This window comes from Pseudomonas sp. KB_12 (assembly GCF_052114545.1).
GTDB classification, from domain to species: domain Bacteria; phylum Pseudomonadota; class Gammaproteobacteria; order Pseudomonadales; family Pseudomonadaceae; genus Aquipseudomonas; species Aquipseudomonas brassicacearum.
The window spans coordinates 1-82,054 of the sequence record NZ_JBFREY010000035.1; the positions used below are offsets into that span (position 1 = coordinate 1).

Below are 82,054 nucleotides of genomic sequence, written 5' to 3' on the forward strand. Positions count from 1 at the left end.
GGGAGCGAGCTTGCTCGCGATGGCGGTCTGATTGAGTACATATCCATTGCTGCGGTAACGGCCACTTAGGGTTCCGCCCTGACGGCGGCTCACTTTTGAAAAGCGCAAAAGTAAGCAAAACGCTTTTGCCCCACCACTCGGTGCCTCGCTAGGGCTCGGCATGCCCTCTCTCCGGCATTGCTCCGTGGGCCGCCGCGAAGGGCCATCCATGGCCCAGCGCGGCTATCCCGGCATCCATGCCGGGATACCCACTGCGCAATACCTGCGTTCGGCCATCGTGGTTAACGGGGCGCCCGAGATCAACGTCCACCGCGAGGCGGCCTAGTAGCCGACCTGGCTCTCACGGTCGTACACCCATCAGACTTGTTTGAGCAGGTCCTGTGGGAGCAAAGCTTGCTCGCGAGGCGGCCTGACAGCCGACCTGGCTCTCATGGTCGTAATATGTATGTGGGAGCAAAGCTTGCTCGCGAGGCGCCCTGATAGCCGACCTGATTCTCCGGTCATGCCCCGATCCAATTGTGGGAGCGGGCCTGCCCGCGAAGGCGGCCTAACAGCCAACCTGGTTCTCCCAGTCGTACACCACATCAGATCTGTGGGAGCAAAGCTTGCTCGCGAGGCTCCCTGATAGCCGACCTGGCTCTCCAGTCATACTCCGATCCAATTGTGGGAGCGGGCCTGCCCGCGAAGGCGGCCTAACAGCCAACCAGTCTCTCCGGCCGTGCCCCGATCCAATTGTGGGGGCGAGCTTGCTCGCGATGGCGGTCTCGGCGGCTCAGGTACATCCGCGTCGTCAGCAAATAAACCGGCAACCCCGATACCAGAATCAACAGCGCCGCATAAGGCGCCGCCGCGAACTCCACATTCGAGGTATGGGCCCAAACAGCGTTGCCAGCGTATTGAGCCCAGTCGGGCTCAGCAGCGGGGTGGTCAGTTCCTCCATTGCATCCAGGAACACCAGCGCATAGGCGGGCGCCACAGCAAGCTCCCTCGCCACAGGGGGGGGCAATTTTAGGTGTGCAGAAACGCAAAAACCCGCTTTCGCGGGTTTCTGTGAGATTCAAGGCCGTAACCTTGAAGCTTGAATTGGTGCCCAGAAGAAGACTCGAACTTCCACGACCTTGCGGTCACCAGCACCTGAAGCTGGCGTGTCTACCAATTTCACCATCTGGGCAGCATCTTCAGCGTTGCCGCTGTTGATGTGGCGCACTATACGGAGCGCATTTTGATCTGTAAACCCCTGTTTTTGTTTTAGTAATTGCCAAACGCAATTGCAGGGGGCAAAAATGCAAAAACCCGCTTTCGCGGGTTTTTGTTGAGCTTGCAGGTCATCGACCTGTTGCTCGAAATTGGTGCCCAGAAGAAGACTCGAACTTCCACGACCTTGCGGTCACCAGCACCTGAAGCTGGCGTGTCTACCAATTTCACCATCTGGGCAATATCGACATCGTGTGTACGTCGTCGATGGCGCGCACTATACGGAGCGTCTTTTTAACTGTAAACCCCTCCTGAGAAAAAAACCGCTAAATTTCACGAGCGGTGCTTTTCCGGGCTTCCAAGGCAGGCCAAATGGCTTTAGAAAAGCGATCGGATGCTTGAAATTTCCCGTTTCATTAAGCCTATGCCAAACTAACCCGCATATAGACAAGGTGAAAACTCTCTAATGGCCGATTGGCAGTCCCTCGATCCCGAGGCCGCTCGTGAAGCGGAAAAATATGAAAACCCTATTCCTAGCCGCGAACTGATCCTGGCGCATCTCGCCGATCGGGGTTCGCCTGCTAGCCGCGAGCAGTTGGTCGAAGAGTTCGGTCTGACCACCGAGGACCAACTCGAAGCCCTGCGCCGCCGTCTGCGCGCCATGGAGCGCGACGCTCAACTGATCTACACCCGGCGTGGCACCTACGCGCCGGTGGACAAACTCGACCTGATCCTGGGCCGCATCGCCGGTCACCGTGACGGCTTCGGTTTCCTGATCCCGGACGACGGCAGCGACGACCTTTTCATGAGCCCGGGGCAAATGCGCCTGGTGTTCGATGGTGACCGGGCCCTGGCCCGCGTGTCTGGCCTGGACCGTCGTGGTCGCCGTGAGGGCGTGATCGTCGAAGTGGTGTCCCGTGCCCACGAGTCCATCGTCGGTCGTTACTTCGAAGAAGGCGGTATCGGTTTTGTTGTGCCGGATAACCCGAAGGTCCAGCAGGAAGTGCTGATTACCCCGGGCCGTAATGGCGCCGCCAAGGTGGGTCAGTTCGTCGAGGTGAAAATCACCCACTGGCCAACTGCGCGCTTCCAGCCACAGGGCGATATCGTTGAAGTGGTCGGCAACTACATGGCGCCGGGCATGGAGATCGACGTCGCGCTGCGTACCTACGACATTCCTCACGTCTGGCCCGAGGCTGTGCTCAAGGAAGCCGCCAAGCTCAAGCCGGAAGTTGAAGAGAAAGATAAAGAAAAACGCATCGACCTGCGCCATCTGCCGTTCGTCACCATCGACGGTGAAGACGCCCGCGACTTCGACGATGCGGTCTACTGCGAAGCCAAGCCTGGCAAGCTGCGCCTGTTCTCCGGCGGCTGGAAGTTGTTCGTCGCGATTGCCGACGTGTCCAGCTACGTGAAGATCGGTTCGGCCCTGGATAACGAAGCCCAGGTGCGCGGCAACTCCGTGTATTTCCCTGAGCGCGTGATCCCGATGCTGCCTGAGCAGCTGTCCAACGGGCTGTGCTCACTGAACCCGAAAGTCGACCGTTTGGCCATGGTGTGCGAGATGACCATCTCCAAAACCGGCGAAATGACCGACTACCAGTTCTACGAAGCGGTGATCCACTCCCAGGCGCGCCTGACCTACAACAAGGTCAGCACCATCCTGGAAACGCCGAAGACCAGTGAAGCCAAGGCCCTGCGTACCGAATACGCTGGCGTGGTGCCGCACCTCAAGCAGCTGTACTCGCTGTACAAGGTGTTGCTGGGTGCCCGTCACGTGCGTGGCGCGATCGATTTCGAGACCCAGGAAACCCGGATTGTCTTCGGTTCCGAGCGCAAGATCGCCGCAATCACCCCGACGACCCGTAACGATGCGCACAAGCTGATCGAAGAGTGCATGCTGGCGGCGAACGTGGCCACCGCGGAATTCCTCAAGAAGCACGAGATTCCTGCGTTGTACCGCGTGCACGACGGCCCGCCGCCGGAGCGTCTGGAAAAACTGCGTGCCTTCCTCGGCGAGCTCGGCCTGTCCCTGCACAAAGGCAAGGACGGCCCGACGCCGAAGGACTACCAAGCACTGCTGGCCAGCATCAAGGACCGTCCGGATTACCATGTGATCCAGACCGTGATGCTGCGCTCCCTGAGCCAGGCGGTGTACAGCGCCGACAACCAGGGCCACTTTGGTCTGAACTACGAGGCGTACACCCACTTCACCTCGCCGATTCGCCGTTACCCGGACCTGCTCACGCACCGCGCGATCCGCAGCGTGATCCATTCCAAGCAGAACACCCCGCACGTCAAGCGCGCCGGTGCCATGACCATTCCGAAGGCACGGATCTATCCGTACGACGAAGCGGCCCTGGAACAGTTGGGCGAGCAGTGCTCCATGAGCGAGCGGCGCGCCGACGAAGCCACCCGCGACGTGGTGAACTGGCTCAAGTGCGAGTTCATGAAAGACCGCGTGGGCGAGTCGTTCCCAGGCGTGATCACTGCAGTGACAGGCTTTGGTTTGTTTGTCGAACTGACCGACATCTACGTCGAGGGCTTGGTGCACGTCACCGCCTTGCCAGGTGATTACTACCACTTCGATCCTGTGCACCACCGCCTGGCGGGCGAGCGCACCGGTCGCAGCTTCCGTCTGGGCGACACCGTGGAAGTGCAGGTCATGCGCGTCGACCTCGATGAGCGCAAGATCGACTTCGGAATGTCTGACAAGCCCGCCGAAGCACCGACTGGCCGCAAAAAGCGTGGCAACGAAACCGCAGCGCCTGCGACCAAAGGCAGAGGTAAAGGTGCTCCTGCCAAAACCGCAGAGCCTGAGCCTGCCAAGGCCGGTCGCCGTTCGTCTGCCAAGGACAAGGCTCCCGAAGCCTACCGTCCCAGCGACGCAGCGGCGAAAAACGCCGAGCTGCGCAAGAGCCGCGAGTTGAAGCAGCAGTTGCTCAACGAAGCCAAGAGCGGTGGTAAAGCGGCGTCTGGGGGAAAGTCCCACGGGGCGGAAAAGCCGTCGAGCAAGCCAAGTAAACACCGTAAAGGCCCGCCAAAAGCGGGTTCGGCCCCCGCGAAAAGCGGTGGGTCGCGCAAACCTAAGGCCAAGTCATGAGTCTGGAAAAAATCTACGGCGTGCATGCCGTAGAAGCACTGCTGCGTCACCACCCTAAGCGTGTCAAGCAAGTGTGGTTGGCAGAAGGTCGCAGCGAGCCGCGTGTGCAGGCGCTGGTCGAACTGGCCACCCAAAACAAGGTTGCCATTGGCCAGGCCGAGCGTCGTGAAATGGACGTGTGGGTCGAAGGCGTTCACCAAGGTGTGGTTGCGGACGTAAGCCCGAGCCAGGTCTGGGGCGAGGCGATGCTCGACGAGCTGCTCGATCGCACCGAAGGCGCGCCCTTGCTGCTGGTACTGGACGGCGTGACCGACCCGCATAACCTCGGCGCTTGCCTGCGTTCGGCGGATGCGGCCGGTGCGTTGGCGGTCATCGTGCCTAAAGACAAGTCGGCAACCTTGACGCCGGCTGTGCGTAAGGTCGCCTGCGGCGCGGCGGAAGTGATTCCGCTGGTGGCGGTGACCAACCTGGCGCGTACCCTGGAAAAACTCCAGCAGCGCGGCTTGTGGGTGGTCGGCACGGCCGGTGAGGCCGAGGTCAGCATTTATGACCAGGACCTGACGGGCCCGACGATCCTGATCATGGGTGCCGAAGGCAAGGGCATGCGCCGCCTGACCCGCGAGCACTGCGATTACCTGGTCAAGCTGCCGATGGCTGGCAGCGTCAGCAGCCTCAACGTTTCGGTCGCGACCGGCGTGTGTCTGTTCGAAGCGCTGCGCCAGCGCAGCGTCAAGCCTTCCGCCAAAAAGTCCTGAGCCATGTGGGAGCGAGCTTGCTCGCGATGACGGTGTATCAGTGCCAGAAATGTCGACTGGCACGCCGCTATCGCGAGCAAGCTCGCTCCCACAGTGTTTTGTGCAGGGCAAGGATCGGTGGTTGTTCAAATAATCGCCAATTGCCTTGCACCTCCCTCGGCCCTTCTCTACAATTGCGCCCCTTGCTGTGATGGCAGGCACTCATGTGTCTAGCGTCCACAAGTCCATAAGTGTCATTCACTCCTTGTCTGACCGTTTTTGAGCGGCAGGCTACAACCCGTAAGGAGCATTCATGCGTCATTACGAAATCATCTTTTTGGTCCACCCGGATCAAAGCGAGCAAGTCGGCGGCATGGTTGAGCGTTACACCAAGCTGATCGAAGAAGACGGCGGCAAAATCCACCGTCTGGAAGATTGGGGCCGTCGTCAACTGGCCTACGCAATCAACAATGTTCACAAGGCTCACTACGTGATGCTGAACGTTGAGTGCACTGGCAAGGCCCTGGCCGAGCTGGAAGACAACTTCCGCTACAACGATGCAGTGATCCGTAACCTGGTCATCCGTCGCGAAGAAGCCGTCACCGGCCAATCCGAGATGCTCAAGGCTGAAGAAAACCGCAGTGAGCGCCGTGAGCGTCGCGACCGTCCTGAGCACTCTGACAGCGCCGATGGCGATGACAGCGATAGCGACAGCGACAACAGCGATAACGCTGACGAGTAATCCACGGACCTTTTAAGGAGCCAATCACATGGCACGTTTCTTCCGTCGTCGTAAATTCTGCCGCTTCACCGCTGAAGACGTGAAAGAGATCGATTACAAAGATCTCAACACTCTGAAAGCCTACGTATCCGAGACCGGCAAAATCGTTCCAAGCCGTATCACCGGTACCAAAGCTCGTTATCAGCGTCAGCTGGCCACCGCTATCAAGCGCGCCCGCTTCCTGGCCCTGCTGGCCTACACCGACAGCCACGGCCGCTGAGACCGGGCAGTCGACGAGTAGTAAGGGATTGAATGCATGCGCGCCTTAGCTGACTTCATCATGCGGGGACGTGTGCAGGCCACGTTGGTTGTGGCCGGATCCGCGGCATTGCCGCTGTTGTTCTGGTTGAGTGCCGCCGCTGGGTGCCTTGTGCTCCTGCGGCGCGGTTCGGACGCCTTGAGCGTCCTGGGTATCGGGTTATTGTCAGCGTTGGTGAGCTGGTATTTCCTGAAGGACCCGACAACACTCCTGGTGTTGCTCGGGGCTGGTGGCCTGGCGTTGGTTCTGCGCGCCGGCCATACCTGGAACCGCGTGCTGCTGTGCAGCGTGGCCGTGGGGTTGTTGTGTGCGGTGAGCCTGGGAACTGTCTTCAGTTCCTTCATCGAGTCACTGGCGCAGACGTTCGAAGACGTCCTGCCGCTGGCGATGGGTGGGGTCTACGAGACATTCTCGGCAGACCAGAAGGCGCTTTTCACCGCTATGAGCGCTCCGCTGCTGATCATTTCGATAGCGTTGTCGTCGCAGATCTTTAGCGTGCTGTGCCTGATTCTTGGGCGCTATTGGCAGGCGTCGTTGTATAACCCCGGTGGTTTCGGTCGCGAATTTCGCGCTATCCGATTCCCCAAAAGCGTGGCGCTGTCACTGCTGGCCGTCATGTGTGTGGCTCCGTTTTTCGGGCTGCATGCACTGATCCTGTCGCCGCTGTGCAGTGTACCGCTGGTCTTCGCCGGCCTGGCCCTGATTCATGGGCTGGTGGCGCAGAAACGACTGGCCACGTTCTGGCTGGTGGGGATGTACGTGACGTTGTTGCCTTTCATGCACTTGCTCGGTCCGTTGCTCGTGGTCATGGCCATCGTCGACAGCCTGATTGATTTTCGCGGTCGTATGGCGCCGAAAGACGCCGACAACGCGAACGGTGAAGGTTAAAAGTTAGAGGATTTTCACATGCAACTGATCCTTCTGGAAAAAGTCACCAACCTGGGCAACCTGGGTGACAAAGTAAACGTTAAGGCCGGTTACGGTCGTAACTACCTGCTGCCTTACGGCAAAGCCACCGCTGCGACCGCTGCCAACCTGGCTGCGTTCGAAGAGCGTCGTGCTGAGCTGGAAAAAGCTGCCGCAGACCGTAAAACCTCGGCTGAAAGCCGTGCTGCCCAACTGGCCGAGCTGGAAGTGACCATCACTGCCACCGCTGGCGACGAAGGCAAGCTGTTCGGTTCGATCGGTACTCACGACATCGCTGACGCACTGACCGCCTCCGGCGTTGAAGTTGCGAAAAGCGAAGTTCGTCTGCCGAACGGCACCATCCGCAACGTAGGCGAATTCGACGTAGCCGTGCACCTGCACGCCGAAGTTGAAGCCACCGTACGCGTTGTCGTGGTAGCAGCTTAAGCAACACCTGTCGGCTGGCACCCTCGGGTGCTTGCCGGTAACATCGGGCACGATCCTGTTTACAGGTCGTGCCCTTTGTCTTTCTGCAATTCCTGATTTTCATAACCAGAAGTGGCCATGAACGAAATCACCGCTCCCGAGCAATACGATCTGCAAACCGCTGCCCTGAAGGTGCCTCCGCATTCCATCGAGGCCGAACAGGCCGTGCTCGGTGGTCTGATGCTGGACAACAACGCCTGGGAACGCGTGCTCGATCAAGTCTCCGATGGCGATTTCTACCGGCATGACCACCGGCTGATTTTCCGTGCGATCGCCAAGTTGGCCGATCAGAACATGCCGATCGACGTCGTGACCCTGGCCGAGCAATTGGACAAGGAAGGGCAGACGTCTCAGGTCGGTGGCCTCGGTTACCTGGGCGAACTGGCGAAAAACACGCCGTCGGTCGCCAACATCAAGGCTTACGCGCAGATCGTGCGCGAGCGGGCGACCTTGCGCCAATTGATCGGCATCAGCACCGAAATTGCCGACAGCGCCTTCAACCCGGAAGGCCGCACCGCCGCCGAGATCCTCGACGAAGCCGAACGGCAGATCTTCCAGATCGCCGAGGCCCGACCGAAAACCGGCGGCCCGGTCAGTGTCAACGACCTGTTGACCAAGGCGATCGACCGTATCGACACCTTGTTCAATACTGACAACGCCATTACCGGCCTGTCCACCGGCTACACCGACCTCGACGAGAAGACCAGCGGCCTGCAGCCGTCCGACCTGATTATCGTCGCCGGCCGTCCGTCCATGGGGAAAACCACCTTTGCGATGAACCTGGTGGAAAACGCCGTGCTGCGCAGCGAAAAGGCGGTCCTGGTGTACTCCCTCGAGATGCCAGGCGAATCGCTGATCATGCGTATGCTCTCGTCCCTGGGGCGTATCGACCAGACCAAGGTTCGTTCCGGCCAACTGGAAGACGACGACTGGCCGCGCCTCACCTCGGCGGTCAACCTGCTCAACGACCGCAAGCTGTTCATCGACGATACGGCTGGTATCAGCCCATCGGAAATGCGCGCCCGGACCCGCCGTCTGGTGCGTGAGCACGGTGAGGTCGGGTTGATCATGATCGACTACCTGCAACTGATGCAGATCCCCGGTTCCAGCGGCGACAACCGGACCAACGAGATTTCCGAAATCTCCCGTTCCCTCAAGGCCCTGGCCAAGGAATTCAACTGCCCGGTGGTGGCTCTTTCCCAGTTGAACCGTTCCCTGGAACAGCGCCCCAACAAGCGTCCGGTGAACTCCGACTTGCGGGAATCCGGAGCGATCGAGCAGGACGCCGACGTCATCATGTTCGTGTACCGCGACGAGGTGTATCACCCCGAGACGGAGCACAAGGGCATCGCCGAAATCATCATCGGCAAGCAGCGGAACGGCCCGATCGGCTTTATCCGCCTGGCGTTCATCGGCAAGTACACCCGGTTCGAGAACCTGGCGCCGGGTAGCTACAATTTTGATGACGACGAGTAAGTTCTTCGTCGTCTGATCCGGCCTCATCGTCGGAACGCCGCCCGGAGCAAGCTCGCTCCCACCTTGGAATGCATTCCTCTGTGGGAGCGAGCTTGCTCGCGAAAGGTGCGCCACCAATTTCCGACCATAGCCGTCGGAATTGGTTATTTTTTGTGCTATATTCCGCGCCCGCGATTTTTCATCTTTTATACCGGTTATCGACATGCAAGCAGCCAAGCCGTTATTTGACTATCCCAAGTACTGGGCCGAATGTTTCGGCCCGGCGCCGTTCCTGCCCATGAGCAGGGAGGAGATGGATCAGCTCGGCTGGGATTCGTGCGACATCATCATCGTGACCGGTGATGCCTACGTCGATCACCCGTCGTTCGGCATGGCGATCATTGGCCGTTTGCTGGAAGCCCAGGGCTTTCGCGTCGGGATCATTGCCCAGCCGAACTGGCAGTCCAAAGACGACTTCATGAAGCTTGGCGAGCCCAACCTGTTTTTCGGTGTCGCGGCCGGTAACATGGACTCGATGATCAACCGCTACACCGCCGACAAGAAAATTCGCTCCGATGACGCCTACACCCCGGGCGGCATGGCGGGCAAACGGCCGGACCGCGCGAGCCTGGTCTACAGCCAGCGCTGCAAGGAAGCCTACAAACATGTGCCGATCGTGCTGGGTGGCATCGAAGCGTCGCTGCGTCGTATCGCTCACTACGATTACTGGCAGGACCGTGTCCGCAACTCGATCCTGATCGACGCCTGCGCCGACATCCTGCTCTACGGCAATGCCGAGCGGGCGATTGTCGAAGTCGCCCAGCGCCTGTCCTACGGCCACAAGATCGAAGACATCACCGACGTGCGCGGCACGGCCTTCATCCGTCGTGATACGCCGAAAGACTGGTACGAAGTCGACTCCACGCGCATCGACCGTCCGGGCAAGATCGACAAGATCATCAACCCGTATGTGAACACCCAGGACACTGCTGCCTGCGCCATCGAGCAGGAAAAAGGGTCGACTTTCTCAAATGCAGAGGACCCGAGCGAAGCCAAGGTCGTGCAGATCCTGGCGAGCCCGAAAATGACCCGCGACAAGACCGTGATTCGCCTGCCGTCGGTGGAAAAGGTTCGTGGCGACGCGGTGCTCTACGCCCACGCCAACCGCGTGCTTCACCTGGAAACCAATCCAGGCAATGCCCGCGCCCTGGTGCAGAAGCACGGCGAAGTCGACGTCTGGTTCAACCCTCCGCCCATTCCGATGACCACCGAAGAAATGGACTACGTGTTTGGCATGCCTTACGCACGCGTCCCCCATCCGGCGTACGGCAAGGAGAAGATCCCGGCCTACGAGATGATCCGTTTCTCGGTGAACATCATGCGTGGCTGCTTTGGCGGCTGCACGTTCTGCTCGATCACCGAGCACGAAGGCCGGATCATCCAGAACCGTTCCGAAGAGTCGATCATTCGCGAGATCGAAGAAATCCGCGACAAGGTCCCGGGTTTCACCGGGGTCATTTCCGACCTCGGCGGCCCGACCGCGAACATGTATCGCATTGCCTGCAAGAGCCCGGAAATCGAATCCGCGTGCCGCAAGCCGTCGTGCGTGTTCCCCGGCATCTGCCCGAACCTGAACACTGACCATTCTTCGCTGATCCAGCTGTACCGCAGCGCCCGGGCCTTGCCTGGGGTGAAGAAGATCCTGATTGCCTCTGGCCTGCGTTACGACCTGGCGGTCGAGTCGCCGGAATACGTCAAGGAGCTGGTGACCCACCACGTCGGCGGTTACCTGAAGATCGCTCCGGAGCATACCGAGGAAGGCCCGCTCAACCAGATGATGAAGCCGGGCATCGGCAGCTATGACAAATTCAAGCGGATGTTCGAGAAGTACACCAAGGAAGCCGGGAAAGAGCAGTACCTGATTCCGTACTTCATCGCCGCCCACCCGGGCACCACCGATGAAGACATGATGAACCTCGCGCTGTGGCTCAAGGGCAACGGCTTTCGCGCCGACCAGGTGCAGGCGTTCTATCCGTCGCCAATGGCTACGGCCACGGCGATGTACCACTCGGGCAAGAACCCGCTGCGCAAGGTCACCTACAAGAGCGACGCGGTGACCATCGTCAAGAGCGAGGAGCAGCGCCGCCTGCACAAGGCCTTCCTGCGTTATCACGACCCCAAGGGCTGGCCGATGCTGCGCGAAGCGCTGACCCGCATGGGCCGCGCCGACCTGATCGGGCCGGGCAAGAACCAATTGATTCCGTTGCACCAGCCGGCCACCGACAGCTACCAGAGCGCCCGTCGCAAGAACTCGACGCCAGCCGGCAGCCACAAGGTGGGCAAGGAAACCACCAAGATCCTGACCCAGCACACCGGCCTGCCGCCGCGTGCCAGCGATGGTGGCAACGCATGGGACAAGCGCGAGCAAGCCAAGGCCGCGGCATTCGCCCGCAACCAGCAGGCCGCCAAGGAGCGCAAGGACGCCGCCAAGGGCAAAGGCCCGAAACCGGCGCGCAAGCCTGTCGTGCCGCGCTGATCGCCTAGCCACCTCGTAAAACGCCAGCCTAAGTGCTGGCGTTTTGCTTTCTAGCGGCGATGCTGGCCGTTTGTTATCGTGGCGCCCGCCAATTCCCGTCAATAGGCACAACAACGCCGGATACATCGCTCTTGTGGCGAGGGAGCTTGCTCCCGCTCGGCGGCGAAGCCGTCGTAAACCGGCTGGCACGGTCTGTCTGGGAAAACTGCATGGGTTTGTTTGGGGCTGCTTCGCAGCCCAGCGGGAGCAAGCTCCCTCGCCACAAGGTTCAGTGTGGATAAAGTCTCACCCTCCGATTCTCAAGGACGATTCATATGAGCACTCCGTTACCCGGCATCGGCATGGACAACAGCATCTCCCAGTTGATGGCCCGTCGCCGTATCGAAAGCCAACTCAACCTGCCACGGCTGTTTGCTGCCATTGACGCCGATCCGGGCATTGTCGGTGCGGGCGTGGTGTACATCGATGCTGAGTTCAACGTAGTGGTCCTGCGCGAATTCAAGCCGATTTGCAGCATCAAGCCCAAGCGAATCATTTTGCACGAGGCGCAGAAGTACATCGCTCCGGCGCAATTTGCCCAACAGGTGCAAGACAATCCTCGGCAATCGCGCCTGGTCGGAGAGGCGATCAATACCACCTTGTCCTGCGCTGGCGCGGTATTGGGTTGGATTGTCGTGCTCAGTGGGTCGGTTGCGGTTCCCTTCAGCGCCGGGGCCAGTACCGTGGTCGTGGCCCTGGGCTATACCGCTGCGGCCGCCAGTACGGTGCAGTGTTTTGCCGGCGGTATCCGTACGGCAGCAGAAGTGGTCAATCCGCAGTTCAACGACAAGCTGGACAGTGAGGAGTGGTACCAATATGCCTCGATCGGTCTGGATGCGGCCTCTCTGTTGGGCGTAGGGGCTTCCACCTTGACCACCATAAAACTGGTGAAGGTGGCCAAGGCCACTACCGGTAAAAGTCTGCGTGAAGTCTTGCGTGGGCTGAATCGCCAGGAACGGTCGAAGTTGACCAAAGAGTTGCTGAGCATCAACGATCCCCGGTTGACGCCGAAGATGCTCAAGCTCAAGCAACTGGCCGGCGAACTGCCCAAGCGCTTCACTCCGACCCAGCTGCAGCACGCTACGGTCACCCAGATCAAGGACTCCCTGGGCGCGGCAATTGGCTTCACCGGCAGCAGCTTGTCGGGCAATGTCAAAACCATCGCCGTTGGCTTGTATGAAGAGCTGGAGGAGTAGATGGACGATCTCAGCCTTCCGCGTTTTCTGGCGCGTTATTTCCCGACATTCATGGGCGGCATTTTCGCGGCGCTATTCTCATTGGCCTGTGCTATTCCCTTGGTCTCGGCGTCCTATTTCGCCGGCGCCTCACTCGACGAGCAAGTCACCTGGTCGATGCTGGGAGGCATGGCGGTCACCATGGTCGTGGTGCACTGCAATTTCATGGTGGTGCGCGGCAGGCCTCAATGGGTATGGGGTTTGGTCGGGGTGCTGGTGTTATGCCTGCTGGCCGTACTACCGACCATCGAGGATCGTCCGCATAAGGTCATCTATGCGTTGGCCTTGCTGTTTCCGCTATTGGGTTTGCTGTTGCTCAACAGCAAGCGCCATCGCGAGATGCGCAGCAAGCTCGTCGAGATTCGTCGGCAGCGCGAATCGCTAAAGACAGCGCTGAAGGAGGTCCCGAAGAAGGCCTCACGCCCGCGTCGCTGATTCGACTCGCGCTGCCGGCGCCGCATTTATGTGCATTGCTTTGCAGATGAATTCGGGCAGCGCGCGTTTTTAGTGCTCTACTGCCTTGAGTAGATAAAGAAAGTGTCCGACCTGCCTGCATGGCATAAGTCTTGCGCCGCTTTCGATAACGCCCAGGCTCGCAGGAGGCACGTCGTGTCGATCCATGTCGCATTGCATCACGTCACGCATTACCGCTACGACCGCGCCGTCGAACTCGGCCCGCAGATCGTTCGCCTGCGCCCGGCGGCCCATAGCCGCACGCGCATTCTTTCCTATGCGCTGAAGGTTTCGCCTGAGCAGCACTTCATCAACTGGCAGCAGGACCCCCAGGGCAACTACCTGGCGCGGCTGGTGTTTCCCGAGAAAACCCGGGAGATGCGGATCGAAGTCGATCTGCTGGCGGAAATGGCAGTGTTCAATCCGTTCGACTTCTTCCTCGAGCCCTACGCCGAAAAGATTCCGTTCGCCTACGCGGCCGACGAGCGCAAGGAGTTGGCGCCTTACCTGGAAACCCTGCCGCTGACGCCGAAATTCCAGGCCTATCTGGACGGCATCGACCGCACGCCGTTGCCAGCGGTGGATTTTCTGGTGGCGCTCAACCAGCGCCTGAGCGAAGACATCAACTACCTGATTCGCATGGAGCCGGGCGTGCAGACCCCGGAGCATACCCTCGAGCATGCGTCCGGCTCTTGCCGCGACTCGGCCTGGTTGTTGGTGCAGCTGTTGCGCAACCTTGGCCTGGCTGCGCGGTTTGTCTCCGGTTACCTGATCCAGTTGACCGCCGATGTGAAAAGTCTCGATGGCCCGTCCGGCACCGACGTGGACTTCACCGACCTGCATGCCTGGTGCGAGGTCTACCTGCCCGGTGCCGGCTGGATCGGCCTGGATGCGACGTCCGGGTTGTTCGCCGGTGAAGGCCACATCCCGTTGGCGTGCAGTCCCGATCCGTCCTCGGCGGCCCCGATCAGTGGTTTGGTGGAGCCTTGCGAGTGTGAGTTCAGCCACGAAATGTCCGTCGAGCGGGTCTGGGAAGCGCCGCGGGTGACCAAGCCTTACACCGACGTACAGTGGCTGGCGATCCAGGCGCTGGGGCGCCAGATCGATGCCGACCTGTTGGAGGGCGACGTGCGCCTGACCATGGGTGGCGAACCGACCTTTGTCTCCATCGATGACCCGGACGGTGCCGAGTGGAACACCGCGGCGCTCGGGCCGGACAAGCGCCGGCTCTCCGCCGAGCTGTTCCAGCGCATGCGCAATCACTATGCGCCCAAGGGGCTGGTGCATTTCGGCCAGGGCAAGTGGTACCCCGGCGAGCAATTGCCGCGCTGGTCGCTCAACTGCTATTGGCGGCGCGACGGGGTGCCGATCTGGCACAACAGCGCGTTGATCGCCGATGAGCAGGAGGACTACGGCTCCGATGGCGAACTGGCCGGGCGTTTCCTGGCGAGCGTTGCCGAGCGTTTGAAAATTCCTGCGCGGTTCGTGTTTCCGGCCTACGAAGACAACTTCTATTACCTCTGGCGCGAAGGTGCATTGCCTTCGAATGTCACGGCCGAGGACCCACGCCTGGAGGACGCCCTGGAGCGTGCACGGTTGCGCAAGGTCTTCAACCAGGGCCTGGACAAGGTCATTGGCCAGGTCCTGCCGCTGGCCCGCACCGCCAAGGGCGATCAATGGCAAAGCGGTCGCTGGTACCTGCGTGACAGTCACTGCCGCCTGGTGCCGGGGGATTCGCCCCTGGGCTATCGCTTGCCACTGGCGTCCCAGCCTTGGGTGACGGCGGCCGAGTACCCGTTCATCCACCCCACCGACCCGAACCAGGACTTGCCCGAGCTGCCCGGCACCGAGCAACTGGCGCGTCACGGCGAGCCGGCGGCCGAGCAGGAGCGTGTCCCGGAGATCGACAAATCCGCCGACTGGCTGACCCGCACCGCCTTCTGTGCCGAGGCTCGCGATGGCCGGCTGTACCTGTTCATGCCGCCACTGGAGCGGGTCGAGGATTACCTGGAACTGGTCAGCGCCATCGAGGCGACGGCTGAGGAGCTGCACTGTCCGGTGCTGTTGGAGGGCTACGAGCCGCCGAGCGACCCGCGCCTGGGCAATTTCCGCATCACTCCCGACCCGGGTGTGATCGAGGTCAACGTGCAACCCTCGGCGACCTGGGATGAGTTGGTCGAGCGCACTGAATTTTTATACGAAGAGGCGCGACAGACCCGACTGACCACCGAGAAATTCATGATCGATGGCCGGCACACGGGCACCGGCGGTGGTAACCATTTCGTACTGGGTGGCGCGACACCGGCTGACTCACCGTTTCTGCGGCGTCCCGACCTGCTGCGCAGCCTGATCAGTTACTGGCATAACCACCCGTCGTTGTCCTACCTGTTTTCCGGATTGTTCATCGGCCCGACCTCCCAGGCGCCTCGCGTGGACGAGGCGCGCAACGACGCGTTGTACGAACTGGAAATCGCTTTCGCGCAAATGCCACAGCCCGGCGAGGAATGCCCTCCGTGGTTGGTCGATCGCCTGTTGCGCAACCTGTTGATCGACGTGACCGGCAATACGCACCGTGCCGAATTCTGCGTCGACAAGCTCTATTCACCGGACGGCGCCACCGGGCGTCTCGGCCTGTTGGAGTTGCGTGCTTTCGAGATGCCACCCCACGCCCGCATGAGCCTGGCCCAGCAATTACTGCTGCGGGCGCTGGTGGCGCGGTTCTGGCGTGAGCCTTATGCGCCGGCGAAACTGGCGCGCTGGGGCACCGAGCTGCATGACCGGTTCCTGTTGCCGCACTTTATCGAGCAGGATTTTGCCGACGTCATCCATGAGCTGAACGCAGCCGGCTACCCGCTGCGGGCCGAGTGGTTCGCCGCGCACCTGGAGTTCCGCTTCCCCAAGGTGGGCGATTACGCGGTCAGCGGTATCGAACTGCAATTGCGCCAAGCCCTCGAGCCTTGGCATGTGCTGGGGGAAGAGGGCGCGGTGGGCGGTACCGTGCGTTATGTGGATTCCTCCCTGGAGCGCTTGCAGGTCAAGCTCAGCGGCCTGGCGCCGCAACGCTACCTGCTGACCTGCAATGGCGTGCCGGTGCCGTTGCAACCCACCGGTCGGGTCGGTGAGTTCGTCGCCGGGGTGCGTTTCCGCGCCTGGCAACCGGCCAACTGCCTGCAACCGACCATTCCGGTGCATGCGCCGCTGGTCTTCGACTTGCTCGACACCTGGATGCAACGTTCCGTGGGCGGCTGCCAGTATCACGTGGCCCATCCGGGCGGGCGCAACTACGACAGCCTGCCGGTGAATGCCAACGAGGCCGAAAGCCGGCGGATGGCGCGTTTCTTCCGTATCGGACACACGCCTGGGAAACTTCCGATACCCAGCCTGGCCATGGATGACGAGTTTCCGCTCACGCTCGATCTGCGACGCTTTCCAGGGGCTTCAATGTAGGGGCTGTGTAGGAGCTGTGTAGGAGCTGTCGAGTGCAACGAGGCTGCGATCTTTCCCCTGCCAATTGAGTCTGGAGTGAAAGATGAAAGATCAAGATCAAGATCAAGATCAAGATCAAAAGATCGCAGCCTCCGGCAGCTCCTACAGGGCACGACCCAGCGTCTGGTCACACTCTTCCACCTATCCGGGCGTCATGCGCTTGCGCTAGTCTCACCTTTTATTGCCGTCTGCCGAGCTTTCCATGCCTGACCTGCTTGACCGTTACCCGCTGACGACGGGCACCTATCACGAACTGTTGGACGACAACGGTGCGGTGCGTCCGCACTGGCGGCGGTTGTTCGATCAGTTGCAGCGCAGCACGCCGGCTCACCTGATCCAGCGTCAGGCGCTGCTGGCTCGGCAGATCCAGGAAAACGGTGTCACCTATAACGTCTACGCCGATCCGAAGGGCGCCGACCGGCCGTGGGAGCTGGACCTGCTGCCCCACGTGATCGACCCGCAGGAATGGAAACATCTGTCGGCCGGGATCGCCCAGCGTGCGCGGCTGCTCAATGCGGTTCTGGCCGACCTGTATGGGCCACAGCGGCTGATCAGCGAAGGGCTGTTGCCGGCAGAGTTGGTGTTCGGGCACAACAATTTCCTTTGGCCCTGCCAGGGCATCGCGCCGCCGGACGGCAGCTTCCTGCACTTGTATGCGGTGGATCTGGCGCGCACCCCCGATGGCCGTTGGTGGGTCACGGCGGATCGGACCCAGGCGCCTTCGGGGGCCGGTTATGCGCTGGAAAATCGCATGATCGTTTCCCGCGCGTTCCCCGAGCTGTATCGCGACTTGAGGGTGCGACACCTGTCCGGGTTCTTCCGCACCTTGCAGGAAACCCTGGCACGCCAGGCACCCAGTGACGGTGAGTCGCCACTGGTGGTGCTGTTGACGCCGGGGCGGTTCAACGAAAGTTATTTCGAGCATCTTTATCTGGCGCGCCAGCTTGGCTATCCGCTGGTGGAGGGGGGCGACCTGACCGTGCGCGACGCCACGGTCTACCTCAAGACCCTCAGCGGCCTGCGCCGGGTCCACGCCATCATGCGCCGGCTCGACGACGATTTCTGCGACCCCCTGGAGCTGCGCACCGATTCAGCCCTCGGCGTGCCGGGACTGCTGGAAGCGGTGCGGCAGGGCCGGGTGCTGGTGGCCAATGCCCTGGGCAGCGGCGTGCTGGAGTCACCGGGCCTGTTGGGGTTCCTGCCGAAGATCAACCAGTATCTGTTCGGCGAGGAATTGATACTGCCGTCCATCGCCACCTGGTGGTGCGGTGAGCCGCCGGTGCTGGCCCAGGCCCTGGAAAAGCTGCCGCAGCTGTTGATCAAGCCGGCGTTTCCTTCCCAAAGCTTCACCCCGGTGTTCGGCCGGGACCTGAACGAGGCGCAGCGCGGCCAACTGGCGGCGCGCATGCAGGCTCGGCCCTATGCCTATGTCGCCCAGGAGTTGGCGCAACTGTCCCAGGCCCCGGTCTGGCAGGCCGAAGGCGGGCACATCCAGCCTCGGGCCATCGGCATGCGTGTGTATGCCGTGTCCGGGAAGGATGATTATCGGGTGCTGTCGGGTGGCCTGACCCGCGTGGCCGCCGAGGCCGACGCCGAGGTGGTGTCGATGCAGCGCGGCGGCGCCAGCAAGGACACTTGGGTGTTGGGCGAGCAGGCGCCCGGTGGAGAACAATGGACGGCCCAGCGAACCGTAGGCGTCCACGACCTGGTTCGACGCGATCCGTACCTGCCTTCGCGGGTGGTGGAAAACCTGTTCTGGTTCGGCCGTTACTGCGAACGCTGCGACGACAGCGCGCGGTTGCTGCGGATCATGCTGGGGCGTTATGTCGATGGCGATGACCCGCAGGCCCTGCAGTCGGCGGTGTCCCTGGGCGAAAGCCTGATGCTGCTGCCTGAGGAGGGCGAGCTGCACGAGCGTTTGCTGGCGGCGCTGTTGGGGGACGACTGGTCGTTCAGCCTGCGCTCCAACCTGCAGCGCTTGCAGTGGGCGGCGTCGCAGGTTCGCGGCAAGCTGTCCCGGGAGAACTGGCAGGCGCTGGTGGAGTTGCAACGCGAAGCGATGGAGCTGGAAACCGAGGAGCCGGATTTCGGTGAGTTGCTGGATTTCCTCAATCGGCTAGTGATGTCCCTGGCGGCGTTGTCCGGATTTGCCTTGGACGACATGACCCGCGACGAGGGCTGGCGCTTCTTGATGATTGGCCGGCGCCTGGAACGCTTGCAGTTCCTCAGCAGCAGCCTGGCGGCGTTTTTGCGTAGCGATGCGGTGTTCGACCAGGCTGGGCTTGAGTGGTTGCTGGAACTGGGCAACAGCAGCATCACCTACCGTTCGCGCTACCTGGCGGTGGCGCAACTGATCCCGGTGCTGGACCTGTTGGTGCTGGACGAACAGAACCCCCACGCGGTGCTTTTCCAGTTAAAGCTGGTGGCCCGCACGCTCAAACGCCTGAACGACGATTTTGGCGCACCGAAGGAAACGGCCTTGCCAGAATTGGTGACGCGTCTTTCTCGCTTTGACTTGCGTTGCCTGGAAAATCCCCTGTTTGGTGAGGCCAGCCTGCGCGCAGCACTTGATGGGCTGGCCGAACTGTTGCAGGAAGTGGCCGATGTCGGTGGCCAGGTGTCCGATCGCCTGGCCTTGCGTCATTTCGCCCACGTCGATGACGTCAGCCAACGCACGGTGTCCGTCTGATGAGCGCTCGTTACCAGATCCTCCACGACACCCATTACCACTACGACAGCCCGGTGTCCCTGGCCCAGCAGCTTGCCCATCTGTGGCCGCGCGCCTGTGACTGGCAGCGTTGCACCGAACAGCAGTTGCTGATCAGCCCGGAGCCGACGACTCGTCGCGATGAGCTGGACGTGTTCGGCAACCCGCTGACCCGCCTGGCCTTCGAACGCCCCCACGACGAGCTGCTGGTCAATGCTCGCCTGAGCGTCGAGGTGCTGTCTCGCCCCGCGCTGGACTTCAACCTGTCCCCGGCCTGGGAGTCGACCCGCAACGCGCTGACCTACAGCGGCCGGCCCCTGGCGGCGCCATTGCTGGAAGCGTGCCGTTTTCGTTTCGAGTCACCGTATGTGCACCTCAAGCGCAGCTTCGTCGAGTTTTCCGAAAGCTGCTTCCCGCCGGGGCGACCCTTGATGGTGGGCGTGCGGGCGCTGATGGAAAAGATTTTCGAGGAGTTCACCTTCGATGCCGAGGCGACCCAGGTGGCCACGCCGCTGGTGGAGGTGCTGGAGCGGCGGCGGGGCGTGTGCCAGGACTTCGCCCACTTGATGCTGGCCTGCGTGCGCTCGCGCGGGCTGGCGGCGCGTTACGTCAGCGGCTACCTGCTGACCCAGCCGCCACCCGGCCAACCCCGGCTGATTGGCGCCGATGCGTCCCATGCCTGGGTCTCGGTGTATTGCCCGGTGGTGGGTTGGGTGGACTTCGACCCGACCAACAACGTCCAGCCGGCCCTGGAACACATCACCCTGGCCTGGGGCCGGGATTTTTCCGATGTGTCGCCGTTGCGGGGGGTGATCCTGGGGGGCGGCAATCATGATCCCGAGGTGCGGGTGACGGTGATGCCGCTGGAGTCATGAGCGCTGTGTGGAAAATGTGGGAGCGAGCCTGTGGGAGCCGAGCTTGCTCGCGATGAACGATGACGCGGTTTTGCAGTTGAACCGCTGGGATTGTGAGGGCCGGCAGCGAGGCTGCCGGCCCTGGACACAGAACCGGGGGGCCGGATCGGATCATCGGGCCCTGGGGGTATCAGGCGTCGGGCGCCTGATCTTTCGGTGCATCAACATCATCTTCTGCCGCCACTTCGCCTTCGGTATCCGGGCTCAGTGCGGTTTCTTCTTCAGCTGTGGCTTTCTTGCGCTGCAGCTTTTCCTCTTTCTTCTGCTCCTTGGCCAAGTCTCTTTGACGTTTGGCGAAGGAATAATTGGGTTTGGCCATGGGCGATCCTCTGGGGTCGAAGGTGAGGTTGAGCGGCGCATATTCTGCCCTGTATCGGGGCCGAGCCGTTAGCTGGGTTTTTGCTCGGCCCACTTTGGCTGCACTGACGGTTGCCATTCGTCCAGCGCATCGAGCAGGTTCTGCGCTGATTCGCTCACTTGCAGCATGTCACGATGGGGCGCGCGGACGAAGCCTTCGCCGACGATATGATCGAGAAAAGCGGTGAGCTTGCTGTAGAAGCCGTTCACTTCCAGCAGCCCCAGCGGTTTGCCGTGGTAGCCGAGCTGGCCCCAGGTCCAGACCTCGAACAACTCTTCCAGCGTGCCGAGGCCGCCGGGCAGGGCGATGAAGGCATCGCTGAGTTCAGCCATGCGCGCCTTGCGGGCGTGCATGCCGTCCACCACTTCCAGGCGGGTCAGGCCGCTGTGGCCGATCTCCTTGTCCTTGAGGCTTTGCGGGATGATGCCGATGACCTCGCCGCCGGCGGCCAGGGCCGCGTCGGCGACGATACCCATCAGGCCGACGGCACCGCCGCCGTAGACCAGGGTCAATTTTCGTTCCGCCAATGCCCGGCCCAGGGCCTGCGCGGCTTCACGATACGCTGGATCGGTGCCGGTGCTGGCGCCGCAAAATACACAAACAGACGCGATGGACATGCTTTACTCCATGATCAGTAACCGACCCAGAGTAAAGCCTGGCCTTGGTGGCGCAAAGCGATTAAACCTCGCGTTGGGGTTTTTCGTAGGTGCCACTGGCGCCGCAGGCGTAGGCGGCGAGCAAGCTGCATAACAGGCTGTTGACGTTCATGATGGGCGTTCCCGAGAGGTGGTGAGGCTGATCATAGAGCTGTGTCCTCCCTCTGGCTGGTTGATTGTGTCCATCAGGCTGATAGCCTTAAGTTGTATACAATCTTTGATTCAGGTCATAGGAACTTGTCTGAAATTCAGGCAGTCTTCCCCTTTGACGGATTTTTGTTAACCATGCCTTGGAGATTCACGATGTTTGCCAAACTTGTTGCAGTATCCCTGTTGACGCTGGCCAGCAGCCAACTGATGGCAGCGGAGTGCAAGACCACCATCGACTCGACCGACCAGATGTCCTTCAACACCAAGGCCATCGAGATCGACAAGAGCTGCAAGACGTTCACCGTTGAGCTGACGCATTCGGGCAGCTTGCCGAAAAACGTCATGGGCCATAACTGGGTGCTGAGCAAAGAGGCTGACATGCAGCCGATCGCCACCGATGGCGTGGGCGCTGGCATCGACAAGAACTACCTGAAAGAAGGTGATACTCGCATCATCGCCCACACCAAGGTCATTGGCGCCGGGGAAAAAGACTCGGTGACCTTCGACGTGTCTAAACTGGCTGCCGGTGAGGCATACGGTTTCTTCTGCTCGTTCCCGGGCCACATCTCGATGATGAAAGGCACCGTTACCCTGAAGTAATCAGCTTCAGGCACAAAAAAGCGGCGCTTCTTTCAGAAATGGGAAGTGCCGTTTTTTTTGGGTTTTTCGGTGTCTGGTTGTTTTGGTGTGTATATCCGTTATTTAGGTAACGGCTACTTATGGTTCCGCTCTTACAGCGGGTCACTTTCGAAAAGCGCGAAAGTAACCAAAGCGCTCCTGCCCCACCACTTGGTGCCTCGCCTAGGCTCGGCATGCCTGAACGAAGGCATTGCTCCGTGGGCCGCCGCGAAGGGCCATCCATGGCCCAGCGCGGCTAACCCGGCATCCATGCCGGGTTGCCCACTGCGCAATACCTTCGTTCAGCCATCGTGGTTAACGGGGCGCCCGAGATCAACGTCCTCCACGAGGCGGCCTAGTAGCCGACCTGGCTCTTGCGGTCGTACACCCATTAGATCTGTGGGAGCAAAGCTTGCTCGCGATGACGGTGTCCCAGTCAATGAAGATGTTGGATGTGCCGGCCTCTTCGCGAGCAGGCTCGCTCCCACAGGGGGCTCTGGATGCACATAAATATTGTGTCTACGGAAGATCCAGTGTGGGAGCGAGCTTGCTCGCGATAGCGGTGGCTCAGCCACACAGATGCCGGCATGAGCCCCGCTCTTGCTCTTGCTCTTGCTCTTGTTTTGGATCTTGATCTGGACGCCCCGTTAAACCACGCTGGCCGAACGCAGGCATTGCGCAGTGGGCATCCCGGCATGGATGCCGGGATAGCCGCGCTGGGCCATGGATGGCCCTTCGCGGCGGGCCCACGGAGCAATGCCTTCGTTCGGGCACACCGAGCCTAGGCGAGGTGCCGAGTGGTGGGGCAAAGCGTTTTTGGTTACTTTTGGCGCTCTTCCAAAAGTGACCCGCTGTAAGAGCGGAACCGCCAGCAGCCGTTACCGCAGCAACGGATATACACACCAAACCACGCCTCTCTACATTCAACATCAATGCAAGCTGACACACCGCTATCGCGAGCAAGCTCGCTCCCACAGTGATTACCCGTTACGGGGCATAAGGCATCACCCGCTTGTGCTCAGTCTTGCGATAGGTCTCGCAAATGATCCTGAACGCCTCGTCCCGCACAGGCTCGCCGTGCAGGAACGCATCGATCTCGGCATAGGTCACACCGTGGGAGGCTTCGTCCGGCTTGCCTGGGGACAGGTCCTCAAGGTCGGCGGTGGGGATTTTTTCCACCAGCGACTCCGGCGCGCCAAAGTCACGGGCGATGGCCCGGACCTGGTTTTTCACCAAGCCACTCAACGGCGCCAGGTCGCAGGCGCCATCACCGAACTTGGTGAAGAAACCCATCACCGCTTCGGCGGCATGGTCGGTGCCGATCACCAGGCCGTGCTCGGTGCCCGCGATGGTGTATTGCGCCACCATGCGCATCCGCGCCTTGGTATTGCCCAGCACGAAATCCCGCGAGACCGCTGCCTTGCCTTCGAATGCCGCGACTTGATCGGCCAAGGCCTTGACCGCCGGGCCGATGTTGACGGTATGGCGCTCGTCCGGGTCGATGAAGTCCACGCAGGCTTGGGCTTCATGTTCGTCGAACTGGGTTTCGTACGGCAGGCGCACGGCGATGAACTTGTAGGCGGCGTTACCGGTTTTCTCCCGCAGTTCGCGCATGGCACGTTGGGCCAGCAGCCCGGCGGTCAACGAATCGACGCCACCGCTGATGCCCAGCACGAGCGACTTGAGGCCGGAGTTGACCAGGCAATCCTGGATAAAGCCCACCCGCCGGGCGATTTCGGCCTTGAGGGCGGCGTCATCGGCGAACGGCGGCTGGACCTTGAGCTGTTCAGCAATCTCACGCTGTACGGCTTGCATGAATTCACTCCTTGCTTGATGTGTCAGAAAGGGCGGCAGGTACTTGGAAAACATGTCGCATGTAGGCGACGAAATTCGGGTCTTTGCAGTGGGTCTTGCCGGGCTCGTCTGAAATCTTGGCCACGGGTTGCCCGTCACAGCTGATCATTTTAAGCACGATGCTCATCGGCTCTACACCTGGAATGTCACACGTCAGGTTGGTGCCAATACCGAAGCTGACATTAATGCGACCACGCAATGCCCGAAAAATCTCCAGGCATTTGGGCAATGTCAGGCTATCGGAGAACACCAGGGTCTTGCTCATCGGGTCGATGCCGAGCTTGTGGTAGTGGGCAATGGCTTTTTCGGCCCAGATCACCGGGTCGCCCGAGTCATGGCGCAAACCGTCGAACAGCTTGGCGAAGAACAGATCGAAATCCTTGAGGAAGGCGTCCATGGTGATGCAATCGGTCAGGGCGATCCCCAGCAGGCCTCGGTACTCGCGCACCCAGCAATCGAGGGCAGCGATCTGGCTGTCGATCAGCCGCGGGCCCAGTTGCTGGTGGGCCATGATCCACTCGTGGGCCATGGTGCCCAGGGGCTTCATGTCCAGTTCCCGGGACAGGTGCACGTTACTGGTGCCGACGAAACGCCCCGGAAAATCGTGCTTGAGCACGTTGACCACTTCTTCCTGGACACGGAAGGAAAACCGACGACGGGTGCCGAAGTCCGCGACTTGCAGTTCGGACAGTTCTTCGGCGCTGGCGTTGGCGCTCAGCCAGTCGAACTTGCGATAAAGCTGTTCCCGCGTCTGTTCCAGCACGATTTCACGATAGCGATAACGATTGCGCACCTCGCTGACGATGGCCAGCAGCGGCACTTCGAACAGAATGACGTGCAGCCACGGCCCGCGCAGGCGGATGAACAGCTCGCCGTTTTCGATACCGGTGTGCACGTAGCGCAGGTTGAAGCGAAACAGGCCCAGGAAGCGCAGGAAGTCCGGCTTCAGAAAGCTGATGCGCTCCAGGAAACCCAACTGGTCGGCGCTCAGGCTCAACTCGGCCAGGCGCTCGATCTGAAAGCGGATCTCCGCCAGGTACGGGCGCAGGTCTTCGCTGTTGCGGCAGCGAAATTCCCATTCGACTTCGACGTTGGGGTAGTTGTGCAACACCGCCTGCATCATCGTCAGTTTGTAGAAGTCGGTGTCGAGCAGGTTCTGCACGATACGATCGGCAAATACGCTCTCGCTCATAGGGTTCTCCAGACAGGCCGCAGCCGTGGGCAGCGAGGTTCGGCGGTTTGTAGTGAAAGGGCTAGTGGCGCATAACCGTGGTGGGTATTGCCAGTGTTTTGTGTTGGCTGCCGCTATTGCGGTGCATCCGGGTTGTCGATCTGCTCCAGCATCCACTCCACGAAAAGCCGCACCTTGGGCACTTCCGCCGAATGTTCCGGATAGGCCAGGTAATAGGCGTTGGTGCTGGGCATCGCGTGTTGCCAGGGGATGACCAGTTTGCCGTCGGCCAGTTCTTCTTCCACCAGAAACCGCGGCAGCAGGGCGACGCCGCAGCCGACCTGGGCTGCGCGGATGCACATGTAGAACGTTTCGAAACGCGGCCCGTGGTAGCTATGTTCGGTGTGGTAGCCCTGGTGGTCGAACCAGTCGTGCCAGGCCTGGGGCCGCGAGGCGTTTTGCAGCAGCACCAGCTCGGCCAGTTGGGTCGGGTCGGTGAAGGGCTGGTCAGGCAGGCTGCCGGGCGCGCAGACCGGTACCAGTTCTTCGCCAAACAGCTTCAGGGATTCGGTGCCAGGTCGCGAGCCTTGGCCGAAATAGAACGCCAGGTCGCTGCGCCCTTGCAGCAAGTCGTCGGCCTCCTGCTCGCTGCACAGGTCCAGGTGAATCTTCGGATGCCGCAATCGCCAACCCTTCAAGCGTGGGACCAACCAGCGAGCGCCGAAGGTCGGAGGCGTGGAAACGCGCAGGACTTCGGTGTCGCCGCCGTAGGAGCGCAGGTAATGGGTAGACATTTCCACCTGCGTGAGGATTTTTCGCACTTCCCCCAGGTACAAATCACCGGCAGGCGTCAGCTGCAAGCGTCGGCGCACGCGCCGGAACAGCAAGTGCTGCAGCAACTCCTCCAGTTGCGCGACTTGTTTGCTGACGGCGCTCTGGGTCAGGTTCAGCTCTTCGGCGGCACGGGTGAAGCTCAGGTGGCGGGTCACCGCTTCGAAGCATTGCAGCGCCGTGATCGACGGCAAATAGCGTTTATTGAGCATATGAGGCCTTATTTCTTGTGGCTCTGCTTATCCGGTCATGGCCAGCATGAATAAACGGAATGATATCTCGCTTAAAGGTCGTTTGTTGGCAAGTCTCGAGCCAGCTACAACTACAGGTCTGATCAGTCGCATTCGTCCGGCTGCCACTCATTTGTCTTTCGTGTGAGGAAATTTCCATGGTTGCTGCATTGCTTGATCGCTTGGGCGTCGACTCGGCCCTGTACCAGAACGGCACACAACCGGTGCATTCGCCCATTGATGGCAGCCGGATCGGCGCTGTGAACTGGGAAGGCGCGGCTGAAGTCGAGCAGCAGGTCAGCCGTGCCGAACACGCCTTCGACCTGTGGCGCCAGGTGCCGGCGCCGCGTCGCGGCGAGCTGGTGCGTCAATTTGGCGACCTGTTGCGTGAATACAAGGCCGACCTTGGCGAACTGGTGTCGTGGGAAGCCGGCAAGATCACCCAGGAAGGCCTGGGTGAAGTGCAAGAGATGATCGACATCTGCGACTTCGCCGTCGGCCTGTCCCGCCAGCTGTACGGCCTGACCATCGCCTCCGAGCGTCCGGGCCACCACATGCGTGAGTCCTGGCATCCGCTGGGCGTGGTCGGGGTGATCAGTGCCTTCAATTTCCCGGTGGCGGTCTGGGCCTGGAACACCACGCTGGCTCTGGTGTGCGGCAACGCGGTGATCTGGAAACCGTCGGAAAAGACCCCGCTCACCGCCCTGGCGTGCCAGGCGCTGTTCGAGCGCGTGCTGAAGAATTTCAGCGACGCCCCCCCATACCTGAGCCAGGTGATCATCGGCGGTCGCGATGCCGGTGAAGCGCTGGTGGATGACCCGCGTGTGGCGTTGATCAGCGCCACTGGCAGCACCCGCATGGGCCGTGAAGTGGCACCGAAAGTCGCCGCGCGTTTCGCCCGCAGCATTCTGGAACTGGGCGGCAACAACGCCATGATCCTGGCACCGAGCGCCGACCTGGACATGGCCGTACGCGCCATCCTGTTCAGCGCCGTCGGCACCGCCGGCCAGCGTTGCACCACCCTGCGCCGGCTGATTGCCCATGAATCGGTGAAGGAAGAAATCGTCACCCGCCTCAAGGCCGCCTATTCGAAAGTGCGGATCGGCCATCCGCTGGAAGGCAACCTGGTCGGGCCGCTGATCGACAAGCACAGCTTCGACAACATGCAGGATGCGCTGGAGCAGGCCTTGAGCGAAGGCGGGCGCGTGTTTGGGGGCAAGCGCCAGCTTGAAGACCAGTTCCCGAATGCCTATTACGTCTCGCCGGCCATCGTCGAGATGCCCGAGCAGAGCGATGTGGTGCGCCACGAAACCTTCGCGCCGATTCTGTACGTGGTCGGCTACAAGGACTTTGCCGAGGCCTTGCAGCTGAACAATTCCGTGCCCCAGGGCCTGTCGTCCTGCATCTTCACCACCGACGTGCGTGAAGCCGAGCAATTCATGTCGGCCGTGGGCAGCGACTGCGGCATCGCCAACGTCAACATTGGCCCGAGCGGTGCCGAGATCGGCGGCGCATTCGGTGGCGAAAAAGAAACCGGCGGCGGTCGCGAATCCGGCTCCGACGCCTGGCGCGGCTACATGCGCCGCCAGACCAACACCGTGAACTACTCGCTGGAGCTGCCGTTGGCGCAGGGGATTACCTTCGACTGAGGTCGAGTCAACGGAAATCCCCTGTGGGAGCGAGCTTGCTCGCGATAGCGTCGAATCAGCCGACATCAATATCGGTAGATAAACCGCCATCGCGAGCAAGCTCGCTCCCACAAATGAAATGGTGTGGTGGTTGGGTTTCTTTTTCGGAGTCTGGCAATGCCGTTACGCGAAGAGTGTCTGTGGGAAAAACTGACGCCGCAAAGGCCTGAAAACAGCGCGCTCACCGGCGAAGTCACGGCCGACGTCTGCGTGATCGGCGCGGGCTTTACCGGGCTGTCGGCGGCGGTGCATTTGCTCGAACAAGGCAAGCGCGTGGTTGTGCTGGAAGCTCATCGGGCCGGGCATGGTGGATCGGGGCGTAACGTCGGGTTGGTCAATGCCGGCCTGTGGATCCCTCCGGATGACATCGAGGCCGGATTCGGCGAGGCGGTGGGCAGCCAGCTCAACCGCATGCTGGGGGCTGCGCCGGCCCTGGTGTTCAGCCTCATCGATAAATACAACATCGATTGCCAACTGCGCCGCGAAGGCACCCTGCACATGGCCCATAACGCCCGGGGCGAGGCCGACCTGCGCAGTCGCGAAGCGCAATGGAAGCGCCGCGGTGCCCCGGTGGAATTACTCACCGGCCAGGCCTGTGTCGATGCCACCGGCACGTCGAAAATCGCCGCGGCGCTGCTCGACCGTCGCGCCGGCACGCTCAATCCGATGGCCTATACCAGCGGGTTGGCCAAGGCGGCCATCGACCTTGGCGGCCAGTTATTCGACCACTCGCCGGTGACGCGCCTGGAACGCCAAGGCCAGCGCTGGTCGGTGCAGACTGCCCAGGGTTCGGTGCTGGCCGAGCAGGTGGTGATCGCCTCCAACGCCTACACCGAGGGCGACTGGACCGAACTGCGGCGCAATTTCTTCCCCGGTTATTACTATCAGGTCGCCTCGGTCCCGCTGACCGACGAGGCCGCCCGACGCATTCTGCCGGGCGGGCAGGGCTCATGGGATACCCGCCAGGTGTTGAGCAGCATCCGCCGGGACAAGGGCGGCCGTTTGCTGCTGGGCAGCCTGGGCAACGGCAACCGCAAGCCGACCTGGTTCCTCAAGGCTTGGGCCGACCGGGTGCAGCAGCACTATTTTCCTTACCTCAAGTCGGTGGAATGGGAGTGCACCTGGACCGGTTGCATTGCCTTTACCCCCGATCACTTGATGCGCCTGTTCGAACCGGCTCCCGGGCTGGTGGCCGTTACCGGCTACAACGGCCGGGGCGTGACCACCGGCACGGTGGTCGGCAAGGCGTTCGCCGATTACCTGTGTCACGGTAATGCCCAGGCCCTGCCGATCCCATTCGCACCCATGCAGCCACTGGCCGGGGTGGGGTTGCGCAGTTGCCTGTATGAGGCGGGTTTTTCGCTGTATCACGCGGGCCAGTGCCTGCGGATCGTCATTTGAGTGTTGAAAATTGTTGCTGGAACCCGCGTTTTCCGGCGTAGCGTCTAGCCTGTTATGGTGCGGGTTGTAGCAATCGCGCACCGACAGTGTGCAGTTCGGTGACGTGGGTTGTTACACAGTGGTTGCACGCCGTTTCGCGCGATGGTTGCAATGATGGCTCATGGAGGGTTTCACCCATTTAAATAAAAGGTTGCACCTTGCGCGGTTTAGACGGTTGCACGCCCCATGAAAAAGGGCCCGAAACAGTCGAAATAACAATAAAACAGCGACTTTTTTCAGAATAAAAAACCGATGGCACGGCACTTGCTCTGAGCTTCTCAGTGAAATGAAGTCGCAGTGCCAACTAAAAAAAACCTTGGAGCACCACCTCATGTCCCAGACGTTTTACAAGAAAGGTTTCCTGGCCCTCGCAGTGGCAACTGCGCTGGGTGTTTCTGCGTTTGCTCAAGCTGATGTGAAATTTGGTGTGGCGGGGCCGATGACCGGCGCCAACGCTGCATTTGGCGAGCAGTACATGAAGGGTGCCCAGGCGGCAGCCGATGCCATCAACAAGGCAGGTGGCGTCAACGGTGAGAAGATCGTACTGGTCGCTGGCGACGACGCCTGCGAACCCAAACAGGCCGTGGCCGTGGCCAACCGCCTTGTTGACCAGGACAAGGTGATCGGCGTGGTCGGGCACTTCTGCTCGTCCAACACCATCCCAGCCTCGGAGGTCTACGACGAAGCCGGCATCATCGCCATTACCCCGGGCTCCACCAACCCGGCAGTCACCGAGCGCGGCTTGGGCGCGATGTTCCGCATGTGCGGTCGTGACGACCAACAAGGCATCGTGGCGGGCGACTACATCGTCGACGTGCTCAAGGGCAAGAAAGTGGCTGTGCTGCACGACAAGGACACCTACGGCCAAGGCCTGGCGGATGCCACCAAGGCACAACTGGCCAAGCGTGGCGTGAACGCGGTGCTGTACGAAGGCCTGACCCGCGGCGAGAAAGACTTCAGTGCCGTGGTGACCAAGATCCGTTCGGCCGGTGCCGACGTGGTTTATTTCGGTGGCCTGCACCCGGAAGCCGGTCCGCTGGTTCGCCAGTTGCGTGAGCAAGGGCTCAAGGACGTGAAGTTCATGTCCGACGATGGCATTGTCACCGACGAACTGGTCACCACCGCTGGCGGCGCGCAATACGTCGATGGTGTGTACATGACCTTCGGCGCCGACCCGCGCCTGCTGCCAGACAGCAAGGCCGTGGTTGAAGAGTTCCGCAAGAACGGCACCGAGCCTGAAGGCTACACCCTGTACGCCTACGCTTCGGTCCAGGCCCTGGCCGCCGGTTTCAATGGTGCCAAGTCCAATAAGGGCGAAGACGCGGCCAAGTGGCTCAAGGCCAACTCGGTCCAGACCGTAATGGGCAAGAAGGAATGGGACACCAAGGGTGACTTGAAAGTCTCCGACTACGTGGTTTACCAGTGGGACAAGGACGGCAAATACCACCAGTTGGAAAAACAGAAGTAAGGGCTGAAGCGACCGTTTACGTCTCCTTGGGAGCCGGGCAAGCCCTGGTTTCCAAGGCCACGTCGACGGTCCTGCCTGACACTGCTCCGACGTAAATCTGTATTTTCCTTAGAAGAACCGCACACCCCTGGGTGTGCAGGTTCTCACTGCGTGAGATTGCGTTATGGATGGTATTTTCCTGCAGCAACTGATCAATGGCCTGACCCTCGGGTCGGTCTATGGTCTGATCGCCATCGGCTACACAATGGTCTATGGCATCATCGGCATGATCAACTTCGCCCACGGCGAGGTTTACATGATTTCCGCTTACCTCGCGGCAATCAGTCTGGCTCTGCTGGCTTACTTCGGTATTGAATCCTTTCCGCTTATGATCCTCGGCACCCTCGTGTTCACGGTCGTGGTCACCGGGGTATATGGCTGGGTCATCGAACGCGTCGCCTACAAACCCCTGCGCAACTCGACCCGCCTGGCACCGCTGATCAGTGCCATCGGCATCTCGCTGATCCTGCAGAACTACGCACAGATCAGCCAGGGCGCCCGCCAACAGGGTGTCCCGACACTGCTCGAAGGCGCCATGCGCGTCGACATCGGCAGCGGTTTCGTCCAGCTCACCTACACCAAGATTTTCATTCTGATTGCCGCGTTCGCCGGGATGGCCTTGCTGACCTACATCATCAAGTACACCAAGCTCGGACGCATGTGCCGCGCCACCCAGCAAGACCGCAAGATGGCGTCGATCCTGGGGATCAACACCGACCGGGTGATTTCCTACGTGTTCATCATCGGTGCGGCCATGGCGGCCCTGGCCGGCGTGCTGATCACCATGAACTACGGCACGTTCGACTTCTATGCCGGCTTCATCATCGGCATCAAGGCGTTCACCGCGGCGGTACTCGGCGGCATTGGCTCCCTGCCTGGGGCGATGCTCGGCGGGATCATCCTCGGCATTTCCGAGTCGCTGTTCTCCGGTCTGATCAACTCTGACTACAAAGACGTGTTCAGTTTCTCGCTGCTGGTGCTGATTCTGATTTTCCGTCCCCAAGGCCTGCTGGGTCGCCCACTCGTGGCGAAGGTATAAGTATGTCTGCTGCCAATAAACCGCTTGATATCAAAAAGAGCGTCATCGACGCGATCCTGGCCGGCCTGATCTCGCTGATCGTGTTCGGGCCGATCGTCGGCGTGGTGCTCGACGGCTACAGCTTCAACCTGCAACCGGCCCGCGTCGGCTGGCTGGTGGCGATCGTGATGATCGGGCGCTTTGCCTTGAGCCTGTTCCTGCAAACCCCCAAGGGGCTGAAGATTCTCCAGGGGTTCGAGAGCACCGGCTCCGGTGTGCATGTGCTGCCGCCCGACTACAAGTCGCGCCTGCGCTGGATCATCCCGGCGTTGATCGTGATTGCCATCGTGTTTCCGTTCTTCGCCAACAAATACGTACTCACGGTGGTCATCCTCGGGCTGATCTATGTGCTGTTGGGCCTGGGCCTGAACATCGTGGTCGGCCTGGCGGGGTTGCTCGACCTGGGTTACGTGGCGTTCTACGCCATCGGTGCCTATGGCCTGGCGCTGGGCTATCAATACCTGGGGCTGGGGTTCTGGACGGTACTGCCACTGGCGGCCATCGCGGCGGCGATGGCGGGGTGCATATTGGGTTTCCCGGTGTTGCGAATGCACGGTGACTACCTGGCCATCGTGACTCTGGGTTTTGGCGAGATCATTCGCTTGATACTCAACAACTGGCTGTCGTTCACCGGCGGGCCGAATGGCATGCCCGTGCCGTCGCCTACCTTTTTCGGCCTGGAGTTTGGTCGAAGAGCGAAAGATGGCGGGGTGCCCTTCCATGAGTTCTTCGGTATCGATTACAACCCGAACCTGAAATTCCTGTTCATCTACATCGTGCTGTTCATCGTTGTACTGCTGGTGCTCTATATCAAGCATCGCCTGACCCGCATGCCAGTCGGGCGTGCCTGGGAAGCCTTGCGCGAGGATGAAATCGCCTGCCGCTCCATGGGCCTGAACCATGTGCTGGTCAAGCTCTCGGCCTTCACCATTGGCGCCTCCACGGCGGGCCTGGCAGGGGTGTTCTTTGCCAGTTACCAGGGCTTCGTCAACCCGTCTTCGTTCACCTTCTTCGAGTCGGCGCTGATCCTGGCCATCGTGGTGCTGGGCGGCATGGGCTCGACGGTCGGCGTGGTGATTGCCGCGTTCGTGCTCACCGTGGCGCCGGAGCTGCTGCGCAGCTTCTCTGAATACCGGGTGTTGCTGTTCGGCGTATTGATGGTGTTGATGATGATCTGGCGTCCACGCGGCCTGATCCGTATCAGCCGTACCGGGGTGACGCCGCGCAAGGGGGTAGCGCCATGAGCGAAGTCGTACTCAAAGTTGAAAACCTGATGATGCAGTTCGGTGGCATCAGGGCCCTCAGCGATGTCAGCCTGCAAGTCAAACGCAACTCGATCTTTGCCCTGATCGGCCCCAATGGTGCGGGCAAGACCACGGTGTTCAACTGCCTGACCGGTTTCTACAAGGCTTCGGGCGGGAAGATCGAGCTCAACGTGCGTGGCGAGCAAACCAACGTCATCAAGCTGTTGGGCGAGGCGTTTCGCCCGACTGATTTCGTGTCGCCGAAAGCCTTCGCCAGCCGGCTGTACTACAAGATGTTCGGCGGCACTCACCTGGTGAACCGCGCCGGTCTGGCGCGCACCTTCCAGAACATTCGCCTGTTCAAGGAAATGTCGGTGCTGGAAAACCTGCTGGTGGCCCAGCACATGTGGGTCAACCGCAGCATGGTGGCGGGGATCCTCAACACCAAGGGCTACCGCAAGGCCGAAAGCGACGCCTTGGACCATGCCTTCTATTGGCTGGAAGTAGTGGACCTGGTGGATTGCGCCAACCGCCTGGCGGGCGAGCTTTCCTATGGTCAGCAACGGCGCCTGGAAATCGCCCGGGCCATGTGCACGCGCCCGCAGATCATCTGCCTCGACGAACCGGCCGCCGGCCTCAACCCTCAGGAAACCGAAGCGCTGAGTGCGATGATCCGGCTGCTGCGCGACGAGCATGATCTGACCGTGGTGCTGATCGAACACGACATGGGCATGGTAATGAGCATTTCCGACCACATCGTGGTGCTGGACCACGGCAACGTGATCGCCGAGGGCGGTCCCGAGGCGATTCGCAACGATCCGAAGGTGATCGCGGCCTACCTGGGTGCCGATGAAGAGGAACTGGTATGAGTGGACCTATCCTCGAGCTCAAGGAGCTGGACGTGTTCTACGGGCCGATCCAGGCCCTGAAAAAAGTCTCGATGCACATTGGCGAAGGTGAAACGGTGAGCCTGATCGGCTCCAACGGTGCCGGCAAGTCCACGTTGCTGATGTCGATCTTCGGCCAGCCGCGTGCAGCAGGCGGGCAGATCATCTATCAGGGTGTGGACATCACCCACAAGTCGTCGCACTACATTGCCTCCAACGGCATCGCGCAGTCGCCGGAAGGGCGGCGGGTATTCCCGGACATGACCGTCGAGGAGAACCTGCTGATGGGCACCATTCCCATCGGTGACAAGTACGCCAGCGAAGACATGCAGCGCATGTTCGAGCTGTTTCCACGGCTCAAGGAGCGCCGCAACCAGCGGGCCATGACCATGTCCGGGGGCGAGCAGCAAATGCTCGCCATCGCCCGGGCATTGATGAGCCGGCCAAAGTTGTTGCTGCTTGATGAGCCGAGCCTGGGGCTGGCGCCAATCGTGGTGAAACAGATCTTCGCCACCTTGCGTGAGCTGGCGTCCACCGGGATGACCATCTTCCTGGTGGAACAGAACGCCAACCACGCCCTCAAGCTCTCGGACCGGGCCTATGTGATGGTCAACGGCGAAATCCGCCTGACCGGCACGGGCAAGGAGCTGCTTGCCAACGAGGAGGTGCGCAACGCGTACCTGGGCGGGCATTGAGGCGGCGGTTGCAATGAAAAAAACCGGCGAGTGATCGCCGGTTTTTTTATCCCTCCAAAACACCACCAACCCCTGTGGGAGCGAGCTTGCTCGCGAAAGCGGTGGGTCAGTCGACACGCCATGTGTCTGATACACCGCCTTCGCGAGCAAGCTCGCTCCCACAGGTTTTTTATGCGTTTTTGCAATTGTGGACAACAATCCTGAGCCCCTGCGAAACCGCGACATAAAGTCGCCGCAAACAGTTGTTTTGTCACGGTTTTGACTTGTCCCCGTTTGCTGTGGAGCTGGCTGTGGGTAACGTGGGAGTAGCTGGCTGCAAGCCTTTGAATACGTGGCTTGCAGGGCTGTGATCGTTTTTTGATCAGGCGTTTTTAGTCAAGCGGGAGTGGCTGTTGTCAACACTTTTATGCACGCTGCAATGGGCTCGAAAGTCGATGGACAAGGCTGTGGATAAGTCTGTGGTTAAACTCTGGAAAGACTGCGCTGAGCACCGTCGTTACTGGCTTGGAGCCATCGCCCATCTCGCATTGGCTTATAGCAGATAACTTGCGCTGCACAACCTCACTTGCAGGGTCAAGCGAAAAAATTTTCCAAATACCCCGCAAAGCCTTATGCACAGCGGCTTGCGGGTTTTGCACTTGCCCCCGATTACTGTGGACGTGCCTGTGGATAAGGTGCGGGCAACCGGCTGCGGCCCTTGTTTGACAAGGCCTGGCGTTGATTGGTTGTTTTATGAGCAGTCGTTGGGCAAAAGCCGTGTGCAAGCCTTGCCCCTACCGTGCCAGGGCGGGCATGCTGTGGGCCGATTTCCATTTAATGGCTGTTGAAGTTCAAACAAGGAGAACACGATGTCTGACACCCTGTTTATTACCGGCGCGACGTCCGGTTTTGGTGAAGCCTGTGCCCGTCGTTTTGCCGAGGCGGGTTGGAAACTGGTGCTGACCGGTCGTCGTGAAGAACGCCTCAATGCCCTCTGTGCCGAGCTGTCGAAGCAGACTGAAGTCCATGGCCTGGTATTGGATGTGCGTGATCGCAAGGCCATGGAAGAGGCCATCGCCAACCTGCCGCCATCCTTCGCCAAGTTGCGCGGGCTGATCAACAACGCCGGCCTGGCCCTGGGCGTCGACCCGGCACCCAAGTGCGACCTCGATGACTGGGACACCATGGTCGACACCAATGTGAAAGGGCTGCTCTACAGCACTCGCCTGCTGTTGCCGCGCCTGATCGCCCACGGCCGTGGGGCCGGGATCGTCAACCTGGGCTCCATCGCCGGCAACTACCCGTACCCGGGCAGCCACGTGTATGGCGCGAGCAAGGCGTTCGTCAAACAGTTCTCCCTGAACCTGCGTTGCGACCTGCAAGGCACGGGCGTGCGGGTGAGCAATATTGAGCCGGGCCTGTGCGAGAGCGAGTTTTCCCTGGTGCGCTTCGGTGGCGACCAGGAGCGCTACAACGCGACCTACGCCGGCGCCGAGCCGATCCAGCCACAGGACATCGCCGATACGATTTTCTGGGTGCTCAATGCGCCAGCGCACATCAACATCAACAGCCTGGAGCTGATGCCGGTGAGCCAGACCTGGGCCGGTTTCGCCATTGAGCGCAACAAGGCGTAACCGATGATTGGGGGCTTCTGTGGCGAGGGAGCTTGCTCCCGCTGGGCCGCGCTGTAGGAGCTGCCGAAGGCTGCGATCTTTTGATCTTGGAAAGATCGCAGCCTCGCTTCGCTCGACAGCTCCTACAGGCCGAGCGGGAGCAAGCTCCCTCGCCACAAAGGTGCGTTACGCCAGATAATCGGCCAGCCCGCGATAGCAGGTCAGCAGGTGATACGGCGTAGTGGACGGCATGTCCCGGCGGCTGACGATGCCGTCGGCGTCCAGGCATTCGTTCCAGCCCTTGGCATGCAGGAAATGCTGCTGCAGCGCCTGCAATTGACGCAGCAGCAGCCCCTGGTTGCCCGGGCGCAAGGTGAGTGCCCGCAAGTATTCCGCCTGGGCCCAGATGCGTTGAGTGGCATCGCGTGGGCCCGCCTGGGATCCCAAGGCCAGCATTGCACACACCGCACCGGAGTCCGGCGCGACGCCGCGTTGTTCGGTATGGCCGAAGCTGTGCGCCAGGGCTGTGTGCAACTTGCCGTTACGCAACAAGGGCGATGAGGCCAGCAAGTAATACCATTCGAACTGGTGCCCCGGTTCGAACCAGTTATCCACAGCCTTGAGCGGCTTCTCCATCATCACGCGTTGCTGCGGCTCGATGAACTGCTTGGACATCCCGTCGCACAGGCTCAGCAGCGCCTGGCGGACGTTGGCGTCTTCGCGGACCGACAGGGTGGCGAGGAACGCTTCGGCCAAGTGCATCAAGGGGTTTTGCAACGGGCCGGATCCGGTCGCTGACCAGTCGCGCTTGAGGCTGGCTTCGTAGAGGCCGTCTGCGCTGGCAAAGCGCCGGGCAATGACCTCCAGGCTCGCGTTGAGCACCGATTCCACCAGCGGTTCGCGGACCTTGCCCCAGTAATGGGCGCAGGCGAACAGGATAAAGGCGTGGGTGTAGAGGTCTTTGCCGGTGTCCAGCGGCGCGCCTTGCGGGTCGATGCTGTAGAACCAGCCGCCGTGTTCGGCATCGTGGAAATGACGCTGCAGCGAGCGAAACAGTGCACTGGCCCGTTCCTCGGCCTGGGGCACTTCGCCGATCAGGCTGGCGAACACATACAACTGCCGCGCACAGGCCATGGCGCGGTAGCGCTGGGGTGGCAGCGGCGCATGTTCGGCATCCAGGGATTCATAGGGCAACGCCAGTTCGGCATTCCAGCCCGGGCCTTGCCACATCGGCACGATCACGTCGTGAAAATGCTGACGCACCGTTGCGAACAGGGCGGTCAATTCAGGCTGGGGAGCGGGGCGGGAAGCATGAGGCATTGGCGGACGTCGTCACGGCTGGGGGCGATTGCGCGACATGGTAGCAGAGTGACCGACTCCAGAGAGATGGCACCTGCAAGTCCGTCATCGCGAGCAAGCTCGCTCCCACAGGGGCCGGTGTACACCGATCAAAGTGTGGATGCAGGCTGGCTCCCACAAGGCCTGGTGTATCCGATCAAACTGTGGGAGCGAGCTTGCTCGCGATAGCGGCCCGGCAGGCGCTAAAAAGTCAACCCGCCAGCAACCAAACCCCAGCCGCCGCCGAAGCCGCCCCGGCCAATCGGACCAACGGCGCCGCCGCTCGCGGCAACACCCGCACCAGGGCAAACCCGGCGCCATGCAACGCCGCCGTCGCTGCGACGAATCCTGCCGCATAGGCCCATGGGCTCGACATGTCCGGCAGTTCCAAGCCATGGGCTACGCCATGGAACAGCGCAAACAGTGCCGTCGCACCGACTGCCAGGCTCAATGGCGGACGCACCGCCAATGCCACCGCCAGGCCGAGGGCGAGCACCGAGGCGGCGATCCCGCTTTCCAGCGCCGGCAGGTCCAGGCCTTCAAAGCCCAGCAGGCCGCCGAGCAGCATCGTACCGACGAAGGTGCAAGGCAGCGCCCAGCGCGCGGCGCCTTGTTGTTGCGCGGCCCACAAGCCGACAGCCAGCATTGCCAGCAAGTGGTCGAGCCCGCCGATGGGGTGGCCGAGGCCGGCGATCAGGCCATTGTCGCCATGGCCTGGGTGGGCGAAGGCCAGGGCCGGGGTCAGCAGCAGGGCGAGGGCGCCGAGGAGGCGTTTGAAGGTCATGGATAAGCTTCCTTGTGGTCAGTCGGAAAGATCAGGCGGCGGTCAGCAGACCCTGGCGCTCGATGAAGGCGATGATGTCGTCCAGGCCCTGGCCGGTCTTCTGGTTGCTGAACACGAAGGGCTTGCCGTTGCGCATCCGCCGGGTGTCGCTGTCCATCATTTCCAGGGACGCACCCACCAGCGGTGCCAGGTCGATTTTATTGATCACCAGCAGGTCGGATTTGCAGATGCCCGGCCCGCCCTTGCGCGGCAGCTTGTCACCGGCCGAGACGTCGATCACATAGATGGTCAGGTCCGACAATTCCGGGCTGAAGGTCGCCGACAGGTTATCGCCGCCCGATTCCACCAGGATCAGGTCCAGGCCCGGGAAGCGCCGGTTCAACTGGTCCACCGCCTCCAGGTTGATCGACGCATCTTCGCGAATCGCCGTGTGCGGGCAGCCGCCGGTTTCCACTCCGATGATCCGCTCCGGCGCCAAGGCCTCGTTGCGCACCAGGAAGTCGGCGTCTTCGCGGGTGTAGATGTCGTTGGTGACCACTGCCAGGTTGTAGCGTTCACGTAGAGCCAGGCACAGGGCCAGGGTCAGGGCGGTCTTGCCGGAACCTACCGGGCCGCCGATACCGACGCGCAGAGGTTGTGTATTCATGAGTGTCTCCTAGGAACGGAACAGACGGCTGTACTGGCGCTCATGGGCCATGCACGCCAGGGACAGGCCAAAGGCGGCGCTGCCGTAATGGTCGGGGTCGATGTTCGAGGTGTCGTGCTGGGCCTGTTGCAGCAGCGGCAGCAGTTCGCTGGTCAGGCGCTGGGCGGCTTGCTGGCCCAGGGGCAGGGTTTTCATCAGCACCGCCAGTTGGTTTTCCAGCCAGCTCCACAGCCAGGCGGCGAGGGCGTCCTGGGGGGCGATATGCCAGGCGCGCGCCGCCAGGGCCCAGCACAAGGCCAGGTGCGGCTCGCTGCGTTGTTGGAGACTGAGCTGTTCAAGAAAGCCGCGCGCGGCACCGTCGAGTTCCGGCAGGCCGGCGAGCAGTTGCTGCAACGAGTAGCCCATCTGCCGGCTTTCCTGATACAGCTCACGGGTTTCCCGGCTGGCGCGGTGTTCTTCGCAATGCAGCAGCAGGGCGTCCCAATCGTCAGCGGCTGCTGCGCTGCAGTGCGCCAGCAGCAAAGGCGCTTCGAAACGCGCCAGGTTCAGCAGCAGTTGATCGCTGATCCAGCGCCGGGCGTCGTCGCAATTCTTGACCAGGCCGTTGTCCACCGCCATCTCCAGCCCCTGGGAATAGCTGTAGCCGCCAATCGGCAACTGCGGGCTGGCCAGACGCAGCAGCGCCCAGGCCGGGTTCATGTGCGTACGCCAAACTGATGCAGGCGCGGCGCGTAGTTGAAATCTTCATCGCCGTGCCGGGAGTGATGGTGACCGCCGCCGTAGGCGCCGTGTTCCGGCTGGAACGGGGCTTCGATGGATTCGGCGCGGGCGCCCAGTTGCTCGAGCATCGCCTTGAGTACGTAGTCGTCCAGCAGGCGCAACCAGCCATCGCCCACTTGCAAGGCGACATGGCGATTGCCCAGGTGGTAGGCGGCGCGGGTCAGTTCGAAGGCGTTGGCGCAGGTGACATGCAGCAGTTGTTCGGCGCGGGCGCAAACGCGCACGATGCGCCCGTCTTCAGCTTGCAGGCATTCGCCGTCGTACAGCGGCGGTTGGCCTCGTTCCAGGAACAACCCCACGTCTTCACCCCCGGCACTGAAACAGCGCAGGCGGCTTTTGCTACGGGCGTCAAAGGTCAGGTGCAGCTCAGCGTCCCAGCGCGGTTGAGTGTCGATTCTGCGGTGAATCACCAGCATCGGAGTGCTTCCAGCAATGAACAGTGCTGTGTTTAGAGCAAGGGGCTTGCCAACCGAAAGAGGTGTAGGAAATAGCTGGGATGGCGTTTCAGGGTGGGGCGGATAGCGTGCCATGTTGGTGCGTATCGAGATGCTGCGCACCATTTTGCGGCTGGCACAAAAAAGAACCTGTGGGAGCGAGCTTGCTCGCGATAGCGGTGGATCAGCCACTATCAATGCCACTGACAGACCGCTATCGCGAGCAAGCTCGCTCCCACAGTGGATTGGTGTTGAACTTGATATTCGGTTCGACACAAAACCCTGTGGGAGCGAGCCTGCTCGCGATGGCGTCGGCTCAGCTTGCATCAAAACAAAGCGCTATCCCTTGGCACCAGGCGCCGCCATCTCTCTGGTTTCCAGATGATCCAACGCCCGCTCAACCAACAATTGCACCCCATCGGCCATCCGGCTGATCGCCAGGGCGACGCAGCGGCGTGAGTCGTCCACGTCGTCAGCCAGGTCGGCGGCGATGGTGCTGATGGAGAGCAGGTCATCGGAGGCGTTGGCGAGCAGGGTTTCGGTGTCGATGTGGGGGGACACGATGAAGAGCTGGTTTTTGTCAGGTTCGGGCGGTGAGGCGGGCTTGGGCTTGAGGTAGTAATCGAGGGCGCGGGTGGCGGCGTCATCGAGCTTCTTTTCTTCCTGCGCTTGGACGCGGGACTTGTGGCTGTTTGGCGGGGGATTCGGAGTTGCTTTGAACATAATGAAAATCCTGGAAGTGGAGCCGGCACCCTCCGATTGCACGTCGAAAAATGGGTGGCAGCTGTACGTAGGTGTGCAAGACCGGTCCAGGAACCCGGCAGACCCGAAGATCTCCCACGCGCAGCCGCCATAATAGTCAGCGAGCATAGAAAAATGCTCGGCGAATAGCCATAACGAATACGCTCCTAGATCGGACTTGCACGTCCGTATCACCGTTTTTTGCGATGACGAACAAAGGTTAGCGGCGCTCGAGAGCGCTGCCTAGTTCATGAACAGCCCGGCGTGTTGAAGGAAATGTCCGAGGGTTTGGCGGGGAAAAGCACCAAAAGATCGCAGCCGTCGGCAGGTCCTACAGAAATTGCCTAGCGGCTGCCGAAAGCTGCGATTTTTTGATTTGAATGTTTGATGGAGAGATGCACCTTTTCTTACATCACAGAGCATCCGTCGCGTGGTTTTTCGGGAGGTGGTGTGTCAGGTGAGCAATCAAGGGGCTCAGACGCCGCCATCGCGAGCAGGCTCGCTCCCACAGAGAGCGCATGCTGACATTTATTCGGTGCTGCCCAGCCCTTGCCAATGCTTGAGGCCAATGAAGATGAACCGCAGTTGCTGGGTAATCTTCGCCTGGGGCGTGAGGTGTTCGGGGAGGGCTTGGGCGGGTGGGTCGATGATGTCCGGCAGGGTGGCGAACACGCTCTTGACGATGAGGTCGGCCATCACGCCCAAGGCGGCCAGGTCCAGGTGCTGCAGCTTGGGCATCAAGGCCAGGTCGGCTGCCAGGTCCGAGCTGATGTCTTCGCGCAGTTGGGCGATGGCCTGGCGCACCGGCAGGGAGCCGCCGTATTGCTCGCGGGCCAGGAACAGGAACTGCGATCGGTTGGCCTGCACCACATCGAGAAAGATCCGCACCGACGCGTCGATAATGCCGCCCATGACGAATTCGTTGTGGCGTACCAGGCGGATGGTTTCGCGAAAGGTCTGGCCGACTTCGCTGACCAGTGCCAGGCCCAGTTGGTCCATGTCGTCGAAGTGCCGGTAGAACCCGGTGGGCACGATGCCGGCTGTCCGGGCGACTTCCCGCAGGCTCAGGCTGCCGAACCCCCGGCCGCACTCCATCAAATGGCGGGCTGCGTCCATCAGGGCAATTCGGGTCTGTTGTTTCTGTTCGGCGCGGGGCAGCATCGCAAGGCTGGCTTCTGATTCACGGGAGCGACGCACTCTAGCAAATCGGCTTTGCCGACGTCGAACGGTAGAGAGGGATCAGGCGGGGAAAACGAAGGGTTTGAAAAGTTAAAAGCCCGATTGGAGGAATCGGGCTTTTTTCTGGGCCACCATGGGCTCAGCTCACTGCACTGTTGCGTTCGATCACACGGTCACCACCGTCAGCTGCCAGGGTCTGGCCTTGTGGAGTGCGCTCGGTGCCGTCAGCTGCCAGGGTCTGGCCTTGTGGAGTGCGCTCGGTGCCGTCGGCTGCCAGGGTCTGGCCTTGTGGAGTGCGCTCGGTACCGTCAGCTGCCAGGGTCTGGCCTTGTGGAGTGCGCTCGGTGCCGTCAGCTGCCAGGGTCTGGCCTTGTGGAGTGCGCTCGGTGCCGTCAGCTGCCAGGGTCTGGCCTTGTGGAGTGCGCTCGGTACCGTCGGCTGCCAGGCTCTGGCCTTGTGGAGTGCGCTCGGAACCACCCTCGACCAAGCCTTTTTCTTCGAGGCGATCACGACCACCTTCAGCAACAGTCTGGCTGTAGACAGAATGGCTGTCCTTGACCTGTGGCGTGGCTTGTTCGGAGGCTGGCAGGGCGAAAGCCGTAGAGGCCAGCAGTGAAAGGGACAGGCTCATCAGTAATTGGCGTTTCATGGTCGTTGCTCCTTGGGAGGGCGATAAAGTGGGTACGAGGGCAATGCTACTCTCGATAAGTCGATATAAAAGTTCATAAAGACAATGGTAATAATCAACGGAATTGATTGTTCTGGGCGAAGGCTCTAGAACGGGCGTTTCCGAGGTGTGGTTTTGCACCGAGGTGGGTATTTTGTACCCGTCGCTGCCTCGCAAATGTGCGGGCGCGGTAACAGTTTGTTGTCTGATCGGTCAGGAATATTGCATTTTTTTGTGCCGTTCATCGGCACCTGTGGGCTGCTTTACCAGTCCAACCCTTCATAACGAACCGACTGCAGGGTCGTGTTCCCAGCGGCGTCGCGGTTGCGAACGCTGACTTGTCATCAGGAGCCTTGTGCATGACGCGCACCTCGAAAATCCTCGCCTGGAGCTTTGCCAGCCTTGTTGTCCTGCTGGCCGTGCTGGTCCTGGTCATCGCCTTCTTCGACTGGAACCGCATCAAGCCCACGCTCAATGCCAAGATTTCCGAGGAGTTGCATCGCCCCTTTGCCATCAACGGCAATTTGGCGGTTGCCTGGCAGCGTGAACCGGAGGAAGGGGGCTGGCGAGCCTGGATGCCGTGGCCCCATGTGGTGGCCGAGGACTTGAGCCTGGGCAACCCGGATTGGTCGAAAAACCCGCAAATGGTCACGCTGAAACGTGTTGAGTTGCGCGTGTCGCCCTTGGCCCTGCTGGCCCGGCGGGTGGCGATTCCGCGCATCGACTTGACGGAGCCCGACGCCAACCTGCAACGCCTGGCTGACGGGCGCGCCAACTGGACCTTCCAATTCGATCCGAAAGAGCCGGACGCCGAGCCGTCCAGCTGGGTGGTGGACATCGGCGCCATCGGCTTCGACAAGGGCCACGTGACCCTCGACGACCAGACGCTCAAGACCCGGCTCGATCTGTTGATCGACCCGTTGGGCAAACCCATCCCGTTCAGCGATATCGTCGGTGACAAAGCTGCCAAAAAGGCCCTGGACCAGGGCGCGACGCCGCAGGACTACGCGTTCGCCTTCAAGGTCAACGGGCAGTATCACGGGCAAAACCTGGCCGGCTCCGGCAAGGTTGGTGGTTTGCTGGCCTTGCAGGATGCGTCACGACCCTTTCCGCTCCAGGCCCAGGCGAAGATCGCCGAGACCCGCGTCGAACTGGCCGGCACCCTCACCGACCCGAGGAATCTCGGGGCCCTGGACTTGCGCCTGAAGCTGGCCGGCAAAAGCCTGGCTCATCTCTACCCGCTGACCGGCGTGACCCTGCCGGATTCGCCGCCTTATGCCACCGATGGCCACTTGATTGCCAAGCTGCATGAGCCGGGTGGGGCGCTGTTTCGCTATGAGGCGTTCAACGGCAAGATCGGCGATAGCGATATCCATGGCGACCTGGCTTATGTCGCCAGTCAGCCCCGGCCGAAACTCAGTGGCGCGCTGGTCTCCAACCAACTGCTGTTCAGCGACCTGGCGCCGCTGATCGGTGCTGACTCCAATACCGAGCAAAAGGCCCGTGGCGGCGCCAGCAAGCAGCCAGCCGACAAGGTCTTGCCCGTGGAAGAGTTTCGCACCGAGCGTTGGAGCATGATGGACGCTGATGTGGAGTTCACCGGCAAGCGCATTGTCCATAGCGAGCAGTTGCCATTCACCGACCTGTATACCCATCTGGTGCTCAGCGATGGGCAGTTGAGCCTCGAGCCCCTGCGCTTTGGCGTGGCCGGTGGGCGCCTCGATGCGCAGATCCGCCTCAACGGCCATGCCCAGCCCCTTGAAGGCCAGGCGAAATTGACGGCGCGTGGCTTCAAGCTCAAGCAGCTGTTCCCGGGTTTTGAGCCGATGAAAACCAGCTTCGGCGAACTGAATGGCGATGCCGACATCACCGGGCGCGGCAATTCGGTGGCGGCGTTGCTGGGCACCTCCAATGGCACGTTGAAGATGCTCATCAACGACGGCGCCATCAGTCGTGAGCTGATGGAGCTGGCGGGGCTGAACGTCGGCAACTACGTGGTGGGGAAAATCTTTGGTGACAAGGAAGTGAAGATCAACTGCGCGGCGGCGGACTTCGACATCAAGACCGGCCTGGCCACCACGCGCCTGTTCGTGTTCGACACCGAGAACGCGATCATCTACATCGACGGCACGGCGAACATGGCGAATGAACAGCTGGACCTGACCGTTACCCCCGAGTCCAAGGGCTGGCGCCTGATTTCCCTGCGCTCGCCGTTGTACGTCCGGGGCCCGTTCGCCAAGCCCGCCGCCGGGGTCAAGGCGGTGCCGCTGATGCTGCGCGGCGCCGGGATGGTGGCGTTGGGTGTGATCGCCGCGCCGGCGGCGGGGTTGCTGGCGCTGGTGGCGCCCAGCGGCGGTGAGCCGAACCAGTGCGCGCCGCTGCTGGAGCAGATGAAGGCGGGCAAGGCGCCGGTGACGGTCAAGCCCACCCGATAAGCCAGGCTTGCGGTGAGGCGACGGGCCTCATCGCGAGCAAGCTCGCTCCCACAGGGGACCGCATTCTTTCTGGAAGAATGCGGTCAAAATGTGGGGGCGAGCTTGCTCGCGATGGCGGTATTAGAGATCGGCCAGAATGTCGGCCATGTCATCGGCATGCTCTTCTTCCTGGGCCAGGATGTCTTCGAAGATGCGCCGGGTGGTCGGGTCTTTTTCGCCGATGTACTGGATGATTTCCCGATAGCTGTCGATGGCGATCCGTTCGGCCACCAGGTCCTCGTACACCATTTCCTTGAGGGTGTTGCCCGCTACGTACTGGGCGTGGGAATTGCGGGTCAACAGGTCGGGGTTGAACTCCGGCTCGCCGCCCAGCTGCACGATGCGCTCGGCGAGTTTGTCGGCGTGTTCGGCTTCCTGGTTCGCGTGCTCGAGGAATTCGCTGGCCGCCACGCTGGCCTTGAGGCCGGTGGCCATGAAGTAGTGGCGCTTGTAGCGCAGCACGCAGACCAGTTCGGTGGCCAGCGATTCGTTGAGCAGGCGGATGACTTCCTGCCGATCGGCACCGTAGCCTTCGGTCACTGCACCGTTCTGCACGTTCTGCCGTGCCCGTTCGCGCAGGGTGGTTACATCGGATAAGTGCATGTCGCTCATCTCGTTCTCCTGGAGGCTGATCCGGTTGAGGCGTCACGCTCTGATGGCGCGATCACTTCTTAAGGTGGGAGTGATGAGCGAGGCAAAAAGTTTTATGAAATGACCCCGTGTAGGAGCTGCCGAGTGCAACGAGGCTGCGATCTTGCCCCAGACCATTGAGTCATGAGCGAACGCCGAAAGAGCAAAATCAAAAGATCGTCCGAACGCGGCCCGAGCCTTCGGCAGCTCCTACGCCTGCGACATAGCAAACACCGGGGGAAACCCCGACAGCCGTGCTTCCTCCCCTAGCCACTGGAAGAACGCCCGCACCGGCGGATGGCGTTCGCGGCCCGGGACGCACAGGGCGCTGTAGCCGGCGCCATTGACCTGGACGTCCGGGCGATAGCCCACCAGCAAGCCGCTGGCGATGCTTTCGGAAGCCAGGATATTGCTCGCCAGTACCAGGCCCTGCCCGGCAATCGCCGCTTGCAAGGCGTAATGCTCCTCGTCGTACTCGCGCATGCACGGCTGCCGGGTGAGCCAGGTTTCCCCGGCCTGGGTGCACCAGGCATCCCAACCGTGGGCGTACAGCTTGGAGTTGTGCCAATGCACGCTGATCAGCGTCGGCACCTGCCGTGTCGCCAGGGCCACCTGTTCAGGCGAGCCATAGACCCCGAAGCTTTCATCGAACAGGCACATGCCGTACAGGTTCGGGTAGGCGTCCAGGCTGTAGCGCACCACCAGGTCGACGCTGGCGTCCTGGTGCAGGTCGATCACCTCGCAGTGGGTGTCCAGGCGCACGTTGATGTTCGGGTGACGTGCATAAAAACGCCCGAGGCGAGGCACCAGCCACAGGGCGGCAAACGCTGCGGTGGTGGACAGTGTCAGGTGGCTGGTGCTGCGTTGCGGGCGCAGGGTGTCGACGCTTTGCGCTACCTCCAGCAACGCCCCGTGCAGGCTGTGGAACAAGCGTTGCCCGCCCTCGGTGAGGCGCACCTGGCGTGGCAGGCGTTCGAACAGCGCCAGCCCCAGCCAGCTCTCCAGGGATCGAATCTGATGGGAGACCGCCGTAGGCGTCACCGACAGCTCCGCCGCGGCCGCCTTGAAACTGAGCAGTCGCGCGGCTGCCTCGAAGGCGCGCAGGGCGTTGAGCGGCAGGTTGGCGAACATCTGAATTCTCCTGAAAGCACGATAGATGAAATTAATTCATCCAGATGAACTTGCGCTCATTTGTCTGGAAGCAACGCCAGACTTCAAGCTGCAAGGCACAAGCAATGTTGATTGTAGCCGCATAAGAGGAGATTCAGATGAGCAAGATTCTTGTGGTGCATGGCAGCCCCCGTGGCGAGCGTTCTCATTCCCGGCGCCTGGCCGAGGCCTTTGTTTCGGCGTGGCAGGTCGCCCATCCACAATCCCAATTGACCCGTCGCGAAGTTGGACGGACGGTGATTGCGCCGGTCAACGAAGCGTTCATCGCCGCGGCGTTCTATCCTGAGCCCCAGGCTCGACCGTTGATCATGCAAGCGGACCTGGCCCTGAGCGATACCTTGGTCGAAGAGTTGCAAGCCCATGACCGACTGGTGATCTCCGCGCCCATGCACAACTTCAGCGTGCCCAGCGGCGTGAAGGCCTGGATCGACCAGATCGTGCGCATCGGGCTGACGTTCAACCACAGCCTGGATAATGGCGTGTCGCACTACGAGCCGCTGTTGCTGGGCAAGAAAGCCCTGATCGTGACCAGTCGCGGCGATTTCGGTTTCGGGCCTGGCGGCCCGTTGGAGAGCATGAACCACGCCGACACGCTGTTGCGCACCGTCCTGGGGTTTATCGGCATCACCGATGTGACGGTGGTGGCGGCGGAAGGCGAAGAATCGGCCGAGCGCAGCTTTGCGTTGTCCTGCGCCGAGGCCGAGGAGCGTTTGCTGGCCCTGGCACGGTCCTTCTGAGAGGGGCTGCTGCGCAGCCCAACGGGAGCAAGCTCTGGCCACGGATTCATCTGGGTGTCATAGACTGGTCATCATCGATACCGATGCTGATCGCTCTTGATCACAAGGACGCCGCCATGTCGCAACGCTGCGCCACTCGTTATCCGCTGGTACTGGTCCCGGGCATGCTCGGGTTCATCCGCCTGGTGTTGTATCCGTACTGGTATGGGATCGTCTCGGCGTTGCGTCGCTGCGGGGCCGTGGTCGTGGCAGTGAAGGTTTCGCCGCTGCATTCTTCCGAGGTGCGCGGCGAGCAATTGCTGGCGCGGATCGAGGAGGTACTGCGGCAAACCGGTGCGCAGAAAGTCAACCTGATCGGCCACAGCCAGGGCAGCCTCACCGCCCGCTATGCGGCCGCCAAACGCCCGGATCTGGTGGCGTCGGTCACGTCGGTGGCCGGCACCAACCACGGCTCCGAACTGGCGGATTACTTGCAAGCCCATTACCCCGCCGACAGTGCCAAGGGGCGCGTGCTCAGTGCCGTGCTGCGCCTGATCAGCGCCCTGATGAGCCTGCTGGACACCGGCTATCGCGGGCCGAAGCTGCCGGTGGATATTCACGCCTCCCATGCCTCCCTGACCACCGCCGGGGTGGCGCTGTTCAATCAACGTTATCCACAGGGCCTGCCGGCAACCTGGGGCGGGAATGGACCGGAAGAGGTCAATGGCGTGCGTTATTACTCGTGGTCCGGCACCTTGCAGCCGGGCAAGACCGACAAAGGGCGCAACCTGTTCGACGGCACTAACCGCAGCTGCCGTTTATTTGCGCGTACGTTTGTGAGGGAAGCGGGGCAATGCGACGGCATGGTCGGACGCTACAGCTCGCACCTGGGCACGGTCATCGGCGATGACTATCCGCTGGACCACTTCGATATCGTCAACCAATCGCTGGGACTGGTGGGCAAGGGGGCCGAGCCGATCCGGTTGTTTGTCGAGCATGCCGAGCGGTTGAAGGCTGCCGGGGTGTAGCCCGTTAGGAGGACCGCATTATCGTTCATCGCGAGCAAGCTCGCTCCCACAGTGGATTGGTGTTGCTAGGTCCATTGTGGGAGCGAGCTTGCTCGCGAAAGCGGTAGATCAGGCCCAGAGAATCTACCTGGTGAAGGTGTAACAGGCTTTGTCTACACTGCACCTCATCGCCACACCCTCGTGTGGCAGCCAGGAGAAACATCATGAAGATGCTGCGTGTCCCTCTGTTGATGATTGGTTTGCTACTGTGTTCCCAGGGCTTCGCCGCGACGGCGCAGCAGACCAAGATGACCACCTGCAACGCCGACGCCACCGCCAAGACGCTCAAGGGCGACGAGCGCAAGGCGTTCATGAGCACCTGTCTCAAGGCTACCGCTGCACCGAGCACCCCGCAGGAACGTATGAAAACCTGCAACGCCACCGCCACCACCCAGGCGTTGAAGGGCGATGCCCGCAAAGCGTTCATGAGTGATTGCCTGAAGAAGAAATAAGCGTTGAACCCATGGGGCCGGCACAGCCACCGCAAAAAAAACCCTGAACTGCGACTAAGGTCGGCCGATACAATCCCTAGTGCTGCCAGTGGAAGGCTGGCAGACTGCCGATCCTTTCACGCCGTTTTGTCCTGAGGCTGTATGCCAACGTTTTCTCAGCGTCATGTGTTGTTGGTGATCAGTTGGGTGATCATTTTTGGTGGGCTGTTGCTGGTGCTGCCGCTGCGCCTGTTGCCGAGCCTGCTGGCCGGGCTGCTGGTGTTCGAACTGGTCAACATGCTCACCCCGCAGTTGCAGCGACTGATCGAAGGCCGCCGTGCCCGTTGGTTGGCGGTGGCGTTGCTGGGCACGCTGGTGGTCAGTGTGCTGACGCTGATCTTCGCCGGCGCCATCAGTTTCCTGTTGCATGAAGCGGAAAATCCAGGCGCGTCCCTGGACAAGTTCATGACCGTGGTCGACCGTGCCCGCGGGCAATTGCCGCCGTTCATCGACGCTTACCTGCCGGCCAGCGCCGCCGAGTTCCGGGTGGCGATCGGTGACTGGGTGAGCAAGCACCTGAGCGACCTGCAACTGGTGGGCAAGGACGCGGCCCACATGTTCGTGACGTTGCTCATCGGCATGGTGCTGGGGGCCATCGTTGCCCTGCAGCGCATCCCCGACCTGACCAAGCGCAAGCCCCTGGCCGCGGCGCTGTTCGATCGCCTGAACCTGCTGGTCAAGGCGTTTCGCAACATCGTCTTCGCCCAGATCAAGATTTCCTTGCTCAACACCTTCTTCACCGGGATTTTCCTGGCGGTGGTGCTGCCGCTGTTCGGCATCAAGCTACCGCTGACCAAGACCCTGATCGTGATGACGTTCCTGTTGGGGCTGCTGCCGGTCATTGGCAACCTGATGTCCAACACGCTGATCACCATTGTCGGCCTGTCGATATCGATCTGGGTGGCGGTGGCGGCGCTGGGCTACCTGATCCTGATTCACAAGCTCGAGTACTTCCTCAATGCCCGCATCGTCGGCGGGCAGATCAGCGCCAAGTCCTGGGAGTTGCTCATGGCGATGCTGGTATTCGAAGCCGCATTCGGCCTGCCGGGGGTGGTGGCGGGGCCGATTTATTATGCGTATCTCAAGAGTGAGTTGAAGCAGGTGGGGATGGTCTGATCGGGCAGTTGTATTGCCTGGTCTACCGCTTTCGCGAGCAAGCTCGCTCCCACAGTTAACCGAGTGAATGCGGTCAACTGTGGGAGCGAGCTTGCTCGCGATTCAGACGCCTCGGTCTGGGATCAGACCTGGCTCCCATACCGCTTCATCGCCTCGATCGCCAACCCGCTGCCGATACTGCCGAAGATATTGCCTTCCACATGTCGCGCCTGGGGCAGCATCGCCGAGACGCTGTTGCGCAGCGCCGGGATGCCGCTGGAACCGCCGGTGAAGAACACCGTGTCGACCTGATCGACCCGCACGTTGGCATCGTTGAGCAACTGCGTGACGCTGCCGCGTACCCGCTCCAGCAAGCCGTCGATGGCCGACTCGAACAAGGCCCGGCTCAGGTCCACGCTCAGGCCCGGCTCGATCCGGTCCAGGAGCAAATGGCGCTGGTCGGCGTGGGTCAGCTCAATCTTGGTTTCTTCCACTTCCATCGCCAGCCAGTGCCCGGCGCGCTGTTCGATCAGCTTGAACAGCCGGTCGATGCCGCCGGTGTCTTCGATGTCGTAGCGCATGCTGCCCAGGGCGAGGGTGGATTTTTGCGAGTACACCGCGTTGATGGTGTGCCAGGTCGCCAGGTTCATGTGGTGACTGGTGGGCATGTAGGCGCCACTCTTCATGCGGCTGCCGTAGCCGAACAGCGGCATCAGGCCGGCCAGCGAGAGTTGCTTGTCGAAATCGGTCCCGCCGATGTGCACACCACCGGTGGCGAGGATGTCGTCGTGGCGGTTGTCGTGGGTGCGGCGCTCGGGGGACAGGCGCACCAGGGAAAAGTCCGAAGTACCGCCGCCGATGTCGACGATCAGCACCAGCTCTTCTTTCTCGATGGTCGATTCATAGTCGAATGCCGCTGCGATAGGCTCGTACTGGAACGAAACCTCCTTGAAACCGATGGCGCGGGCGACGTCCACCAAAGTGTTTTCCGCTTCCTGGTCGGCCATTTCATCGTCGTCGACGAAAAACACCGGGCGACCCAGCACCACTTCTTCGAATTCCCGACCGGCGGTGGCTTCGGCGCGTTTCTTCAACTGGCCGATGAACAGCCCCAGCAGATCCTTGAACGGCATGGCCGTGCCCAACACGCTGGTGTCGTGCTTGATCAGCTTGGAGCCCAGCAGGCTCTTGAGCGAGCGCATCAGCCGGCCTTCGTAGCCTTCCAGGTATTCGTGCAGGGCCAGGCGGCCATACACCGGACGGCGTTCCTCGAGATTGAAAAAGACCACCGAAGGCAGGGTGATCTTGTCGTCCTCCAGCGCGATCAACGTTTCCATGCCGGGGCGCAGCCAGCCGACAGTGGAGTTGGACGTGCCAAAGTCGATGCCGCAGGCACGGGCCGGGGATGCGTTTTTCATGTCTTTCGGGTTCCAGTTGAAAAAACGGCCGCGCAGTGTATGTCAGTGCGGCGCGGATTCGAAGGCCGGTTATCTGCTAATTCGCAAACACCGGCCTTGAAAGACAGGCTTATACCCCCAAACTTGCTGGCATGGGCCTGGTAGCACAGGGCGGGTACAAGAACCGCCACCGGCTGCCGATAAACTTCTGACGCACCGTCCGGTCACAAACCTTGAGATTGGTCAAACTCCGGGGCTTGTACCACGAGCATGCTGTGCATGGCGGTGCTATATCGATAACGGATGGTGATCCTTCAATGGACTTCAAAGATTATTACAAGATCCTGGGTGTCGAGCCGACGGCTGACGACGCCACGATCAAGGCTGCCTATCGCAAACTGGCGCGCAAGTACCACCCGGATGTAAGCAAGGAAAAGGACGCCGAGACCAAGTTCAAGGACGTCTCCGAAGCCTATGAAGCGCTGAAAAGCGCCGACAAGCGCGCCGAATACGACGACCTGCGCCGCTACGGCCAGCACGGCCAGCCGTTCCAGGGCCCGCCGGGTTGGCAGAGCCGTGGTGGTTTTGGCGGCCAGGACACCGGCGACTTCTCGGACTTCTTCAGTTCTATTTTTGGTAATCGCGGGCCGGGTTTCGGTGGCGGACAGTCAGGTCGCAGCGCCGGCCGTCGAGGGCAAGACGTGGAAATGGAATTAGCGATCTTCCTGGAAGAGACCCTGTCGAGCGAGTCGAAAAAGGTCAGCTTCCAGGTGCCGCAGTACAACGCGGCCGGCCAGCATGTGAGCAACACCAGCAAAAGCCTGAACGTGAAGATTCCGCTGGGGGTGACCGACGGCGAACGCATCCGCCTCAAGGGCCAGGGCGCACCGGGTATCGGTGGCGGTGCCAATGGCGACTTGTACCTGACCATTCGTTTCGCCCCGCACCCCAAGTTCGACGTCGAAGGCCAGGACCTGATCATCACCTTGCCCCTGGCACCGTGGGAATTGGCGCTGGGCACCGAAGTGGCGGTGCCGACCCTCACCGGCAAGATCAACCTCAAGGTTCCGGCCGGCAGCCAGAACGGCCAGCGCATGCGCGCCAAGGGCCACGGCCTGCGCAACAAGGCCGGCGAGCGCGGCTACCTGTTCGTGCAGCTCAAGGCCGTGATGCCCAAGGCCAGCGACGAGGCGGTCAAGGCGTTGTGGGCGGAACTGGCGAAGAAAGCCACGTTCGATCCGCGGGAGAACTTCTGAACACGGCCGGTCTTTGAACATCGTCCGTAGGAGCTGACGAGTGGAACGAGGCTGCGATCTTTTGATCTTTCGCTCTAGACTCAATGGGTAGTGGAAAGATCGCAGCCTCGTTCCACTCGTCAGCTCCTACGCTCCTACACAGTTACAGCATTGGGAGAAGCAGACCATGAGCAACCCGATCATTGAACTGAACCTGAGGGAGTTCTGCGAGGCCGCCGCGTTGGCGGATGTCCATGTCATCGAAATCGTCGAACATGGGATCCTCGAGCCCGAAGGCACGGTGCCGACAGACTGGCGCTTCACCGATTACGAACTGCTCCTGGCCAAGCGTGCCGCGAAGCTGCGACACGACCTGGACCTGGAATGGGAAGGCGTCGCCCTGGCGCTGGACCTGCTGGAAGAAGTCCAGCAACTGCGGGCCGAGAACCGTCGGCTGCGTCAGCAACTGGGGCGTTGGGTGGAATGAATGGTGCGGGTCAGGACGACATTCGGATCGAAAGAGCGATAGATAGTTACCGCACTCACCGCTGAAAGGCTGGTTAGGCTCGGGTTTTCCACCATCAAGGATGACCCGATATGCCAGAACCGATTCTTGCCCCCGTGCGCCCCGAAGGCCGCGGCCTGCACTTGGACCTGCTCAAGGCCCGTATTCCCGGCTGGTACAGCGGCGCTATCATGCAGCGTCAGCAGGAGTTGAGCGACCATGAGCTGGAACTTCCAGACTGGTACGTGAAGACTTCCCACGAAACCAGGACCAGCCTCAAGCACAGTCACTCCCGCTACCGCGAAACCCTGAACCAGATCGACAATGTGCTGGGCAACATCCAGGACATCCGCGCCTTTGCCGAGCGGCTGCTTACCCAGGCGATCCAGACTGAATTCAAGCAAACACTGAACGTCAACCAGGTGTATTTCGTCCGCAAGTACGGGCTCAAGATGCGCGATGATTTTTTCGGCGCGCTCGTCCTCGATAACGAGGGCAGTCATTTCGATCGCTACGAATACCGCGGCACTTCGCTGCTGGAGGCCGCGCTGGCCAATTTCGAGCCCGACGAAGAGAACAAACCCGGCTGCACCGACTGCAGCCTCGTTACCACGGTGCGTCCGTTTTATGGTGGCGAGGTTATTCCTTCTATCAACGCCTTTCGCGCCGGGGAGTTGCCGATCGCGCCCGAGGCCTTTGCCAGGCTGTGCCGCAAACTGGACCTGGGACGCCGGTATCAAGAACACATCAACGCCATCGTACGGCCGATCAACCACGAGGTATGCAGCCAGTTGGATCGCCAACTGCGCGACCATCACAAAGAGGGATTGGCGTTGTGTGTCGAGGTGGCCAGGGCCAAGGGCGACATCAGCGTGGCCGTCTACCGAATGTTGCAGCAAGTGGTCAGCGACCAACGTGCGATCTTGCTTGATGGCCGGGCGGTGACGTTCACCTCATTGAGCATTTTCGGTATCGAGCTGGTTGGTCCAGTGCTGATCGGCCCCGACCGTGAAAGCAGTCGCCGGGCGGAGCGGGTCGTGGCCTATATGCCGGGCGATCCCGAACAGCCTCTCAAGGAATATGCTTCCAGCGCTGAATTCATGGTCGATCTTCGGCGGCGCCTGCACGGTATCGCTTACCGGCGATTCTTCAGTCGTTTTGTGCCGTTGCGTCAGCAAGGCGCTTTTTTCGAGCAGTTCAACCACCTCTATCAATCTTCCACAGAGGCAGATGATCAGGTCGATTTCCCTCTCAAATCGTCGTTGCGGAATCTGCCCATGGCAACGGCAGCCTTTCCCGAACCTTTATGGGAGTCGCTGCGTCTCAGGCAGATCCAGAAAATCCAGCTCGATGCACGCGCAGTGGCGGTGCCCACCGGTGACGAAGACAAAAAAGCCCGTCTGGCGCGGCTGGACAGTTACCTGGATGCCGTGATCGATGTCTTCAACCTGGCAGCGTTCGTGGTGCCAGGGCTTGGGCCGCTGATGCTGACGGTAGGCGCCGTGCAGATGTTCAACGAAGCGTTCGAGGGCATCGAAGCGTTCGAGCGCGGGGAGACCAGGGAAATGTGGGCGCACTTCTCAAGCGTGGCCCTCAACACGGCATTCGTCGCCACCGGCGCGGCGGTGTTGCCGCACATTCAATGGTCGAGCACGGTGGATCAGTTGGAGCCGGTCCAACTGGCCAACGGTGAATCACACCTCTGGCGCCCCGACCTGACGCCTTATCAGAGTGTGCGGGAACCACCCGCGACCTCGGTTCCGGATGCTCAAGGGCTGTACCGGGTCGATGGCCGGGACGTTGTGCCGCTGGACGGCCAGCATTACGAGGTGCAACAGGATCCGACGACCCGGCGCTATCGCATTCGTCACCCTTCCCGGGGGCCGGACGCTTATCAGCCCGGGCTGACGGACAACGGCAGCGGTGCCTGGAGCCATGAACTGGAACAGCCGCGAAGCTGGGAGGGGGCGACGTTGATGCGCCGACTCGGCCATTGCGTCAAGGATTTCAGTGACGCTGATCTGGAGCAGATCCGCACGGCCAGTGGTACGAGCGAGGAGGTGCTGCGGCGGCTGCATGTCGAGGGCGAGCCGATGCCTGCTTTGCTGGCCGACACGATCAAGCGCTTCGACCTGTGCCGACAAGTCGACCGTTTCATTGAGCAACTGCAAAGCGAAGACCCGCTGCGGTATGAAGCAGCCGATCCGATGACCCAGCTGCATCTACTCGCTGGCTACGGTCCTTGGCCAAAGGGGCTGAGATTGACGGTGGTCGACGGCTCGGGCAAGACGCTTTGGGAATATGCTCGTCCATCGGAAGGGGGCGCCCCGTTTCGAGATGTCATCATCCCCGAGGGGAAAGTCCGCACGCCTTCGGTGCTGAAGAATCTGATCCAGGCGGTGGATGCTGCGGGGGGCGACCTGTTGGTCGGTACGACCCCGGCGATTGCGAAAACGAATATGGACGCTCGGGTCCGGCAGTTGCGCAAAAAACTCGTCGCCGTGGTGGCGCGCGAAAAGGTGCAACTGTTCAACGATCATTACGCCAAAGGTGACGTGTCGAGCGACCCGCGTGCAACGCTGATCAAATCCCGTTTCCCCTCGGTTCCGGCGGCGGCAATCGACCAGATAGTAGCGTTTGCCAGCCCGACCGAGCATCAGCAGATGGCCGCTTGGGACTTCACGGATGCCACCCAGACCAAACCCATCCCACTGCGCATCGCCGAGGAGCTGCGTGACTACCAGCGAGCGCTGCGTTTGAACCGGGCATACGAAGGTTTACACCGTGAAACGCTGGCCACGGCTGACACGCCTCGGTTGGCGTTGGCGACCTTGAAAACCTTGCCCGGTTGGAGTGATACGGTGCGCATCGAGCTGCGCGAAGATGACGTTTCAGGCGTTGTGATCGAGAGTATCGGGCCACAAGACCCGACGCAGACCAAGATCGTGGTCAAGGACGATGATCGTTACAAGGCCTTTGACGACAAAGGCAATGACCTGAGCCACTGGGGGAGTCTCTACGATGCCTTGCAACATGCCCTCCCGGATGCCGAGCGTCAGGCCATGGGCCGGCCTTCGATGCATCAGGGCAATCTCTTGCAAGCGGCTATTGGTGCAACACCATTAGACCAAGTCGCGCTGGCGCAGCTCTTGAAAATGCCACCGCTCAAACCCTCCTTCAAGTCGCCGATGCGCCTGGCTTCGGGCAAGGTTGGCTATCCCATGAGTGGGGTACGGGACCGGCTGGGCCTGGGCCGGTCGCGGGAACGTCGGGTGCTGGACTTGTACCCGGACTATACGAGCGAGCAAGTCCAGAGCCTGCTGCGGTCCTTGGGTGATGAAGCCGTTCCGGAACTCAAGCGGCGTAAAATCGAGTTGGATACGCTGCGCCGGGAGCTGGATCACTGGGCCAGCCTCCCCCTGATGCTGGATGTGGGTAATGACCGTATCCGGCGGGTGCCGCCAGCGGTCAGGCAAGGGGTGGCTGAGCGCATCAAACGGTGCTGGAGGCGCCAGACGCCGGTCGTTACGGCGGTGGATGGCAGCAGGGTCGGGTATGAGCTTGATTTGAGTGGGCAGGACGTAGGAACGTTGCCGGGCCTGTCGGCCGACTTTAGCCATGTGGCCTCGCTAAAGCTTCGAGACATGAGGTTGTCGGAATCCTCCTGCGACAGATTCCTCACGGGCTTCTCCTCGCTTCGCTGGTTGGACATGTCCAGCAACAGGTTGACCGATATTCCTGCATCGCTGGGGTTGATGAATGGTTTGACCAGGCTGCAGTTGCGGTCGAATCAAATCAGGTTGACACCCCGCGGCATTCAGATCCTGGAGGGGCGTGCCAGTCTGAAAATTCTCAACCTGGATCATAATTCGCTGGGCCGGTTACCGGACTTCAGCCCTCTGACCAACCTGCGCGGATTGAGTCTGAGGGACACTGGAATTGACACCTGGCCTACCGGTTTGCGCGATCAGCCGCTGGAACAGATTGATTTACGCAACAACCAACTGACCGATGTGCCGGCTGATCTGACTTCCCCGCCAGCCGAGCGTGCTCATGCCACGGCACGTGTCAATGGCGTGACCCTGATCCAAGGTAATCCGTTGAGCGAGGCGACCCAGCAGCGCTTGCGTGATTACTGGACGAACCTTTTCCCATTGCATCCCGAATGGGTGGCCTTGCGTTTGCACGGTGCGTTTGAGCCTGCCCCGGCGCAAAGGCTGTCGAATGTGGATCTATGGTTGCGAGACCTGCCCACGGAGCAATTGCAGGACAAAAAGGCGTTGTGGCAAAGCCTGAAGGCTGAAGCCCAATCCAGGGAGTTTTTTCAGCTGTTGAACCGATTGGCCGGCTCCTACCAGGAAGTGGAAAATTATCCGGACCTCCAGGCGCGTGTCTGGCAGATGCTTGAAGCGATCAGGGATTGCACCGAGTTGCGGCGTGAACTGTTCGACCTGGCTGGCGCGCCGGCGTGTGAGGATCGCGCCGCGTTGTCCTTCAGCTACCTGGAAATCAAATTGATGATCCACAACGCCAAGGCCCTGACGGTGGGAGAACAGGAGGCTGTGGCGCTGATCTGGCTGGCCAAGGGGCTGTTTCGCCTCGACGAAGTGGAGCGCATTGCCCTGCAGGATATCCAGCAGCGGCGTGACACGATCAATGCCCGCCGGGATCTCACCACCGCGCAGAAGAACCGGCTCATCAGGCAGATCGAAGAAGTAGAGGTGCGCCTGGCCTACCGGGTCGGTCTCAAGGATCGACTGGAACTGCCCGGACAGCCCAAGGGTGGGCGATTTATCCAGATGGCCGGCGTTACGGCAGAGATGCTCAATGCGGCGGCAGCCGCGATCATCGCGCTGGATGATTCACCGAAGCAATTGCAGTCGCTGGTTGGCCGGGACTTTTGGATCGATTACGTGAAGCAAAACCGCGCGAGCCTTTTCCAGGCGATGAATGATGCCCTCATCGCCGATCAGCTTGAGCTGGATGAGGCGAAAGCGGCCGGAACCCTGGAGGAGCCCGACTATGTCAGCCAATCCGAGGCACTGGGCTTGCAACACAAGGTCAAGGAAGCGGAGCTGATCCAGTTATTGACCGAAGAGGAGCTGGAGGCGCTGGTGGAAAGCACGGACCTATAAGACGACCCCGAAAAAATGTGGGAGCGAGCTTGCTCGCGATGGCGGCGGCACATTCAACACGTATGCAAGCTGAACCATCGCTATCGCGAGCAAGCTCGCTCCCACAGGATCAAAACAGGAAATAGCGCTGCGCCATCGGCAGCACTTCGGCCGGCTCGCACCACAGCAATACGCCGTCGGCCTTGACCTGGTAGGTCTGTGGGTCAACGTCGATGCTCGGCAGGTAATCGTTGTGGATCAGGTCGGTTTTCTGTACATCGCGGCAGCCTTTGACCACGGCGATTTTCTTCTTCAGCCCAAGCTGTTCCGGCAACCCGGCCTCGGCGGCGGCCTGGCTGATGAAGGTCAGGCTGGTGGCATGCCGCGAGCCGCCAAAGCTGGCGAACATCGGTCGGTAGTGCACTGGTTGCGGCGTCGGGATCGAGGCGTTGGCGTCGCCCATCAGGCTGGCGGCAATCGCCCCGCCCTTGAGGATCAACGTCGGCTTGACGCCGAAGAACGCTGGGCGCCACAGCACCAGGTCGGCCCACTTGCCCACTTCGATGGAGCCCACTTCATGGCTGATGCCGTGGGTGATCGCCGGGTTGATGGTGTACTTGGCGATGTAGCGCTTGATGCGGAAGTTGTCGTTGCCTTCGCCGTCGCCGGGCAGGGCGCCGCGTTGTTTCTTCATCTTGTCGGCGGTCTGCCAGGTGCGCGTGATGACTTCGCCGACGCGGCCCATGGCCTGGCTGTCGGAGCTGATCATCGAGAAGGCACCGAGGTCATGGAGAATGTCTTCGGCGGCGATGGTCTCGCGGCGGATGCGGCTTTCGGCGAAGGCCACGTCTTCGGCAATGCTCGGGTCCAGGTGATGGCAGACCATCAGCATGTCCAGGTGTTCGTCGATGGTGTTGCGGGTGAACGGCCGGGTCGGGTTGGTGGAGCTGGGCAGCACGTTGGCGAAGCCGCAGGCCTTGATGATGTCCGGCGCATGACCGCCACCGGCACCTTCGGTGTGGTAGGTGTGGATGGTGCGACCCTTGAAGGCGGCGAGGGTGGTTTCGACGAAGCCCGATTCGTTGAGGGTGTCGGTGTGGATCGCCACCTGCACGTCGTACTGGTCGGCCACGCTCAAGCAGTTGTCGATGGCGGCCGGGGTGGTGCCCCAGTCTTCGTGCAGCTTCAGGCCGATGGCACCGGCCTTGACCTGTTCGATCAACGGCTCCGGCAGGCTGGCGTTGCCCTTGCCGGTGAAACCGATGTTCATCGCGAAGGCATCGGCGGCCTGGAGCATGCGCGCAAGGTGCCATGGGCCGGAGGTACAGGTGGTGGCGTTGGTCCCGGTGGCGGGACCGGTGCCGCCACCGATCATGGTGGTGACGCCGCTCATCAGCGCTTCTTCGATCTGCTGGGGGCAGATGAAATGGATGTGGGTGTCGATGCCGCCGGCGGTGAGGATCATGCCTTCGCCGGCGATCACTTCGGTGCTGGCGCCGATGGCGATGGTCACGTCGGGCTGGATGTCCGGGTTGCCGGCCTTGCCGATGGCCGCGATGCGGCCGTCCTTGAGGCCGACATCGGCCTTGACGATGCCCCAGTGGTCGATGATCAGCGCGTTGGTGATCAAGGTGTCGACGACCTCGGCGGCCAGCAGCTGGCTTTGGCCCATGCCGTCGCGAATCACCTTGCCGCCGCCGAATTTCACTTCTTCGCCGTAGGTGGTGAAGTCCTTTTCCACTTCGATCCACAACTCGGTGTCGGCCAGGCGGACCTTGTCACCGACGGTGGGGCCGAACATGTCGGCGTAGGCTTGTCTCGAAATCTTCATGTGCTTTCCTGATCGTTCCCACGCTCTGCGTGGGAATGCCGCCATGGACGCTCTGCGTCCGCTTGTGTGACGCGGAGCGTCACGGGATGCATTCCCACGCAGAGCGTGGGAACGAGCTGACGCTTAGTCCAATTCGCCCATGACCCGCCCGGCAAACCCGAACACCCGGCGATGCCCGGCCAGGTCCACCAGCTCCACCTCGCGGCTCTGGCCTGGTTCGAAGCGCACTGCGGTGCCGGCCGGGATGTTCAAGCGCATGCCGCGGCTGGCGGCGCGGTCGAAGGTCAGGGCGTCGTTGGTTTCGAAAAAGTGATAGTGCGAACCGACCTGGATCGGCCGGTCGCCGCTGTTGGCGACGTTCAGCGTGAGCGTGCGGCGACCGACGTTGAGTTCGATGTCGCCAGGCTGGACCTGGTATTGCCCTGGAATCATTGCGGTTGCCCCAAAGTCTTGTAGTAAATGGTGGTCGCGGTATACGTCCCGTCCGGGCTCTGGCAGTAGTCGGGCAGCTCGCCGACGCGGGTGTAGCCCATGGCCCGGTAGAACGCCTCGGCCTCGGAGCCGGCCTGGGTGTCGAGGTACAGCAGGCCGCGCTTGTGCTGGCGGGCGCCGAGTTCCAGGGCACTCATCAATTGCTGGCCCAGGCCACGGCGGCGGGCCTCGCCGCGCACCAGCAGCTTCTGCACTTCGGCGCGGTTGAGGCCGTTGGGCTTCTGGCACAGGGCAAGCTGGACGCTGGCCTGCACCTGTTCATCCTTGACCACCACCCACAGCAGCAGGTGGCCCTGGTTGAGGCTGGCCTGGACCTCGTCGAAATAGGCGCGGGCCTGGTCGGCATCGAGATCGGCCAGGAACCCCACGCTGGCGCCGTATCCGACGGCGTCGAGCAACAGATCGATCAGGCCCTGGCGATAATGCGCAAAGCTTTCAGCGTGGACACGACGTAACTGGGCGGGGTTCATAGGCATCACTCCTTGTCGAAGACGGGCGGTTGCGCCCCGGGATTGAGGACCAACTGCATGAAAGTCAGATCCAGCCAGCGGCCGAACTTGGTACCCACCTGGGGCATCTGCCCGGTGGTGACGAAACCTGTGCGCTCGTGCAGGCGAATCGAGGCGGCATTGCCGCTCTCGATGGCGGCGACCATCACGTGTTTGCCGCAGGCCCTGGCGCGCTCGATCAATGCGCTCATCAACAACGGGCCGAGGCCATTGCCGCGCTGGTCGCGGCGGACGTAGACCGAATGCTCCACGGTGTGCCGGAAACCGTCGAAAGGCCGCCAGTCGCCGAATGAAGCGTAGCCGAGCACGTTCTCCTCGGCGTCGACCATCACCAGCACCGGATAGCCTTGGGATTGTCGGGCGCTGAACCACGCCTGGCGATTGCCCAGGTCCACGGCCTGTTCGTTCCAGATCGCGGTGGTGTTCAGTACCGCGTCGTTGTAGATATCGCGGATCGCTGGCAGGTCCGCCAGTTGGGCGTCACGCACGCGGTAAGTCATGGCGTGGCCTCAGGCGATGGGTTGGTGGACGGTGACCAGTTTGGTGCCGTCGGGAAACGTCGCCTCGACCTGGATCTCGGGGATCATTTCCGGAATGCCTTCCATCACCTGCTCGCGGCTCAGCAGCGTGGTGCCGTAGTGCATCAGCTCGGCGACGGTCTGGCCGTCACGGGCGCCTTCGAGCAGGGCCGCGGAAATGTAGGCCATGGCCTCCGGGTAGTTGAGCCTCAGGCCACGGGCCAACCGTCGTTCGGCGACGAGGCCAGCGGTGAAGATCAGCAGCTTGTCTTTTTCGCGTGGGGTCAGGTCCATGTGCAATCCATAAGGGCAGATAAAAAATTTTCGCTGTAAACCCATTCCACTGTGGGAGCGAGCTTGCTCGCGATAGCAATCGAACATTCAACATAGCCATTGGCTGATACACCGCTATCGCGAGCAAGCTCGCTCCCACAGGAAAAGCAGATTCATGTGCTCCAGATTCGGGGTGGCACGGCCTCTCTGCCAAGCAATGCAGGCCTGAGCAAACGCCACAACTCAATCAACCACCCGCGCGCCAGCAACGCCTCGCTCGCCAGGCAGCGGGCCACGACCAGGCCGGGTAATTGGGTCAGGTCGCCGCGCACGGCATGGCCCAGGGATCGGCAGTGTTCCAGCAATTCGCTGTCGATCTCGCCGGTCACCAGCAACGTGGCGAACACCGGATCGCCGCCCAGCCCGATGGGTGAGTCGAGCAACCCATCACCGCCCACAATGCGCTGGCGCTCGTGCCACAGCAACTGGCCGTCGCGGCGAATGTCCAGCCGTGATTGAAAGTGCCCCAGGTCAAACCGCTCGCCGCTGGCCGGTCGGCCGAGGGCAACCATGTCCCAGTAGAACAGGCGCCCGTCGCCCTGCAAGTCGATGCTCGTGCTGAGTTCGGCCTGGGCCGCGCTGAAGACGATGGTTTCCTGGGGCAGCCATTCCAGGGTCGCGCCGGGGGCCACGCTCAGGGTCAACTGCTGGTACGCAGGGCCGGCGGCGCGATACCACTTGGCCGCGCCCGGGCTGGTCAACTGCGCCCAGGCGCCCGGGCCGACGTGGGCCGAGATGTCCAGGCGGTCACCGCCGGCAATCCCTCCGGGCGGGTGGACGATGATGTGCTGGCACACTTCGGGGCCCTCGGCGTACAAGTGCTTCTGCACCCGCAGCGGACCTTTGTGGCGGCGCTGAACCGGACGTGTGCAGTCGCCGAATCGGGCATAACCCAAGTCCAGCTCGGCGTGCCAGCTGGGGGTGAACAGGGCTGATGACGAAACAGGTAGATTCATGATTTTCTAATGATCGTCGGGACGCTAAGGCTAGATCGTAACCAGCCCGCGCACACCCTCGGTTTCCATATTTTCTCCACGGCCCTGCTGCACGATCTCGCCCCGGGACATCACCAGGTACTGATCGGCCAGCTCGGCGGCGAAGTCGTAGAACTGCTCCACCAGCAAAATCGCCATGTCGCCCCGGGCCGCCAATTTCTTGATCACCACGCCGATCTCCTTGATCACCGAGGGCTGGATGCCTTCGGTGGGCTCGTCGAGAATCAGCAGGCGCGGACGGCTGGCCAGGGCCCGGCCAATGGCGAGCTGCTGTTGCTGGCCGCCGGACAGGTCACCGCCACGACGCTGTTTCATTTGCAGCAGCACCGGGAACAATTCGTAGATGAATGCCGGCACTTCCTTGGCTTCGGAGCCGGGAAAGCGCGACAGGCCCATCAGCAGGTTTTCTTCCACCGTCAGCCGCCCGAAAATCTCCCGGCCCTGGGGCACGTAGGCGATACCGGCATGCACCCGTTGGTGGGGCTTGAACGTAGTGATGGCTTTGCCTTCCCAGTTCACCGCGCCTTCCTTGGCCGGCAACAGGCCCATCAGGCATTTGAGCAGGGTGGTCTTGCCTACGCCGTTGCGCCCCAGCAGGCAGGTCACCTCGCCGACCTTGGCGTCGAACGACAGGCCCCGCAGGATGTGGCTACCGCCGTAGTACTGGTGCAGTTTGTCGACTTGCAGCATGTCTTGAATTCCCCTCAAGTCCCCTGTGGGAGCAATAGCTTTCTGTAGAAGCAATACCTTTCTGTGGGAGCAAAGCTTGCTCGCGATGAACGATAACGCGGTCCTTCCGATGGACCGAGGCGCTGCTATCGCGAGCAAGCTTTGCTCCCACAGGCTCGCTCCCACAGGGGAACAGTGTTTGCAGGTCTAGCGACCGAGATACACCTCGATCACCCGCTCATTTTCCTGCACCTGTTCCAGCGACCCTTCGGCCAGCACGCTGCCCTGGTGCAGTACGGTGACGTGGTCGGCGATTGCGCCGACGAAGCCCATGTCGTGCTCCACCACCATCAGCGAATGCTTGCCCGCCAAGGACTTGAACAGCTCGGCGGTGAACTCGGTCTCGGCGTCGGTCATGCCCGCCACCGGTTCGTCGAGCAGCAGCAATTGCGGGTCTTGCACCAGCAGCATGCCAATCTCCAGGAACTGCTTCTGCCCGTGGGACAGCAACCCGGCGGCGCGGTTGACCGAGGTGGTGAGGCGGATGGTCTCGAGCACTTCGCTGATGCGATCGTGCTGCTCGCCAGTGAGTTTCGCCCGCAGGCTGGCCCACACCGATTTGTCGGTCTTGAGCGCCAGCTCCAGGTTTTCGAACACGCTCAACGCTTCGAACACCGTGGGCTTCTGGAACTTGCGACCGATGCCGGCCTGGGCGATCGCCACTTCGCTCATGCTGGTCAGGTCCAGGGTTTCGCCGAACCAGGCCTTGCCATGGCTGGGGCGGGTCTTGCCGGTGATCACGTCCATCAGCGTGGTCTTGCCGGCGCCGTTGGGGCCGATGATGCAGCGCAACTCGCCGACGCCGATGTACAGGTTCAAATCGTTCAAGGCCTTGAAACCGTCGAAACTGACGCTGATGTCTTCCAGGGTCAGGATGGTGCCGTGGCGGGTGTTCAGGCCCACGCCGGCCGCTTGGCCGAGGCCGATGGCGTCGCGGCTGCTGCCAGCGTCCTGGTTGGGTTCCGGCGGGAAGAAGGCGGGTTCGAGCATGAATTCGGCACTCGCTGTGATTCTCATTGTTCACCTCTTTTCTTCAGCAGACCGATCACGCCCTTGGGCAGATACAGGGTCACGACGATGAACAGCGCACCGAGGAAAAATAGCCAGTACTCAGGAAACGCCACGGTGAACCAGCTCTTCATGCCGTTGACTACGCCGGCACCCAGCAGCGGTCCGATCAGCGTGCCGCGCCCGCCAAGGGCGACCCACACGGCGGCCTCGATGGAGTTGGTCGGCGACATTTCGCTGGGGTTGATGATGCCCACCTGCGGCACGTACAACGCCCCGGCCAGGCCGCACAACACCGCGCTCAACACCCAGACGAACAGCTTGAAACCACGGGGATCGTAACCGCAGAACATCAGGCGGTTTTCCGCGTCGCGCAGGGCCGTCAGCACCCGGCCGAACTTGCTGCGGGCCAGGCGCCAGCCGATGAACAGGCTCGCCACCAGCAATAACACCGTGGCGAAAAACAGCACCGCACGGGTGCCCGGCTCGGTGATGCCAAAGCCCAGGATCGAGCGGAAATTGGTGAAGCCGTTGTTGCCGCCAAACCCGGTTTCGTTGCGGAAAAACAACAGCATCCCGGCGAAGGTCAGGGCCTGGGTCATGATCGAGAAATACACGCCCTTGATCCGCGAACGGAAGGCGAAGAAACCGAACACCAACGCCAGCAAACCCGGCGCCAGCACCACCAGGCACATGGCCCAGAGGAAACTGTCGGTGCCGGCCCAGTACCAGGGCAGCTCGGTCCACGACAAGAAGGTCATGAACGCCGGCAAGCCATCGCCAGCGGCCTGGCGCATCAGGTACATACCCATGGCGTAGCCGCCCAGGGCGAAGAACAGGCCGTGGCCCAGGGAGAGCAAGCCGGCGTAGCCCCAGACCAGGTCGAGGGCCAGGGCGACGATGGCGTAGCAGAGAATCTTGCCCACCAGGGTCAGGGTATACGCCGAGACGTGCAGCGGATTGTCCGCCGCCAGCAGCGACAGTAGCGGCAGGCTCAACAGCACGGCCAGGATCAACATGCCGACGACGAGGGTAATTTTGGGACCGGCCTTTTGCGTGGCCGTGAGCATCAGGGGCTGGTTCATCAGTCGATTACCCGTCCTTTGAGCGCGAAGAGGCCTTGCGGACGCTTCTGGATGAACAGAATGATCAGCGCGAGGATCAGGATCTTGCCGAGCACGGCGCCGATCTGCGGTTCGAGGATCTTGTTGGCGATGCCCAGGCCGAACGCGGCGAACACGCTACCGGCCAACTGGCCGACGCCGCCGAGCACCACCACCAGGAACGAGTCGATGATGTAGCTCTGGCCCAGGTCCGGGCCGACGTTGCCGATCTGGCTCAGGGCCACGCCGCCCAACCCGGCGATGCCCGAGCCGAGGCCGAAGGCGAGCATGTCCACCCGCCCGGTGGGCACGCCGCAGCAGGCGGCCATGTTGCGGTTCTGCGTCACCGCGCGGACGTTCAGGCCCAGGCGCGTCTTGTTCAGCAACAGCCAGGTCAGCACCACCACGAACAAGGCAAAGGCGATGATCACGATGCGGTTGTATGGCAGCACCAGATTCGGCAACACCTGAATGCCGCCTGAGAGCCAGGCCGGGTTGGCGACTTCGACGTTCTGCGCGCCGAACACCAGGCGCACCAGTTGGATCAGCATCAGGCTGATGCCCCAGGTGGCGAGCAGGGTTTCCAGCGGCCGCCCGTAGAGGTGGCGAATCACCGTGCGCTCCAGGGCCATGCCGATAGCGGCGGTAATGAAAAATGCCACCGGCAGGGCGATCAGCGGATAGAACTCGATGGCGTTCGGGGCGAAGCGCTGGAACAGCATCTGCACCACATAAGTGGAGTAGGCACCCAGCATCAGCATCTCGCCGTGGGCCATGTTGATCACCCCCAGCAGGCCGAAGGTGATGGCCAGGCCGAGGGCGGCGAGCAGCAGGATCGAACCCAGGGACATGCCGCTGAAGGCTTGGCCCAGCAACTCGCCCACCAGGAGTTTGCGCTTGACCTGGCTGAGGCTGGTTTCGGCAGCGGTGCGCACACTGGCATCGCTTTCGACGCCGGGTTCGAGCAAACCTTCCAGGCGTGTGCGGGCCAATGGATCGCCGGTTTCCCCCAGCAGGCGGACGGCGGCCAGGCGTACGCCCGGGTTGGCGTCTACCAGTTGCAGGTTCGCCAGGGCCAGGCTCAGGGCGGCGTGTACATCTTCGTCCTGCTCGCCGGCCAGTTGCCGGTCGAGAAACGCCAGTTGCGCCGGGCGGGCACTTTTTTGCAGTTGCTGCGCCGCGCCAAGGCGTACGCGGGCATCGACGGCGAGCAATTGATGGCTGGCGAGGGCGGTTTCGATCAGCCCGCGCAAGCGGTTGTTCAGACGCAGGGTCTTGGGTTGGCCGTCGACGGTCAACTGGCCCTGTTGCAGGGCGTTGATCAGTTCGACGCGTTCCGGCTCCGGCTGCGCGGCCCAGGTCTCCAGGAGCTTGGCCTGCTGGGTCGGGTTGGCGGCGACGAAGTCTTCGGCGTCACCGGCGTGGGCCTCCAGTGGCAACAGCAGCACCAGGGCGAGGATGAGGCGGTAAAGGGCGGTGGGCATATGCTAGGCCTTGCGCGGTGCTTTTTTGTGGGAGCGAGCTTGCTCGCGATAGCGGTGTGTCAGTCACATGTCTTCTGGCTGATCCGCCGCTATCGCGAGCAAGCTCGCTCCCACAGGGGTTGTGTGTCGACCCGGGGATTGGGGGCCGACACCCATGGGCTCAGTTGCTCTTCACCGCATAGTCAGGCTTCTTGTCGTTGCCGGCGATGAACGGGCTCCACGGTTGCGCGCGGATCGGGCCTTCGGTCTGCCATACCACGTTGAACTGACCGTCGGCCTGGATCTCGCCGATCATCACTGGCTTGTGCAGGTGATGGTTGGTCTTGTCCATGGTCAGGGTGTAGCCCGATGGTGCGGCGAAGGTCTGGCCGGCCAGGGCTTCGCGGACTTTGTCGACGTCGGTGGACTTGGCTTTTTCCACGGCTTGCGCCCACATGTGGATGCCGACGTAGGTGGCTTCCATCGGGTCGTTGGTCACGGCTTTGTCGGCGCCTGGCAGGTTCTTGGCCTTGGCGTAGGCTTTCCAGGAATCGACGAATTTCTTGTTCGCCGGATTCTCCACGGATTCGAAGTAGTTCCACGCCGCCAGGTTACCCACCAACGGTTTGGTGTCGATGCCGCGCAGTTCCTCTTCGCCCACCGAGAACGCCACGACCGGTACGTCGGTGGCTTTCAGGCCCTGGTTCGCCAGTTCTTTATAGAACGGCACGTTGGAGTCGCCGTTGACCGTGGAGATAACCGCGGTCTTGCCGCCAGCCGAGAACTTCTTGATGTTGGCCACGATGGTCTGGTAGTCGCTGTGGCCGAACGGGGTGTAGACCTCTTCGATGTCCTTGTCCGCCACCCCTTTGGAGTGCAGGAACGAGCGCAGGATCTTGTTGGTGGTGCGCGGGTAGACGTAGTCGGTGCCCAGCAGGAAATAACGCTTGGCACTGCCGCCTTCTTCGCTCATCAGGTATTCCACCGCCGGAATCGCCTGCTGGTTCGGCGCTGCGCCGGTGTAGAACACGTTTGGCGACATCTCTTCACCTTCGTATTGCACCGGGTAGAACAGCAGCCCATTGAGTTCTTCGAACACGGGCAACACGGATTTACGCGACACCGACGTCCAGCAGCCGAACACCACGGCGACCTTGTCCTGGGTCAGCAACTGACGGCCCTTTTCGGCGAACAGCGGCCAGTTCGACGCCGGGTCCACGACCACCGCTTCAAGCTTCTTGCCGTTCACACCACCCTTGGCGTTGATCTCATCAATGGTCATCAACGCCATGTCCTTGAGGGACGTCTCGGAGATCGCCATGGTGCCGGACAGCGAATGCAGGATGCCGACCTTGATGGTTTCGGCGGCCTGGACGGTCCAGGCCATGCCCATCGCGGCAATGCTTGCCGAGAGTGTAAAAGCCTTGATCAAGCTACGACGCTTCATTGTGCGATCTCCGTGGACTTATGAATTTTTTTTGAGGGCAGATGCAAACGCTGAAAGCGCTTTTGCAAGGGGTGTGCCCGGTTGGGGGAAGGCTTTGAAATGCGGGGTTGGCGTGGGACGTGTTCGAGCGGTTGCACCATGAGTGAACGCAATGCGGGGGCTGGTGCGAGGAGGTGCGCCACATTGGGGCGAGGGAATTGCGATGCCCCTGTGGGAGCGAGCTTGCTCGCGATAGCGGTGTGTCAGTCACCTCTAATTTGACTGATCCATCGCCATCGCGAGCAAGCTCGCTCCCACAGGTGATTTTTGTGATTCAGGAAAAGACGCCGCTCAGCGACGTCGCATCAGGCCAATGAAAAACAGCCCGCCGATAGCGGCTGTCGCGACCCCAATCGGCAAGTCTTCCGGCGCGATCAACGTCCGTGCCGCCACGTCCACCCACACCAGGAACAGGCTGCCAAGCAGCACGCAGGCCGGCAGCAACCGACGATGCTCGGCGCCCACCAGGCGCCGGGCGATGTGCGGCACCATCAGCCCGACAAAACCAATCGAGCCGCTGATGGACACCAGCACGCCGGTCATCAGCGAGGCGATCAAGAAGATCCACAACCGCACCTTCGCCGCGTTCAGGCCCAGGGTCACTGCGGTCTGTTCGCCGGCCATCAGCGCGTTCAGCGGGCGGGCCATGCCCAGCAGCAACACCAGTCCCAGCACCACACTGGCCGCCGGCACCGCCAGCAGTTCCCAGCGGGCCAGGCCCAGGCCGCCGAGCATCCAGAACATCACCGCCGAACTGGCGCGATGGTCACCGAGGAACAACAACAGGTTGGCCGCCGCCATCATCACGAAGGACACCGCCACGCCGCACAACAACAGGCGATCACTTTCCAGACGACCCTGACGGGCAGCGATGGTCAGCACCAGCAGCATGCTCAGCAGCGCACCGATGAACGCCGCCAGCGGCAGGGTCAGCAGGCCGACAATCTCGCCGACATGCAGCACCACGATCACCGCTCCCAGGGTCGCGCCAGAAGTGACGCCCAGCAGGTGCGGGTCCGCCAGCGGGTTGCGCGTGACGGCTTGCAGCACCGCACCGATCAACGCCAGCCCGGCGCCGACCAAGGCACCGAGCAGCAGCCGCGGGACGCGGATCAGCCAGACGATATGCTCCTGGCCGGGCGTCCAATGGACGTCACCCACCCCGAAGGCCTTGTTCAGCAGGATGTCCCAGACCACGGCCACTGGCACCCGCGCCGGCCCGAAACCCAAGGACACCACGCACGATACCAGCAGCAGTGCGCCGAGGACCATCAGCAGGGCGCCGTAGCGACGACCGTTCATTGGCCGTGAAAACCCCGCGCCAGGGTTTGCACCGCCAGCACGTTATCGATGCCCGGCGTGGCCTGCACGTAGGGAATCACAATGAAGCGCCGTTGCTGGATCGCCTCCACCGATTGCAGGGCCGGGTTGTTCATCAGGAATTGCTGTTTCTGCTCGGCGCTGACTTCGCCGTAGTCGACGATCACGATGACCTGCGGGTTGCGCTCGACCACGTTCTCCCAGTTCACCCGGGTCCAACTGGTTTCCACGTCATCGAGGATGTTGCGCCCACCGGCCGCGTCGATCAGGGCCTGGGGCATGCCCAGGCGCCCGGAGGTCATGGCGCGGTCTTCGCCGCTGTCGTACAGGAACACACGCGGTTGCTGGGCGGGCAGGTGCTTGCGCACTTCGGCCACCTGGGCCTGCATCGTGGCGATCAACGCGTTGGCGCGATCCTGCACGTCGAAGATCTTGCCGAGGTTGCGCAGGTCGTTGTAGGTGTCCTCCAGGGAGGCCGCCGGACGTTTCATCACGAATGCGCAGGACTCGGTCAACTCGTAGACATTGATGCCCAGCGGTTGCAGGGTCTGTGGGGTCAGGTCGCCGCCCACGCGCATGCCGTAGTCCCAGCCGGCGAAGAAAAAATCGACGTTGGCATTGAGCAAAGTTTCCACCGATGGGTATTTGGCGGCCAGTTCCGGCAGGCCATCAAGGATCCTGGCCATCTCGGGCGTCACCGATTTCCAGCCGCTGATGCCGCTGTAGCCGACCATGCGCGGCTTGAGGCCCAGGGCGAGCATCATCTGGGTCATGTTGATGTCATGGCTGACCGCGTGCCGAGGTGCCTCGTTGAACACCACCTGGCGATTGCAGCTTTGTATCGTCAACGGGTAGTGGGTGGCTTCGGCCAGGGCGTGGGCGCTGCCTAGCAGCAAGGGCAGCAACAGCAGGGAACGCAAAGTCATGGTTGGGTTATCCAGGTGATTCGTGGGTAGCTGGACAGCGGGTGTTCATCCACCAGGGCTTCGATGCCGAACACCTCGCGCAACAGCTCGACGGTGAGGACGTCCTTGGGCGTGCCGCTGGCGACGATGCGCCCGTGTTCGATCACGTACAGGCGGTCGCAGAAGGCGGCGGCCAGGTTCAGGTCGTGGAGGCTGGCGAGGGTGCCGATGCCCAGGCCCTTGATCAGTTGCAGCAATTGCAATTGATAGTGGGGGTCGAGGTGGTTGGTCGGCTCGTCGAGGATCAACAACTGCGGTTGCTGGGCCAGGGCCCGGGCAAGGATCACCCGTTGCTTCTCTCCGCCCGAGAGGGTGGCGAATGCATGATCGCCAAAGCCTGCAAGCCCGGCCGATTCCAGTGCCTGGAGCACTAGCCGACGGTCGTGGTGATTGTCGCCGTCGAACAGACCTTTGTGGGGCGTGCGGCCCATGGCGACCACTTCTTCCACCGTCAGGCCGAAGGCGTCGGGAAACTCTTGCAGCACCACGGCGATGCGTTGGGCGCACCAGCGCGAGGACTGTTTCCAGACGTTGTGATGCTCGAGTTTCACCTCGCCATGTTCCGGCCGGCTGAAGCGATAGGCGCAGCGCAACAGGCTGGTCTTGCCACTGCCGTTGGGCCCGATCAACCCGACAAACTCCCCGGCCGCCACCTGCAACGTCACGTCACGCAGCTGGAACTGGTGATGACAGTGGCCATGGCCCAGGGGCGTCCAGGCGAGGTGGGAGAGGGTTAGGGAGGTCATGCAGCTACTCGGCATTTGGTGTGAAACACAGTCTCATTGTGTGAGCGGGCTGTGTGGGAGCAAGGCTTGCCCGCGATGAAAACGACGCGGTCTCTTGAGGACCGCAGCGCCTGGATCGCGAGCAAGCTTTGCTCCCACAAAGCCCGCTCCCAAAGTTTGAACTGTGTTCGTGGTTTGGAAAGCGGGCGCGATTGTAGAGGTTTCGCGCCGCCTTCCGTTAACGCACTGTCTTCAGTTTGAAGATGAGGCAATCTCAGGCTGGCGATTGAAGCGGGTGACGAGGCGATCCAGCAACCACACCACCACCAGCGACGCCCCCACCAACGGAAACACCACCGCCAGGGCCAGCATGATGAACACCCCGGTCTTCCAGGTCGGCAGGTCGTGGCGCAGCGGCGGTACGCCGAACTTGCCCTCTGGCCGGCGTTTCCACCAGAGCACCACACCACTCACGGCGCTGAGCAGGATCATCAGGCAAATCAGCAGCACGATGATCTGGTTCAGCGGGCCGAACATCTTGCCTTCGTGCAGCATCACCCCGGTTTCGGTGGCGCGGGCCACGACGCCGTAGTGCTCCCAGCGCACATCGGCCAGGACCTTGCCGGTGTATTGGTCCACGTGCAGGGTGGCATCGTTGCGCGGGTCGTCGGCAAACACGGCGACGGTGAACACGCCAGTGGACGTGGTCGGCAGGGTGATGCTGTAGCCGGGCGTGACCTGGCGTTCAGTGGCGATGTCCTGCACCGCTTGCAGGCTGACAGTTGGGGCGGCGGGGCCTTCGTGCATGCCGCCGTGGCCCATGTGCTCGGCATGGTCGCCGGACATCGGCATTGGCGTGTTTTCCACCGCCCACGGCACGGTCTGGCGATGGGCGTTGTTGAGGCTGCCGGCCTCGACGTCGGACTTGGGCACGTCATTCCACATCGCCGCCGGGAAGCGGTTCCAGAGGTTGGCGTATTGCTTGCCCCAGAAGCCGGTCCAGGTCATGCCGCTGAGCAGCATCACCAGCAGCAATGCTGCGCCCCAGAAACCGACGACCACGTGCAGGTCACGCCAGAACAGCCGACCGCGCGCGCTCCAGCGCGGCCACAGCACGCCGGCTGACGATTGCCCGCGCGGCCACCACAGGTACAGTCCGGAGACCACCAGCACCACGCCCCAGCCGGCGGCCATTTCCACCAGCCGGTCACCGACCGTGCCGATCAGCAACTCGCCGTGGATGGCCCGGGCCATGGCTTGCAGGTTGTTCTTCGCATCCTGCTCACCGAGGACATCGCCGTGATACGGGTCGATGAACACATTCAGTTCCCGGCCCTTGTCGATCACCACGAATTGCGCGCTGCGCTCGGCGTTGACCGGTGGCAGGTACTGTTTGACCTGGCCTTGGGGGTAGGCCTGGTGGATCTGCTTGAGCAGGTCGTCCGCCGCCAGGGTGTGATGCCCGGCCGGCACTTTCAACAGGCTGCCGTACATCAGTGGATCGAGTTGCGGCTTGAACAGGTAAATGATCCCGGTCAGGGCCAGCATCACCATGAAGGGCGCCACGAACAGCCCGGCATAAAAATGCCAGCGCCAGGCCAGGTTGTAGAAATTGGGTTTCGGTTGGCTCATCAGAAAGCGCTCCGCAGGGCAAATTGGGTTGTTATGTTTTTGGTGGTTGCAGGGCAACCGCCTGGTGAGCCTTGGATAAACACAGACCTGTGGCGAGGGAGCTTGCTCCCGCTCGGTTGCGTAGCAACCGCAAAAAGCCGGGGACTGCTGCGCAGTCCAGCGGGAGCAAGCTCCCTCGCCACAGGGTCAGGTGTCAGGCCTTGCCCGTGTTGTCAGAAACTCATATCCACCTTGGTCCAGAGCGTGCGCCCCGGTTCGTTGATGGCCTGGGGATCGCTCGCCGGGTAGCCGAACCCGGCGTTGCCGGCCAGGTTCAAGTGCTCGGCGTAGGCTTTGCCGAACAGGTTGTCGACGCCGCTGCTGACCTTCCAGTGCTGGTTGATGCGGTAGGCGCCGTTGAGTGAGAACACGCCGAAGCCCGAACTCTTGCCGTAGTCCTTGCCGACCACATTGCCCTTGTTCTCGTCGACCCGGTGCTGCGCCGCCACCACCCGCCACAGGGCGCCGGCGCTCCAGCGGTCTTCGCTGTAGGTCAGGCCCAGGCGCGCGTCCAGCGGCGGCATTTGCGCCAGGGCGCTGTCGTCGCTGCTGTTCTTGCCCCAGGCATAGGCCAGGGTGGCGTCGGCTTTCCAGCGCTCGGTCAGCTTGTAGGCCGCACCCAATTCAGCGCCCATGATCCGCGCATCGATGTTCTCGGCCCGGGAGGTGGTGCCCATCATCCCGGGGGTGTAGTCGAACAGGATGTAGTCGCGCACCTGGCCGATATAACCCGACGCCCAGGCTTCGAGGGTTTCGGTCTTGTACTGCAGGCCGAAGTCGAGCTGGGTGGTTTTCTCCGGCTTGATCGCGTCGAAGGCATTCAGCGAGCCGCTGGGGCCGACATTCGCCGAGAACAGCTCCCAGTAGTCCGGGAAGCGTTGCGCGTGACCCACACCGGCATAAAGGGTGGTGGGGCTGTCATCCAGGTCGTGTTCGTAGCGGACGAAACCGCTGGGCAGCGTGTCGGCACGGGTGTCATCGGCGGTGGGGTTGGGTCGGGCCGACATGCCGGAGCCGATACTCTGGCGGTAGTCCTTGGCCGAGGCACGGTCGAGCCGGGCGCCGGTGATCACCCTGTCGCGGTCGGCGGCGTACCAGGTCAGCTCGCCGAACACGCCGTAATTGTGGAAGTCGGCGTCCTTGGTGTACGGCAGGTCCTTGTAGGTGTCCACACCCATGCTGCTGCGTTGGCGATGCTCGTTGGTCTGGGCGTCGAGGCCGCTGATCAACTGTACATCGGCCCAGCGCCAGGTGGCCTTGATGCGGGCGCCGAGGGTGCGGCGGTCGACGTTGGAGGCCATGGGCCCAGCCATCATCCCGGTGCCGGACGGCGTGCGCAGCGTGTAGTTGTCCATCACGTGGTCGGCGTAGTTGTAGTAGACCTGGGCCTCGACCTTGTCCAGCACCTCGCCAATGTTCGAGCGCTCGAAACGCAGTCCGAGGCTTTCGCGCTTGAACTGCGAGCCGTCCATGCCACGCCCGGCGTAGCGCGCTTCACCGTCGCCCTTGCCGGCGGTCAATTCCAGCAGGGTATCGGCGTCCGGCGTCCAGCCGAGGGTGACGTCGCCATTCCACTTGTCATAGCGCGACGGCACGCTGTCGTTGTTGCCATCGCGGTAATCGTCCGAATGCGCGGTATTGCCGATCACCCGTACATACCCCAGCGGCCCACCGGCGGCGGCATCCACCACTTTGTCGAAACGGCCGTTGGAGCCTGCCAGAACACTGGCGTTGACCCGAGTGCCCAGCTCGCCGAACTGTTCCGGCTCGCGCTCGAACAGCACGGTCCCGGCCGAGGCACCGGGGCCCCAGAGCACGGTTTGCGGCCCTTTGATAACCGTGAGCTTGTCGTAGGTTTCCGGCGATATGTAGGACGTCGGCGCGTCCATCCGGCCTGGGCAAGCACCCAACAGCATGCTGCCGTTGGTGAGGATGTTCAGCCGTGAGCCGAACATGCCGCGCAACACCGGGTCGCCATTGGTGCCACCGTTGCGTACCAGGGCGAAGCCGGGGATGGTCTTGAGGTAGTCGCCGCCGTCACTGGCCGGCACCGGTTGACGCGGGTCCTTGGGATTGGTGACGACGGTCAGGGGCGAGCTGGGGGCGATGGCGGTGATGACCGTCGGGCTCAGTTCTTCGACCTGCTTGTCGTGATGCTCGTGCTCATCGGCAAGTACGAGTGGGGTGAGCAGCAGGCCGCACAGGGCGGCGATGGTTTGGCGTAAACGAACTCGTGGCTCGTTCAGGGGGCAGCGAACCTGGGCAGAGCCCAACGCGGTGCCAGCAGAAAACCTGGACATGATGATTCCATCGAACAAACGTAGACGACACGGTCGGGCAGCTTGGGACTGTCTTGTACGACCGAGTGAGGTAAGTGTCGGCTTACGCGTCGAGGGGCGGTGCGCGGGTGCGGGCACCCGGGAAGAACGCAGGCCGGGCATGGCCCAGGCGTGGGGAAGGGCTGGTGTGGGGGGTGGTGTGTGGCGTGTCGAAAACGGCGAAGGTGTGACCGCCAGGCAGTGCGGGGCAATTGAACAGCAGGCTGCAATAGCCGCATTTTTCCCAAAGCGCATGATGCTCGCTCTGGGGCGGGCAGTGTTCGGCTGCCGGCGCTTCGTGCGCCGACATGTCCATGCCCATCTCCATGTTCATGTCCATGGACACAGGCATGGACATACGCTGACCCATCGGCATCGACTGGGAAATCAGCGGGCCGATAAAGATCATCAGCATGGCGAACAGGCTGATCCAACTGCCGCGTGTCAGGCTCATGGGCTGACGGCGGGGCATGGACTGCCTGGCGCGAAGAGGTTGCACGGGCGGCTACGACTACTGGGCGTGCATGTGCGTCTTGGTGCCGTCGGGTGCTTTTTTCTGCACCGCGACGTCGACCGTGACATCCCCGGCTTTTTCAAAATGCAGGGTCATGGCAAAGCGTTTGCCATCGCTGAGCAGGCTGCGGTCCTTCAGGTCCAACAGCATCACGTGATACGCCATCGGCGCGAAGGTGACGGTCGCACCGGGGGCGATATCAACGACGGGCACCGGCTGCATTTTCATCAGGTCGTTTTGCATCACATGCTCATGGAGCTCGGCCTTGCCAGCAATCGGCGAGTCGACGCTGAGCAGCTTGTCGGCGGTCGTGCCGCCGTTGTGAATCACGAAATACGCGGCCACGGTCGGCGCATTGGGCGGCAACTCCTGGGACCACGGATGGGCGATCTCAAGTTCGCCCACCTTGTACTGGTGAGCTTGGGCGAAGCCGACGGGAAGCAATAGGGCAGCCAGCAGGATAAGTCTGTTCAACATGGCAATTCTCCGGAACGATTCAGGGGCGCAGTTTGATGCGGGAAGAATCAGGCCAGAGGCGAAGCGCGAGGGTTGAGGCTGGGCCATTGCTGGCGTGGCGTGGGGCTGTCGAGCGTCGAGTGGACGGCACTGCGATGGGCCAGCTGTGCATCCAGGTACAACTGCGGGACATGCCCGGCGAGCGCCACCAACGGCGCTGAGCCTGAGCAGCACCAGCAATGCTGCATCGTCGAGTGATTGTCTTTCTGCGGTGTGTCTTGTTCGAGTTTGCCCAGGGAAATCGCCAGCATCTTTGTGCCGCTGGAGGAACAGAAACTGCCCCACAGCACTTGCTCGGCTGGCGAATTGGCGGTTGCACCGCCACTGTTGGAAAGCGGCATGGCAAGCATGTTGAACAGCACTGCGAAGCAGGCGATCCAGGCAAATGCAAGCCGTTGTCGGGACATGGGGCAATCCGCTCGATGGGCGATCAGGTGGCGGTATTTAGCCTGATCGGGGTTGAGAAGTAAAAAGGCCACGTGCGGTGTAGGGTCGCAGGGTTGGTGTTAACAGTAGCAACAGATCTTCGAGTGAGTGCTTTTGTGGCGAGGGAGCAAGTTCCCTCGTCGTGTGTTTTTGATCAATCGGTATTCAATCACTCCAATACAGGAGGGAAGGGAACCTCTGTCAAATGGCCGTCGCATGTAACCTCAAGCCCAAAGCTTTCATGACTTTCATGATAGTTGTGAACTCCGGATTGCCCGTACTTCCCAGTGCTTTGTAAAGACTCTCTCGCCCCAGGCCTGCATCACGAGCAATCTGCGTCATGCCCTTTGCCCTGGCAATATCGTTAAGAGCTGCTCGAACCAGTACGCCGTCACCCGCATCCTCTTCAAAACAGGCATCCAGATAAGCGGCCATTTCCTCAGGCGTCTTGAGGTAAGTGGCTGCATCGAAACGTGTGAATTCTTCAGTCATGATTCACTCCTCATTACCCATGGTTTGCGCCATTTGAACAGCGCGTGCGATATCCCGTTTCTGAGTCGATTTGTCACCTCCCACAAGCAGCAAATAAAGCACGGAGCCTTGACGGGAGAAGTACACTCTGTAGCCCGGACCCGAGTGAATACGCATCTCATACACTGCGTTACCCACCGGTTCGCAATCACCAAAATTTCCATGCTCTGCCGATCGGAGCCTGGCAATGATGCGAGCTTTCCCAGCAATGTCCTTCAACCCGTTAAGCCAGCTTGAGAATACTCGGGACTGTTCAAATTCGATCATTCGGATCGTATTCCTTGGGATACACATTGGCAAGCAGCACTTTCCTCGGCACGAGACGGGTCGCTCATGCTTAATGACTGCCAGGTGCTGCGATGGGTATTAAGGAGCGGAACTATAGAATTGAACGTCTTGGACGAAACAGCCGGCTTCGTCTTGAAAACTTGTCAGAAATGTCGCGCGAATGTGCTGAATTCAGAACCCGTTTTGTACGGATAAAGCGTCCAGCATTTCATTGATCTCTCCAAACTCCCGATCCACCCCCATCAACGCCGGCCGCTTCAACACCAACACCGGCACCCCTCGCTCCCGCGCCACCTCCAGCTTCGGCTCGGTAGCCGTGCTGCCGCTGTTCTTGCTGACCAGCACATCGATCCGCCGCCGTTCGAACAGCTCACGCTCGTCCTCGATGTGAAACGGCCCACGGGCTCCAATCACTTCGCAGCGCTCATTGCCGGGGTAAACGTCCAGGGCCCGCAGGGTCCAGAATTGCTCTGGCGGAATTTCATGCAGATGTTGCAGCGGCTCACGACCGAGGGTGAACAGGGGGCGGTGGAAGGGTTGCAGGGCTTGGATCAGCTCGGCCCAGTCGGCCACTTCGCGCCAGTCATCGCCGGCTTGGGGTTGCCAGGCCGGGCGGCGCAGGGCCCAGCAGGGGACGGCGCAGGCGCGGGCGGCGTGGGCGGCGTTGTGGCTGATTTGGGCGGCGTAGGGGTGGGTGGCGTCCAGCAGCAGGTCGATGCCCTCGGCGCGGATGAACTGTGCCAACCCTTCGGCGCCGCCGTAGCCGCCGACGCGCACCTGGCAGGTCAAGTCCGTGGGGACGCGACCAATGCCGGCCAGGCTGTAGATGTGTTGTGGGCCGAGGGTGCGGGCGATGGCCAGGGCTTCGGTGACGCCACCGAGCAGCAGGATACGTTTCATAACAAGGCTCCGGCGTGACCGACGATCCCGCCCTGGCGGTCGATGGCGAAGACTTCGACCTGGACCTGGGCCGGCACCACGCTGCGAGCGAAGGCCAGCGCGTGCTCACACACAGCATCGCCAAGGGCGATGCCGGCGGCGCTGGCCATTGCCAGGGCTTGCTGGCTGGTGTTGGCCGCGCGGATGCCTTGCTGCAAAACCTCATCGGCACCGATGGCGGCGGCCCACTCGGCCAGTTGTGGCAGGTCGATGCTCGAGTGACGGCTGTGCAGGTCCATGTGGCCGGCGGCGAGTTTGCTGATTTTGCCAAAGCCGCCGCAGAGGCTGAGCTTATCCACCGGCACCTGGCGCACATGTTTGAGCACGGCGCCGACGAAATCACCCATTTCGATCAGGGCGATTTCCGGCAGGTTGTAGACCCGGCGCATGGTGTCTTCGCTGGCGTTGCCGGTGCAGGCGGCGATGTGCAGATAGCCGTTGGTTTTTGCCACGTCGATACCCTGGTGGATCGAGGCAATGTAGGCCGCGCAGGAGAACGGCCGGACGATGCCGCTGGTGCCGAGGATCGACAGGCCGCCAAGAATCCCCAGGCGCGGATTCATGGTTTTCAGCGCCAGGGCTTCGCCGCCCTCGACATTGACCGTGACTTCGAAGCCGCCGGCGTAACCGCTTTCCTCGGCCAGCCGACCCAGGTGGTCGTTGATCATTTTGCGCGGCACCGGGTTGATCGCCGGTTCACCGACGTTCAGCACCAACCCCGGTCGCGTCACCGTGCCGACGCCGCGACCCGCGACGAAACGCACACCGGGCTCGGCGATCAAGCGCACCTGGGAAAACAACAGGGCGCCGTGGGTCACGTCCGGGTCATCGCCCGCATCCTTGATCGTCCCGGCTTCGGCGCCTTGTTCGGTCAGCCGGCAGAACTCCAGGCGCATCTGCACCTGCTTGCCCTTGGGCAGTACGATTTCCACGGCATCGGCTTCGGTGCCGCGCAGCAGTAATCGAGCGGCCGCCAGGCTGGTGGCCGTGGCGCAACTGCCGGTGGTCAGGCCGCTGCGTAAGGGGGCGGGTTGTTCGGCGGTTTCGTCACGCATCGAGAGGTTTGACCAGGTCGAGCAAGGTGATCGGCAAGGCCTGGCGCCAGGTGTCGAACTCGCCCAAGGGCTGGGCCTGGGCGATGTGGATGCGGGTCAGTTCACCGCCGTGACGTTCGCGCCAGTGCATCAGGGCCGTTTCGCTTTGCAGGGTCACGGCATTGGCGACGAGCCGACCGCCGGGCTTGAGCTGGGCCCAGCAGGCGTCGAGCACGCCTTCGCGGGTGACGCCGCCGCCGATGAACACCGCGTCCGGCCGCTCCAGGTTCTCCAGCGCCTGAGGGGCTTTGCCGCGAATCAGTTGCAGGCCAGGCACGCCGAGGGTGTCGCGGTTGCGTTCGATCAAGCCTTGGCGGCCTTCGTCGGCTTCGATGGCCAGGGCCCGGCAACTGGGGTGGGCGCGCATCCATTCGATGCCGATGGAGCCGCTGCCGGCGCCGACATCCCAGAGCAGCTCGCCGGGTGTGGGGGCGAGGCGGGCGAGGGTGATGGCGCGCACGTCGCGTTTGGTCAACTGGCCGTCATGCTCGAAGGCGGTGTCCGGCAAACCGGCCAGGCGTGACAGGCGTGGTGTCGACGGTTCGGCCCGGCATTCGATGGCGATCAGGTTCAGGTCGGCGACGGTGTCATCGGACCATTGCGCGGCGCAACCGTCGATCCGTCGTTCCGCCGCACCGCCCAAATGCTCCAGCACGGTCATGGTGCTCGGGCCGAAGCCGCGCTCGCGTAGTAGCGTTGCCACGGCGGCGGGGCTGTGGCGGTCGTTGCTCAGCAGCAACAGCCTGACACCTGTGGATAAGTGAACATTGAGCGCCGCCAGGGGCCGCGCCACCAACGACAGCGTGATCACCTCTTGCAACGGCCAGCCCATGCGCGCCGCGGCCAGAGAGCAGGAGGAGGGTGCGGGGATGACCAGCATCTGATCACCCGGCACCTGTTTCGCCAGGCTGGCGCCCACGCCGTAGAACATCGGATCGCCGCTGGCCAGCACGCACACCGGTTCACCCTGCCGAGCGAGCAGCGGTTCCAGGGAAAACGGGCTGGGCCACAGCTCCCGTTGGCCACGGATGCACAGCGGCAGCAGATCCAACTGACGCTGCGCGCCAACGATACGCGAGGCACCGAGCAGCGCGCGGCGAGCAACCTTGCCCAGGCCCTTGAAGCCCTCTTCGCCGATGCCCACTACGGTCAGCCAGGGTGTCATCTCTGTTCCTCGAATAGATCTGTTTGATCGGCGGGTCTGTTTCCCCACGAACCGGGCCGCCATCATACCGTGCCCCGGCGGATCAGGCGCCTGGCGCAACACCATCACCGCCAGACCGCTATCGCGAGCAAGCTCGCTCCCACAATTTTGATTGAGTGTGTTCACAAAACCGGGTCCGCCACCAATCCTCTGTGGGAGCGAGCCTGCTCGCGATGGCGGCGGTCCATTCAACATCATCTTTCCAGACAGACCGCTATCGCGAGCARGCTCGCTCCCACAATTTTGATTGAGTGTGTTCACAAAACCGGGTCCGCCACCAATCCTCTGTGGGAGCGAGCCTGCTCGCGATGGCGGCGGTCCATTCA

At 61.8% G+C, this 82,054-nt stretch carries 72 protein-coding genes, 2 tRNA genes and 1 pseudogene; 31 read left to right on the forward strand and 44 right to left on the reverse strand.

The features are described 5' to 3' along the window. The first annotated feature begins 160 nt into the window (after nt 1-160). A complete protein-coding gene (locus AB4Z20_RS23200) occupies nt 161-325 on the forward strand; it encodes a hypothetical protein (protein WP_442090681.1) in 165 nt (54 codons plus the stop codon). Nucleotides 326-767: 442 nt separating this feature from the next. Here the strand turns inward: AB4Z20_RS23200 and AB4Z20_RS23205 are convergent. From AB4Z20_RS23205 to AB4Z20_RS23215, 3 genes and pseudogenes are all read right to left on the reverse strand, one after another. Then, nucleotides 768-979: pseudogene (locus tag AB4Z20_RS23205) on the reverse strand (iron ABC transporter permease); the annotation flags it as partial. A 105-nt stretch (nt 980-1,084) separates the two neighbouring features. Beyond that, a tRNA-Leu gene (locus tag AB4Z20_RS23210) sits at nt 1,085-1,171 on the reverse strand. A 176-nt stretch (nt 1,172-1,347) separates the two neighbouring features. Next, nucleotides 1,348-1,434 (reverse strand) — tRNA-Leu (locus tag AB4Z20_RS23215). 226 nt (nt 1,435-1,660) lie between these two features. Between AB4Z20_RS23215 and rnr the strand changes: the two genes are divergently transcribed. The 13 genes from rnr (at nt 1,661) to AB4Z20_RS23280 (ending at nt 20,249) form a co-directional block, all read left to right on the forward strand. Further along, entirely contained in the window at nt 1,661-4,297 is a 2,637-nt protein-coding gene (rnr, locus tag AB4Z20_RS23220) for a ribonuclease R (protein ID WP_258690263.1), read from the forward strand. Then, nucleotides 4,294-5,052, forward strand: coding sequence for a 23S rRNA (guanosine(2251)-2'-O)-methyltransferase RlmB (rlmB, locus tag AB4Z20_RS23225; protein ID WP_253471250.1), 759 nt, complete (start codon nt 4,294-4,296; stop codon nt 5,050-5,052). Before rnr ends, rlmB begins: the two co-directional genes overlap by 4 nt. Before the next feature lie 292 nt (nt 5,053-5,344). Then, complete coding sequence (gene rpsF, locus AB4Z20_RS23230) at nt 5,345-5,773, forward strand: 30S ribosomal protein S6 (protein WP_003186395.1); 429 nt, start codon at nt 5,345-5,347, stop codon at nt 5,771-5,773. Between the two features lie 28 nt (nt 5,774-5,801). Further along, nucleotides 5,802-6,032 (forward strand): 30S ribosomal protein S18, encoded by a 231-nt coding sequence (rpsR, locus tag AB4Z20_RS23235; protein ID WP_002551829.1) that lies wholly within the window; start codon nt 5,802-5,804, stop codon nt 6,030-6,032. A 36-nt stretch (nt 6,033-6,068) separates the two neighbouring features. Beyond that, entirely contained in the window at nt 6,069-6,959 is an 891-nt protein-coding gene (locus AB4Z20_RS23240; protein WP_223470947.1) for a hypothetical protein, read from the forward strand. An 18-nt stretch (nt 6,960-6,977) separates the two neighbouring features. Then, nucleotides 6,978-7,424 (forward strand): 50S ribosomal protein L9, encoded by a 447-nt coding sequence (rplI, locus tag AB4Z20_RS23245; RefSeq protein ID WP_003197251.1) that lies wholly within the window; start codon nt 6,978-6,980, stop codon nt 7,422-7,424. Between the two features lie 117 nt (nt 7,425-7,541). Further along, nucleotides 7,542-8,939, forward strand: coding sequence for a replicative DNA helicase (gene dnaB / locus AB4Z20_RS23250; RefSeq protein ID WP_014336312.1), 1,398 nt, complete (start codon nt 7,542-7,544; stop codon nt 8,937-8,939). A 202-nt stretch (nt 8,940-9,141) separates the two neighbouring features. Continuing rightward, entirely contained in the window at nt 9,142-11,454 is a 2,313-nt protein-coding gene (locus AB4Z20_RS23255) for a YgiQ family radical SAM protein (protein WP_253471252.1), read from the forward strand. A 314-nt stretch (nt 11,455-11,768) separates the two neighbouring features. Then, a complete protein-coding gene (locus AB4Z20_RS23260) occupies nt 11,769-12,689 on the forward strand; it encodes an NAD synthetase (protein ID WP_253471254.1) in 921 nt (306 codons plus the stop codon). Continuing rightward, entirely contained in the window at nt 12,690-13,163 is a 474-nt protein-coding gene (locus tag AB4Z20_RS23265; protein ID WP_253471256.1) for a hypothetical protein, read from the forward strand. A 174-nt stretch (nt 13,164-13,337) separates the two neighbouring features. Then, nucleotides 13,338-16,628: a transglutaminase family protein gene (locus AB4Z20_RS23270; protein WP_442090667.1), complete on the forward strand. Its 3,291-nt coding sequence runs from the start codon at nt 13,338-13,340 to the stop codon at nt 16,626-16,628. 241 nt (nt 16,629-16,869) lie between these two features. Beyond that, nucleotides 16,870-19,356, forward strand: coding sequence for a circularly permuted type 2 ATP-grasp protein (locus AB4Z20_RS23275; protein ID WP_320389823.1), 2,487 nt, complete (start codon nt 16,870-16,872; stop codon nt 19,354-19,356). Further along, the gene (locus tag AB4Z20_RS23280) at nt 19,356-20,249 is read left to right on the forward strand and encodes a transglutaminase family protein (protein ID WP_253471262.1); all 894 of its coding nucleotides are present in this window, start codon (nt 19,356-19,358) and stop codon (nt 20,247-20,249) included. The genes AB4Z20_RS23275 and AB4Z20_RS23280 overlap by 1 nt, the downstream gene beginning before the upstream one ends. 169 nt (nt 20,250-20,418) lie before the next feature. Here AB4Z20_RS23280 and AB4Z20_RS23285 read toward each other — a convergent pair whose 3' ends face one another. After that, complete coding sequence (locus tag AB4Z20_RS23285) at nt 20,419-20,607, reverse strand: hypothetical protein (protein ID WP_253471264.1); 189 nt, start codon at nt 20,605-20,607, stop codon at nt 20,419-20,421. Between the two features lie 68 nt (nt 20,608-20,675). After that, nucleotides 20,676-21,263, reverse strand: coding sequence for a TIGR00730 family Rossman fold protein (locus AB4Z20_RS23290; RefSeq protein WP_018604315.1), 588 nt, complete (start codon nt 21,261-21,263; stop codon nt 20,676-20,678). A gap of 342 nt (nt 21,264-21,605) precedes the next feature. Between AB4Z20_RS23290 and azu the strand changes: the two genes are divergently transcribed. Further along, nucleotides 21,606-22,052, forward strand: a complete 447-nt coding sequence (azu, locus tag AB4Z20_RS23295; protein WP_253471265.1) for an azurin — start codon at nt 21,606-21,608, stop codon at nt 22,050-22,052. A 665-nt stretch (nt 22,053-22,717) separates the two neighbouring features. Here azu and AB4Z20_RS23300 read toward each other — a convergent pair. The 4 genes from AB4Z20_RS23300 to AB4Z20_RS23315 form a co-directional block, all read right to left on the reverse strand. Beyond that, entirely contained in the window at nt 22,718-22,846 is a 129-nt protein-coding gene (locus tag AB4Z20_RS23300; RefSeq protein WP_320389825.1) for a hypothetical protein, read from the reverse strand. Nucleotides 22,847-23,057: 211 nt separating this feature from the next. After that, nucleotides 23,058-23,885 (reverse strand): ammonia-dependent NAD(+) synthetase, encoded by an 828-nt coding sequence (gene nadE, locus AB4Z20_RS23305; protein WP_046064346.1) that lies wholly within the window; start codon nt 23,883-23,885, stop codon nt 23,058-23,060. A 4-nt stretch (nt 23,886-23,889) separates the two neighbouring features. Continuing rightward, a complete protein-coding gene (pncB, locus tag AB4Z20_RS23310; RefSeq protein WP_212797752.1) occupies nt 23,890-25,116 on the reverse strand; it encodes a nicotinate phosphoribosyltransferase in 1,227 nt (408 codons plus the stop codon). Nucleotides 25,117-25,229: 113 nt separating this feature from the next. After that, nucleotides 25,230-26,138, reverse strand: coding sequence for a LysR family transcriptional regulator (locus AB4Z20_RS23315; protein ID WP_253471270.1), 909 nt, complete (start codon nt 26,136-26,138; stop codon nt 25,230-25,232). Between the two features lie 176 nt (nt 26,139-26,314). Here AB4Z20_RS23315 and amaB point away from each other — a divergent pair, with 176 nt between their 5' ends. From amaB to AB4Z20_RS23355, 8 genes are all read left to right on the forward strand, one after another. Next, the gene (gene amaB, locus AB4Z20_RS23320; protein WP_253471272.1) at nt 26,315-27,805 is read left to right on the forward strand and encodes an L-piperidine-6-carboxylate dehydrogenase; all 1,491 of its coding nucleotides are present in this window, start codon (nt 26,315-26,317) and stop codon (nt 27,803-27,805) included. 156 nt (nt 27,806-27,961) lie between these two features. Then, nucleotides 27,962-29,245, forward strand: coding sequence for an L-pipecolate oxidase (gene amaA / locus AB4Z20_RS23325; protein ID WP_442090668.1), 1,284 nt, complete (start codon nt 27,962-27,964; stop codon nt 29,243-29,245). Between the two features lie 370 nt (nt 29,246-29,615). Then, complete coding sequence (locus AB4Z20_RS23330; RefSeq protein ID WP_214511434.1) at nt 29,616-30,752, forward strand: ABC transporter substrate-binding protein; 1,137 nt, start codon at nt 29,616-29,618, stop codon at nt 30,750-30,752. A 163-nt stretch (nt 30,753-30,915) separates the two neighbouring features. Further along, entirely contained in the window at nt 30,916-31,830 is a 915-nt protein-coding gene (locus AB4Z20_RS23335) for an ABC transporter permease subunit (RefSeq protein ID WP_053181516.1), read from the forward strand. A 2-nt stretch (nt 31,831-31,832) separates the two neighbouring features. Further along, complete coding sequence (gene livM / locus AB4Z20_RS23340; protein ID WP_253471276.1) at nt 31,833-33,113, forward strand: high-affinity branched-chain amino acid ABC transporter permease LivM; 1,281 nt, start codon at nt 31,833-31,835, stop codon at nt 33,111-33,113. Further along, nucleotides 33,110-33,982: an ABC transporter ATP-binding protein gene (locus AB4Z20_RS23345; RefSeq protein ID WP_214511432.1), complete on the forward strand. Its 873-nt coding sequence runs from the start codon at nt 33,110-33,112 to the stop codon at nt 33,980-33,982. The genes livM and AB4Z20_RS23345 overlap by 4 nt, the downstream gene beginning before the upstream one ends. Next, nucleotides 33,979-34,695 carry an ABC transporter ATP-binding protein gene (locus tag AB4Z20_RS23350; RefSeq protein ID WP_053117959.1) on the forward strand — a complete coding sequence of 239 codons (717 nt, stop codon included), beginning with the start codon at nt 33,979-33,981 and terminating at the stop codon, nt 34,693-34,695. The genes AB4Z20_RS23345 and AB4Z20_RS23350 overlap by 4 nt, the downstream gene beginning before the upstream one ends. 848 nt (nt 34,696-35,543) lie before the next feature. Further along, a complete protein-coding gene (locus AB4Z20_RS23355; RefSeq protein WP_014336332.1) occupies nt 35,544-36,308 on the forward strand; it encodes an SDR family oxidoreductase in 765 nt (254 codons plus the stop codon). 165 nt (nt 36,309-36,473) lie between these two features. On the opposite strand, the gene AB4Z20_RS23360 is transcribed toward AB4Z20_RS23355, so the two are convergent. The 8 genes from AB4Z20_RS23360 to AB4Z20_RS23395 form a co-directional block, all read right to left on the reverse strand. Further along, nucleotides 36,474-37,607, reverse strand: coding sequence for an AGE family epimerase/isomerase (locus AB4Z20_RS23360; RefSeq protein ID WP_442090669.1), 1,134 nt, complete (start codon nt 37,605-37,607; stop codon nt 36,474-36,476). A gap of 229 nt (nt 37,608-37,836) precedes the next feature. After that, nucleotides 37,837-38,409 (reverse strand): HupE/UreJ family protein, encoded by a 573-nt coding sequence (locus AB4Z20_RS23365; RefSeq protein ID WP_253471282.1) that lies wholly within the window; start codon nt 38,407-38,409, stop codon nt 37,837-37,839. A gap of 31 nt (nt 38,410-38,440) precedes the next feature. Then, on the reverse strand, nt 38,441-39,055 hold the full coding sequence (gene ureG, locus AB4Z20_RS23370) for an urease accessory protein UreG (RefSeq protein ID WP_003197309.1): 615 nt from the start codon (nt 39,053-39,055) through the stop codon (nt 38,441-38,443). A gap of 9 nt (nt 39,056-39,064) precedes the next feature. Next, nucleotides 39,065-39,754 carry an urease accessory protein UreF gene (locus AB4Z20_RS23375; protein ID WP_214511428.1) on the reverse strand — a complete coding sequence of 230 codons (690 nt, stop codon included), beginning with the start codon at nt 39,752-39,754 and terminating at the stop codon, nt 39,065-39,067. Then, complete coding sequence (ureE, locus tag AB4Z20_RS23380; RefSeq protein WP_253471291.1) at nt 39,751-40,251, reverse strand: urease accessory protein UreE; 501 nt, start codon at nt 40,249-40,251, stop codon at nt 39,751-39,753. Before ureE ends, AB4Z20_RS23375 begins: the two co-directional genes overlap by 4 nt. Nucleotides 40,252-40,608: 357 nt before the next feature. Further along, nucleotides 40,609-40,992 carry a DUF6124 family protein gene (locus AB4Z20_RS23385; RefSeq protein ID WP_442090670.1) on the reverse strand — a complete coding sequence of 128 codons (384 nt, stop codon included), beginning with the start codon at nt 40,990-40,992 and terminating at the stop codon, nt 40,609-40,611. Between the two features lie 546 nt (nt 40,993-41,538). Then, nucleotides 41,539-42,171, reverse strand: a complete 633-nt coding sequence (locus AB4Z20_RS23390) for a TetR family transcriptional regulator (RefSeq protein ID WP_014336338.1) — start codon at nt 42,169-42,171, stop codon at nt 41,539-41,541. A 157-nt stretch (nt 42,172-42,328) separates the two neighbouring features. Beyond that, on the reverse strand, nt 42,329-42,838 hold the full coding sequence (locus AB4Z20_RS23395; protein WP_442090671.1) for a hypothetical protein: 510 nt from the start codon (nt 42,836-42,838) through the stop codon (nt 42,329-42,331). Between the two features lie 377 nt (nt 42,839-43,215). On the opposite strand from AB4Z20_RS23395, the gene AB4Z20_RS23400 reads away from it, so the two are divergent. Further along, entirely contained in the window at nt 43,216-45,291 is a 2,076-nt protein-coding gene (locus tag AB4Z20_RS23400) for an AsmA family protein (RefSeq protein ID WP_442090672.1), read from the forward strand. A 120-nt stretch (nt 45,292-45,411) separates the two neighbouring features. Here AB4Z20_RS23400 and AB4Z20_RS23405 read toward each other — a convergent pair whose 3' ends face one another. Beyond that, nucleotides 45,412-45,942, reverse strand: a complete 531-nt coding sequence (locus tag AB4Z20_RS23405) for a ferritin-like domain-containing protein (protein ID WP_214511424.1) — start codon at nt 45,940-45,942, stop codon at nt 45,412-45,414. A 228-nt stretch (nt 45,943-46,170) separates the two neighbouring features. After that, nucleotides 46,171-47,091, reverse strand: a complete 921-nt coding sequence (locus tag AB4Z20_RS23410; RefSeq protein ID WP_253471295.1) for a LysR substrate-binding domain-containing protein — start codon at nt 47,089-47,091, stop codon at nt 46,171-46,173. Between the two features lie 137 nt (nt 47,092-47,228). Here AB4Z20_RS23410 and AB4Z20_RS23415 point away from each other — a divergent pair, with 137 nt between their 5' ends. The 4 genes from AB4Z20_RS23415 to AB4Z20_RS23430 all read left to right on the forward strand — a co-directional run bounded on the left by AB4Z20_RS23415 (nt 47,229) and on the right by AB4Z20_RS23430 (nt 50,520). After that, nucleotides 47,229-47,867, forward strand: a complete 639-nt coding sequence (locus AB4Z20_RS23415; protein WP_253471296.1) for an FMN-dependent NADH-azoreductase — start codon at nt 47,229-47,231, stop codon at nt 47,865-47,867. A 116-nt stretch (nt 47,868-47,983) separates the two neighbouring features. After that, complete coding sequence (locus AB4Z20_RS23420; protein WP_442090673.1) at nt 47,984-48,874, forward strand: alpha/beta fold hydrolase; 891 nt, start codon at nt 47,984-47,986, stop codon at nt 48,872-48,874. 203 nt (nt 48,875-49,077) lie between these two features. Further along, nucleotides 49,078-49,365 (forward strand): PsiF family protein, encoded by a 288-nt coding sequence (locus AB4Z20_RS23425; RefSeq protein WP_258690275.1) that lies wholly within the window; start codon nt 49,078-49,080, stop codon nt 49,363-49,365. A gap of 141 nt (nt 49,366-49,506) precedes the next feature. Next, on the forward strand, nt 49,507-50,520 hold the full coding sequence (locus tag AB4Z20_RS23430; protein ID WP_214511419.1) for an AI-2E family transporter: 1,014 nt from the start codon (nt 49,507-49,509) through the stop codon (nt 50,518-50,520). A 122-nt stretch (nt 50,521-50,642) separates the two neighbouring features. On the opposite strand, the gene AB4Z20_RS23435 is transcribed toward AB4Z20_RS23430, so the two are convergent. Then, entirely contained in the window at nt 50,643-51,917 is a 1,275-nt protein-coding gene (locus AB4Z20_RS23435) for an Hsp70 family protein (protein ID WP_253471302.1), read from the reverse strand. A 296-nt stretch (nt 51,918-52,213) separates the two neighbouring features. On the opposite strand from AB4Z20_RS23435, the gene AB4Z20_RS23440 reads away from it, so the two are divergent. The 3 genes from AB4Z20_RS23440 (at nt 52,214) to AB4Z20_RS23450 (ending at nt 58,771) form a co-directional block, all read left to right on the forward strand. Further along, on the forward strand, nt 52,214-53,152 hold the full coding sequence (locus AB4Z20_RS23440; RefSeq protein WP_442090674.1) for a DnaJ C-terminal domain-containing protein: 939 nt from the start codon (nt 52,214-52,216) through the stop codon (nt 53,150-53,152). 166 nt (nt 53,153-53,318) lie between these two features. Further along, on the forward strand, nt 53,319-53,618 hold the full coding sequence (locus AB4Z20_RS23445; RefSeq protein WP_253471306.1) for a chaperone modulator CbpM: 300 nt from the start codon (nt 53,319-53,321) through the stop codon (nt 53,616-53,618). Nucleotides 53,619-53,962: 344 nt separating this feature from the next. Continuing rightward, a complete protein-coding gene (locus AB4Z20_RS23450; protein WP_442090675.1) occupies nt 53,963-58,771 on the forward strand; it encodes an NEL-type E3 ubiquitin ligase domain-containing protein in 4,809 nt (1,602 codons plus the stop codon). Nucleotides 58,772-58,880: 109 nt separating this feature from the next. On the opposite strand, the gene ureC is transcribed toward AB4Z20_RS23450, so the two are convergent. The 24 genes from ureC to cbiE all read right to left on the reverse strand — a co-directional run bounded on the left by ureC (nt 58,881) and on the right by cbiE (nt 81,689). Then, nucleotides 58,881-60,581: an urease subunit alpha gene (gene ureC / locus AB4Z20_RS23455; RefSeq protein ID WP_018611880.1), complete on the reverse strand. Its 1,701-nt coding sequence runs from the start codon at nt 60,579-60,581 to the stop codon at nt 58,881-58,883. 123 nt (nt 60,582-60,704) lie between these two features. Then, nucleotides 60,705-61,013: an urease subunit beta gene (locus AB4Z20_RS23460; RefSeq protein ID WP_046064368.1), complete on the reverse strand. Its 309-nt coding sequence runs from the start codon at nt 61,011-61,013 to the stop codon at nt 60,705-60,707. Next, nucleotides 61,010-61,543 (reverse strand): GNAT family N-acetyltransferase, encoded by a 534-nt coding sequence (locus tag AB4Z20_RS23465; protein ID WP_018611882.1) that lies wholly within the window; start codon nt 61,541-61,543, stop codon nt 61,010-61,012. The genes AB4Z20_RS23460 and AB4Z20_RS23465 overlap by 4 nt, the downstream gene beginning before the upstream one ends. Nucleotides 61,544-61,548: 5 nt before the next feature. Then, nucleotides 61,549-62,082, reverse strand: a complete 534-nt coding sequence (locus AB4Z20_RS23470; RefSeq protein WP_253471310.1) for a GNAT family N-acetyltransferase — start codon at nt 62,080-62,082, stop codon at nt 61,549-61,551. A gap of 9 nt (nt 62,083-62,091) precedes the next feature. Continuing rightward, nucleotides 62,092-62,394: an urease subunit gamma gene (gene ureA, locus AB4Z20_RS23475; protein WP_116834063.1), complete on the reverse strand. Its 303-nt coding sequence runs from the start codon at nt 62,392-62,394 to the stop codon at nt 62,092-62,094. 152 nt (nt 62,395-62,546) lie between these two features. Then, nucleotides 62,547-63,389 carry an urease accessory protein UreD gene (locus AB4Z20_RS23480; RefSeq protein WP_253471312.1) on the reverse strand — a complete coding sequence of 281 codons (843 nt, stop codon included), beginning with the start codon at nt 63,387-63,389 and terminating at the stop codon, nt 62,547-62,549. A gap of 30 nt (nt 63,390-63,419) precedes the next feature. Continuing rightward, entirely contained in the window at nt 63,420-64,118 is a 699-nt protein-coding gene (urtE, locus tag AB4Z20_RS23485; protein WP_253471314.1) for an urea ABC transporter ATP-binding subunit UrtE, read from the reverse strand. Between the two features lie 186 nt (nt 64,119-64,304). Continuing rightward, nucleotides 64,305-65,174, reverse strand: a complete 870-nt coding sequence (urtD, locus tag AB4Z20_RS23490) for an urea ABC transporter ATP-binding protein UrtD (RefSeq protein ID WP_214511413.1) — start codon at nt 65,172-65,174, stop codon at nt 64,305-64,307. Further along, nucleotides 65,171-66,250 carry an urea ABC transporter permease subunit UrtC gene (gene urtC / locus AB4Z20_RS23495; RefSeq protein WP_258690279.1) on the reverse strand — a complete coding sequence of 360 codons (1,080 nt, stop codon included), beginning with the start codon at nt 66,248-66,250 and terminating at the stop codon, nt 65,171-65,173. Before urtC ends, urtD begins: the two co-directional genes overlap by 4 nt. Beyond that, nucleotides 66,250-67,752: an urea ABC transporter permease subunit UrtB gene (urtB, locus tag AB4Z20_RS23500; RefSeq protein ID WP_320389835.1), complete on the reverse strand. Its 1,503-nt coding sequence runs from the start codon at nt 67,750-67,752 to the stop codon at nt 66,250-66,252. The genes urtC and urtB overlap by 1 nt, the downstream gene beginning before the upstream one ends. Nucleotides 67,753-67,912: 160 nt before the next feature. Further along, nucleotides 67,913-69,178, reverse strand: a complete 1,266-nt coding sequence (gene urtA / locus AB4Z20_RS23505; RefSeq protein ID WP_014336360.1) for an urea ABC transporter substrate-binding protein — start codon at nt 69,176-69,178, stop codon at nt 67,913-67,915. A gap of 330 nt (nt 69,179-69,508) precedes the next feature. Further along, a complete protein-coding gene (locus tag AB4Z20_RS23510; protein ID WP_053161797.1) occupies nt 69,509-70,519 on the reverse strand; it encodes a FecCD family ABC transporter permease in 1,011 nt (336 codons plus the stop codon). Continuing rightward, on the reverse strand, nt 70,516-71,463 hold the full coding sequence (locus tag AB4Z20_RS23515) for an ABC transporter substrate-binding protein (RefSeq protein WP_014336362.1): 948 nt from the start codon (nt 71,461-71,463) through the stop codon (nt 70,516-70,518). The genes AB4Z20_RS23510 and AB4Z20_RS23515 overlap by 4 nt, the downstream gene beginning before the upstream one ends. Then, nucleotides 71,460-72,248, reverse strand: a complete 789-nt coding sequence (locus AB4Z20_RS23520; protein ID WP_442090676.1) for an ABC transporter ATP-binding protein — start codon at nt 72,246-72,248, stop codon at nt 71,460-71,462. The genes AB4Z20_RS23515 and AB4Z20_RS23520 overlap by 4 nt, the downstream gene beginning before the upstream one ends. A 231-nt stretch (nt 72,249-72,479) precedes the next feature. Beyond that, nucleotides 72,480-73,859 (reverse strand): PepSY-associated TM helix domain-containing protein, encoded by a 1,380-nt coding sequence (locus AB4Z20_RS23525; RefSeq protein ID WP_442090677.1) that lies wholly within the window; start codon nt 73,857-73,859, stop codon nt 72,480-72,482. A 212-nt stretch (nt 73,860-74,071) separates the two neighbouring features. Then, nucleotides 74,072-76,198 carry a TonB-dependent copper receptor gene (locus AB4Z20_RS23530; RefSeq protein WP_320389837.1) on the reverse strand — a complete coding sequence of 709 codons (2,127 nt, stop codon included), beginning with the start codon at nt 76,196-76,198 and terminating at the stop codon, nt 74,072-74,074. 82 nt (nt 76,199-76,280) lie between these two features. Beyond that, the gene (locus tag AB4Z20_RS23535) at nt 76,281-76,670 is read right to left on the reverse strand and encodes a DUF2946 domain-containing protein (protein ID WP_253478390.1); all 390 of its coding nucleotides are present in this window, start codon (nt 76,668-76,670) and stop codon (nt 76,281-76,283) included. Between the two features lie 57 nt (nt 76,671-76,727). Next, nucleotides 76,728-77,207, reverse strand: a complete 480-nt coding sequence (locus AB4Z20_RS23540) for a copper chaperone PCu(A)C (protein WP_018611909.1) — start codon at nt 77,205-77,207, stop codon at nt 76,728-76,730. A 47-nt stretch (nt 77,208-77,254) separates the two neighbouring features. After that, on the reverse strand, nt 77,255-77,653 hold the full coding sequence (locus AB4Z20_RS23545) for a DUF2946 domain-containing protein (protein WP_253471333.1): 399 nt from the start codon (nt 77,651-77,653) through the stop codon (nt 77,255-77,257). A 220-nt stretch (nt 77,654-77,873) separates the two neighbouring features. Then, a complete protein-coding gene (locus AB4Z20_RS23550) occupies nt 77,874-78,164 on the reverse strand; it encodes an addiction module antidote protein (protein ID WP_024617344.1) in 291 nt (96 codons plus the stop codon). Between the two features lie 3 nt (nt 78,165-78,167). After that, nucleotides 78,168-78,470, reverse strand: coding sequence for a type II toxin-antitoxin system RelE/ParE family toxin (locus AB4Z20_RS23555; RefSeq protein WP_024617343.1), 303 nt, complete (start codon nt 78,468-78,470; stop codon nt 78,168-78,170). Nucleotides 78,471-78,662: 192 nt separating this feature from the next. Further along, nucleotides 78,663-79,391: a cobalt-precorrin-6A reductase gene (locus AB4Z20_RS23560; RefSeq protein WP_442090678.1), complete on the reverse strand. Its 729-nt coding sequence runs from the start codon at nt 79,389-79,391 to the stop codon at nt 78,663-78,665. Continuing rightward, complete coding sequence (locus AB4Z20_RS23565; protein WP_442090679.1) at nt 79,388-80,485, reverse strand: cobalt-precorrin-5B (C(1))-methyltransferase; 1,098 nt, start codon at nt 80,483-80,485, stop codon at nt 79,388-79,390. Before AB4Z20_RS23565 ends, AB4Z20_RS23560 begins: the two co-directional genes overlap by 4 nt. Next, on the reverse strand, nt 80,478-81,689 hold the full coding sequence (gene cbiE / locus AB4Z20_RS23570; RefSeq protein WP_442090680.1) for a precorrin-6y C5,15-methyltransferase (decarboxylating) subunit CbiE: 1,212 nt from the start codon (nt 81,687-81,689) through the stop codon (nt 80,478-80,480). The genes AB4Z20_RS23565 and cbiE overlap by 8 nt, the downstream gene beginning before the upstream one ends. Nucleotides 81,690-82,054: the final 365 nt, after the last annotated feature.

Bases quoted from the DNA above. Each gene is read 5' to 3' on its own strand.
- AB4Z20_RS23200 (WP_442090681.1), top strand. From the start codon at position 161: ATGCCCTCTCTCCGGCATTGCTCCGTGGGCCGCCGCGAAGGGCCATCC.
- rnr (WP_258690263.1), top strand. From the start codon at position 1,661: ATGGCCGATTGGCAGTCCCTCGATCCCGAGGCCGCTCGTGAAGCGGAA.
- rlmB (WP_253471250.1), top strand. From the start codon at position 4,294: ATGAGTCTGGAAAAAATCTACGGCGTGCATGCCGTAGAAGCACTGCTG.
- rpsF (WP_003186395.1), top strand. From the start codon at position 5,345: ATGCGTCATTACGAAATCATCTTTTTGGTCCACCCGGATCAAAGCGAG.
- rpsR (WP_002551829.1), top strand. From the start codon at position 5,802: ATGGCACGTTTCTTCCGTCGTCGTAAATTCTGCCGCTTCACCGCTGAA.
- AB4Z20_RS23240 (WP_223470947.1), top strand. From the start codon at position 6,069: ATGCGCGCCTTAGCTGACTTCATCATGCGGGGACGTGTGCAGGCCACG.
- rplI (WP_003197251.1), top strand. From the start codon at position 6,978: ATGCAACTGATCCTTCTGGAAAAAGTCACCAACCTGGGCAACCTGGGT.
- dnaB (WP_014336312.1), top strand. From the start codon at position 7,542: ATGAACGAAATCACCGCTCCCGAGCAATACGATCTGCAAACCGCTGCC.
- AB4Z20_RS23255 (WP_253471252.1), top strand. From the start codon at position 9,142: ATGCAAGCAGCCAAGCCGTTATTTGACTATCCCAAGTACTGGGCCGAA.
- AB4Z20_RS23260 (WP_253471254.1), top strand. From the start codon at position 11,769: ATGAGCACTCCGTTACCCGGCATCGGCATGGACAACAGCATCTCCCAG.
- AB4Z20_RS23265 (WP_253471256.1), top strand. From the start codon at position 12,690: ATGGACGATCTCAGCCTTCCGCGTTTTCTGGCGCGTTATTTCCCGACA.
- AB4Z20_RS23275 (WP_320389823.1), top strand. From the start codon at position 16,870: ATGCCTGACCTGCTTGACCGTTACCCGCTGACGACGGGCACCTATCAC.
- AB4Z20_RS23280 (WP_253471262.1), top strand. From the start codon at position 19,356: ATGAGCGCTCGTTACCAGATCCTCCACGACACCCATTACCACTACGAC.
- AB4Z20_RS23285 (WP_253471264.1), bottom strand. From the start codon at position 20,607: ATGGCCAAACCCAATTATTCCTTCGCCAAACGTCAAAGAGACTTGGCC.
- AB4Z20_RS23290 (WP_018604315.1), bottom strand. From the start codon at position 21,263: ATGTCCATCGCGTCTGTTTGTGTATTTTGCGGCGCCAGCACCGGCACC.
- azu (WP_253471265.1), top strand. From the start codon at position 21,606: ATGTTTGCCAAACTTGTTGCAGTATCCCTGTTGACGCTGGCCAGCAGC.
- nadE (WP_046064346.1), bottom strand. From the start codon at position 23,885: ATGCAAGCCGTACAGCGTGAGATTGCTGAACAGCTCAAGGTCCAGCCG.
- pncB (WP_212797752.1), bottom strand. From the start codon at position 25,116: ATGAGCGAGAGCGTATTTGCCGATCGTATCGTGCAGAACCTGCTCGAC.
- AB4Z20_RS23315 (WP_253471270.1), bottom strand. From the start codon at position 26,138: ATGCTCAATAAACGCTATTTGCCGTCGATCACGGCGCTGCAATGCTTC.
- amaB (WP_253471272.1), top strand. From the start codon at position 26,315: ATGGTTGCTGCATTGCTTGATCGCTTGGGCGTCGACTCGGCCCTGTAC.
- amaA (WP_442090668.1), top strand. From the start codon at position 27,962: ATGCCGTTACGCGAAGAGTGTCTGTGGGAAAAACTGACGCCGCAAAGG.
- AB4Z20_RS23330 (WP_214511434.1), top strand. From the start codon at position 29,616: ATGTCCCAGACGTTTTACAAGAAAGGTTTCCTGGCCCTCGCAGTGGCA.
- AB4Z20_RS23335 (WP_053181516.1), top strand. From the start codon at position 30,916: ATGGATGGTATTTTCCTGCAGCAACTGATCAATGGCCTGACCCTCGGG.
- livM (WP_253471276.1), top strand. From the start codon at position 31,833: ATGTCTGCTGCCAATAAACCGCTTGATATCAAAAAGAGCGTCATCGAC.
- AB4Z20_RS23345 (WP_214511432.1), top strand. From the start codon at position 33,110: ATGAGCGAAGTCGTACTCAAAGTTGAAAACCTGATGATGCAGTTCGGT.
- AB4Z20_RS23350 (WP_053117959.1), top strand. From the start codon at position 33,979: ATGAGTGGACCTATCCTCGAGCTCAAGGAGCTGGACGTGTTCTACGGG.
- AB4Z20_RS23355 (WP_014336332.1), top strand. From the start codon at position 35,544: ATGTCTGACACCCTGTTTATTACCGGCGCGACGTCCGGTTTTGGTGAA.
- AB4Z20_RS23360 (WP_442090669.1), bottom strand. From the start codon at position 37,607: ATGCCTCATGCTTCCCGCCCCGCTCCCCAGCCTGAATTGACCGCCCTG.
- AB4Z20_RS23365 (WP_253471282.1), bottom strand. From the start codon at position 38,409: ATGACCTTCAAACGCCTCCTCGGCGCCCTCGCCCTGCTGCTGACCCCG.
- ureG (WP_003197309.1), bottom strand. From the start codon at position 39,055: ATGAATACACAACCTCTGCGCGTCGGTATCGGCGGCCCGGTAGGTTCC.
- AB4Z20_RS23375 (WP_214511428.1), bottom strand. From the start codon at position 39,754: ATGAACCCGGCCTGGGCGCTGCTGCGTCTGGCCAGCCCGCAGTTGCCG.
- ureE (WP_253471291.1), bottom strand. From the start codon at position 40,251: ATGCTGGTGATTCACCGCAGAATCGACACTCAACCGCGCTGGGACGCT.
- AB4Z20_RS23385 (WP_442090670.1), bottom strand. From the start codon at position 40,992: ATGTTCAAAGCAACTCCGAATCCCCCGCCAAACAGCCACAAGTCCCGC.
- AB4Z20_RS23390 (WP_014336338.1), bottom strand. From the start codon at position 42,171: ATGCTGCCCCGCGCCGAACAGAAACAACAGACCCGAATTGCCCTGATG.
- AB4Z20_RS23395 (WP_442090671.1), bottom strand. From the start codon at position 42,838: ATGAAACGCCAATTACTGATGAGCCTGTCCCTTTCACTGCTGGCCTCT.
- AB4Z20_RS23400 (WP_442090672.1), top strand. From the start codon at position 43,216: ATGACGCGCACCTCGAAAATCCTCGCCTGGAGCTTTGCCAGCCTTGTT.
- AB4Z20_RS23405 (WP_214511424.1), bottom strand. From the start codon at position 45,942: ATGAGCGACATGCACTTATCCGATGTAACCACCCTGCGCGAACGGGCA.
- AB4Z20_RS23410 (WP_253471295.1), bottom strand. From the start codon at position 47,091: ATGTTCGCCAACCTGCCGCTCAACGCCCTGCGCGCCTTCGAGGCAGCC.
- AB4Z20_RS23415 (WP_253471296.1), top strand. From the start codon at position 47,229: ATGAGCAAGATTCTTGTGGTGCATGGCAGCCCCCGTGGCGAGCGTTCT.
- AB4Z20_RS23420 (WP_442090673.1), top strand. From the start codon at position 47,984: ATGTCGCAACGCTGCGCCACTCGTTATCCGCTGGTACTGGTCCCGGGC.
- AB4Z20_RS23425 (WP_258690275.1), top strand. From the start codon at position 49,078: ATGAAGATGCTGCGTGTCCCTCTGTTGATGATTGGTTTGCTACTGTGT.
- AB4Z20_RS23430 (WP_214511419.1), top strand. From the start codon at position 49,507: ATGCCAACGTTTTCTCAGCGTCATGTGTTGTTGGTGATCAGTTGGGTG.
- AB4Z20_RS23435 (WP_253471302.1), bottom strand. From the start codon at position 51,917: ATGAAAAACGCATCCCCGGCCCGTGCCTGCGGCATCGACTTTGGCACG.
- AB4Z20_RS23440 (WP_442090674.1), top strand. From the start codon at position 52,214: ATGGACTTCAAAGATTATTACAAGATCCTGGGTGTCGAGCCGACGGCT.
- AB4Z20_RS23445 (WP_253471306.1), top strand. From the start codon at position 53,319: ATGAGCAACCCGATCATTGAACTGAACCTGAGGGAGTTCTGCGAGGCC.
- ureC (WP_018611880.1), bottom strand. From the start codon at position 60,581: ATGAAGATTTCGAGACAAGCCTACGCCGACATGTTCGGCCCCACCGTC.
- AB4Z20_RS23460 (WP_046064368.1), bottom strand. From the start codon at position 61,013: ATGATTCCAGGGCAATACCAGGTCCAGCCTGGCGACATCGAACTCAAC.
- AB4Z20_RS23465 (WP_018611882.1), bottom strand. From the start codon at position 61,543: ATGAACCCCGCCCAGTTACGTCGTGTCCACGCTGAAAGCTTTGCGCAT.
- AB4Z20_RS23470 (WP_253471310.1), bottom strand. From the start codon at position 62,082: ATGACTTACCGCGTGCGTGACGCCCAACTGGCGGACCTGCCAGCGATC.
- ureA (WP_116834063.1), bottom strand. From the start codon at position 62,394: ATGGACCTGACCCCACGCGAAAAAGACAAGCTGCTGATCTTCACCGCT.
- AB4Z20_RS23480 (WP_253471312.1), bottom strand. From the start codon at position 63,389: ATGAATCTACCTGTTTCGTCATCAGCCCTGTTCACCCCCAGCTGGCAC.
- urtE (WP_253471314.1), bottom strand. From the start codon at position 64,118: ATGCTGCAAGTCGACAAACTGCACCAGTACTACGGCGGTAGCCACATC.
- urtD (WP_214511413.1), bottom strand. From the start codon at position 65,174: ATGAGAATCACAGCGAGTGCCGAATTCATGCTCGAACCCGCCTTCTTC.
- urtC (WP_258690279.1), bottom strand. From the start codon at position 66,250: ATGAACCAGCCCCTGATGCTCACGGCCACGCAAAAGGCCGGTCCCAAA.
- urtB (WP_320389835.1), bottom strand. From the start codon at position 67,752: ATGCCCACCGCCCTTTACCGCCTCATCCTCGCCCTGGTGCTGCTGTTG.
- urtA (WP_014336360.1), bottom strand. From the start codon at position 69,178: ATGAAGCGTCGTAGCTTGATCAAGGCTTTTACACTCTCGGCAAGCATT.
- AB4Z20_RS23510 (WP_053161797.1), bottom strand. From the start codon at position 70,519: ATGAACGGTCGTCGCTACGGCGCCCTGCTGATGGTCCTCGGCGCACTG.
- AB4Z20_RS23515 (WP_014336362.1), bottom strand. From the start codon at position 71,463: ATGACTTTGCGTTCCCTGCTGTTGCTGCCCTTGCTGCTAGGCAGCGCC.
- AB4Z20_RS23520 (WP_442090676.1), bottom strand. From the start codon at position 72,248: ATGACCTCCCTAACCCTCTCCCACCTCGCCTGGACGCCCCTGGGCCAT.
- AB4Z20_RS23525 (WP_442090677.1), bottom strand. From the start codon at position 73,859: ATGAGCCAACCGAAACCCAATTTCTACAACCTGGCCTGGCGCTGGCAT.
- AB4Z20_RS23530 (WP_320389837.1), bottom strand. From the start codon at position 76,198: ATGTCCAGGTTTTCTGCTGGCACCGCGTTGGGCTCTGCCCAGGTTCGC.
- AB4Z20_RS23535 (WP_253478390.1), bottom strand. From the start codon at position 76,670: ATGAGCCTGACACGCGGCAGTTGGATCAGCCTGTTCGCCATGCTGATG.
- AB4Z20_RS23540 (WP_018611909.1), bottom strand. From the start codon at position 77,207: ATGTTGAACAGACTTATCCTGCTGGCTGCCCTATTGCTTCCCGTCGGC.
- AB4Z20_RS23545 (WP_253471333.1), bottom strand. From the start codon at position 77,653: ATGTCCCGACAACGGCTTGCATTTGCCTGGATCGCCTGCTTCGCAGTG.
- AB4Z20_RS23550 (WP_024617344.1), bottom strand. From the start codon at position 78,164: ATGACTGAAGAATTCACACGTTTCGATGCAGCCACTTACCTCAAGACG.
- AB4Z20_RS23555 (WP_024617343.1), bottom strand. From the start codon at position 78,470: ATGATCGAATTTGAACAGTCCCGAGTATTCTCAAGCTGGCTTAACGGG.
- AB4Z20_RS23560 (WP_442090678.1), bottom strand. From the start codon at position 79,391: ATGAAACGTATCCTGCTGCTCGGTGGCGTCACCGAAGCCCTGGCCATC.
- AB4Z20_RS23565 (WP_442090679.1), bottom strand. From the start codon at position 80,485: ATGCGTGACGAAACCGCCGAACAACCCGCCCCCTTACGCAGCGGCCTG.
- cbiE (WP_442090680.1), bottom strand. From the start codon at position 81,689: ATGACACCCTGGCTGACCGTAGTGGGCATCGGCGAAGAGGGCTTCAAG.